Genomic DNA, 114,879 nt, shown 5'->3' with positions numbered 1-114,879 from the left:
GCCCCGCGTTTTTGCCAGTCCGCCGCCCACTGGAGATAGCCTGGCGGATCAAGGTCTTCGCGCAGCGGATCGAGCCCATCGTTGGCCGTCGCTTCCTTCGGTTGCGGCGGGAAGGCGTTGGCGTAGGCACCGATGTGGATCTTCACACCCAGGCGCGCGAAGGTGTCCCGCGCGGCATCGATGGCCGCGCCGATCACTTCTGGCTGGCTGCAGTTGAACAACAGCACCTCGACGCCCAGCTCAGCCGCCACCGCAGCGGCGTCCGCCACCGGTTCGCCGGAACGCAGGCGTGGCACTTCATCAGTGTCTTCGTCTTTGAGGGTGAACGACAGCCAGAACGGCTTGCCGTCCTTCGGCAACCCGGCGTGAATCGCCCGCGCTTCGACCGTGGAGCTTTGGGTCTCGGCCAGCCACAAGTCGACATGGGGCGCCAGGCCGTTCACCAGGGGCGCGAGCAATTCACTGGCGCGGGAAGCGTCGAACAGATCCGGCCGATAGGAGCCGAACAAGGGCGGCAGCGACCCGGCCACTTGCACCGCTTTACCCGAAGCGCGCACTGCCCGCTGCGCCAACTCGCCCGCGAGCGCGGCCAGGGCCTGGCCTTCTTCGGCGAAACGCGCCTCGCCAATATGAAACGGCACCACCGCATAGCTGTTGCTGGTGATCACGTTGGCGCCGCTGGCAATGTAGGCCGCGTGCACGGCTTCTACCGCCTGGGGCGCTTCGCTCAAGGCCAGCGCCGACCACTCGGGCTGTCGGAACGGCGCGCCCCGGCGTTGCAGTTCGCGGCCCATGCCGCCATCGAGAATGACTGTCGTTGCTGAGCCCATATGCGATTCACTCATAAGCTTATGAAAAATACTCACTACCGGAGTTGTTCTTATAACTATTTAATACGCACCATTCGGTGAACTACAACTTATTTTTCTATCAGGGCCCTCACATGAAATTACAACCACTGCTGGCCCTGGGCCTGACTCTGCTGGCTGCCTCTTCGCAAGCGTTCGCCGGCGCCACGCTGGATCGCGTCGAACAGAAAAAAGAACTGGTCGGCGTGCTGATGGAAAGCTATCCGCCCTTCTCGTTCCTTAACGATCAGAACCAGCTCGACGGTTTTGACGTGGACGTCGCCAAGGCGGTGGCGCAGAAACTGGGAGTAAAGCTGCGCCTGGAAACCCCTTCCTGGGACGTGATCGCGGCCGGTCACTGGAGCGGGCGCTATGACATCTGCATCTGCTCCATGACGCCGAGCAAGGCACGCGCCGAAGTGTTCGATTTCCCGGTGCAGTACTACGCTTCGCCAGCGGTGATCGTGGTCAACGCCAAGGACGACCGTATCCACGGCGCCAAAGACCTGAGCGGCAAGAAGGTCGGCCTGACCAGCGCTTCCAGCTACGAGAGCTACCTGAACAAGAACCTGGTGATCGAAGGCGCCGAGGATACTCAACTGAGCTATCCGTTCGAGGACGTGCAGATTGCCCCGTACGACACCGACAACGTGGCTTTCCAGGATCTGGGCCTGGGCGCCGGGGTGCGACTGGACGCGGTGCTGACCAACCTGGTGACCGCACAGCCGCGCCTGACCGAAGACAAGCGCTTCAAGCTGGCCGGCGAGGTGCTCTACTCCGAGCCGAACTCGGTGGCCATCGAAAAGGGCGACGCCCAGTGGGACAACAAGGTGCGTGAAGTCTTTGCCCAGTTGAAACAGGACGGCACCTTGAGCAAACTCTCGCAAAAATGGATCGGCGCCGACATTACCCAATGACTTCTTTTCCACCCCCTCAGCCACCGCCACCGGTGGCTGAGTCACGCTTGCAGAAAATCTTCGGTTTTCGCACCCGGCTGTACCTGACCTGGGCGGCCATGCTGGTGCTGTTCGCGAGTTTCTTCCTGAGCTTCGACCTGAAGTTCTCCATCATCCTCGACAAACTGCCGAACCTGCTGGGCATTCACCTGGCGCCCAATGGCTTTTTGCAAGGCGCGGTGCTGACGTTGTTCCTGTGCCTGTGCTCGATCGTCGCTTCGTCATTGCTGGGCTTCATCACCGCCCTGGCGCGGCTGTCCAGCAGTGCGGTGGCGTTCGGTATCGCCAGTTTCTATGCGTCGTTCTTTCGCGGCACGCCGCTGCTGATCCAAATCCTGCTGATCTACCTGGGCCTGCCCCAACTGGGCGTGGTCCCGGGCGCCGTCGCCGCCGGGATCATCGCCTTGTCGCTGAACTACGGCGCCTACCTGAGCGAAATCTTCCGCGCAGGTATCCTCGGCGTTCCCAACGGCCAACGCGAAGCCTCCCTCGCCCTGGGCCTGAGCGAAACCGTGATCTTCTGGCGCGTCACCCTGCCCCAGGCGATGCGCACCATCATCCCGCCGACCACCAACCAGTTCATCTCCATGCTCAAGGATTCTTCGCTGATCTCGGTGATGGGGGTTTGGGAGGTGATGTTTCTGGCGCAGTCTTATGGTCGCTCCAGTTATCGCTATATCGAGATGCTGACTACGGCGGCAATTATTTACTGGTTGATGTCCATTGCGTTGGAGCTGATTCAGGCGCGGATGGAGCGGCATTATGGGAAGGCTTATCTGAATAATCGTTGAGCTGTTCCGAGGTGCCTTTGAGGACAGTATGTATATCCATTGCTGCGGTAACGGATATACACACCGACCTCAACCCCCCACCCAGCTCAACGGCTAAACAGGAAAATCCGCCTGAGGTGCAGCCGAATCGCTAGCAGGTGAAGCTTGGAGATCACACCCACCGATGCTCCACCCCAACACTTCCAGCGCACCGCAACCGTCCTGCAACAACAGATGAGCGGCGTTGGCGAAGTGCTCCAGGTCACATAACCCTCAGCGTTTTTCAGGCACAGACAGGAGACGCTGTTGAGCAAGTCTCGAGCGGCTCTGATGCGATGCGCAGCAGTTTCCAAAAGATCGGAAGCGCCAGCTTCTGTGTCGATAAACAGTGTGGCGCCGGCGCTGGTATTTGCTTGAAGGGGATGGTACTTGATCATCGGGTTGCTCTCTTGAGTTGGGAGCTACCACCGTTCGCGGCTAAACGAATGTTGGTGGCAGCTGTACGCGGGTTAGCCGACCGGACAAGAGAATCCGGCACACCCGAAGATGTCCCCCGCACAGCCGCCATAGATGTAAAAATACAGGCAGCAAAAAGCGCCGCCATTTCGGGGCGCTCGTGCACTCTTGTTCGACCGGCTAAGATCGATCACCGATTGGTCGATGACGAGAGAACTATAGGCGAGGCCCTGACGATACAACGCTGAGTTTCTGTATCTCGGAACCATCCTACGCGAAACACAGAATGGGTTTACAAAGCTCAATTTTGACCGGCCGGAAGCCTACCATCGCGAGCCCAATATGTATCGAGCAGTTGATCAGTTGCGCTTTCCGATTGAGCGTTGCAGGACAACGTCAAGTCTTCATCTCAACGTGTTAAGCAAGGCATCCGGCGGCAGTGATTGACCGGTCGATAGAAAGGTCCTTGCGAGTCGTAGGGCAAAGCTTCGACCCATGAAAGCCAACGAACCGACACCCTGATCTCCACACAAGCAGCCTACAAAACTCATCCGCCGAATCGTGCCCACGGCGAGGAGATGGCTGGCATCGCCGCCCAGGGTGAAATTTTTAAAGTGCGACCTCCTTCATGAGAGGTCACATTCGATGCCTACCCAACATCCATTCCTGCCCCAACATCTCGCGCTGGCAATAGCCTTGGCACTTGGCTGTGCCGAGGTTTCGATGGCTCAGTCAATTGTCGAGAAAACCCGCCCCTTCGAAACAACCGCCGAGATGCAGGCTCGTCTCAAGGTGTTTGCGGCTGCGCCGGATACAAATATCCAGAGAGTCATCAAAGTCCAAGAAGCCTCCCTGTCGAAGGACGACAGTAACGATCTGGTGCTTGTAAGCAGGCAAGGCGAACTCATCGGGCTCACCGACGGTGGTGGCGGCACCAACGTCTTGCAACTGGATATCGACAAGGGAGGCGAGTTAGGTGAGATACGCAATTTCCAGGATCTGTATTTGAAGCGAGGCGAATGGTCAAACGACAGGGCTTTCGACAGCAGCAGCCTGATTGATTCGAACGCCAAATTGATCAATACTGGTGACATCCGCGGTGCGATGCACGTTCTTGGTGAACTCGTTAACCGGGGAACGGTGGCCGGGCCTGTCTTCGTGGGGAAAAAGGCCAGGTTCAGCGGTAGCGGGACGGTCGACGCGCTGGATGTGGCCGGCCTGATGGAAGTCAATCCTGTAACGGGAGCCCCTTCGGTTATCAACGATTTCAAATTATCCAAGAGCGCGACGTTGGTTTATGGAATCGACGCAGAGAAAGGCAGCGCCACGATCAACGTTGGCGGCACCGCTACCTTGGGCAATGCGACGCTTAAGATCACCGCCGTATCCGGCGAATCCACTGAAGCAAACAAGCACGTCGTGATCAAGGCGGACAAGATCAATGGGACGTTCGGGAAAGTCATCAATGAACTCGCCTTTTTGAAAGCGACACCTGACTACACTGTAGAGAAACAGGTAGGGCTGATCTTAGAACGCAACGGAGTTCCACCAGAAAAAATAGCCACCTCCGAAAACGGGCGGAACGCCGTTAACGGAATGACAGCGCTGCAACCGGCCAAACCACCGCGGCCTGATGCCAGTACCGTTTCAACAAATACACAAACGACTGCCGGCGAATTACAAACAGAGCACGCAGCACCCAAGCTCACCGGACCATCAAAACTTGCTGCCAGCACCCAACCCAAGCCCGCTGGTCAGGTGCAGGCTATCAAGCCGGCCCACACACCCAACACCGCCATCAACGCCCTGCTCGGCACCAACCTGACCACCGCCGCCGATGCCATCGACCAACTGGGCGGCTACGACACCGCCGACCTGGGCAACGCCACCCTGAGCAGCGTCGCGCCGATCAGCACTGGAATGCTCTCGGCCATGGACTCGACAGAACCCGGGGGTACACGGGTCGACGGCCAAGTCTGGGTCCAGGCCATCGGTAACAGCGGCAGCATCGGTAGGCAATTGGGAAGTAATGCCCTGAAGCATTCAACCAAGGGTTTGATGCTAGGCACCGACTGGGCTGTCAGCCCCGCTTGGCGCTTGGGGATACTCGGCAGCAAAACGCAAACCCGGTTGGACAGCCGTCAATTCGACGGCCAGCTCGACAGCTGGCTGGTAGGTGCCTATGCCTTGCGCCAGGACGGGCCGCTGGCCCTGCGCCTGGGCGCCGTTTATGGCCGTCATGACGGCAGCACCAAGCGCCACGTGGCGTACAACGGTTTCAGCGATCGCCTCAAGGGTCGTTACGATGCCAACACGCAACAGGTCTTTGGGCAAATCGGCTACAACCTGGACGCCGGTCATTTCGCTATCGAGCCCTATGTCCAACTGGGCTATCAACGCTATCAGCGTGATCGGTACACCGAGAAAGGAGGAAATGCCGCGTTGCAGTTCGATGTTCGCACTCAGGATCATTACCACAGTGACCTGGGCCTGCGCCTCGCCCGCCCCTTCCCGCTTGACCAAGGCATGCGCCTGACACCCCGCTTGAATCTGGGCTGGAAACACCTATACGGCGAGGTCAGGGGCCGCTCCCATCAACGCCTGGTCAGCGCCGGCACGACCTACACCGTCGAAGGTATCGAGTTGGACCGTGACAGCCTGCTCCTGGAAGCCGGGCTGGACCTGGCCGTTTCACCACGGCACACGCTAGGGCTGAACTATCGCGGTGAAACGGGGCAGGACAACCGCAACGGAGCACTGATGGGCCAGTGGCGAATGATGTTCTGACGGGCAAAAAAAAAGGGGGGCACATGCCCCCCCGAGGTTAAAACGTTGTATCGAGGCTGTTTATTCAGCCTTCGATCTCGATCAGTATCTCGCCCGGGTTGACCCGGTCGCCCTTGGCTACATGAATCGCGGTGACCTTGCCGGCGATGGCCGCCTGCACTTCGGTTTCCATTTTCATGGCTTCGGTGATCAACACTGCTTGACCGGCCTTCACTACGTCGCCTTCCTTGACCAGCACATCAACGATGTTGCCCGGCATGGTGGTGCTGACATGGCCTGGTGCAGTGGCTTGCTTGCGCTTGCTGCTGCCACCGCCGACAAATTCATTGAGCGGTTCGAACACGACCTCTTCTGGCATGCCATCGATGGACAGGTAGAAGTGACGCTTGCCTTCGGCCTTGACGCCCACACCGGTGATATCGACGCGGTAGGTTTCGCCGTGGACGTCGATGACGAACTCGGTCGGCACGCCTTCGCCGCCCGCCGAGCTCACGCTGCCCGCCTCAGGGATTGGCAACAGCACTTCCGGGGTCAGGGTGCCGGCTTCGCGTTCTTCGAGGAATTTGCGACCGATGTCCGGGAACATGGCGTAGGTCAGTACGTCCTCTTCGGACTTGGCCAGCGCACCGATTTCACCGCGCAGCTTGGTCATTTCCGGCTTGAGCAAATCGGCCGGACGCACGTCGATCACCTCTTCGCTGCCGATGGCCTGGCGACGCAGCTTCTCGTTCACCGAACCTGGCGCCTTGCCGTAACCGCCCTGCAGATAGAGCTTCACTTCGTTGGTGATGGTCTTGTAGCGCTCACCGGCCAACACGTTGAAGAACGCCTGGGTACCGACGATCTGCGAAGTCGGGGTCACCAGCGGCGGGAAGCCGAGGTCTTCGCGCACGCGCGGGATCTCCGCCAACACTTCGTTCATGCGGTTCAGTGCGCCCTGCTCTTTCAACTGGTTGGCGAGGTTGGAGATCATCCCGCCCGGCACCTGGTTGACTTGGACGCGGGTGTCCACCGCGGTGAACTCGCTTTCGAACTGGTGGTATTTCTTGCGCACGGCGTAGAAGTACAGGCCGATTTCCTGGAGCAGTTCCAGGCTCAGGCCGGTGTCGAACTCACTGCCCTTGAGGGCCGCGACCATCGACTCGGTGCCCGGATGGCTGGTGCCCCAGGCGAAGCTGGAGATCGCGGTGTCGATGTGATCGGCACCGTTTTCGATGGCCTTGAGTTGGCACATCGCGGCCAGGCCGGCAGTGTCGTGGGAGTGGATGAACACCGGCAACGATTGCTCGGCTTTCAGCGCTTTCACCAGCTCGCCAGTGGCGTATGGGGTCAGCAGGCCAGCCATGTCCTTGATCGCCACCGAGTCGCAACCCATGGCTTCCATTTGCTTGGCCTGGGCCACGAACGCGTCGATGGTGTGCACCGGGCTGGTGGTGTAGGCGATGGTGCCCTGGGCGTGCTTGCCGGCGGCCTTCACCGCTTCGATGGCGACTTTCAGGTTACGCACGTCGTTCATCGCATCGAAAATACGGAACACGTCGATGCCGTTGACGGCGGCCTTGGCCACGAACGCCTTGACCACGTCATCGCTGTAATGGCGGTAGCCCAGCAGGTTCTGGCCGCGCAGGAGCATTTGCAGACGGGTGTTGGGCAGCGCCGCGCGCAGTTGGCGCAGGCGTTCCCACGGGTCTTCTTTCAGGAAGCGCACGCAGGCGTCGAATGTCGCGCCGCCCCACACTTCCAGCGACCAATAGCCGACTTTGTCGAGCTTGTCGCAGATCGGCAGCATGTCTTCGGTGCGCATGCGAGTGGCGAGCAGCGATTGGTGGGCGTCGCGCAGGATTGTGTCGGTAACAAAGATCTTCTTGGACATGGTCATACTTCCTTACAGGCCTGCGTGGGCGGCAATGGCGGCGGCGATGGCCAGGGCCAGCTCTTCGGGTTTGCGCTTGATCGAGTAGTTGGTCAGTTCAGGGTGGCTTTCAACGAAGCTGGTATTGAACTGGCCGCTGCGGAATTCCGGATTGCGCAGAATCTCCTGGTAATACGCGGCGGTGGTCTTGACCCCCTGCAGGCGCATGTCATCCAGGGCCCGCAGGCCACGGTCCATTGCTTCTTCCCAGGTCAACGCCCAGACCACCAGTTTCAGGCACATCGAATCGTAGAACGGCGGAATGGTGTAGCCGGTGTAGATCGCCGTGTCGGTGCGCACACCCGGGCCGCCAGGGGCGTAATAGCGAGTGATCTTGCCGAAGCTGGGCAGGAAGTTGTTTTTCGGGTCCTCGGCGTTGATGCGGAACTGCAACGCAAAACCACGGTGCTGGATGTCTTCCTGCTTGACCGACAGCGGCAGCCCGGAGGCGATGCGGATCTGTTCGCGAACGATGTCGATACCGGTGATTTCTTCGGTGATGGTGTGTTCCACCTGCACCCGGGTGTTCATCTCCATGAAGTACACCTCGCCTTCGGCGAGCAGGAACTCCACGGTGCCGGCATTCTCGTAGCCCACGGCCTTGGCGGCACGCACCGACAGGTCGCCGATGTAGGCGCGCTGCTCGGGGGTCAGCTGCGGGCTCGGGGCAATTTCGATCAGCTTCTGGTTGCGGCGCTGGATCGAGCAGTCACGTTCGAACAGGTGCACCACGTTGCCGAAACTGTCGCCCAGGATCTGCGCTTCGATGTGCTTGGGATTGACGATGCATTTTTCCAGGAACACTTCCGCCGAACCGAATGCCTTGGTGGCTTCGGAAATGACCCGCGGGAAGGCCTGTTCGAGTTCTTCGCGGCTGTTGCAGCGACGGATACCACGACCGCCGCCACCGGACGTGGCCTTGAGCATCACCGGGTAACCGATCCGATCACCTTCGGTCAGCGCTTCTTCAATGCCCGATACGTTGCCTTCGGTGCCCGGCGTGACCGGCACACCGGCCTTGATCATGCTGCGGCGCGCTTCGGTCTTGTCGCCCATGCGGCGAATGACTTCTGCCGAAGGGCCAATGAATTTGATTCCGCGTTCAGCGCAGATGTCTGCCAGTTCGGCGTTTTCCGAGAGAAAACCGTAGCCGGGGTGCAAGGCATCACAGCCGGTTTCCACCGCCAGGTTCACCAGTTTGCGCGGGTTCAGATAGCCGGCCAGCGGATCGGCGCCAATGCTGTGGGCCTCGTCCGCACGTTTGACATGCAACGCATGGCGATCCGCGTCGGAGTAGACCGCGACCGAGCGAATGCCCATTTCGGCGCAAGCGCGCACGATGCGGACGGCAATCTCACCACGGTTGGCGATCAGGATCTTTGTTATCAATTGGAGGTTCCCTTGAGCCGGTGATACCACGGCCTGGGATCCAGGCCGACGCGTGACCAGATGTAACAATTGGTCGCAGCCCCACACTAGTCCTGGCTGTTGATTAACAAAAATGAATATTTATTGGGTCGTGCATAAGCAAAGACTTATAGTTGAGCTATTCGTCTCGGCCCAGGGTGCTTAGAAAATGCGTAAGTCATTGATGCGTATGACATTGCGTCAATTGCAGATTTTCAACGAGGTGTGCGACCTGAGGTCCTACAGCCGTGCAGCTGATGAAATGTCTCTCACACAACCGGCCGTTAGCCTACAGATTCGTTCCCTGGAAGAGCTGATTGGCCAACCGTTATTTGAGTATGTCGGCAAAAAACTCTACATGACCGAAGCCGCCGAAGCCCTGCAACGTGCCAGCCGGGACATCTTCGGACGCCTGGAAAACCTCGATATGCAGCTCTCGGACATGCAGGGTTCGCTGCAAGGCCAATTGAAGCTGGCGGTGGAGTCCAGCGCCAAGTACTTCGTCCCGCACCTGTTCGCCGCGTTCAAGCGCCAGCATCCGGAGGTCAACCTGAACCTCACGGTGGTCAATCGCGGCCAGGTCATCCGCCGGCTCTCGGACAACCGTGACGACTTGGTGATCATGTCCATGGTTCCCCAGGACATGGGCCTGGAATTCCTGCCATTTCTCAACAATCCCATCGTCGCCGTGGCGCCGCCCGATCATCCGTTGTGCCATATGGGCCCGCTGCGCTTGCAGGACCTGGAGCCCTATACGCTGCTGTTGCGCGAACCGGGGTCCGGCACGCGACTGGCCTGCGAGGAGTACTTCAAGGAGAAACGGGTGCATTTCACCCAGACACTGGAGGTGGCGTCGGCGGAGGCCCAGCGCGAGTGCGTGGTGGCCGGGCTGGGCGTGGCACTGTTGACGCGCCACGCCGTGAGCCGGGAATTGTCGTCCGGCGCACTCATCGAGCTGCCGGTGGAGGAGTTACCGCTGTACCGCAGCTGGTGCCTGGTGCAGGCCCGGGCCAAACGCCTGTCACCGGTGGCTCATGCCTTCCTGGCATTCGTTCGCGGTGAGCGCGCTCAGATCATTGGCCTGGTTGAGCGTTTCGACGGGAAGCCGCCGGCGCTGCCTGCCAGTAACTGAACTCTGCCGCGTCAGGAAATTCGCTGATTTCGGCCAGGAGCTGGCGCTGTTCATAGCGGTCTTCGATGGCACGACGAAACGCCATACGGCGCTGGTCTTCCTGCTGACGACGGGTTTTGACGGCGCTGCGTTCTTCGTAGGACTGGGTCATGTCGAGACTCCCAAGACGTATACGGGAGCTTTACGATGACGGCGCGGGATGACGGTTTGGCGGCGCGTGCATTACAGAACGATGAATTCGGGCAAATGATCCCTGTGGCGAGGGAGCAAGCTCCTTCGCCACAAAAGCCTCTGACTTCCAAGACCAGCGCTCAGTCGTCCAGCGCCTTCACCGACTTGGGCGACAACCGCAAGCTGCGAAGGCTGCGCTTCACGCTCTTGAGGTGGTTGACCAGGCTTGGGCCACGGGCCATGGCGACACCCATCGCCAATACGTCGATCACCACCAGGTGGGCGATGCGCGAGGTCAGCGGCGTGTAGATCTCGGTGTCTTCATGCACGTCGATGGCCAGGTTCACCGTGGACAGTTCCGCCAATGGCGTCTGGCTCGGGCACAAGGTAATCAGCGAGGCACCGCTTTCGCGCACCAGGTTCGCGGTGATCAGCAAGTCCTTGGAACGCCCCGACTGGGAAATGCAGATCGCCACATCGGTAGGTTTCAAGGTCACGGCTGACATGGCCTGCATGTGCGGGTCGGAATAGGCCGCTGCCGTCAGCAGCAATCGGAAGAACTTGTGCTGGGCATCGGCTGCCACCGCGCCCGAGGCGCCGAAGCCATAAAACTCGACACGCTGGGCCTGGGACATGGCCGTGACGGCTTTTTGCAACGCCACCGGGTCGAGCTTCTCGCGAACCTCCATCAGCGTATGCAGGGTCGTGTCGAAGATTTTCAGGCTGTAGTCAGCAACGGAATCGTCTTCATGGATCGCAAACTGACCGAAGCTCGCGCCGGCGGCCAGGCTTTGCGCCAGTTTGAGTTTCAGGTCCTGGAAACCCGAGCAACCGATGGCCCGGCAGAAACGCACGATGGTCGGTTCGCTGATGCCGACGCTGTGGGCAAGATCGGCCATGGAGCTATGCATCACGGCCGCAGGATCAAGCAGTACGTGATCGGCGACTTTCAGCTCCGACTTGCGTAGCAAGTGGCGTGACTGGGCGATGTGTTGCAACAGGTTCAAGGGGCTGGACTCTTGTTATGGGCAGGTGCCGGGATGTAGCAAGCTTGTAGTTATACTACAAGAATTGGCTCTTTGCCCGTCCAAAACGTAACTGGATTGCCTCGCCGCCCCTTTGTTTTGGCCGAGGATCCGCCGATGTAGCAGCTTGTGCCGTAACGCAAACGCTCAACGCTGCCGATCCGCTGATTTCCAGGCCCGTCCTGAGCTTCCAACCCGGGGGAAATCGTCTATTGGTCAGCCAATAACTTGCTCCCATGACTTCCCGTCAGACGATTTCGTTGCCTGACGGGAAGTCATCGTCGTGGTTCAGGCTCATTCAGCCAGGTGTTGCGCCCGCAACAACCCAGCCAACCCTTCAGCCTCCACCGGCCGGCTGATCAGATACCCTTGAACCTCATCGCAACGCTCGTTCCTGAGGAATTCGAGCTGCTCCTGCCGCTCAACGCCTTCGGCCACGACCTTGAGCGACAACCCATGGGCCATTGCAATGATTGCCCGGGTAATTGCCGCATCCACGCTGCCCTCACCCAGCCCGCGAATGAACGCCTGGTCGATCTTCACGTAATCCACCGGGATGCGCTTGAGGTAACTCAAGGATGAGTAACCGGTGCCGAAATCGTCGATCGCCAACTTGACCCCAAGGTCACGCAATTGCTGGAACGTGGCGATGATGTGTTCGACGCTGTCGAGCAACTGGCTCTCGGTCAGCTCCAGTTCCAGGTATTGAGGGTCCAGACCGGTTTCTTCCAGTACCTGCCGCACCAGGCTGACCAGCTTGCCCTGGCGCAACTGATGCACCGACAAATTGACGGATACCCTGATCGGCGCCAGCCCCTGGCGCTGCCATTCGCATGCCTGCCAACAAGCCTGGCGCAATACGAACTCGCCAATTGGCCCGATCAACCCGGTCTCTTCGGCCAGGCCGATGAAATCCCCCGGTGGAACACGGCCCATGGCCGGATGATCCCAACGCACTAACGCCTCGGCGGCGTTCAGGCGACCGGTCGCCAGGCACAGTTTTGGCTGATAAAAAACCTTCAGTTGTTGCTCTTCCAAGGCCTTGCGCAGCTGATTCTCCAGTTGCAAGCGCTCCAGCGTGCTGGCCTGGAGGCTGTCGGTGTAGAACTGGAAATTGTTGCCCCCCAAATGCTTGGCATGTTGCATGGCCATGTTCGCCTGGCTGACCAGCATGGCAACTTCCCGCGTGTTGTCGGGCAACAGGCTGATGCCGATCGAGGCACTGAGCACCAGTTCATGGCCTTCTATGGCCAGTGGCACACGCAGCTTGGCGGCCAACCGAGTCGCCACCCGCGCCAGGCTCGAAAGGTTGCCATAGGCATCGAACAACACCGCAAACTCATCGCCCGATAGCCGCGCGATGGTATCCGCCTCGGGCAGCGCATTGATCAGACGTCGTGCCATTTTCTGCAACAACTGGTCGGCGATGTCATGACCAAGGCTGTCGTTGAGCAATTTGAAACGGTCCAGGTTGATATGCAGCAACGCCAGGCTGCGCCTTCCGCCCTGGCGCACACGCTGATGCGCTTCGTGCAGGCGCTCGCGAAACAGCGAGCGATTAGCCAGCCCGGTCAATTCGTCGTAATGGGTCAGGTAGCGCATCCGCTCTTCGGATTCGCGTCGCGCCGAAAGATCGGCGAAGAAGCCCACGATATGGCTGACATTTCCCCGAGCATTGCGCACGACGTTCAGTTGCAGCCATTGCGGATACAACTCGCCGTTGGCCCGTGCCTCTACCAACTCACCCTGCCAGGTGCCGTGCTGCTTGAGCGCCTGGCGAATGATGGGGTAGTGCCGGCGCGCATCGCGACTGCACGGTAGGTCCACCACATTGCGCCCGAGCATCTCATCGATATTGAAACCGGTGACCCGCGTGAACGCCTGATTGGCAGCGAGTAGCACGTAGTGGGGGTCGAAAATCACGATACCTTCGCTGGCGGCTTCGAACACCGTGGCCGCCAGTTGCCGTTGCTGCTCGAGTTCCTTGCTGGCGCTGATGTCTCGCCGGGTGCCGACCATACGCAGCACCCGTCCGCTCACGCTGCGCTCCACGGCCCGGCCGCGGTCTTCGATCCAGACCCAGTGGCCATCGCCGTGGCGCACACGGTATTCGATCTGGTAATCCTCGCTGCGGCCCTTGAGGTGTTCGACCAAGGCCCGCTTGAGCGCCGGCAGGTCCTGCGGATGCAGGCGCGGGGTGAGATGAGTGAGCATCGCCGTGATGTATTCGGGTTCCAGGCCGAAGAGTTCCTTGAGCTGAGTGTGATGGACTTCGTCAGTCTGTAGATTCCAGTCCCACAACCCCAGCTCGCTGGCTTTGAGCGCCAGGGCCAGACGCGCCTCACTCTTGCTCAACGCCTGGCTGGCGACCTCCAGTTCAAGACTGCGCTGCGCTACCCGCGCTTCCAGGCCAACCTGGGCCGCCCGTAGTTTTTCCTCCGCAGAACGGCGTTGTTCGACCTCCCGGGCCAGCGCGTCGTTGAGCTGGGCGCCGCGGGTTTGTGCTTGCTGCAGATGCTCGATCAGTGCCTGGTTCTGGAAGCGTCGCAACAGGCCGCTTTGGATCAAGCGGTTGACTTGCCAGGCGACCACGCTCAGCGAGACCAGCACGATCAGCCCAAGCCAGCCCCACCCGCGTTGCTGCTCGTCGCCGCCCCAGAAGAGGTAGCCGATGGCCGGTAACAGGCACGGCAAGGTAAAGGACAGGAATGCGGGAAGGCTCACCGCGTAGGCCACGCTGGCCGACAGGGCCGCCGCGCCAATCAGGCCGAATACCCAGGCCTGTTGCTGGAAACTGTCAGCCGGGACCAGCGCGATACCGGCCCCAGCCAGCGTCAGGCCGGTCATCGCCGAGCCGAGCAAAAACATACGCAACCAGATCGGGTGTGCCTGGCGGCTCGGCATCGCCGAATCGAAGGCCGCCACCTGGATCACCCGCAAGGCCACCAGCGACAACAACCAGACGAGCCAGACGCTGACCAGGAAATAGCGCCGCGGCTCCCATAACAGCGCGGCGCAGACCAGACCATTGAGCAACATGAACAACGTAGGCAGCAGCGAGCCTTGATACAGCAGACGTGTGCGCTCGACCGCCATCTCCATGGCGTACTGCTTGCAGATAACCCGCGGCTCCACACAGGGGCCCGCCGGATCGGAATTGAGGGTCATTGGCACTGTTTTTGTTCTTATTCAGTGGAGCGTGGAGAACCCGAAACAAACACCGAGCATACACAAGCCACGGGGCATCCCACACTGCCCCAGCTCATAAAAACACGGAAAAAAGTCGCTGTTTCATTGGGTGGCGACCCTTTCGAGCGAGTCCCGCCAACGCCTGTAGCCTGTGACCCGCCGGTCATCATCAAGCGGTCTTTTATCGGCTGATGCAAAGCTCGGTTTGCCCGGGGTGACGCCGCACCCTAGAATGCCCCGATGCGCGATGATCTCTCCCTTCTGCTGAACTCCCTCAACGATGCCCAACGTCAGGCCGTAGCAGCCTCCGTGGGTCGTCAGTTGGTCCTGGCCGGTGCCGGCTCCGGTAAAACCCGAGTGCTGGTGCACCGTATCGCCTGGTTGATCCAGGTCGAGAACGCCTCGCCCCATTCGATCCTGTCGGTGACGTTCACCAACAAGGCCGCGGCCGAGATGCGCCATCGCATCGAACAACTGATGGGCATCAACCCTGCCGGCATGTGGGTCGGCACCTTCCACGGCCTGGCGCACCGCTTGTTGCGGGCGCATTGGCAGGAGGCCGGGTTGAGCCAGACCTTCCAGATCCTGGACAGCGACGACCAGCAACGCCTGGTCAAGCGGGTGATCCGCGAGCTGGGCCTGGACGAGCAGCGCTGGCCCGCCCGCCAGGCCCAATGGTTCATCAACAGCCAGAAAGACGAAGGCCTGCGCCCGCAGCACATCCAGGCCAGCGGCGACCTGTTCCTGGCGACCATGCGCAGCATCTACGAAGCCTACGAGGCGGCGTGCCAACGTGCCTGGGTCATCGACTTCTCCGAGTTGCTGCTACGGGCGCTGGACCTGTGGCGCGACCACCCAGGCCTGCTGGCCCATTACCAGAAGCGCTTCCGGCATGTACTGGTGGACGAATTCCAGGACACCAACGCCGTGCAATATGCCTGGTTGCGCCTGCTCGCCAAGGGCGGCGACAGCCTGATGGTGGTGGGTGACGACGACCAGTCGATCTACGGCTGGCGCGGCGCCAAGATCGAGAATATTCACCAGTATTCGGCGGATTTTCCCGACGCCGAAGTCATCCGCCTGGAACAGAACTACCGCTCCACCGCCGGCATCCTCAAGGCCGCCAACGCCCTGATCGCCAACAATACCGGGCGCCTGGGCAAGGAACTGTGGACCGACGGTGGCGAAGGCGAAGCGATCAATCTCTACGCCGCCTTCAACGAACACGATGAAGCCCGCTACGTGGTGGAAACCATCGAAAGCGCGCTGAAAACCGGCCTGGCCCGCAGCGACATCGCCATCCTGTACCGTTCCAACGCCCAGTCGCGGGTGCTGGAAGAGGCCTTGCTGCGCGAGCGAATCCCCTACCGCATCTATGGCGGCCAGCGCTTCTTCGAGCGTGCTGAAATCAAGAACGCCATGGCCTACCTGCGCCTGATCGAAGGACGCGGCAACGACGCGGCCCTGGAACGGGTGATCAACGTGCCAACGCGGGGCATCGGTGAGAAAACCGTCGAAGCGATTCGCGATCACGCGCGCCACAGCCATGTGTCCATGTGGGAAGCCATGCACCAACTGGTCGCCAACAAAGGCATGACCGGTCGCGCCGCTGGCGCCCTGAAGGCCTTCATGGACCTGATCGAAGACCTGGCCGCCAAGTGCGGGGAAATGCCTCTGCACTTGATGACCCAGACCGTCATCGAGCAATCCGGCCTGATCGCCTACCACGAAGCGGAAAAAGGCGAGAAAGGCCAGGCCCGGGTGGAAAACCTTGAGGAACTGGTCAGCGCCGCGCGCAACTTCGAAAGCACCGAAGAAGACGAAGACCTGACGCCGCTGTCGGCCTTCCTCGGTCACGCTTCCCTGGAGGCCGGTGACACCCAGGCCGACGAACACGAAGACAGCATCCAGCTGATGACCCTGCACAGCGCCAAGGGCCTGGAATTCCCCTACGTGTTCCTCGTGGGCATGGAAGAAGGCCTGTTCCCCCACAAGATGAGCCTGGAAGAACCGGGACGCCTGGAAGAGGAACGGCGCCTGGCCTACGTTGGTATCACCCGTGCCATGCAGAATCTGGTGCTGACCTACGCCGAAACCCGACGTTTGTATGGCAGCGAGACCTACAACAAGGTGTCGCGCTTCGTACGCGAAGTACCGAAGGGCCTGATCCAGGAAGTGCGGCTGTCCAACAGTGTCAGCCGTCCGTTCGGTGGCGGCCAGCAGCAAAGCACCAGCAGCCTGTTCGGCGGCAGCGACATCCCGGAAACCGGCTTCAGCCTCGGCCAGACCGTACGGCATTCGGTATTCGGCGACGGCGTGATCCTCAACTTCGAGGGCGCTGGCGCCCAGGCGCGGGTGCAGGTGAACTTCAGCGAAGGCAGCAAGTGGCTGATGCTGGGGTATGCCAAGCTGGAAGCGATCTAAAAATTTCGTAAGAAGCACCTTGCTGTGGGAGCAAGGCTTGCCCGCGAGGCGGTGGCACATTTGACACAGGTGCGTCAGACAGATCGCTATCGCGGGCAAGCCTTGCTCCCACAGGTATCTCTCCCTATCCCACATTAGTTTCCGACCGAACTTATTTACTTTTCCTACAGCCCAAAGCGAACAAGCCTTCTTGCACAGCCCAAGCTGAACCTAAGCTGTCACGCAAAAGCCCGAAACACTCTGTCGCTAGCCAGCAACAGTTCAGCTGTGCAACATGGCGCGCGTGCTATCCACAAATGGGAATGCCTTTATATGAAACGTTTTCTTAGCATCGCCATGGCGCTGTGCATTGGTCTGACGATGGCCATCGACGCCAATGCCGCCAAGCGCTTTGGCGGTGGTAAAAGCTCGGGGGCTGCCCCGACTCACCAAACCAGCCAGATGGCACCGTCCTCTGCCGCCGGCTCTACCGCTGCCACCGCAGGCGCTGCCGGTGCCGCGGGCGCTGCCACCAAGGCCAGCGGTGCTTCGCGCTGGCTCGGACCCCTGGCCGGCATCGCCGCTGGTGGCCTGCTCGCCTCCATGTTCATGGGCGACGGCTTCCAGGGCATGCAGATCTTCGACATCCTGATCATGGCGGTCATCGCCTTCCTGGTCTTCCGCTTCATTGCCGCCCGTCGTCGCAAGCAGCAGGAGCAATTCGCTCCAGCCGGCCATGCGCCGATGCAGCGTGAAGTGTTCAACCAGCAGCCCGCCAGCGGTTCGATCTTCGGTGGTTCGGCGACGCCTGTGGCCGCCCGTCCGGTCATCAATGCGCCGGCCTGGTTCAACGAACAACGCTTCATCGAAGCCGCGCGCAGCCACTTCATGTCCCTGCAGCAGCATTGGGACGCGAACGAAATGGACAAGATCGCCGAATTCGTGACCCCGCAACTGCTGGAGTTCCTCAAGCGCGAGCGGGCCGAACTGGGTGATGGCTTCCAGTCCACCTACATCGATAACCTGCACGTGCAGCTGGACGGCGTCGACGATCGCGCCGACAAGACCATCGCCACCCTGACCTTCAGCGGTGTGTCGAAGGATTCTCGCTTCGACAAGGGCGAAGCGTTCAGCGAAAGCTGGAACATGGAACGTGCCCAAGGCGATGACCAGCCTTGGCTGGTGGCCGGTATTCGCCAGAACGGTTGAACCTTTGCCCGTTTTGCATGTTGAAATAAAAGAACCCCGGCTCAGGCCGGGGTTTTCTATTTCGCGGTTGCATCTATAGCGAGCTACTGTATAAACCGCTCCATATAAAACCGCGCCATCGAGAAAGAGGATCCCCGGACGTGGAAGAAATCATCGAACAATTGCGTGAAGCCAACGAGCCCGTACCGGTCCCGCTGGAGTTGCCCGACGAAGACTTGCTGGTAGAGATCGAAGAGCAGCTGTTCATCGATATCCCATTCGTCTTCAGGGAGTTTTTGCTGACCGTCAGCGATGTCGTCTATGGCAGCCTGGAACCGGTGACCGTCACCGATCCACAATCCCACACCTACCTGCCGGATGTGGCCGCCAATGCCTGGGATGCCGGTGTCGACCGCAGCCTGATCCCGATCTGCCAGGACGGCGACGATTATTATTGCGTCGAAGAAGACGGCACTGTGGTGCTGTGGCAGGCCGAAGAAGAACTGATCGCCGAAGAAACCTGGGAATCAGTCTGGCACTGGGCGCGGGACGTCTGGCTGGAAAGCTGAGCCCCACGGCCGGTCAATGCCCGGACGACTCCTTGTGATTGTCCAGGGTTTCAAGCAAGGCCACCTGCATGCGCGTATGCAGGCGGATGAACCAGCGCCAGAGCAATGCCGCCACGGCAGTCGCCACCACGGCGATCAGTACGAGCAACTTGTTGGTCGGCAGAATGCTGGCCGACAAGGCTGCCAATAGCAGGAAAATCACCAGCAACGAGAGAATCGGGATCACTTCGGCGATCACCCGACGCACGCGCTGGGTGTGGCGGCCAGCCATCTCCGGCTTCACGCCCATCTCCGCCAGCAGCATCGACAGCGCCTTGAGCTTGCGATAGGCAGCGATCAGGAACGGTAGCGACAGCAGCAACGCCCCGCCCCAGATCAATGCCTTCTGCCAGCTCGGGTCGCTGATCCACGCTTGCAGGTACGCCGACATCCGCTCGGCGAAAAAACCACCCGAAACAAAAATCGCGATGACCAGCGCCAGGTTGACCCCGACCTGCAGCAAAATCCGCCTGATCATCGAGGCCACCACCGCCCCCTCTCCGTGGGGCTGGATGCTGCGCAGCCATTCGCCATACATCCCCAACACCCGCGTCAACCGTTGCGGCATGACCGTCGCCAACTTGACGGACAGCGGGTCGGCGGCCCGGATCAGGTACGGCGTCAGCAGAGTAGTCAACACCGAGACGGCGACCGCAACCGGATAGAGGAAATCGCTGGTGACCTGCAGGGTCATCCCCAACGACGCGATGATGAAGGAAAACTCGCCGATCTGCGAAAGGCCCATCCCAACGCGCAGCGAGGTGCGTCCGTCGTTGCCGGCGATAAAGGCACCGAGGCCGCAGGACAACATCTTGCCGAGCACCACTGCGCCCGTGATCACCGTAATCGGCCAGGCGTATTGCAGCAAGATCGCCGGGTCGAGCATCAGCCCGATGGCGACAAAGAAGATCGCGCTGAACAGATCGCGCACCGGCTCCACCAGCCGTTCGATTTTCAGCAGTTGCCGGGACTCAGCCATGATCGCCCCGATCAGGAATGCCCCGAGTACCATGCTGTATTCCAGCTTCACCACCAGCAGGCAGAAGCCGAAACACAAACCCAACACGGTAATCAGCAGCATTTCGTTGCTGTCGAACTTCGCCACGTAGGCCAGCACCCTCGGCACCAGCAGAATGCCGACGACCAACGCGACGATCATGAACAACGACAACTTGCCCACCGTGGAGAACACTTCGCCGGAGCTCACGGTGCCGCTGACGGCAATGCTCGACAGCAAGGCGATGATGCCAATGCCCAGAATGTCCTCGACGATCAACACCCCGAAAATCAGCTGCGCGAAGCGCTCGTTCTTCATCTTCAGGTCGTTGAGGGCCTTGACGATGATGGTGGTGGAGGAAATGGCCAGGATCGCGCCGAGGAACAGCGAGTCCATGGTGCTCCACTTGAACCAGCGGCCGATTTCATAACCGATCCAGATCATCAGCACGATTTCGAGGAACGCCGCGATGAAGGCCGTGGCCCCGACCTTGAACAGTTTGCGCAGGCTGAACTCCAGGCCCAGGCAAAACATCAGGAAGATCACCCCAAGCTCGGCCAGGGTCTTGATCGTGTCTTCGTCGTGGATAAAACCGAACGGTGGCGTATGCGGGCCAATGATGAAGCCGGCCACGATGTAGCCCAATACCACCGGTTGCTTGAAACGATGAAAGAGCACGGTCACCAGCCCCGCTGCCATCATGATGATTGCCAAGTCTTGAATGAAACTGATGGCATGCATGTCGGAGCTCCCTGTTCAAATGACTCATCGCAGAGCTGGAGAAATCCATTTCCTCTGTAGGAATTGCCCTCACAACGGGCTTTTGAAGGGTAACACCGCGACTTCCGACAAAAAGACGGTGCAATATATGGAAACAGATCCATCGGCGCGTGACGGCAACCACAGGCGCAGCGTCCCGATATCGGTGGTTTTTAAAACCTGGTGACCTGTTTGCAGGCCACCCACCAGCACCCGCAGAGGTGCACTCCCGAATTGCTGCCTTGAACCGTGAGTACGTTATGGAACCCGGAAACGCCCAGCTGTCGATGACGGTGTTGATGACCCCCGATATGGCCAACTTCTCTGGCAATGTCCATGGCGGCACCTTGCTCAAATACCTCGACGAAGTCGCCTACGCCTGCGCCAGCCGCTACGCCGGGCGCTACGTGGTGACCCTGTCGGTTGACCAGGTCATCTTTCGCGAGCCGATTCATGTCGGCGAACTGGTGACCTTCCTGGCATCGGTGAACTACACCGGCAACACGTCGATGGAAGTGGGCATCAAAGTCGTGACTGAAAATATTCGCGAACGCTCGGTGCGCCACACCAACAGTTGCTTCTTCACCATGGTTGCGGTGGATGACCTGCGTAAACCCGCAGCCGTGCCGCCCTTGCAGCCGCAAAACAGCGAAGAAAAACGCCGCTACGAACAAGCCCAGCAACGTCGGCAGATTCGCCAGGAGCTGGAAAAGCGTTATCAGGACATCAAGGCAGACGGGCCTTGACCGACATGTGGGAGCGAGCTTGCTCGCTCCCACATGGGGCTTGCATTGATCAGAGGCTGATCGGCACAGCCTCGAACCGCACCCGTGGATGGGCGATCCGGTCTTGGGCGCGGACCAGTTCCAGTTCATAGCTGGTGCAAGCCTGGGTTTCCAGTAGTACTTCATGCACCGCCGCGGCGGTGAATTCGAGCGCCGCCACCAGGCTGTCCCCCAACAGTATCCGTGCCAGGAACAACCCCGAGGTCAGGTCACCCACGCCCACCGGTTGGCGCGGGAAAGCCAGCAGTGGACGGCGCAGGTGCCAACTGCCATCGGCGGTCACCAACAGCATTTCGAAGCTGTCATCCGGCTTGCCAGGGTAGGCCAGGTGCTTGACCAGCACCGCCTTCGGTCCACGAGCCAGCAACGCCCGGGCCATGGCCAGGCAGTCGAGCAAAGACTGCGCCTTGCGTCCCGAAAAACTGTCCAGTTCCAGTTGGTTCGGGCACATGAGGTCCGCCACGGCGGCGGCTTCTTCCAGGAGAAACTCACTCACCTCGGGCGCCACGATGCAGCCTTTCTCTGGATGTCCCATGACCGGATCACACAGGTACAGCGCCTTCGGATTGGCGGCCTTGATCCGCGCCACGCCCGTCAGAATCGCCCGCCCCTGGGCCGCGCTACCCAGGTAACCGGACAGCACCGCATCGCAGTTACCCAGCTCACCGATGGCCGCAATGCCTTCTACCAATATCGGTATCTGCTCTGGGGCCAGCACTTCACCGGCCCATTGGCCGTACTGGGTGTGATTGGAAAACTGCACGGTGTTGAGCGGCCAAACGTTCACGCCAATCCGCTGCATCGGAAACACTGCGGCGCTATTGCCGGCGTGTCCAAATACCACGTGGGACTGAATGGCAAGCAGATGAGGCGTACGTTTCATGCGGGAAGTTTCCGTAAAACGATTGAAATTCAAGCCGCGCAGTATGCGACTAAACGCAGCCTATACGACAGACCGGCGAGACAGTTAAGCTGGCAGCAACTTGTTGGAGCACTTCGTTCATGCTGACCCTTGGAAACATTTTCGTGCTGATACTGCTGGCTACCGGCGGCGCCTGGCTGTGGCACAACCATGGCTTGCGCGAACGGGCGTTGGCGAGGGTCATGCAGCATTGCGCCAACCTCAAGATCGAGCTGCTGGACGGCAACGTGGCGCTGAAAAAAATCGGTTTCGTGAAGGACGCCAGCGGACGACGACGCCTGGCACGCGTCTACACCTTCGAATTCACCGTCACCGGTGAAAGCCGCCATTCAGGCACCATCACCCAGTTTGGCGCACACAGCGCACACATCGAACTGGCGCCCTACCCGATGCCCTTCGAAGAAACACCGCCCCCCCCCATTGAACCGGTCCACACCAGGCCCAGGGCTGAAGTCATCGAGTTGAGCCAGTGGCGCCAGGAACACAACAAGTGGAAGCCTTGAAACAGGGCTGACTCAGCGACACCGACAATTCGCCAGCCCGGTTTGCAGACCATCAACGTCTTGCGCCTGATCGAAAATCAGCTCGATCCGAGAATCCTGGCGCCACTCACTGGCTTGCCAGCCCAGCGCCGCCCCCTCCAGCGCATTGGCTGAAACCCAGCCGTCGACGCTGTGGATAACCATCTTCGCCCGTCTCCAGTCTTGGCCTTGTAGCCATCGCTCCAGTGCCGCTGCGTCGAATTGCTGGCTGGGGTGCCAGCGCCAACCAATACTCCAGCCACCTTCCTGCTGCTGATACAGGCAGATCGGCAGCGTCGGGTCGGACCAGATGGCCGGTATCTGGCCCAAGCTCCTCGGTAGATTCAAGTTATCCACAACCCCACTGCCCCGAGCCGCAAGGCCTGGTAATCGATCGATCGGCAGCGCAGCCTGCTGCGTCCAGTACAACGCACGCCCTGAGAGTTGCGCCTCCAGCCGTTGGCGATCGGCTTGTGTGAGGGTCTCGGACTTGTTCAGCACCAGCAGTCCGGCATCCGACAGGGTTTGTTGCTGCGCGTCGGGCAAAGGCTTGCCGTCCACCATCGCCCGGGCATCCAACACCAGCACACAGGGTTGCACCGCCAGCACGCCGAGCCATGGCGCTTCGCTCAGCTGGCGCATCAACTGCGCCGGATGCCCCAGGCCCGAGGGCTCGATGAATAGCCGATCCGGCCTGGCCTTGCGCAGCAAACGCCCAAGACCGATCTGAAACGGCGCGCCGTTGACGCAGCACAAGCAGCCACCGGCCACTTCGCCCAGTGCGATACCATCGCCAGCCTGGGTCAGCAACGCGGCATCCAGGCCGATCTGACCGAACTCATTGATCAGCACCGCCCAGCGTTCATTGGCCGGTCGCTGCGCCAGCAGATGCCTGATCAGGCTGGTCTTGCCGGCGCCCAAGGGACCGGCGATGACATGGGTGGGAATGTGCTGCAACATAATCGACGGCTTTCGATGGAGGTGAATATGCGAATGATCGGCTGGTTGTTACTGGCACTGACTTCGAACCAGGCATTGGCCCAGGCTTGTGTGGTCCACAGCCAGGCGGAACGGCTGGATGTGAAAGTCTGCCAGCAGAACCGCAACATCCCGCAGAAGCTGTTTGCCGACGGTTTCTGCCAGCCAAACCTTGCCGGTCAGAAAGTAGAGGTGCAATACGTCGATCAATGCCCTGGCGGCGCGTTCGGCATCTGCAGCAATGCCCAAGTCGCCAATATGCCTTACCGCCAGGATATTCACTATTACGGCGTGGCGACCGATACCGCTTATCTGCAGCCATTTTGCGAAGGAAAAAGCCAGGGTACCTGGGTCAAGCCTTAAGCCAACCAATCCAGCGTGAGAATCAGTCGACGCTCTCCCGGCGCGGGTTCCGGCGAGCGATGGATCAGGCCAAGGCCTTCGTTGCCGTGCCATTTTTCGCCTTTAAGCAAACCCACATCACCGCAACGAAACTGCTGGATCACGCACGGATCACTGGGCTCAGCCTCAGGCTCGGCAAGTCGTCGACGGTCCATGACACCTTCCTCGAGCCACTGGCTGCCGACGCCTGCATAGGTGGTCAGCAACCGCACCGGCACGTGGTCGACGTGAAAGCGCGGGCACATCGCCTTGTCCAGCGTGCGCAGGCGCAGACCGACACGTTGGGCACCCAATAGGCAGGCAAATGCACTGACGAGCCAGGAGACATCGGCGATAAAGCCTTCATAGCCTTGCAGGTCGCTGAAACCTGCAGCCAGGCCTTGCAACGCCGGCTGCGTGTCATCCTCCGGCAACTCAAGCACACGTGATTCGGCCAGCGACTGGTCCATCGCCAGCACCATGGTCGCAAAATCGCTGATGTGTGCAGGAAGCCGGCGCTGCCAGACCGCCAGGTTAGTGCCGTCGTCCAGGATCTGCATGAATACTCCTGGCGTATCACCTTTGACCTGTCGTGCCTGCGCTGCCCTTTTCAGATTGGGCGCCAGCATCACGCCGCGACCTCTTCATGCCATGGACCGAACGGATCCGGCAACAGGCGCCAACTTTCAACACCGAGGGCCATTTCCGCGTCGGTGAGCAAGCAAGCGTCCAGTTCGGCGGTGAGCTGGCTGAAGTCGATGTCTTGACCAATGAAGACCAGCTCCTGGCGGCAATCGCCTGTGGCAGCAAGCCAGTTCTTCATGATCGCCGCTGTACTTTCCTCATCTTGCGGCCATTGGTTTTTCGGCACGAACCGCCACCAGCGCCCGGCGAAGCCATGCCGCATCAAGCCTCCGGCCTGGGACCAACTGCCCGCTTCCTCAGGTTTGCTGGCCAGCCAGAAGAAACCCTTGGAGCGCAGGAGTTTGCCATTAGGCCAGGGACGGTCGATGAAATTGAAGAAGCGCTCGGGATGAAACGGCCGGCGTGCTCGGTAGGCGGTCGAGGCGATGCCATATTCCTCGGTTTCTGGCACGTGCTCGCCACGCAGTTCCTGTAGCCAGCCAGGGGCCTGGGCGGCGCGTTCGAAGTCGAAAAGGCCCGTGTCGAGGATTCTGCCCAGCGGCACCTGCCCCATGACCATGGGGAGGATCTGCGCCTGGGCGTTGAGACGTTGCACAATTGCGATCAATTCTTCCCGATCATGCTGGCTGATCAGGTCAATTTTGCTGATCAGAATCACGTCGGCAAACTCGATCTGTTCGATCAGCAGGTCAGTGATCGAGCGTTCATCGTCCTCACCCAGGGTTTCACCCCGTGACGCAAGACTTTCAGCGGCCTGGTAATCCAGCAGGAAATTCACCCCATCGACCACCGTCACCATGGTGTCGAGCCGCGCAACATCGGCAAGGCTTCGACCTTCTTCGTCACGAAAAGTGAACGTTTCTGCCACTGGCAACGGTTCGGAGATGCCTGTGGATTCGATCAGCAGATAATCGAAACGCCCTTCCCTGGCGAGTTGCCCGACTTCTTCGAGCAAGTCCTCGCGCAACGTGCAGCAGATGCAGCCGTTGCTCATTTCCACTAGCTTTTCTTCGGAACGACTCAAGGTGACATCTCGCTGGACTTCGCTGCCATCAATGTTGATCTCGCTCATATCGTTGACGATCACCGCAACCCGCAGATTGTCGCGATTACGCAAAACGTGGTTGAGCAGCGTACTTTTACCGGCACCGAGGAATCCGGAAAGCACGGTTACGGGAAGACGATTGGGCATCAGGTATATCCTCATCGGGCGGCCGCTTCGACTACGGCTCGTTTCCAGGTTTGGCTGGGGTCAGGGTCACGGTGTTTTATGTTATAGCATAACAACACAATTCAACCAGCCCCCGCCATCCCTCATTGGCCTGAGATCACTCCATGCGCACTCATCTGAAATTCGTATTGGCGAGCCCGTTGTTGCTGTGGGGGTTAAGCGCTTCGGCCCAAACCCCTCTCCTGGCGAATTGCACCCGTAGTGCAAATCTGCTGGCGTGCGTGGACATTCAGGGCAATGCCTACAGCGTCGCAACGGCGGGAAACACCATTTATTTACGAGGTTTTGAAGCGGCCAGTCGTCGTTATTGGGCGCAAACCAATAGCCGTTACGGTCAGCTCACCTTCTTTACTGGTTTGGCATCGGATGGAGAAAGTTGGGTCGGATACAGCCGGCGTGTGGGCTGGACGACCCTCAATCGTTTCTCGAGTTCTGGTGGTAGTGCGGGTGCATTTGTATGCGGACGCATGAACGGTTGCCAGGATTCATCGCGCTGATGTTTCACGTGGAACGTAAACGTTTAGGGAGATGAAACTCCTTTCATGGAAAAGGTTTCTCTAAATTAGTTGTTATACTATAACATCTAATTTTGAACCTTCGATGGACCTTGACCATGAACGCGTTAACCCTGCCCGACATCGCAGCGCAGGCTTCACGTCAAACCCTGCCCCTTGATTGGGTGGGTATGTGCGGCATCGCAACACCGGTGTTGATTGACGGCCAACGTCTCAGTGCAATGGCCGACGCAGGTGTCAGCCTTGATGACGGTGAGGCGCGCGGCATTCACATGTCACGATTATATCTGGCGCTAGAGCTGCTCGAAGAGACGACGCTTTCGCCGGCGTTATTGCGTCGAATCCTTCAGCAATTTCTCGATAGCCATGAAGGTTTGTCCCACGCGGCATCGCTCAGTGTGTATACCGATCTGCTGCTCAAGCGTCCGGCACTCATCAGCCCGCTTGAGGGTTGGAAACGCTACCCGGTGAGCATCGAAGCCCACTTGAAAAACGCAATGTTCCACGTGGAACTGAAAATCCAGATTCCCTATTCCTCCACCTGCCCTTGTTCGGCCGCACTTGCCCGGCAATTGATCCAACAGCAATTCGTCGATGACTTCGCTAACAAGAAACTTGAGCACGCCGAGATCCTGGCCTGGCTAGGTTCATCGAATGGCATTGTCGCCACCCCTCATAGCCAACGCAGTACGGCGAGCCTGACCCTACACCTGAATGCCGATGCCGACGATTTACCGCTGCAGTCTTTCATCAACGAAGCCGAAGCAGCCCTCGGCACCGCTGTGCAAACCGCCGTCAAGCGCGCCGATGAACAGGCCTTCGCCCTGGCCAACGGCCAAAACCTGATGTTCTGCGAAGACGCAGCGCGGCGATTAAGCACAGCCCTGAGGCGGTCACCGGACATCGTTGCGCTGAATGTGCGCGTCGTTCACGCCGAAAGCCTGCACGCCCATGACGCCGTGGCGCAAAGCAGCTGGACCCGGGAGGCATCATGATCAACTGTCAAGCACTGCGCTGGGGTGCCCCCGGACAACCCCTCACGCCGCCGCTCGCGATGCAGCGAGAGGCCGGCAGTCTCACCGCCATTATCGGTGCCAACGGCTCGGGCAAAAGCAGCCTGTTGAAAGTGCTCGCGGGGCTGCAAAAACCGCTCTCCGGCAAAGTCACCCTGGATGTTCCACGGTGTGGTGGGGTTTCGTTCATGCCGCAGCAGCAACATCTGGATCGGCAATTCCCCATCAGTTTGCAAGAGTTGGTGGCCGCCGGTTCCTGGGGTAATCGACACACGCCAGCGATGCGAAGGCAGTTGCTCCAGACCGTACTGGCCGACTGGGCGCTGACCGGCCTCGAACATCGTCCGCTAATGGCGCTGTCTGGGGGCGAGCTGCAACGCGCCCTGCTCGCTCGCCTGAGCCTGGCCGAAGCGCCACTGCTGTTGCTCGACGAACCCCACGCCGCCCTCGACGAACAGGGCCAGGCGCTGCTGTGGAAACATCTCTATCACTGGCACGCCCAGGGCCGAACCGTCGTGGTGGTATGCCATGATCTGGCAGCGGTCCGCCAACATATCCCCCATACGCTGCTGATCAGCAACACCGGCTGCGTGCTGGGCCGCAGCGTCGACTTGATCGCTCAACAACCCCACACGTGGGTGGCCTGATGCTTGCGGCCACTCATCTCTGGCAACCGTTTCAAGAGTTTGTCTTCATGCGCAGGGCCTTGCTCGGCGGCCTGGTGCTGGCGTGCAGCACGGCGCCGTTGGGCGTGTTCCTGATTCTTCGGCGCATGAGCCTGATTGGTGACGCCGTAGCGCACGGCATTCTGCCTGGCGCCGCCCTGGGTTTCTGGTTCGCCGGGCTGAGCCTGCCAGCATTGACCATTGGCGGCCTGGGCGCGGGCCTGAGCATGGCCGGACTCGCCGCCTGGATTACCCGGCGCACCGGCCTACGGGAAGATGCCAGCCTCGCGGCGATTTATCCCATCTCTCTGGCGGCCGGCGTGTTGATCCTCGGCATGGCCGGTAAACGCCTGGACTTGCTTCACTTGCTGTTCGGCTCGGCGCTGGCGGTAGACGGCCCGACACTTACCGGCATGCTCTGGGTATCCGGTGCCAGCCTGTTGGTGATGGCGTTGATTTACCGACCGTTGCTGCTCGATACGCTGGACCCACTGTTCCTGCAAACCGTCAGTCGTCTCGGCCCGTTGGCCCATGGTGTGTTCCTGACCCTGGTGGTGTTGAACCTGGTGATTGGCTTCCAGGCCATCGGTGCGCTGATGGTGGTCGGCCTGATGATGTTGCCAGCCGCCGCGTCGCGATTCTGGAGCCGTCGCCTGCCACTGCTGATGCTGATCGCGGCGCTGCTTGGTTGCCTCTCGGTGTGGCTTGGCCTGTTGTTGTCCTTCTATTACTCACTGCCCAGTGGGCCGTCCATCGTACTGGTGGCGGGCGTGTTGTACCTACTGTCGGTGGTATTCGGTCCGGTGCACGGTTTGCTGCGCCGCCCGCCTTTGCTCACATCCCAATGAGGTGTTTCCCGATGCGCGTTCTGCTCGTGCTATTCAGTCTGATGCTGTCCATGTCCCTGTCCGCCGCCGAAAAGCTCCAGGTGGTGACGAGCTTCAGCATCCTCGCCGACATGACCCGACAGGTCGGCGGTGAGCATATCCACATCACCAACATGGTCGGCCCGGACACCGATGCACACACCTACGAACCCACGCCAGACGACGCCAAGGCACTGCTCAAGGCAAAACTGATCATCAAGAATGGACTGGGCTTCGAGCCATGGTTGGATCGCCTGGTGACCAGCACTGAAACCACTGCTCCGGTGATCAGCGCCAGCCGCGGCGTCATCCCGCGCTCACTGGATGAGGATGGCGAGACCATCCCCGACCCGCACACATGGCACAACCTGGCGAATGCCGAGCTGTATGTCAGCAACATCACCAAGGCATTGGAAGCTGCCGACCCGTCCAACAAGGCCGATTACGAACGCAACAGCCAGGCGTACCTGAAGAAAATCTACGCCCTGCTCGCCGAAGCCAAGGCCAAGCTCGGTGCATTGCCACCAGGCAATCGCAAGATCGTGACCTCCCACGATGCATTCGGTTACCTGGGCCAAGCCTATGGCATCGAGTTCATGGCGCCCCAGGGTTTATCCACAGAGCGTGAACCGTCGGCAGCAGAAGTCGCGGCACTGATTACCCAGATCCGTCAGGCGAAGGTCAAAGCGGTGTTCATGGAAAACATCAAGGACGCACGCCTGCTCAAGCAGATCGCCGACGAGAGCGGCGCGCACATCGGCGGCACGCTGTATTCCGATGCACTCGCGGCCAGCGGACCGGCCAGCACCTTTACTGGTCTGTTCGAATACAACCTCAATACGTTGTATGAGGCGCTGAGTCGGCCTTGAGAGCATTTGTCGGAGCAAGGCTTGCCTGCGATGAACGGTGACGCCCCTGGCGATGTACCGAGTTGTTTGCGTCGCGAGCAAGCTTTGCTCCCACAGATTCTCCAAACGATTACTTCATACCCGCTTCAAGCCCTCGGCTTGACCGTCCCGCAATCCTGCCCCAGCCACACCGCGCGAGTGTCGAGACTGCCGTTCTGCTGGATGCCGGTGGCATTGAACGTGCCGTTGACCTTGGTGGTGAACTCACGATCGCTCTGGAACGTCGCAACGCCATTACCCTGGGCTTTCGGGCAACTGAAGCGAAACTTCCACTGATTGCCGGTGCGCTCGGTGATCTGCTGCTTGCAACCCGATTGCGGGTCTTGCAGCGGAATGTCATTGGTTTGCACCTGCGCCGGGGTCAGGCAGACACGGATGCCTTTACCGCCCATGGTGATGCCCTGCTTTTCCAGCATCGCCCGTTGTTCCGGAGTCATCTGGTTCTGCACCTGGCCCAGGATCAGTTGCAGGTCTGGCAGGTTCTGGTTATCGACCTTCATGTTGCTGGTGGTCAGCTCCCACAAACCCGGCTGGAGCATCTGCGCCTGAGCCGCCATCGGAACCGACAACCCCATTGCCAAGGCCACACCCAGCAGACGAACATTCATTGCATAAACTCCAGAGGACAAGTGGCCGTTAGACGCCGCCCACAGGCTTCGGTTCAGGCCCGGGACGAGTGAATTAAATAGCGACATTCGCCATGGATCATGGTCTGTTAAGCATTGAAACTTCCGGAGCAAGAATGCCCCATGGATTATTTCGGCCCGCATGTTTTCGGTTACCTGATCGCGCTGCTCCACACCCTGGGTTCCATCGCCGCCGTCCACGCCGTATTGACGGTGCGCACGGCCCAAGGCTCGATTGCCTGGGCCCTGTCGCTGCTGTTTATTCCCTACCTGACGTTGATTCCTTACCTGGTTTTCGGACGTAGCACCTTTGATGGCTACATCAAGGCGCGCCGACAAGCCAACGAAGAGATGCGCAAGGCGATCTCCGAGCTGAACTGGCGGCCGTGGGTCGAAGAGGCTTTGACCGCTCGCGCGTCCCAGGCCTACGACTCGCTGCGGGCCATGCCCAAGCTGGGGCGCACACCGTGCCTGGCGAACAATCAGGTGCGCTTGCTCGTCAATGGGCAGGCCACGTTCGAGGCAATCTTCCAGGCTATCGATAACGCGCGGCAGGCCGTGCTGATTCAATTTTTCATCATCCACGATGACTCCCTCGGCCTACGCCTACAGACACTGCTCCTGAAAAAAGCCGCTGAAGGTGTGGCGGTGTATCTGCTTTACGACCGCATTGGCAGCCACTCCCTGCCCCACCGCTACGTCCAGGCGCTGCGCGACGGTGGTGTCCACGTGAAAGCCTTCGCCACCCGCAGCGGCTGGCTCAATCGGTTCCAGGTCAACTTTCGCAACCACCGCAAGATCGTGGCGGTGGATGGCGTTCTAGGCTTCGTTGGCGGACACAACGTGGGCGATGAATACATGGGCGAAAAGCCGCCCCTGGCGCCATGGCGCGACACTCATGTCGAAGTCTGCGGCCCGGTGGTGGGGAGTATGCAAGAGTCGTTTGCCGAGGACTGGTTCTGGGCGGCCCGTTCGCTGCCACCGCTGATCCTGCCAGACACCTATCCGGACGACGGTGTGCTCTGCCAGTTGCTGACCAGCGGCCCGGCCGATGCCTACGAAACCTGTTCGCTGTTTTTTGTCGAGGCTATTCATGCGGCCAGCGAGCGAGTCTGGATCACAACGCCTTACTTCATCCCTGACGAAGCGGTGTTCGCGGCCTTGCGCCTGGCGGTGCTGCGCGGGGTGGATGTGCGCATCCTGCTGCCCTCGCGGCCGGACCACAAGATCGTCTACGCCGCGTCCAGCCTGTATGCGTTTGAAGCGGTGCGGGCCGGTGTGCGGTTGTTCCGCTATACACCGGGTTTCCTGCATCAGAAAGTGGTGCTGATCGACCGGGAAATCAGCGCCATTGGCAGCGCGAACCTGGACAACCGTTCGTTCCGCCTGAATTTCGAAGTCATGCTGCTCACGGTGGATATTCCGTTCGCCACCGAGGTCGAGCAGATGCTTGAGCAGGACTTCGCCCAAGCCGTGGAAATCGACAAACAGGAAAGTCGGGAGACCCACCGCCTGCAGAAGATCGGCATGCGGGTCGCCCGGCTTATTTCCCCGATTCTCTAAGGGGTGTAGATGTCGTCGCGGGTCCAGGGCAACTCATGGCTACCGTCAGCGTGGGCCTTCACCGCCAGGATCTGGTGCAGATTGATCCAGCCCTTGGCGAACGCGTAGGCACAGCCGGCCAGGTACAGACGCCAGATCCGCAACGCCTGTTCCGGCACTTCCTTCGCGGCGGCCTCGAGATTGTCCTCCAGGCGTTCACTCCAGTGATCGAGCGTGCGCGCGTAATGCAGGCGCAGGCTTTCCACATCGACGATTTCGAGTCCCGCTTCGCTGATCTCGGCAGAGATCATCGACAGGTGCGGCAGCTCGCCGTTGGGGAATACATACTTCTCGATGAATTCACCGGCACCACGACCGACCGGACGACCGTCGGTGTGCTTGGCAGTGATGCCATGGTTCATCACCAGGCCGCCCTCACGCACCGCGCCGAACAGCGTCTTGCAGTACTGCTCGAGGTTGGCGTGGCCAACATGCTCGAACATACCGACGCTGACCACTTTGTCGAAGCGACCGTCCTGGGGCAGGTCGCGGTAGTCCAGCAATTGCAACTCGACCAGATCCTCCAGGCCCTCTGCCTTGACCCGTTCCCGAGCCAGGGTCAGCTGTGCCTTGCTCAAGGTAATACCGAAGACCTTGGCACCAAACTCGCGTGCGGCGTAACGCGCCAGGCCGCCCCACCCACATCCGACATCCAGCAGGTAGTCACCCGACTGTAATCGCAGCTTGCGACACAAGTGGCGGAATTTGGCTTGCTGGGCCTGTTCGAGGCTTTCACTGCCCGTCTCGAAATAGGCGCAGGAATAGGCCATGTCACTGTCGAGCCACAGCTGATAGAACGCGTTGGAAAGATCGTAGTGATAGGAGATCGCCTTGGCGTCGGTTTCCTTGTCGTGGAGTGATCTAACCGGCGGGTTGTCGGCGTCATCCTCGACCAAGGCCTGGCTCCATTCATCGCAGACACGAATGACTTCGTGAATCGAACCTTCGAGTTCCAGTTTGCCTTCGACGAATGCCGCTCCTAGCGCATCCAGGCTGGGATGGGTGAATTGCGCGACCATTTGTGGGTCCTTGACCACGATCGTGACACTGGGGTCGTCACCCAGTGAAAACTCATGGCCATCCCAGAGCCGCAACCGAAGCGGTAGGTGCAGATTCTGTAAGGCCGGTGGAAGTTGCGCGAGCATGAAAAATCCCCCCTTGTTTCAGACGTCTGAAAATGAGGGTAGACCATCATAGAAAAATAGCAGGCTATCGAATTTATAGCCTTTTTCTATCACCGTCCCAAATTCACTCCTTGTGCCGGGTACTGCCAGTATGGGTGCGCCCTCTCCAACAGAGACTGCAAGGGTGACGCACAGTTCGCCAAGGGTTATCCAACGGCTCCCTTCGCTTGGATTTTCAGGAGTGGCTCCTGGAACCGCAGCAGTCGCCCTGCATTACCTAACACTAGCAGGGTACTGAGATTGTGCAGCAGCGCAGCAATCATCGCCCCCGCCGCGCCGAGCCAACCGAAGGCGGCAAAGGCGACGATAGCCAGCGTCCAGCCCAGGCCAATGATCACGTTGACCTGCAACGTGCGTCGGCACTGGCGGCTCAATCGCACGCAAGTGCCGAGACGGCGCAGGTCGCTGCCGATCAGCACGATGTCTGCCGATGCCAGGGCGATATCGGCGCCGCCGGCGCCCATTGCAACGCCGACCACCCCGGCCTTGAGCGCCAGGGAATCGTTGATGCCATCGCCCACCACCATGGGGCGGAATCCATGGTCGATTTCGGCCATGACTCGCTTGAGTTTGTCTTCCGGTAGGGCCTGGGCTTGCAGGTCGCCGATGCCGACATCCCGGGCCAGGGTCGTGGCCACGCTCTGGCGGTCGCCGGTCAACAGCAACTGCCGCCCCAGGCCCAGCTCGCGCAGCTCGGCCATGGCCATCCGTGCCTCCGGCTTGACGCTGTCGGCCAACAACAGCCAGGCGAGGAACTGCCCGTCCAGGGCCAGGCCGGCAATCGGGCCGTCGTGCTCCGGGACCGCAGACGTTTGAATGCCCATCTGCGCAAACAACTCTGGCCGCCCAAGCGCCGCTTCACCCCAGGCGGTCATCGCGACCACCCCCAGGCCCTGGCGCTCATGGATGTCCGTCAGCGCCAGGCAGTCTTCCTGTTCCACCAGCCCCGCCAACGCACGACTGACCGGATGACTGCTGGCCGAACCGAGGCTGGCAGCCAAAGGCAGCAGCAACGATGAGGGAGCATCCTGGGCATGTTCAATGGATTGCAGGCGCAGGACGCCGTAGGTCAGGGTGCCGGTCTTGTCGACAACCAACGACGTCAGGTCCGCCAGTTCTTCCAGGAAGGCCGAGCTGCGAATCAGGATCCCGTGGCGCGCCGCCACCGCGATCCCGGCAATGGCAGTGGCCGGCGCCGACAGCACCAACGCACAAGGACAGGCGGCGACCAATACCGCCAGCATCGCCTGGGCATCGTTGGTCACGAACCAGGTCACCGCCGCCAGCAACAACACCAGTACCAGGTAACTGCCGGCGTAGCGTTCCAGCAAGCGAGTGATGGGCGGCTTGGAGCGTTCGGCGTTTTGCATCAGGGCAATGACCTTGCCCAAGGTGGATTCTTCGCCGGTCCGGGTCACTTCCAGGCGCAGCAGACCATCCAGGTTGATCGCGCCACCAAAGACCTCAGTGCCGACCACAGCCTCCAACGGCACCGACTCACCCGTGATGGGCGCGGTGTCGAGGCTGGCTTGGCCGGACAACACACGACCATCGGCCGGCACCCGATCGCCCGCGCGCACCTCCACGACATCGCCAGGCTGGAGCGTCGCGTTGTCGACATCGATGATCGATCCGTCGGCCTGCACCTTGCGACCTTGGCTGCGGGTCAGTTGGCCGAGGGCATGGATCGCCTCCTGGGAGCCAATGACGCTGCGCTCTTCCAGCACATGCCCGAAGATCATGATGATCGGCAACAACGCCGCCGTCAGCAGATCGCCAGTGGCCCAGGCACCGAGCATCGCCAGGGCGATAAGTTGGTCGGTAATCCCGTGCAAGCTTGGGTAACGCAAGCTGTACCAGGCCGAACGCATCACCGGCACTGCCACCAACAGCGAGGCGAACCCCAACAGCAGTTGGCTGACACCGCTCTGCTCCGGCGACCAACCACGCCATGCCAGGCCCAATGCGAGCAAGCCGAGGGCGAGCATCGCCAAGGTCAGTTGCCGGGCGGCGATGCGTTGTTCCGTTGAAGACAACATCGGTACAGCGCTGGTTTGGGCGGTCATTGTCCGGCTCCCTGGATGATCAGGTGGGCATCGTCTTTCGGGTCGACCGTGGTCACTGAACCGGCGTGGCGAAGGATGGCAGGCATGCGTTCGCGATACAGGCGCAGCAGCATTTGCGGATAGCTGCCTTGGGTCTTCGCCAGGCCCAGCACCGTGGCCGTGTCGGCCGAAGCCTTGGCGAGCCGTTCGCTGGCCTGGGCATGGGCGACCTGCACGGCACGGTCGGCGTCTTGGCGGGCGGCCTGGGTGAGCTTTTCGGCTTCGGTGCGCGCGTTGGCCACGGCTTTATCGGCCTGCTGACTGGCCGTCAGCACCGCGTTGAAGGCACTCACCGCCGGCCCCGGCAGACTCGATTGCACATCGACCCGCACCACTTCGATACCCAACCCCTCCCCTGTCGCCGCCAGGTCAGCCAGGCGTCGGTTAAGCCCCTGCACCAGATCGCCACGCAAGCGTTCGCGGCGCTCGGCCGCCTGGTTGTCGCTACCCATCAGTTCGGGGCGAGCCACCAGAATGGTGTCCAGATCCCGGGCTGCAGTCAGGGCCACGGCACTGCGGGTCGCCAACCGGTCCAGTGCCGGCAGGACATGTTCACCTTGCAAGACGAAGGAATAAGGGTCGGTGACTTTGTAGAACACCCGCACATCCAGTTGCACCACGCCGGCATCACCGGTCAATAAATAACCAGAACCGGCCAGCGCATCGCTGACTGGCGTGGCGAAACTGGCGACACGATCGGCTTGCAGGGCCTCATCCGAACGCAGCAGATTTTCCACCCGCCGCTCAAGCACCCGATCCGCAGCGGGCAGCAAGACCACTTGTTCCACAGGACGAGGCCACGCCAACAAGAGGCCGGCATTCTGGATGCGATCCAAGGCACCAAAGTGCAGCACCACCGCACGATTCTGCGGATCGATCTGCCGCACGTTAGAAAAGACCCAGGCCAACGCCGCCAGCACCGTGACCGCGTAAAGCGCAAGAAATGCCAGTCGTCCGGCCTGGATCCACGGGCTGGATAACTCGTTTGTTCCACGTGGAACCAAACTCATGGTTGTGTTCCACCTTTGCCTTCCACGGAACCAGGACCGTCCACCAGGACACGGAATGGCGCCGCATCGGTGCGCAAAATCAGCTTCGTGCCTGGACTGACAATGGTGCCCAAGGTGTCCAACGAACGGAGCAGGTTGTAGAGCTGCGGGGAGCCGGCGTATGCCCGACCATAGATCTCAGCCGCTTCTACCCGCGACTGCGCTTCGATATCTGCGGCCTTCACCGTGGCATCGGCTTGCATGACTCGCGCATCACGTTCCGCGGCGGAGCGAATCTGCGCCGCCTCGCGCTTGCCGACGGCGGTGCGTTCGGTGGCGATGGTTTCACGCTCGGCGCGCATGCGATCCACCGTCGCCGTCAGTGTCACCGAGGGCAAGGTCAGGCGTTCGACACCGACTTGCAACACGCGCACGCCGTAAGTGGTGAGCAACTGTTGATCGATCTGCTGACGCAGCTGAGCTTCGAAATCGGCGATGCGCACCTGGCTGGCATCGGTATTGACCAGGTTCGCCAGGTCAAAACTGGCGGCGGTGGTTTCCAGCGCCGAGCCGACGAAGGTGCGGATCTGCCGTGCGGCTTCGTCCGGTTGGTTCTGCACCGCGCGCATGAAACGCTGCACGTTTTCCGGATCACCTTGCACCTGCCACGCCACATAGGCCTGGACGATGATCCGCAGCCCATCACGGGTGCCGACATCCTGCAAACCGCTGGAGGTGGTGCGTAACCGCAGGTCCACCGGAATCGCCGCCTCGAACGGCGCCGGCCAGCGCCAACTCAAGCCAGGTTGCAGCAGTACCCGCGCCGGATTACCGAAACGAGTGATGACCGTGGCCTCCCCCGAGCGCACTTGCACCAGGCTTGCGGCCGCAACGGCAAACGCCACCAGCAACGCCGCCCAACCCATCCGCCGCCACGGGAACGGACCGGCCTGTTGCGGATCGCCATGATGGTGGTGATGATGGCCATGGTGATGACCGGCATGGCCGTGATCGTGACCAGCGTGGTCGTGGTGATCGTGTGAAGAGGACTGGCTCAATGGGCAGCTCCTGGCGGGACAGGGTTACGCGGCGACGCGGGGTCTGCCGGCAGCGTGAAGGTACGCAAGTCGATGGTCGGCGCGTTGCCGCTGCCGCCCAGGCGATGGTCGAGAATCAGCAACCGGGCATTGGCCAGGCCCTGGCTGAGTTGGCTCAGGTAATGCTCCAGTACAAAAGCGTGCCCCGCCGTGGCGTAGGCTTTGCGGTCGGCATTGAAGCGCAGGTCGGCGGCCTGGGCAGTCGCGTTGATTTCCCGGGCGGTGGCCGTGGCTTGGTCATGGGCGACGCTGGCTTGCAATTGTGCCTGGTTGGTCTGTTCCGCCGCCGCGCCGCGCTCTCGGGCGATCAATGCCTGCGCGCCGATCTGCGCCGCCTGTACGCCGTGGTAGGCATTGGCCGCACCGGCCGGCGGATGAATCGCCTCCACCACCGTCGCCAGGATTTCCACACCGCTATCGAGCGATTGCAAATCAGCCTGGACGGCGCGACCGATTTCGTCGGCGAGGCTGACACGGTCCGCACCCAGCAAACCGTCCAGCGTGCGCGATGCAAATTCATGCACCAGGATGCGGCTGGCGGTGCTGCGGATCAGCGTCGGCACATCGGCGCTGTTGTAGGTCGCCGCCAATGCCGCGGCGTCCGTCAGGCCGATGCGATAGACAAAGCGCACGTCCATGTTGACGATCTGGAAGCTCTGCTGGTCGGCACGACGACTGGCAATGACCTGGGACTTGTCGTTCACATGGCTGGCGTCCCACAACCGATTGGCGATTGCCGGCGCCGGTCCCTCCGCCGGTTCAGCCTCGACCACTGCCCGACTCTCCGCGACGCTGGTCGCCAATTCATGCACAACGCCATTCTCGACGTTGAGCACCCTGCCCCACGGCCAAGGCAACGCGACATGCAAGCCCGGACCGAACACCTCTACCGGTTTGCCAAAACGCTCATAGATGCCACGTCCCTGCAGCGGCACTTCGTGCACGCCCGTCAACAACCAGCCCACCAGCGACACCAGCGCCAACACCGGTAAAAAAGCCCGGCGCATGTAGCTGAAGGCCCAGATCTGGCGCAAGTCGATGCCAAAACGGTTGTGCAATTCATGTTGCAAGGCCAGCAACGGTTGCGGCGGCCAGCGCAGCAGATCGGCGATGACACTACGGCCCAGCAGCGTCGGTTCCAAAGCGTCCCGGCGCGGGATGAATAACGACAGCACGGCGCGCAGCAACAACTCCGCCGCTACCACGCCCGGCAATAGTCCCATCAGCACGGCCAGGCGCAGCGGCCAGATGGACGTTTCTGCGGCGAATAACAAACACAAAGCGCCGAGCACCAGCACGATGATCGTTACCCGCGTCAGTTGCACCAGCGGCGGCGCTTCCGGCCATTCCGCGGGAGATTGCTGGACCAATTGCCGCTCGAACACCAATAGCCCGAACGCCAACAACAACGACAACACCGCTCCCACACTGGCCGAGACACCGAGGGCGGCAGCCGGCAGTTGCAAGTTCCAGGCTTGCTCCAGGCCCAGCAATACCAGCACTGACCACCCGGCCAGCCACAACGCAGGCGCACCGATCTGTTTCAGCAGGCCGACCGCGCGAGCGCCAATTCGCTCCAGCAGCCGTTCATACCAACCCAGGTTATCAACAGGCTCGTTTTCCGCAGGCAGGTTATCCACAGCTGGCAGCAGCGCCCTGCTACGCCATTGCGTGACCCACCAGGCCGATTGCAAACCCGCCACCAGCACCAAAAGTCCCGCGCCTTGGCTGACCAGCAAAACCGGCCATAGCGATTGTGGCGAAAACACCCCGATAAAAAACGCCAGCACCAGACCCAAGCCCGCCACGCTTCCCAGGGCGAAGGCGATCTGCTTCAGACGGCGCCCCTGAAACGACGCGCGCTGAAAACGTGGCCATTCGGCCACCTGTGCCCCCTCGACATCAAGATCGACTTGCATACCACTCCAACACTCGTGGCGATCAAAATCAGGGCCCGTGGACAGACGCCACCGACGCTCCGTTATATGCCGTTACCTTATAACGATTCCTGTGAAATTTCCGTTTTGAATTCTTCATGACAAGGCCTGCGCCAGCCTCTTGACTTAAGCCTTGACCGAAATCTCTGGAAACGCTCATATTACGATCATAATTTTTCATCAGGCCAAGCGGGAGAACAATGATGAGCAACTACGATGTGATCATTCTGGGCGGCGGACCCGGCGGATATAACGCAGCGATTCGGGCCGGACAGTTGGGCTTGAAAGCCGCCTGTGTCGAAGGCCGAGCCACCCTGGGCGGCACCTGCCTGAATGTCGGCTGCATGCCCTCCAAGGCCTTGCTGCATGCCTCGGAACTGTACGAAGCCGCCACGGGAACGGAATTCGCCAACCTGGGCATTGAAGTCAGCCCCACCCTCAACCTTGCGCAGATGATGAAGCAGAAGGACGAAAGCGTGGCCGGCCTGACCAAGGGCATCGAGTTTCTGTTTCGCAAGAACAAGGTCGACTGGATCAAAGGTTGGGGCCACATCGACGGGCCCGGCAAGGTGACCGTTACCGACGACGATGGCACCAAGACCGAACTCAGCGCCAAGGACATCGTCATCGCCACCGGCTCGGAACCCACGCCCCTGCCAGGCGTGACCATCGATAACCAGCGTATCCTCGACTCCACCGGCGCCTTGTCCCTGAGTGAGGTGCCCCGGCATCTGGTGGTGATCGGCGCCGGCGTCATCGGCCTCGAACTGGGTTCGGTCTGGCGGCGCCTGGGTGCCCAGGTGACCGTGGTCGAATACCTCGATCGCATCTGCCCGGGGGTGGACGGCGAAGCCGGCAAGACCTTGCAACGGGCCCTGAGTAAACAGGGCATCCAGTTCAAGTTGAGTTCGAAGGTCACCGGAGCCATTCCCTCGGCCAGCGGCGTGCAATTGCAGATCGAACCGGCGGTGGGCGGCGAAGCACAGACCCTGGACGCCGATTACGTGCTGGTCGCCATCGGTCGTCGGCCTTACACGCAAGGACTGGGGCTGGAGAACGTCGGACTGAGCCCTGATAAGCGCGGCATGCTCGCCAACCAGCATCACCGGACCGAAGCGCCCGGCGTCTGGGTCATCGGTGATGTGACGTCCGGACCGATGCTGGCCCACAAGGCCGAGGACGAAGCCATGGTGTGCATCGAACAGATCGCCGGCAAGGCCGCCGAGGTCAACTATGCGCTGATTCCCAGCGTCATCTACACCCGTCCGGAACTGGCCAGCGTCGGCAAGACCGAGGAACAGCTCAAGGCCGAAGGCCGTGCCTACAAGGTCGGCAAGTTCCCCTTCACCGCCAACAGCCGGGCCAAGATCAACCACGAGACCGAAGGGTTCGCCAAGGTCCTAGCCGATGAACGCACCGATGAGATCCTTGGCGTGCACCTGGTGGGCCCGAGCGTCAGTGAGATGATCGGTGAATACTGCGTGGCCATGGAGTTCAGCGCCTCAGCCGAGGACATCGCCCTGACCTGCCACCCACACCCTACCCGATCGGAGGCGTTGCGCCAGGCGGCCATGAATGTGGAGGGGATGGCGACGCAGATGTAGGGGCACGCCCCATTGGTGATACCCCCCTGTGGGAGCGAGCTTGCTCGCGATGGGGCAATCACATACGCCTTTGTAGCGTCTGCTATGCCGTCATCACGAGCAAGCTCGCTCCCACAATGGGTTATTCGGCTTAGGAGGCCGACATCCGCGCCTTGCGCCGGCGGCGGCTGATCAGCCCCAACGCCACCGCCACTACCAGCACCACACCGCCCATTTGCAGCCAACCCTTGTAAGGTCGCAACATCGAACGAATCGGGTCCAAGGCCTGGGTCACGTAGCGTTTGTCAGCCTTGTTGAACTCTGGATAGGGGCACTGATAACCAAAGTTCCATGCCCAATCCACATATGGACCTTCCTTCACATACCGCTGGTACAACGCGCTTTGCTCTTCAAGGCTGGAGTTGTATCCCACCGCGTTACACAACACCGCCGCAAACGCCTGGCTGGTATGCGGCAAATGATCCGCCGCCTGGCTCGCCAGCGCCGTGGCGACAAACCGATAGTGATAACGCATGTCCGGCTGCGCCGCGCTGGCCTGCTGGCGTTGCACTTCGCCTTCGGCCACCAGCGGCCCGACCTTCAGCTCAACCGGTTCCAGGCTGTAGCTACCGCCCAGGCTGGCGTAATCCGGCGCCATCTCATAGCCGAGCAACTCCATGCCCCATTTGCGCGCCATCCAGGACGCATTGAAATACGCCTCGGCCCGTCGGGTTGGCCACCATTTGGACTCCGCGTCCTGGCGCAATTGCCCATAGGCGCGGGCCTTGTTCTGCAAGTCTGCGTTATCGAAATAAGCCGGTGCCTCATCAAAGCGCCCTTCCCTCAGCAAGCGACGACCCAGCAGATTGCGCAGGCTCGCAGCCACGGGCAGCGGCACATAGTTGTCCCGATCCTCCTGGCTCAACGCCGGTGGCGCCGGGACTTGGGCGTCAACGTACTGCTTGAGCTCATCCACCGTCAGCACACGCTCGGCGACTGCGGCAGCGTCGTACCAATAGTTGCTCTGGCCGCGATAGAGCTGATCGAAGGCTTGCAGGTAATCGCCGCGCTGCAAGGCCAGGATCGCGCTTTCACCTTCGACCCGGCACTTGGGCTGCACCGACTCGAAGTTCCAATCCGGTGTCCGCCGGCCGCCCCATGACTCATCGTTCGGGAAAGCCTGGGCGGCCTTGGCATAAGCCGCCGCTGCGGCCACTTTGTCGCCGTCGCGCAAGGCCAGCTTGGCACGCACCCACCAGGCCAGGCCGGTGTCGGAAGCCTTCTGCACAAAAGCCTGGGCGCTGGCGTAATCGCCGTGCTGGTAACTCACCGCCGCCAAACGATCGGCATCGTCCAGGTTGTCCCGGGCGTTGGCTCGCAACAGTTCGAACAGCCTTTTATCGCCAGAGGGTTCTTCACCGTCCCACCAGCCGACGCGGCTGAGCAGGTAGGCAGTGACCAATCGCTGCACCGCCTTGGACTTGAGCAATTCGCTCAAGCGCTCATCCGGTTGGGCGCTCAAATCACCGGCCAATTGCAGCAACGAGCTGTAGCCCACCGGGGAGCCTTGCAGGTTCTGGATCGCATACAGGCCGATGGCACTGTCCCAATCGTCAGCGGTGTAGGCCACCCGGGCTTCTTCGCCAAGGCTGGCGATGCCCAGTTCCAGCGGATCGCTGAAGCCGGAAATGCTCAACTCGCGGGCCTGGCGAAACGCCGCTCGCGCCTGGTCCTGCAAAACCACAGGGTCGCCGCTGCCGGCCTCGGTGCTCACGGCGAACAAGGCCCGGCCGAGGGAATACGCGGCCCAGGTGCTGCGCAATTGACGTTGGTCGGCCGGTAACGCCAGCAATTGCTGGAACGCTTCCACAGCGCGCTGATGCTCACCGACGTTGAAAGCCGCCGCGCCAATCGCATACAGGCGCAGTTCATCAGGCAGGTTGGCCGCTTCGGCTGCCACTTGGTCGACATCGGTCAGGGTCCGCAGGCGCTCGACCACCGCTTGCTGCGGCGGGGTCAGGCCGATCTGCTCGGCCTGGTTGCGTTGTTCAACATAGGAGGGCGGGTCGTCATAGCTGTAGTCCGGGTTGCGTGTCGCCTCGGTGGCCGGCTTGAGCCCGGCAATCGCCTGACCGAGGCGGCTGATCTCGAAGCGAAAGCTGCCTTCGGGCAATTCAGCCAGCGACTGGGCGCGGTTATCCAGCAGGCGCATCGGGAAATCCGGCCCGCAGGCCAGCGCCGGGCCCAGCGGCAGACAAAGGCTCAGACACAGTAGGTGACGAGGCCACTTACGGGTAAACATTGAAACCTCCTTGGTCAATTTTCGTACAGCGCGCCCAGCCGATTGCCCGTTGGCTGCCAGCAGCCAAGCGGCCTTCCTGAATGCGGGTGAAGGTAAGCAGTCCGGGGGTTTGTTGCAACGTATAACCGGCCAAGGCATCGACGCCGTCACACGCGCCAACAGCCAGCGTCAGGCGCTGGGGCCAGGGGCTGTCGAGATTGCCCTGGTTAACCAGGCGGATATCGTACAAACCACCCTGCTCCTCCCACTGCAACGCCAGCCGACTGTCCAGGTTGTCCCCCCGGGCGACGGCACCGAGCGTGGTCAGGCTCCACGCCCGTCGGTCGCCGGCCAGCGGCAGGCGAAACCAGATCAGCCCAGCGAGATGTTTCGGCGGATCGGCACGCAAATCTGCCGCAAGCCCGGCTACTTGTTGCGGATCGGCCAGCAACTCCCGCCGCTCGCCAGCGCGATCGATCGGCACTTCGCTTTCCACCACAGGAACGCCACTCTCCTGGGTCAGCAGCGCCACGCCGTATGCCGGCAGGGCCAGATAAAACGGCCGTGTGGTGACTTCGCTCCAGCGTTGCGCCCAGTGCCTGGCCTGTTTCGGATCGAACAATCCCTGCCTTGGGTCACTCACCGCGTGGACCTGCAGCACGCTGCTGTCCACCGTTTCCAACAATCCAGGCAACGCTGGGCTGTCGAGCCAGGCCGGTAGCGCGGTAATACTCAGCCGCACGTTGACCGGCAGGACTTGCCGCAGTTGGCCGAGGAATTTTCCATAGGCCGGCAACCGTGCGTTGCCGGCATCGTGGTCGATTTCTACCCCCACAGGGGTCAGACCTTGGGCTTGCCAATCGCCCAGCACCTGCTGGATCTGGGCGATCACCTCATCCTGGTCCAGGGCCTTGAGCTGGCCGTCCAGGCGAATCACGGCGATCAGCGGGCGGCCGTCAGCCTTGAGCAAGGCCGGATCGATCCGCGCACGGCTCCAGCCCGCCCCTGGAAAAGCCTGCAACGCCAGCACCCGCAGGCTGGAGAAATCGCCACGGCTCTGGCGCAGCGCCGGCTCGTGGGCCTTGGTCCATTGGCGCTGCCAGACATACAGCTGTTGATCGAGAGCCGGAGCCGGGGGTTGTTCGCAGCCCTCCAAAAGCAACACGGCGAGGGCCAAAGAGAGCCGGAAAAAAACAGTCATGAAGCCTTAACCACCCATCAAAGGCCAGCAGATTACCGCCACTCGGGTCGAAGCGAAAATGATGCAGAGGAGATTTGATCCTGCTGTGGGAGCAAAGCTTGCTCGCGAAGCAGGCACCTCGATTCCCGGAGGACCGCGTCGCATTTATCGCGGGCAAGCCTTGCTCCCACAGAGGGCATCACTCAGGCTTGCGCGCAATAATCACCTGACTCTTGGCCACCACCGCATCCAGCGCCTGCTTGATCTGCGAGCCGCGCGGCGAATTCAGCACGGCTTGCCAGGTGTCGGCCCAATGATTGAGCAATGGGTGGTCGGCGTTGCTGAAATCGACCTTGGCCTCCCAGAACAACAGCATCCACATCGACCAGTAGAAACCATATTGGCTGTGGCTCAACACCGTAAGCCCCGCCTCGCTGACCATCGCCTTGAACTGCTCTTCGCTGATGATGCGAATGTGGTTGGGCTTGCGGAAGTACTCCGGCGCGGCGATGTCCTTTTGCAGGTCTTCGGAGCTGGGGTGCGGCACGCTCAACAGGTACAACGCACCGGGCTGGCCGACCCGTACCAGTTCGGCAAGGAACTGCGCCGGGTCGTCGACATGCTCGATGACTTCGGTGGACACCACCCGCGTGGCCGTGGCGTCGGCAATGGGCAGCGGGTTGCAGTCGGTCACGTGGCACTCGACTCCTCGCGCGGGGGTCTCGCTCAAGCGCTGGCGAGTGGCCTCGACCTTGGCCGCGTCGATGTCGGCAATGATGATCTTCGCCCCGCGCATCGCACAGAAATGCACGTTGCCGCCATCGCCACACCCCACGTCCAGCAGCGTGTCTTCAGGGGTCACCGGGAAACCGGTGAACAGTTCGCCGGTTTGCTGGTTGAACCAGCCGCTGAGCATCGCATCGTGCAGCCCGAGCATATACGGGTCGACCTTGTCGGCGACCGGCTCAGCGGGCGCGGGCGTGCCCGTGGTGAGTTTCTTCAAAAGGCTCAGCATGACGGGGCTCCAGAGACAGGAAGGACGGTTCGGGCGGCGGCCAGGCGTTCAACCAGTTGGGCGCCACGATTGCGCATGGGCATTTCGACCCAGCGGTAGTTGAGTTCGCTCAACAGTCCGATCAGCGACAAGGCACAGGCCAGGGCCAGCCAGGGATGGCTTGCCGGATCCGGCGAGCCCAAGGGTGCGAAACGAAACCACAACTCGCGCAACAGGAAAAACACCGGGATGTGGATCAGGTAGATCCCATAGGAACGACTGCCCACCCAGGTCAGCGCCGTTTTAAAACGGCTGCGAGGCAACAGGTAATCCCGATCATAGGAGGCCATCCAGACCAGCACGGCACTGAGCACTGCAATGACCCCGAGGCGGTAGAACGACAAATTGAAGTGCTCGGTCGCGATCCAGGCCATCACGCTGCCCAGGCCCAGCACCAACAGCATCCCCAAGGGCGGGCGGCGCAACCAAGTGGGCTCGAAGCGCCAGTAGCTGGGCCGCAGGCTCCAGATCGACAACAACACACCCAGCGCCAAGGCATCGGTGCGGATCACCGACAGCCACAGCGCCCGCCAAGTGAAAAACTGCACCAGCACCACCAACAACAGCACCCACACCAGGTAGCGGCGCGAGACGAACACCAGCAACGGCAGGATCAAATAGAATTGCTCTTCCAAGGAAAGCGTCCAGTACACAAAGCTTGCGCCGTATTCATAGTGCATGAACGCATCGGCAAAACGCAGGTTGGCGAACTGCAGGAAACCGGCCAGGGTCGCCTGCAGGTTGGCCTGCACACTGCCGAACGCACCGGAGCGGTTCAGGAAGAACACCGCGAACAGCACCAGCAGCAGCCAGAGCCAGGCCGACGGTAACAGGCGAAACGCCCGGCGAATCCAGAAGTCCCGGGTGACGATCCAGAATTGCCGAGTGCTGTCGCAGCGACGCAATTGCGGGATCAGGCTGCGTCCGATGACGAACCCGGATATCGCGAAGAACAGATCCACGCCCCACCACAGTTGGAAGCTGTCGGCCAGGACTGCCAGGCCCGGCCATCCGCCAGGAAACGGCATGCCTTGCACGTGATGGAACAGCACGCCCATCACCGCAACGGCGCGCAGCAACTCGATGTCCATGATCCGCTTGCTGCTCATCAAGTGCTCCCGGAGAAAGGATCGGGTTTACGCGCGATGATGACCTGGCTCTTGGGCATGAACCGGTCCAGCACCTGCTTGATCGCCAAACCGTCAGGTTGCATCAGCAAGTCCTGCCAGAGGCTCGCCCAGCGCTCCATCAACGCTGGATACGGCGCCTGGATACGGTCACGCACCGCACCTTCGAGGTCCCGGCCAGCCGCCTGTTCGCTGGCCCAGAAGAAAATCATGCCCATGACCCAGAAAAATCCGTTGGCCTGGCGATGCTCGATTACCAGCCCGGCCTCCTCCACCAGCGCGGCAAATCGTTCGGCACTGAAAATCTGCACATGGTTGGGCGCTTGAAAGTAGCCCGGCGGCGCGATGCCTTGTTGCAAATGCTCGCCCACCGATGCCGGCACGCTGAGCAAATACTGCGCCCCTGGCCGACCCATGCGCACCAGCTCAGCCATGAACGGCTCCGGCTCATGGATATGCTCAAGCACTTCCATGCAGACGATCTTGTTCGCACAGCCATCGGCCAGGGGCAACGGCAAGCTGTTGCTGACCAGGCCCAGGAAGGGCGCGGCGGCCTGGGCTTCGACCTGGCGAGCCAGATCGCGCACCTTCTCCTGTTCGCTGTCGGTGAAGATCACCGACGCGCCTTGGCGCATTGCAAACAGGGTCGCCACGCCTTCGCCGCAGCCGACATCCAGCAAGGTGTCGTCGGCAGTGATGGCAAAGCCTTTGAGCAATTCGCCGGTTTCACTGCGAAACCAGCCGTCAAGCATCGCGTCGTAGAGGCCGGCATCCCGGGGCGAAACGGCCACTGCCGGCGGTGGCGAAGGTTCCACCGCAGGCCTGAGCCCGGACAGCCATCGGCGGATCATGGTTGCTGCGCGTTCCGGCGCCGCTCAGGTATGGCTTCGAAGAAACCCCGCAAACGCTGCTCGGCGTTGGCCTGGCTGCAGAACTTCTCCAGGCTGCGCACGGCGTGGGCCGACATCCGGCGATAACGCTCGGGATCGTTTTTGGCCACGTCATAACTGGCGCGGTAGGCCGAACACAGCGAGTCCCAATCGGTGACATAACGCAGGGTCCGGTACGCGGCCCGGGGGTCGTGGGGCCAGGCGGTCAACTCCTCGGTCGACTCCACCACAAACGCGTTGTCGTGGTCGATGTAGTCGGCCATCGCCGTGTTCAGCGGCGCAATCGCCGGGCGGCCGCAGGACATGAACTCCATCAACGGCAGGCACTGCCCTTCGCCATAGGAACTGTTGACCACATATCGGGTGGCTTCCACCAGCCGCTCGTAATCCGCGTCCGCCAGGTAGCCATGTATCAGCACGATGCGGCAGCGGTACGCCTGGTTCTTGTAGACGTGATGGAGCATGTCGGTGAGCGCGGCGGTGACGTCGTGATGCGTCAGCTTGAGCACTAGAGTCGCGTCGGAAACGTCGCGGAACGTCGCGCAAAATGCGCTGATCATGTCCTTCCAGTTCTTGCGGCCGTCATAAGGATTGAACACGGAGGTATAGATCACACCGTCCAGGAGCAACTCGCAATCCTGGGCCGGGCCGTCCAGCACCAACGGCGTACCAGCCTGATGCTCCGGCGGGCCATAAGGCCGCAGGTCGGTGGTGCGGCTGTCAATCAACAGGCCACGCAATTGCAGGCGCATGTGATCCACCGTCGGCCGCTGGGCCAGCACCGCGCCCCGCGCGGCAAAGCGGTCCCACACCGGTGCCGCAATAGCGGCGATGGGAAAGTCCGCCCCCATCACTTCACGGACGGTTTTAACGGTGAAGCTTGAGTGGGTAATCGCCATGCCGGTTGCGCCCAGGACTACCCGCCAGTCATGCCGCGGCTCGCCCTGCCAGCTTTCGGTGGGAATGGTGCTGAATTCCCAAGCGAACACCGCAATTGTCGGGCAAGCGTAGTGGGCAGCGGTGCGATGAGGGGGGAGAACGACAGGAATACGCAATCCTCGCCACGAGCCAGGCAATCGGCGTACAACTGATCGATCTCATCATCAGGCCGAGTCACTTCGACGACCCGCCCCAACCGCTCCAGCACCGGGCGAAACTCCTTGAGCACGAAGTAATAGCTGTACTCGGGCTTGCCGAGGTTCTCCAGAATGTTGCTCTGGTTGGTTTCCGAATAAATGATGATCAACATGAGGCAGTACCTGCCTGGAGCACCAGCGGCAGCCCTTCGTCACAGCCGGGCTCAGCCAGGAAATCCGCCAGGCGCTGCTGCACCGGGGTGAACGCGCAATAGCGGCGCATCCTTTCGTTCGCGGCAACGGCCATGGCCTGGTAGGCCTGCGGCCGGTGCTTTGCCATGGCGTAGCTCTGCAGGTAGGCGAGTTTCAATGAGCCCCAATCGGGCCGATGGCGCAGGGTGCGATACAAGATGCGCGAGTCCTCCGGCCAGATGGTCGGTTCGCGGCTGGACTTGACGATGAAGGCCACCTCGGCGTCGATGTAGTCGCGCATCGCCGTGTGGTCCGGTGCGATGACTGGGCGGGCACAGGACATGAACTCCATCAACGGCAGGCACAGGCCTTCACAGCGGGACGCATTGACGTAGAAACTCGCCGCGCCATACAGCCGGGCGAATTGTTCGTCCTCCAGGTAACCGTGCATCACCACCACCCGGCAACTGAACGGCGACAGCTGGGACAGCAGCGTCAGCAGCTCGACGTAGTAGGTCGACAGGTCATTCTGGGTCATTTTCAGCACCAGCGTGGCGTCCTCGACATCGCGCAAGGCCCAACAGAATGCAGTGATCAAGTGATGCCAGTTCTTGCGACCGTCATCGGGGTTGAACACGCTGACATACACCACCCCACTGACGTCGGTCTCCACCACCTGGCTGGTGTCCGGCAGGACGGCTTGGGGATGCTCCGGTGGTGCTGGCTCTGGAACGGGTTCGACGACCACTGGCATCGGCGGCGGCGCCGGCCCCCTCAGGACCCTGCTGGCCGCAACCCGTATCGGCGCTGGCACCAGGTCGCGGGCCGCTTCGCGATACCAGCACAACACATTGTGCTTGAACAGCCACACAGGGCCCTGCTCGGCCTTGCCGGTGAATGCGCGGATGACTTCACGCAGATAATGGCGGGAGAGAAATGCGCGCCGTCGCCAGGTCAGGGGCGGCGACAGCTCAATGATCGACTCCGGCGCTGCTTCGATGATCGGCGCGATCAAGCCGTCAGCCGAAAGCCCGAGGGGCCGACTGTCGATGATGCACCCCCTGATCTGCAAGGTCGTTCCCGGATTGACCGGCAGGCTTGGGTGTTGCTCACGAACCGCCGCGAAACGCTCCCACAGCGGGGTGGGCAAGACCAACACCGGGAAATCCTCGCCCAAGGTCCGACGGATCGCCTCGGCCGTGTGGCTGGACAGTGTAATCACCCGACCATGACGGGCCAGTGTGCGGCTCCAGTCATGCCGAGGGTCGTCGTCCCAGTACTCGGCCGGGATCGAGTCGAATTCCCAGGCCACCACGCAGACCATCGGACAGAGCAAGTCGAGCGGCGTCTTGTGAGGGGGTGAAAACGAAAGGAACAAGCAGTCCTGCCCGGTCTGCTGCAATGTTTGATAAAGCGGATCGACCTCGGCGACCGACGATACCACATGCACCGACCCCAGACTTTCCAGCACGGGGCGATAGGCCTTGAGCACGAAGTAATAGCTGTACTCAGGGCGACCGAGGCTCTGGCTGATGGAGTGATCGTTTACGTCCGAGTAAAGAATGAAATTCATGGCATCCCATCATGGCGCCGCCATCCCGGCAGCCCCACTTCATGACGGTCGAGTCACGCATCGAGCCGGCCCCGGGCCGTTACTCGTCGTTCGTCTTGCTACCCGTCTCGTTCTTGTTTTTTTGTGGTCCCGCCCCTGCGGTTCGACCCGAAAATCGAAACCAGGGGCATCGTGACGAGGGGCATTCTAAACACATCCGCCAAGGGTTCGTGAACCGCTCGGCGAGAATAAACCAGCTATAAATATGAGAACTGACCAGTCACGGCTTGCGCTGTTGAAATTGCCGCAAAATTGGCACAGATTGACAACCAAACAACTACAACAAACGCTTCTCTAAGCTGAGATTTGAGTGATTTTTCCCCGATCTTACGGAAATTTCCTACTCAGTTCGCAATAGACGAAGCGACCGTCAAGGAGGCTGGTGCTTGAAAAAACGTCTGTTCGTTACGGGCCTCGGCGGGTTCGTTGGACGTCACATCAAATCTCGACTGAACGGTCATGATTCGGCGTGGGAGGTGATGCCTGTCGCTGCCCGCTACGACCTGACAGACGCCAAGACCTTGGAAGGCCTCTGGCCCGAGATTCCCGACGCCTTGATCCACCTGGCGGGTCAGACCTTTGTCCCTGAAGCCTTCCGCGATCCGGCGCGCACCCTGCACATCAACCTGCTGGGCACCTTGAACCTGCTCCAGGCCCTCAAGCGTTTCCAAGATCACTATGGCAGGGCCGTCTGATGCTGCTGGCCTTGCAACGCACACTATGGAGCTACCGCGGCTTCGTCCTTGGCAGCGTCAAGCGCGAGTTCCAGGCGCGGTATCGCAACTCGCTGATCGGCGCGTTGTGGACGGTGCTCAACCCGCTGTCGATGATTCTCGTCTACACGGTGATTTTTTCCCACATCATGCGTGCCCGCCTGCCCGGGGTGGAAGATGGCATGGCCTACAGCGTCTATCTCTGCGCCGGGCTGCTGCCCTGGGGGCTGTTCGCGGAAATCACCACCCGCAGCCAGGGCATGTTCCTGGAAAACGCCAACCTGCTGAAAAAAATCAGCTTCCCCCGGATCTGCCTGCCGGTGATCGTGCTGTTCAACGCCGGGATCAACTTCGCGATCATCCTCGGCCTGTTTCTCGGTTTCCTGTTGATCACCGGGCGCTGGCCAGGCATGACCTTGTTGGCATTGGTGCCGCTGCTGGCCCTGCAAGTGATGTTCGCCGCCGGGCTGGGCATGCTGCTGGGGATCCTCAATGTGTTTTTCCGCGATGTCGGGCAGTTGTTCGGCATCTGCCTGCAATTCTGGTTCTGGTTCACGCCGATCGTTTACCCGATGACGATCCTGCCGCCATCGATCCAGCAACTGCTCGCCTTCAACCCCATGACCGCCCTGATGCAGAGCTACCAGAACCTGTTTCTCTACAACCAGTGGCCGGTCTGGAGCTCGCTAGTGCCGTTGCTGGTGCTCGGCCTGGTGTTATGCGCCTTGGGCTTGCGCATGTTTCGTCGGCGTGGCGGTGAAATGGTGGATGAACTCTGATGGGACATTTGCGCGTCAGTGGCCTGGGCAAGGCCTACAAGCAGTATCCGAACCGCTGGAGCCGGCTGTTCGAATGGTTGATCCCCTTTTCCCGCCAGCGCCATCAATTGCACTGGATCCTGCAGGGGGTGGATTTCGAGATCCAGCCCGGGGAAGCCGTTGGCATTGTCGGGGTCAACGGTGCCGGCAAAAGCACATTGCTCAAGATGATCACCGGTACCACCCAACCCACCTGCGGCCACATCCAATTGCAAGGCCGTGTCGCCGCGTTGCTGGAATTGGGCATGGGCTTTCATCCGGACTTCACCGGTCGCCAGAACGCGTTCATGGCCGGTCAGTTGCTGGGTATGCAAGTGGAGGAAATCGAAGCCTTGATGCCCGAGATCGAGGGGTTCGCCGAAATCGGCGAGGCCATCGACCAACCGGTACGCACCTACTCCAGCGGCATGCAGATGCGCCTGGCCTTCAGCGTCGCCACCGCCCGGCGTCCGGACATCCTGATCGTCGACGAGGCGCTGTCGGTGGGCGACGCCTACTTCCAGCACAAGAGCTTCGAGCGCATCCGCAGCTTCCGCAAGGCCGGCACCACGCTGCTGATCGTGTCCCACGATCGCTCGGCGATCCAGTCGATCTGCGACACCGCCATCCTGCTCGAACACGGATGCATGGCCATGCGCGGCAAGCCAGAAGAAGTGATGGACTACTACAATGCGATGCTGGCCCAGCGCGAGGGCCAGGTGGTCCGCCAGGAAATGCTCGCCAACGGCCAGGTGCGCACGATTTCCGGCACCGGCGAAGCCGGCATCATCGATGTACAACTGCTCAACAGTCAGGGGCAGCCGGTGGAGGTGGCCGAGATCGGCCAGCCGATGGTGTTGCAAGTGCGAGTTGAAATCCGCCAGGACATCGAGCGGCTGGTGCTGGGCTTTTTGATCAAGGACCGCCTTGGCCAGCCCATGTACGGCATCAATACCCATCGCCAGGACAAAGCCGTGACCGACCTCAAGGCCGGCGAACAGATCACCTTCCGCTTCAGTTTCGATATGCGCCTGGGTAAGGGCAATTACTCCGTCGCGCTCAGCCTGTCGCGGCTGGATTCGCACCTGGACCGTAATTTCGAGTGGCGCGACTACGGGTTGGTGTTTCACGTGATCAATAATCGCCAGGAAGATTTCGTCGGCTGTTCCTGGCTCCAGGCCCGAACCAGTATCCAGCGTTCGAGCCAGATTGCTGTCGAGGCGTTGCCACAAAAGGAGTTGCCATGAGCCGTCTGCTGGTGGATTGCACCTATGTATACGACCACCCAAATGACAACTCCGGCATTCAGCGAGTGGTGCGCAACGTCATTCGCGAATTGCCGGCCAAGGACCAGGAACGCGAATGCATTCCCGTGGTGATGCTGCAGGGCAAGCTGTATAAAGTGATAAGCCTGGCTCCCCTGCCCACGAACGGGCCGGATTTGGCCGCTCTGCGAGTACGGCTGGTACAGTTCGCCAACCTGTTCTGGATCAGACATCAGGCCCTCGAACAGCAGCGCCCCTTTAGCCAATCGATCTGGGCTCGCCGCGCCTTGTACATCGCTTGCCGACTGTTCGTCCTGGCATGTCTGAGCCTCCCCATTCGAATCCTCGATCGCCTCCTCCAACGCAAGCCAGTCCCGGCGCGCAGCGTACCGCTGGCACATCGAGCCGGCGATCAACTGGTGTTGCTGGACTCTTCCTGGCACTCAGGTTTCTTTCCCCTGGCCGAACAGCTCAAGCGCGATGGCGTCGGGATCATCTCGGTGATCTACGACCTGATTCCCCTGACCCATCCACAATTCTGCGACGCTGCACTGGTCAAGGTGTTCAACCATTGGTTCGACTGGATTGCCCGCACCGCCGACGGCTACATCGCCATCTCTACCACCATCCGCGATCAGGTTCGCCAGGAGATGGTCCGCCGCATTGGCGAGCAGCAGGTACAAGAACGCTGGTTCGACTATTTCCACCTGGGCAGCGAGCTGGACCAGATTGATCCCACCCACGCCGTCGACCCGAATCTGCTGCGGCTGTTCAAGCGCCCCGAGCCGGTGTTCCTGATGGTCAGCACCATCGAGCCGCGGAAAAACCACGCTTACCTGCTCGACGCGTTCGAGCGCGCCTGGGCCGCCGGCTCCCAAGCGCGGCTGTGCATCGTCGGGAGAATCGGCTGGAAGTGCGAGGCCTTGATCGAACGTATCCGGCGTCATCCGCAACTCCAAAGCCGCCTGTTCATGTTCAACAACCTCTCGGACCAAAGCCTGGAACACGCCTATCGACACGCCACGGCGCTGGTGTTCCCGTCCTACGTGGAAGGTTTCGGCCTGCCGCTGGTGGAAGCCATGCAGCGTGGCTTACCTGCAATGGGTAGCGATATTGCCGTGTTTCGGGAAATCGGCGGTGATTTCATGGCCTATTTCGATCTCGACGATCCCCAAAGCCTGGCGAACCTGGTCATCGACATGGAGCGCACCGGAATATTCCCGGCCAGTCGCAACCTGGATCAATGGCAATGGCTGAGCTGGCGCCAGGCCAGTGCGCAATTGGTGGAGCGGATCGAATACCACATCAATGAAATGGCCCTCGACAGGGAAGCAACATGCGGATAGCCCTCAACGCGCGCATCCTCCAGGCCCCTCGCGCTGGCATCGGCCATTACGTAGCGGAGCTGGCCACCGCCCTGGTCCGGGAGCCGGATGTGCAGTTGTCGCTGTTCCACGGCTGGGGTTGGAGCTCGCAGTTGCCGCAAACGGCCGCGCGTGGCTATTCAAAGCTAAGCCCCTGGCTTCGGCGTGTTCCAGGAGCCTATCAGGCGCGGCGCTGGCTGGAGCAGAAACGCTTCGATCAAGGCCGTTCAAAGACCGTCGACCTGTATCACGAACCCAGCCTTTGGCCGCTGGCCTTCGAGGGGCCGACGGTGATCACCCTCCATGACCTCACGCACCTGCGCTACCCCGAAACGCAACCACCGGCACGCCTGAAGGAAATCGAGCGACGGCTCGGCCGTGCGGTGGAGCTGGCGCAACTGATTCTGACCGACTCGCAGTTCATCGCCGATGAAGCGCAACAGTATTTCGGCCTCCCCGCCGAGCGCCTGCGGGTCGCTCCGCTGGGTGTGGCGGCGCGTTTCCATCCGCGCGAACCCGCAGCCATTGACGCCGTACTCAAGGTCCATGGCCTGGAGCACGGCCGTTACTTTCTATGTGTCGGCACCCTGGAGCCACGCAAGAACCTGTCCCTGGCCCTGCGCGCCCATGCGGGGCTTCCTGAATCCGTGCGTCAGACCTTTCCTTTGTTCATCGTAGGAATGAGCGGATGGCAACAGGCACAGCTCAATGATGAATTGAAAGGCGCCCTGGCTGGCGGTCATGTTTGTCTGGCGGGCTACCTGCCTGACGAACAGGTCGCCCAATTGCTGGCGGGGGCACGGGCACTGATTTTCCCGTCTTATTACGAAGGCTTTGGCCTGCCGGTGCTTGAAGCCATGGCCAGTGGCACACCGGTGATTACCACCCGTTGCTCGGCGATGCCCGAGGTGGCGGGGCCGGCCGGCAATTATTGCGAGCCGGACGATCCGCAAGGCATGCGCGAAGCCATGGGTCGGTTGTTGGAAGATCATCAGCACTGGCAAGTGTGTCGCGAGGCGGGGCTGCAACAAGCGGCGCTTTTTTCCTGGGAACACTGTGCGAAGGTCACCGTCCAAGCGTATCGCCAGGTTTTGGGAGGTTGAATACGAGTCCTGCACTTTTACAAAACCTATTTGCCTGACTCCATAGCCCCGAAGCTTTTCGCGAGGCTGTGGGAAAACCCGGCACAAGCCCAGGCAATGGGCGCCAGGGCCGAAGCTCGTTACCGACAGTTGTTCACGTCTGAAGAGATGGGCCGCAAGTGGGGGCGGCCATACGAGGAACTGCTAGAGGAAAAGGCGCTTCCCTATGCATAAATTGCTGTGGTGAGGAACCTGTCCCTTCCGTGTGGGAGCAAAGCTTGCTCGCGAAACAGGCGCCTCGATCTCTGAAAGACCGCAGTGCCTTCATCGCGGGCAAGCCTTGCCCCACCGTGAAGATAAATCCCCTCGCCACCGGGGCCGTTTCAGGCGTGCTTTTGCAACCCGACAACCGTACGCGGCATGCCCACGAACCCGGGCAAGGCTTCGATCCGCGCCAGCCAGGCCCGCACATTGGCATAGTCCTCCAGCGACACATTGCCTTCCGGTGCGTGGGCGATGTAGCTGTAGCCGGCGATGTCCGCGACAGTCGCAGCGTCACCCGCCAGATAAGCACGGTTGCTCAATTCTTGATCAATGACTTTCAGCACGTTGTGGGAACGGGCAATCACGTCCTCAGCGTTGTAGGCCGCGCCAAACACCGTGATCAGTCGCGCCGTGGCCGGCCCTGCATGGATCGGCCCAGCCGCCGCCGACAACCAGCGCTGCACCCGGGCGGCGCCAACAGGATCGGTCGGCAGCCAGCGGCCCTTGCCATATTTGTGCGCCAGGTACACCAGGATCGCGTTGGAGTCCGCCAGCACCACGCCGTCATCGTCAATGACCGGTACCTGGCCAAACGCATTGAGCGCCAGGAAATCCGCCTGTTTGTGCGCGCCCTTGGCCAAGTCGACGAAGACCTCTTCGACAGGCAGCCCGAGCAACGAAAGCATCAGTTGAACGCGATGGGAATGGCCGGAAAGCGGGAAGTGATAGTGCTTGATAGGGTTCATGGTCGACTCCGCTGCAAGTGACGCCATCAGCACAACGGCGTCGATGGGGTCATCTTCCGCTCCAGGCAAAACCAAGAGAATCACCCAGAAATGCAATCCATTGTTTCAGCCAGCGAAACAATGCTTCAACCGCTCAAGGCCGGATGTTCGCGCAGTGCACCGACGACGAAATCGACAAAACTGCGGACCCGCGTCGGCGCATTGCGCCCGCCCTGGTACACCACATGGATCGGCAGAGGCGGCAATTCAAAATCGGCCAGGACGATTTCCAGTTCCCCGGCCGCCACGTTGCCTGCCACTTGGTAAGACAGGACCCGCGTCATCCCCAACCCCTGGCAGGCCGCCGTGATCGCCGCCTGGTTGGCCGTCACCACCAGCCGAGGCACGGGCCGGACGGCCAACGGTTGGCCTGAATCGATGAAGGTCCAGCTTTTGACCTGGCCAATGGCCGATGACGCCACCACGGGCATTCGCTCCAAGTCCTCCGGATGCCGGGGCCGCCCGTGGCGCGCGAAGAAATCCGGGGCACCGCACACCACCCGCCGCACTTCACCGACACGCACGGCGTGCAAGTTGCTGTCCGGCAGCTCGCCAATGCGCAGGGCAACGTCGATGCCCTCCTCCACCAGGCTGACCGTGCGATCCAACAACAAGGCGTTGATGCTGACCTCGGGGAACCGGTGCAAGTAATCCACCAGCAGCGGCGTGACGAACAACTGACCGAACAACACCGGCGCGGTAATGGTCAACTGCCCACGGGGCTGGACGTGGCTGCCGGCCGCCGAATCCTCGGCTTCCTGCAAATCGCTCAGGATCCGGCGACAGTCCTCGAGAAAGCGCTGGCCGGCTTCGCTCAAGTACACGTTGCGGGTGGTGCGCACCAGCAATGGCGTGCCGATGCGTTGCTCCAACGCCGCCACCGCCCGCGTGACGCTGGCCGCCGACAACCCCAGGCGCCGCGCTGCCGCCGAAAACCCCGACGCCTGGGCCACGGCGAGGAAAACCTGCATTTCCTGGAACCTGTCCATCCATCCCCCGATGAGAAATCCTGATACAAGTTTTCTGCGCGTCTCAAAGCAGCGCTACGCGGCCATTGTAGAGGCCTGGGCCAGTGAACCACAGCGTAGCGCAGCCAGACACCGGGACATTGCCTCGGCCAGGGGCGATTGCCCTTGGTACCATCCCTCCTCATGACAATTTCATGACCGAAGGAACAACCCTCCGTGGGAGCAAGCTCGCTCCCACAGGGGTCGTGTCCGTTCAGTAGATTGGTTTCAACCGAAAGGTCTGCTTTTGTGAACGTTCTTTATCGCGCTTCAACCCATCCGCGCGCCGCCCTCATCGCCCTGATTGGCTGCGCACTACTCGTCCCCATGGGCCTGCGTCTCGCCCTGGGCTGGTCCGACCCGCTGGGTTATCTCTCGGACCTGGGTATCGGCGGGTTGCTGATCGTGCTGCTCCATCGCCGTCCCGGGTGGTTGGCGTTCCCGGTATTGCTGGCCTGGAGTGCGTTGACGCTGGCCAGCATCGAGCTGGTCAGCGCGGTCGGGCGGATGCCCAATCCTTCGGACATTCTTTATCTGACCGACCCACAGTTCGTTGAAAACTCCACCAGCGGCGGCTTCGCCCATCCCTGGCTGGCCGCGATCCAGTTGTCCGCGCTGGCGTTCTGGCTGATGACTCAATGGACCAGCCCACGCCAGACCCCTCCCTTGCCTCGCCACGCCTGGACCATGCCCGTGTTGCTCCTGCTGAGCCACGGCGCGCTGCAAGCCTGGCGCCCCAGCGAGGCGGACCAATGGAACGTGTTCAACCTGCCTCACCAACTCGTCACCGCAAGTATCGCCGCCGGGCAGGACCAGGCCCGGCAATGGCTCGACGGCGATGCGGTGGACCCGGCCCCGCCGATGGAGGGGCTGACCCGCCTGGACCTCGATGGCAACAGATTGCTGGCCGAACCGGGGCGTGCGCGCAACGTCCTGGTCATCGCCCTGGAGGGCATTCCCGGGGCCTACGTGGGCGCCAACCGCCAGGCCTTGAAAAGCAGCTATCAGGAGAACCTGATGCCGCACCTCAGTGCCTGGGCCGAGCGCGGCATGAACACACCCGATTACGTCCTGCACAGCCACCAGACCATTCGCGGCCTCTACGCGATGCTGTGTGGCGACTACGACAAGCTCGACAACGGCACGCCCAAAGGCGTCGAAATGCTCAACCAGACCCAGCGCAACCAGGCCTGCCTGCCGGCCCAGTTGCGCCAGAACGGCTTTTCCACGCATTTCCTGCAGGGCGCGGGCCTGCGGTTCATGGCCAAGGACCGGATCATGCCGCACATCGGCTTCGACACGACCTTGGGCATGGAGTGGTTCACCCAACCGGCCTATCTGCAATTCCCTTGGGGCATGGACGACAAGACCTTCTTCGAGGGCGCGCTGGACTACGTCGGGCAACTGCAACAAGCGGACAAACCCTGGATGCTGACCCTGCTGACCGTGGGCACGCACCAACCCTACTCGGCACCGGATGACTACCTGCAACGCTACGACACCGCCAAGCAGGCGGCAGTAGGTTACCTGGACGACGCCCTGGAAAACTTCCTGGCGGGCCTGGAACGCCAGGGCATCCTGGACAACACCTTGGTGATCATCACCTCGGACGAATCCCATGGCATCGACGACGTGCGGCTGGCCTCGTCCTGGGGGTTCAACCTGACGCTGGCGCCGGAGCCGTTGCCCAGGATCAAGTCCGGCACCTACGGCCACGTCGACCTGACCGCCTCGATCCTCGACTACTTCGGCTTTGCGGTGCCCACGTCGTTGTCCGGCCGCTCGATGTTCCGGGACTACCCGACGGGCCGGGAAATCATGTCGTTCACCAACGGTAAGCTGCGCTATCACGATGGCAAGGGCACCTTTACCGAGTGCGACTTCCTCCAGCATTGCCGTGACTACGCCAGCGACGGCTTCATCGCCGACCGCGCTACCTACGGCGGGCAATACAGCGGCCAGCGCGCCAGGCTAATCGGCGTCCGGGCCACGGCCCTGGACCAGACCCTGTTGCGCACGCCCTTGAACCAGCATTATCAATTCGGCAGTGCGGATAAGATCCCGCTGCCGGCCCAGGTCACCAACGACTGGACCGACAACCTGATCGGTGCCCAATACCTGGAAATGCCCAAGGGTTCACAGGCCCGCGTCAGCCTGACCATCCGCGCCGTGGAGGCAGACCATGCCGCCTACATTTCCCTCAAGGCCAAGGAGTTCGAGCAGGATGTGTCGATGGACCTGCCGACAGACGTGGCGGTGACACCTGACCAGCCGCTGGTGATGAACCTCCGTTTCGACAATCCGCAGCAGCGCAAGGCGTTTTCCTTCCATCTGCTCGGTCATGGCGTCGGCGCCATCGAGATCAGCGACTTCAGCGTCGTGACCGAACTGCCGGACCAGACCGACCAGCCGCAATACCTGGACGATATGCAGGAAGACAGCGAGGCCCAATCCAGCTGAACGAAAAACGCGCCCCCCTTGAACACGGCGGCGCGTTTCTATTGTTCGGGGCCGGACTTGATCAATGCTTGATCAATTGCATGATTTCGAACGCGTTCAATGCCGCCCCCCGCAGTAACTGGTCACCGCTGATGAACAGGTCCAGCCCATGCTCGCCATAGATCAGGTTGTAGCGAATCCGCCCGACTTCCACCGCATGCTTGTAGGTGGAAGTCATGGGCATCGGATAGGCGCCATACTCCGGCTCATCCACCACTTCAACCCCCGGCGCCGCGCGCAACAACTCATGCACCTGCGCCAATGACTGGACAGGCTCTTTGAACCGTAGGCTCAGGCTCTCGGCATGGGAGCGCAGGGTCGGCACCCGCACCGCCGTGGTGCTGATAGCCAACGCCGGCTCATCCAGGACCTTGCGCAGCTCCCAGACCACTTTCATTTCTTCACGGGTGTAACCATTGGCTTCGAACGAATCGACCTGGGGAATCACGTTGAAGGCCAGGTTATGGGCGAAGTGCTCGCTGTCATCGCGGTCGCCATAATCGCTGAAGGACTTGGCCTTCTCCCGCAGCTCCAGCATCGCTGGCTGCCCTGCACCACTGGCGGCCTGGTAAGTGGAAATGATCGCGCTCTCCAACCCGAAGGCCTGATGCAGCGGCCCCAGCACCATCAGCGCAATAGCCGAGGAACAATTGGGGTTGGCGATCAGTTTTTCGCCCTTGTAGCGCTGACCGTTGATGGGCGGCACCAGGAGCGGAATCGCCGGGTCGTAACGGAAGGCCGAGGAGTTATCAATGACGTAGGCGTTCTCAGCCAGACGCTCGCCATACTCCAAGGCGAAAGCCCCAGACACACACAGGAAGACGATGTCGCACTCGGCACAACCCTCGACCGAAAAGGCTTCGACCAGGTGCTCGCCCTTCCCCACCTTCAAGCGCTTGCCCGCCGAACGGCCAGAGGCCATGCACACCACTTCATAATCGGTATTTTCAAGCAATTGCAGCATGGTCATGCCCACTGCACCGGTGCAGCCCACCACGGCGACTTTCTTCATTTCGCGTCCCTTATCCACCTTTGCAAAGGCTCAACCGTCTTGGTTTTCCCGATTACCTGCGATCGATTGTAGGGACACGGGCACGTCCGCTACAGTGCAGCGCAAGACAATAAACGGTGGATTTACGCCAAATGCATGCGCATCCCGGAACCGTGGCAATCCTCGTTTATGAAGGCCTTTGCGTGTTCGAGTTTGGTATCGCCCTGGAGATCTTCGGCCTGCCTCGCCCTGAGCTGGATGTACCGTGGTATGGCCATCAAATCGTCGCCGTCGACGCTGGACCGATGCATGCGCTGGGAGGCCTTCGGATAGCCGTCGACGCGGGCCTCGAAGCACTGGTTACCGCGCGAACCATCATCATCCCCGGCTGGCGCAGTCACCACGAACCGCCTCCTGAAGCGTTATTACAAGCACTGCGCCGCGCCCATGCCCGCGGTGCACGCCTGCTGTCGATCTGCTCGGGGGTGTTTGCCCTGGCTGCCACCGGGCTGCTCGACGGCAAGACCGCGACCACCCATTGGCAATTCTGCGCAGAACTGGCTGAGCGCTTCCCGCTGATCACGGTTGACCCGAATGTGCTGTATGTCGATTCCGGGCAATTGATCACCTCAGCCGGCAGCGCCGCCGGCATCGACGCCTGCCTGCACCTGATTGCCCGGGACTTCGGCACGCACATCGCCAACTCGGTGGCCCGTCGCCTGGTCATGGCGCCGCAACGGACCGGTGGCCAGGCCCAGTTCATCATCGCCCCCGTGAGCAAGTCACCACGCAACGAACTGACCCGCGTCCTGCAGTGGATGCGTGAAAACCTCGACCAGCCCCTAAGCGTCGGCGACATGGCCGCCCGCGTCGCCATGAGCGAGCGCACCTTCCTGCGCCGCTTCGTCGAAACCACCGGCCTGCCGCCCAAGACCTGGCTGCAACAGGAACGCTTGAACCGGGCACGGGCGCTGCTGGAAAGCACCGACCAGAGCACGGCCGGCATCGCCCAGGCCTGCGGCTATCGGTCGGTGGAGAGTTTCCGGGCCGCGTTCAGGAACGCTATCGGTTTGCCGCCCTCCGCCTATCGCGAAAGATTCGGCAGCGGTGAGGGTCGCCCAGAGGAGGCCTGGGGCTAATCCAGCAACCGATGCAGCTTGGCGTACTGCAACAGCATGATGGTCTTGCCGTCGCAAATCTCCCCGGTCTCGATCATGCCCAAGGCCTGGTCGAGGGGCAGTTCCAGCACTTCGATCTCTTCACCCTCGGCTTCCAGGCCGCCGCCTGCGTGCTGCTTGTCTTCATCGAAGTACTCACCGACGAAAAAATGCACCCGCTCAGTCACCGAACCCGGGCTCATGAAGGCGTCGAACACCTTGCGCACGTCCTGGATGATATAGCCGGTTTCTTCCTGGGTTTCCTTGCGGATGCAGGTGTGCGGGTCGTCGTTATCCAGCAGGCCAGCGCAGGTTTCTATCAACAGGTCGTCGTGCCCGTTGACGAAGGCCGGGAAGCGGAATTGCCGGGTCAACACCACGGTCTGCTTGGCCTTGCTGTACAGCAGGATCGTGGCGCCGTTGCCCCGGTCGTAGGTCTCGCGCGTCAGCTCGCGCCATTGGCCGTTGCGGCCGAGGTAGTCGTAGGTGGTCTTGCGCAGCACGTACCAATTATCCGAGAGGAGTTCGACGTGCTTGATTCGTACGCGATCCTTGATGCCGATTGCCTGTGTCATTTGCCCACTCCGTTCGGGACCCGAGGTCCCCTTTGAAAACTCCATTCGCACCTCTTTCATGCCCACAAGAAAACTCACGATGGCCCATCGTTTTTTCTAGTTCGACAAAATCCGCCCGCTCATTAAATCTTCGACCAGCCCTGAGCCTGCGGGGATTCGATCAATAAAAAAGAAACCAGACGAGAATTCCTCATGGGCATCAATCTGAAATTCGGCCACAAGATTCTTCTGGGTGCCTGCGTCATCGTGATGGCGGTATTCCTGTCTTTCTCGTTGTTCAACGACCATCGCCAGCAAGCCAGCACCCGCGAAGCAATGCACCGCAACCTACAGGCCACCGGCCAGTTGCTGGGCGCGAACCTCGACAGTTGGCTGGCAGGTCGGATCCTGTTGATCGAAGGTGCCGCCGAAACCATCGCCGCCAATCCCACCCCACAGAACATCGGCGCAATTCTCTCCCAGGACATCATTACAAAGACCTTCATCGCCAGCTACGTCGGCCTTGAAGACAGTCGTTTCTTTATCCATCCCGAACGGGTAATGCCCGACGGGTATGATGTTCGCCAGCGCGCCTGGTACAAAGACGCGGCTCGCAGCCTTGAACCGGTGCTGACCGAACCCTACATCGGTGCCGGCATTGATTATCTGATCATGACCCAAGCAGCGCCGATCAAGGTCAATGGCAAGGCCGTGGGTGTGCTGGGTGCGAGCCTGAGCCTGGAGCAACTCGCGAAAATCATCAATGCCGTGGACCTCAACGGCATAGGCTACGCCTTCCTGGTCAGCGACGACGGCAAGATCCTGGTGCACCCGGACAACACACGAGTGACCAAGACACTCGCCCAAGCGTTCCCCGAAGGCCCGCCGAGCATCAACAGCGCCCTGAATGAAGTGCAGGAAAATGGCCGAACGCGAATCGTCACTTTTACCCCGATCAACGGCCTTCCCTCACTGCACTGGTCCATCGGACTTTCAGTGGACAAAGACAAGGCCTACGCCGCACTCCACGAGTTTCGCACTTCGGCGCTGGTCGCCACATTGATCGCCATGCTGGTCACGGTCGGTTTGCTCGGCCTGTTGATCAACGCCCTGATGCGACCATTACGCAGCATGGGCTCGGCAATGCAATCCATAGCCGATGGCGAAGGCGACCTGACCCAGCGCCTGCACAGCCTGTCCCGGGACGAGTTCGGCATGATGGCCGGGGGCTTCAACCGCTTCGTCGAACGTATCCAGCAGTCGATCCGAGAAGTCCTGGCGTCCAGTGTCCAGCTCACCCAATTGGCGGCACAGGTCAGCCAGGCGTCAAACGCGTCACTGGAAAGCTCTGACACTCAAGCGGCGCTGACCCATAACGTCGCCGCGGCTATCAACGAGCTTGGGGCCGCAGCGCAGGAAATCGCCCGCAGCGCCGCTCATGCCTCAAGCCGCGCCTCTGATACCAGGGATCAGACCCAGGAAGGCCAGTCGGTGGTGCAGCGCAGTATCAGCGCCATGTCGCAACTCTCGTCGCAGGTGGTCAATACCCGCCAGGACATCGAAAGCCTGAATGAGAAAACGCTGAAGATCGGACGTATTCTCGACGTCATCAAAGGCATCTCCGACCAGACCAACTTGCTGGCCCTTAACGCTGCCATCGAGGCCGCCCGTGCCGGAGATGCCGGGCGCGGTTTTGCAGTGGTCTCGGACGAAGTGCGTACGCTCGCCCATCGCACCCAGCAGTCCGCCCAGGAAATCCACAGCATGATCGAGGAACTGCAAGCAGGTGCCGGTAGCGCCGTGAGCGCCATGCTCGAAAGCCAGCGTCACAGCGACGACAACGTCACTACCGCCAGGCTAGCGGGCGAGCGACTCAATCGCGTGCTGCTGGGCATCGGCGAGATCGATGAGATCAACCTGTCGGTAGCCACCGCCACCGAAGAACAAACCTCAGTGGTGGACAATCTGGATCGCGACATCAGCCACATCAATGACCTGAACCAGCAAATGGTCGGCAATTTGCAATCCACCTTGCAGGCCTGCACAGAACTGGAAAACCAGTCACGCCGCCTGCAACAAATGGTCAACACCTTCAAGATCTGAGGGTCATTCAGACCGGGTAGGCGGGACGCGGGGCAATGCTCGTTTGTGGGCCGTCTTGAGGTAGGCGCGTTCAATGATCTGTCGCGCCTGCGGCGACACCTCTTCGCCCATCAGATACCCATCGATTTCCTCGTAGCTGCAGCCATACGCCACCTCATCCAGCTTACCGGGTGCCAGGTCTTCCAAATCAGCGGTCGGCGCCTTGCGCACCAGGTATGCGGGGGCGCCCATCGCATCGGCCAACAATCTCACCTGAGTCTTCGTCAACCCGGACAGCGGTGCCAGGTCGCACGCGCCGTCGCCAAACTTGGTGAAAAAACCCATCACCGCCTCCGCCCCATGATCGGTGCCCACCACCAACCCATTGCTCAGATTGGCAATGGCGTATTGCGCCAGCATCCGGGCCCGGGCCTTGGCGTTGCCTTTGGCAAAGTCGATGAGCTCGGCGCCAGGCTGCAAGCCATCGATGGCGATACTGCCCATCAGCCCGTCAACACCAGCGGCGATGTTGCTGGTGGTGATCAAGTCCGGCCGGATGAAGTCCAGGGACGCCTGGGCGTCTTGCTCATCGGCCTGAGCCTTGTAGGGCAACCGGACGGCGATAAAGCGCGCCTCGTAGTCTTCACCCCGCAGTTGCTCCACGGCCAACTGACACAGGCGGCCGGCGGAGAGAGAGTCGACACCGCCACTGATCCCCAGGACCAGGGACTTGCAGCCCGACTCGCGCAAGATCTGCTTGATGAATTCGATGCGGCGGGCAACCTCGGTTGCTTCGCCACCCCGTGTGAGTTGACGGTCGATGCCCAGTTCCCGGGCAATGCGTTCTTGCACAAGCGTAGTCATATCAGGCTCCCAGCTGTGGATTGATCAGGGCAACGTTGAACACTTGGGCGGCGTACCGCAGAAACGAGGCATCCTCGCAGACGTTCTTGATCGGGTCGTCGGAGAACTTCACGACCGGCTCGCCGTGGACCCGCACCAGCTTCATGACGATGCTCAGCGGTTCGACACCGTCGACATCGCAGGCCAGGCTGGTACCCATGCCAAAACCGAATTTGGCCTTGCCGCGAACATGACGCAGGATCGGCAGGCACTTTTCGAAATTGAGGCCATCGGAGAACATCAGGTCCTTGGTGCGCGGGTCGATGCCCAGTTCCTGATAACGCCCCAGCACCTTGTCAGCCCAGACGATCGGGTCACCGGAATCCTGGCGCAGGCCGTCATAGAGCTTGGCAAAGTACAGGTCGAAATCCTTGAGGAAAAAGTCGGTGCTGATGCAGTCCGTCAGGGCGATACCGAGCCGACCACGATACTCGCGCACCCAGTTTTCCAACGCCGCGTTCTGGCTCTCGCGCAAGCGCCCGAGTTGTTGATGCACCATCAGCCATTGGTGAGCCATGGTGCCGATCAGGGGCAGATCGAACTCGTAAGCCAAGTGAGCGTTACTGGTGCCGACAAAGACGCCAGGAAAATCGCTGCGCATGATATTCACCACTTCACGCTGGGCCCTGAACGACAGCCGCCGCCGGGTGGAGAAGTCTGAAACGCGAAACTCGGCGAGTTCTTCACGGCTGGCGTTTTTCTCCAGCCATTCGAACTTCTGGTACAGCTTGCGGGTGACGTCGGCCAACTCGACTTCGGGGTATTTCTCGCGGTTGCGCAGTTCGCTGACCATCGCCAATACCGGCTGTTCGAACATGATGCAGTGCAGCATCGGACCGCGGACGCGGATGTGCAGTTGGCCGTCGACTTCCGAAACGTGTATGTAGCGCAAATTGAAGCGAAACAGGCCGAGGAACTGCTCGAAGTCCGGTGTCAGGTACTCACGGAAACGCTTGTTGAACAGAAACCGCTGCTCCCCCTCGCGCAGCTGCAGCCCGGCGAGCCTCTCAAGCTCGACACGAATATCCGGGATCAGGTGACCGAGGCGCTCCTTGGAGCGTACGATGAACTGGTATTCCACCTCGACATTCGGGTGCTGGTGCAAGACCGCCTGCATCATGGTGAAGGTGTAGTAGTCGGTATCCAGAAGACTCTGGATGGTGCCGCTGCTTGAATCGAATGCGCTGTCCATGGCTCTTCCTTATGCGTTTGCCAGGCGGATGGTTTCTTCGCGCGTCGCGGCAACCGAGACGCCCGCTTGCCGCATGTCTTGAATGGCTTGAATAGCCCCCTGCTCACTGATGGCCCGACAGGCCGGGAGGTGAATGATCACCTTGAAGCCGGCGGCGGCCAGTTGCAAAACGGTGGTCTTGACGCAGAAATCCAGCGCCAGCCCGCCAACTATCACCTGCTCCACACCCAGGCCGTTCAGGTACTCGATCACCCCGGTGGACAGCTTGCCGTGCAGGTCGTGATAGCAGGCGCCGTAGGGGTGCAAATCCGGCTCGACCCCCTTCCAGACGAAATAGTCGTAGTCGTAGGGAGTCGGCAGTTGATCCAGCAGGGCGAAACCTTCTGTGCCGGGAACGCAGTGGCTGACCCAGGTGATATCGGCATGCTTGAGCCCGGTCGGCACGAACATCTGTGCGTGATCGGCGACCACCCACGGAGCCAGGGGCGAATGGGCGTCCTTGCTGCCGACGCGGAGGCTGGCCAGGGACGCGATGAAATTCAGCTCACCGCCAATCTGGTCACCGCCCGGCACCGGAAGCTCATCGGGGCATAGCGGCGTGAAGCTCTTTTGCGCATCGACATCGAAGGAAGCTGTTTTCCGGGTCAGGCTGTTCATGCTGGGTTTCTCCTCTTCATGGCCATGAGAGTACACAAGGTGTACTTTCATAACAAGCCACTCGCAGAAAATATTTTTGATGAGTCTTCTTTAATTAATGGCTATGGTTCAGCACAAAGCAGGTTTTCACTAGAAAGATTTTGCTGATAGAGTACATGTCATGTACCAAAAGAGGATGTGCCATGTTCGAGATTGCCCTTTATGGCGGCGCCTTCAATCCCCCACACGCCGGTCACGCCCAGGTGATGATCGAGGCCTCACACCAGGCCAGACGCGTGCTGGTGGTCCCTAGCTTGCGGCATCCCTACGGCAAGCAAATGGTCGACTATGAGGTTCGCCTGAACTGGCTGGAATCGATCGTCGAGAACGTTCAGCCACTGTGCTGCGCCGAAGTGCGTGCAAGCCGGGTGGAACAGGTCGTGGCCCGTGGCGTTGAAGGCGCAATCTACAGCTACACCCTGCTCGCCCACCTCGCCGACAGCCTGGCCCTGGACGGCAAGCGGATTGCGTTGGTGGTGGGCCGGGATGTTGCGGATCGGCTGCCGACCTTCTACCGCGGCCAGGAATTGCTGGAGCGTTTTTCCATTCTTTGCGTGGAGGAAAGGATCCACGTGCGCAGCACGGTGGTTCGCGACCGACTGGCTTTGGGCAAACCGCTTCCCAGCGACTGGATGGCACCGGGCATGAACCCGTTAAACTATGGTCTTTACGCTCCCCACGGAAATCGACATGCCCACTAGCACAGCCTCCGCGCGCGGTTATCTGCACACCATCGACCTCTGTGTGCTGCGCTTCTGCCGGGAAACCCACGCACTGGAAATCCTCCTGAACCGACGGGAAGCCGAGCCGTTTATCGGCCATTGGGCGCTGCCCGGGATCGTGGTCAATGGTGACGTCGAAGATCTCACGCTGAACGACGCCGTGGAGCGCCTGCGTAACTCAAACAAGGTCGGCATGCCGCTGGCCTGGATCGAACAGGTCGGCACCGTCGGCGACGCGTTCCGCGATCCGCGCTGCTGGTCGTCCTCGACGTTCTACCTGGCGATTGTCAGCGAGGCGGTCCAGCTCGCCGAACACCAGGGGTTTTTTCCGCTCAAGGATGTGGCCGACGCCTCGATCAAACTTCCTTTCGACCACAACAGCCTGGTGGCTGCCGTCCAGGAGCGGTTGTTGTCCAAAGCCCTCTATAGCAGTCTGCCGCTGATGTTCCTGGGCCCGGAATTCAGCGCGCCGGAAGCGGTGGGCATTTTCTCCGTGGTGCTCGATCGCCCGGTACTCAAGACCAGCATGCGCCAGCGTTTGCTGAAGATGACCGAGGCGGGTTATTTGCAGGAAACCGGTCGCAAAAAAAGCGGCGACGGCGGCCGCCCGCAACGTACGGTGGAAAATCTCAAGCCGACCAGCGTTTATCTTTTTGATCGTTGTTTTCTGGAGTAGCAGTTAGCGGGCAAGCGCGAATGCTGGCGCTATGCGCTCCTGCTCATTGCTTGAGATTCCCAGATAGCGCGCGACTCTGGACCATTTCCTGACGACGCCCTGGAACCTCCCGATGGTTTGTCTGGCATCGTCAGCGGACACGCGGAAGTAACCGGCCACGCTCATTGCCAAATCAAGGTCCATGGCATTATCTGCCTCTGAAACGTTGAGCCTCAAGCCAGTATCTCCAGGGACAGGGTTCATGTCATACGCAGGCGAAAGACGCCAACCGCGTCCTGGCTCCAATAGGAAGCCATGGTTTCGTAGATGATCGTCAGTATTCGAAACCAGCATGTTGAAGACAATTCTTCGCCAAAGCTCGCGAAGATCTAAGTCGGGAGCGGCACCCTCCCTCACCAATACCTCTGCAATCTCCAGATAACTCGCCCCCGTCTCATGCCCATCACCATCTTGGTGCTCCGTCAGGGTCATCGCTGAAGCAAAGTGAAGTCGTCCACCCGTTGCTGTTCTGTCAAAGCGTTTAACCATGAAACAGTGGTAATCACTCGCGTATCGTTGCGCTCTCCCTTCGGCAACATTTAGTCCACAGCCTTGGGCCAATGTGTTGACGACCATCTCCCAGCCGCCCACGTCGTGGGCGTCTCTATTACTGGGGAATTTTCCTATCCAGAGAGCGTGATCGTCATCGACTACGCTTGCCTTGGGCCTCGCTCCGCCCAGAGAGCCACCTGGAGCAATGAGCATTCGAATCCAGTCCTGCCCCTGAGCCCCCCGATCCTCTCCAGCTTCAAATCGACGCGAAGCCTCTTCAAGCTCCCGCATGCGAGCCATAGGTGGGGCGGCCTGTTCCACATGGTCGTCAAGGAACGCTCCCTCTTCCTCCACTTTGAAACGCAACCCCCCTACCCGGTAAGCGTCGTGAACACCGATGAGGTAGTCCGAGTCAAATAGCCGTGCGTCCTGCGGTACGACTCCTGCTCTTTTATCCCGCTCCAAGCGACGATCCATCAGCAGTCGCCCCCATCGATCAGGTGAGGAGTCCGATACGCACCCAAAGCAATTTCTCGCTGGATATTGCCGTCCTTCGTAAGGCTGAATCCGAGGGTCGATCGCAATCTGAGTGTGAATGGTTTGAAGAACGGCCCGCGCGTATTCAAACTCCATACGCTCTGATCCTGCCAATCTGCGGGAATGAAGGGTCCCAAGCAGTACCGGTGCTGTTTCATTCCAGTCTGCGTAGACGAAAATCCTTTCAGGCATCGTCGTCCCCTAGAAGCTTCTTAGCCAGTTCAGAGCTTGTCTGGCTCCGACTGTCAGCGGCTGGTGACGTAGAAATATTCTCTTTCGCTGAAATGCTGACCAGGTTGTTCCAATGAAACTCACTAGGCAGCCGTACTTTTGGCTTGATGTGCTCGACTGCAGACCGCCCTTTCAGCTCAGCATCTTGCAGATCACGGCCTAGCTCATCCGTGCGTGCGAGCAATTCGAGATCCTTCTCCAACCCCAAGGCTACTAACACTGAAACGTAGGCTCCGATGGTCACAGCGGGGCTGCCACTTTCCAGCGCCCTCAACGTGGGGGCGCTCATGCCTGCCCGCGCCGCCATTTGCGCCGCAGTTATCTTACGGCGCTTACGAGCCAGCTCGATCCGTTCGCCAAACTGGCGCAGGAGCCGCTCGGCTGACGGCATGAGGGGTGCGGTTTTTTTAGGCATGGCCGTATTTTTTCAATTTCTGCAGGAATTTGAAAAAATACTAGCACATAGATTCCAGGCACTCGCTTCTAAGCGAGAAAACATGAAAGTATTTTTTCATATTTCAGATAAAAATCGAAAAATACCTTCCAGTTCCACCTCTGGCTGCTCAATTAGCGCAGATGTTAAATCTGGTTCCTATTCTGCTGTGGTAAAGAGGGATATACGATCAGGTCTAGCCATGCGTCGGGGAAGAATGACCGGGTTTAAGCAGCGCTAAACCCGAACAGACTTATGACTTAGGATCACCAAGGAGAGCCAGGCTCCTGGTGGGCGACTCACTCCACCGTCACAGATTTCGCCAGGTTACGCGGCTGGTCCACATCGGTGCCCTTGAGCACTGCTACGTAGTACGACAACAACTGCAATGGGATGGTGTAGAGAATCGGCGAGAGGATGTCGTGGATGTGTGGCATGTGTACCACGTGGGTGCCTTCGCCATTGGTCATGCCAGCCTTTTCGTCAGCAAAGACAATCAACTGGCCGCCACGGGCGCGCACTTCCTGCAGGTTGGACTTGAGCTTTTCCAGCAGCTCGTTGTTCGGCGCGACGGTGACCACCGGCATGTCGTTATCCACAAGCGCCAGCGGGCCGTGCTTGAGCTCGCCGGCCGGGTAGGCCTCGGCGTGGATGTAGGAGATTTCCTTGAGCTTCAAGGCCCCTTCCATCGCCACCGGGAATTGCGCGCCACGGCCCAGGAACAGAGTGTGGTTCTTCTCGGCGAACAGCTCGGCGATTTTTTCCACCGTGCTGTCCATTGCCAAGGCTTCTCCCAGGCGGGCCGGCAGGCGGCGCAGCTCTTCAACCAATGTTGCCTCAACCCCTTTGCCCAGGGTACCGCGCACCTGGCCCAGGGACAGGGTCAGCAACAGCAGGCCCACCAGCTGCGTGGTGAACGCCTTGGTCGACGCCACACCGATTTCGCGGCCGGCCTGGGTCAGCAGGGTCAGGTCGGATTCACGCACCAGCGAGCTGATGCCCACGTTGCAGATCGCCAGGCTAGCGAGGTAGCCCAGTTCCTTGGCATTGCGCAGGGCGGCCAGGGTGTCGGCAGTCTCACCGGATTGGGAAATGGTGACGAACAGCGTGTCAGGCTGCACCACCACTTTGCGATAGCGGAACTCGCTGGCGACTTCGACCTGGCACGGAATACCGGCCAGTTCTTCCAGCCAGTAACGGGCGACCATGCCGGCGTGATAACTGGTGCCGCAGGCCACGATCTGCACGTTGCGAACCTTGGCGAACAACTCGGCCGCCTGTGGACCGAACGCTTGGACCAGCACCTGGTTCTGACTCATGCGGCCTTCCAGGGTGCGTTGCACTACGGCCGGTTGTTCGTGGATTTCCTTGAGCATGAAGTGGCGGAACTCGCCCTTGTCGGCGGCGTCGGCACCGTCGCGGTACTGGACGGTTTCACGTACCACGTCTTTGCCGTCGAGGTCCCAGATCTGCACGCTGTCGCGGCGAATTTCGGCGATATCGCCTTCTTCCAGGTACATGAAGCGGTCGGTAACCTGACGCAGTGCCAACTGATCGGACGCCAGGAAGTTTTCCCCCAGGCCCAGGCCGATGACCAATGGGCTGCCGCTGCGGGCCGCCACCAGACGATCCGGTTGTTTCGCACTGATGACCGCCAGCCCATAGGCCCCGTGCAGTTCCTTGACGGTGGCCTTGAGGGCGACGGTCAGGTCCACCAGGTCTTTGAGCTTGTGATTGAGCAGATGGGCGATGACTTCAGTGTCGGTGTCCGAGGTGAACACATAGCCGAGCGCCTTGAGCTGTTCGCGCAAGGCTTCATAGTTCTCGATGATGCCGTTGTGCACTACCGCCAGATCGCCGGAGAAATGGGGATGGGCGTTGCGCTCGCACGGTGCGCCATGAGTGGCCCAACGGGTGTGGGCAATGCCCAGGCGACCAATCAGCGGTTCAGCGTCCAGGGCGCGTTCCAATTCGCTGACCTTGCCCGGACGACGCATCCGCTCAAGCTTTTCGTCGTTGGTCAATATCGCCACACCGGCGCTGTCGTAGCCGCGGTATTCCAGGCGCTTGAGGCCTTCGAGCAAGATTGCAGTGATGTTGCGTTCAGCAACGGCGCCGACAATTCCACACATGCTATTTCTCCTGGCTGACAGGCGCGCAGATCACGGTGATGCCGCGGGCCTGAATCTGATCGCGGGCCTCTACGGGCAGGCGATCATCGGTAATGAGGGTATGGACGCTGCTCCACGGCAACTCCAGGTTGGGGATCTTGCGGCCGATCTTGTCGGCCTCCACCATCACGATCACTTCCCGGGCAACCTCAGCCATCACACGGCTCAAGCCCAGCAGTTCGTTGAAGGTGGTGGTACCTCGAACCAGATCGATGCCGTCGGCGCCGATGAACAGCTGGTCGAAGTCATAGGAACGCAGGACCTGCTCGGCCACCTGGCCCTGGAACGACTCGGAGTGAGGATCCCAGGTGCCGCCGGTCATCAACAGCACCGGCTCGTGCTCCAGTTCGCTCAAGGCATTGGCGACGTGCAGGGAATTGGTCATCACCACCAGGCCCGGCTGTTGGCCGAGTTGCGGAATCATGGCCGCCGTGGTGCTGCCGCTGTCGATGATGATGCGCGCATGTTCGCGGATCCGCTTCACCGCGGCCCGGGCAATGGCCAGCTTGTACTTGGAGACAGTTTGCCCGTTATCGGCCACCAACTCCTGCGGCATCGGGACCGCGCCACCATAGCGACGCAGCAGCAGGCCGTTGGTTTCCAGGGCGGCGAGATCCTTGCGAATCGTAACTTCCGAGGTTTCGAAGCGCTTGGCCAACTCATCCACACTGACCTCACCCTGCTCTTGGAGCAAGGCTAGAATGTTGTGACGGCGCTGTGGTGTGTTGCGTTTCGACATGGCGGTATAAGTTTCGATTCGAAAGATAACGTAAGCAATCAAAACCTATTGAAGGGATGTCGTCAAGGCAGGAAAAGAAAAATTCAGAAACTCCCTAAATTACTGTGGGAGCGAGCTTGCTCGCGAAGGGGCCAGTTCAGGCAATGCTGCTTTACCTGATACACCGCTATCGCGAGCAAGCTCGCTCCCACAGGGGATTGTGGATAACTTAACTTTTCTTGATTTTCTCCGGGCGCTTCCAGCCATCAATATTCTTCTGCCGCGCTCGTCCCACCGCCAACTGTGCGTTATCCACATTCTGGGTAATGGTCGAACCGGCTGCCGTGGTCGCACCGTTGGAGATATCCACAGGCGCCACCAAGGAGTTGTTCGAGCCGATGAACACATCTTCACCCAACACGGTTTTCCACTTGTTGGCACCATCGTAGTTGCAGGTGATGGTCCCGGCGCCAATGTTGGTCCGGGCGCCGACTTCAGCGTCACCGAGGTAGGTCAGGTGCCCAGCCTTGGCGCCTTCGCCCAAGTGAGCATTCTTCAGTTCAACGAAGTTACCCACATGGGCACGGGCTTCCAGCACCGAACCTGGGCGCAGGCGGGCAAACGGGCCGGCGTCGCTGCCCTCCCCCATGACCGCACCGTCGAGATGGCTGTTGGCCTTGATCACCACGCCTTTGCGCAGGGTGCTGTCCTTGATCACGCAGTTCGGGCCGATGACCACGTCGTCTTCGATGACAACCTTGCCTTCGAGGATGACGTTGATGTCGATGACCACATCGCGGCCCACGCTGACTTCACCACGCACGTCGAAACGGGCCGGATCGCACAGGGTCACGCCTTGGGCCATCAAGCGGCGGGCGGCGCGCAATTGATAGTGGCGCTCCAGTTCTGCCAGTTGCCGGCGATCATTGGCGCCCTGCACTTCCATGGCGTCCAGCGGCTGCTCGGTGGCGACCACCAGCCCGTCGCTGACCGCCATGGCAATCACGTCGGTCAGGTAGTACTCGCCCTGGGCGTTGTTGTTCGACAAGCGGCTCATCCAGTCACCCAGGCGCTCGGCCGGTATGGCCAGAATCCCGGTGTTGCCTTCAGTGATCGCGCGCTGGGCTTCGTTGGCGTCCTTCTGCTCGACGATGGCGGTCACTTGGCCGTCGATGTTACGCATGATGCGGCCATAACCGGTGGGGTCGTCCAGCTCGACGGTCAACAGGCCCAACTGCTGTGGCGCGACCTGCTTGAGCAGGCGCTGCAAGGTGTCGACTTCGATCAGCGGCACATCGCCGTAAAGAATCAGCACCGTATCCGCCGTGATGAACGGCACGGCCTGGGCCACCGCATGGCCGGTGCCCAGTTGTTTGTCCTGCAGAACGAAATTCAGGTCATCGGCGGCCAGGCGTTCGCGCACCGCATCGGCACCGTGGCCGATCACCACGTGAATGCGCTGTGGATCAAGTTGCCGAGCGCTGTGGATAACATGGCTGAGCATGGAATTGCCGGCTACCGGGTGCAAGACCTTGGGCAGCGCCGAACGCATGCGGGTGCCTTGACCGGCCGCGAGGATAACGATTTCGAGAGACATGACTGGCTACCAATCCTGGGTGGTCAGCGGCTGCGACCAGATGATGAGTATCGGGAAAGAAAAAAGGGTAGCCGAGGCTACCCTTTTTAATCAATCACACAGAAAGCAGACGGCTTAGCCGCCGAACTTCTTGCGGATCTGCTGGACGGTGCGCAGCTGGGCTGCGGCCTCGGCCAGACGTGCAGCAGCAGAACCGTAATCGAACTCCGCGCCTCGCTCGTGCAGGGCCTTCTCGGCAGCCTTGACGGCTTCCTGAGCGGAGGCTTCATCCAGGTCGGCAGCACGTTGCACAGTGTCGGCAAGGACCTTGACCATGTTCGGCTGAACCTCGAGGAAACCACCGGAGATGTAATACACCTCGGCTTCCCCGCCCTGCTTGATCAAGCGGATCGGACCCGGTTTCAGATTAGTGATCAGCGGTGCGTGACCCAGAGCGATACCAAGATCACCCAGCTCACCATGCGCAATCACCATCTCGACCAGACCGGAGAAGATTTCCCCTTCCGCACTGACGATATCGCAATGGACTGTCATAGCCATCTGATTGCCTCAACCTAAATTAGCGCCCGTTGCCGGGCGCCGGGATTACAGTTTCTTGGCTTTCTCGATCGCTTCTTCGATGCCGCCGACCATGTAGAACGCTTGTTCTGGCAGGTGGTCGTAGTCACCGTTGAGGATGCCTTTGAAGCCAGCAATGGTGTCTTTCAGGGAAACGTATTTACCCGAGGCACCGGTGAAGACTTCAGCCACGAAGAACGGCTGCGACAAGAAGCGCTGGATCTTACGAGCGCGGGATACCAACTGCTTGTCGGCTTCCGACAGCTCGTCCATACCCAGGATCGCAATGATGTCCTTCAGCTCTTTGTAGCGCTGCAGCACGTACTGAACGCCGCGAGCGGTGTCGTAGTGCTCCTGGCCGATCACGTTCGGGTCCAGCTGGCGCGAAGTCGAGTCCAGTGGGTCAACCGCTGGGTAGATACCCAGGGAAGCGATGTCACGGGACAGAACGACGGTGGCGTCCAAGTGGGCGAAGGTGGTCGCTGGCGACGGGTCGGTCAAGTCATCCGCAGGTACGTATACCGCTTGGATCGAAGTGATCGAACCTTCCTTGGTCGAAGTGATACGTTCTTGCAGAACGCCCATCTCTTCAGCCAGGGTCGGCTGGTAACCTACTGCCGAAGGCATACGGCCCAGCAGTGCGGATACTTCGGTACCGGCCAGGGTGTAACGGTAGATGTTGTCGACGAACAGCAGAACGTCGTTACCTTCGTCACGGAACTTCTCGGCCATGGTCAGGCCGGTCAGGGCTACGCGCAGACGGTTTCCCGGCGGCTCGTTCATCTGGCCGTAGACCAGTGCCACTTTGTCCAGAACGTTGGAATCCTTCATCTCGTGGTAGAAGTCGTTACCCTCACGAGTACGCTCACCCACACCGGCGAACACGGAATAACCGCTGTGCTCGATGGCGATGTTACGGATCAGTTCCATCATGTTTACGGTCTTGCCTACACCGGCACCACCGAACAGACCGACTTTACCGCCCTTGGCGAACGGGCAAACCAGGTCGATAACCTTGATGCCGGTTTCCAGCAGGTCGTTGCCGCCCGCCTGTTCAGCGAAGGATGGCGCAGGACGGTGAATGCCCCAGCGCTCTTCGGTGTCGATCGGACCCGCTTCGTCGATCGGGTTACCCAGTACGTCCATGATCCGGCCCAGGGTCGCTTTACCGACCGGTACGGAGATGGCAGCGCCAGAGTCGATAACGTCCAGACCGCGCTTCAAGCCTTCGGTAGAACCCATCGCAATGGTACGAACGATGCCGTCGCCCAGCTGCTGCTGAACTTCCAGGGTAGTTTCCGCGCCTTGTACTTTCAGCGCGTTGTAGATGCTCGGTACGCTGTCGCGTGGAAATTCCACGTCGATAACGGCGCCGATGATTTGAACGATACGTCCGCTACTCATAGCTGGATCCTCTGAATATTTGAACCGTTAAACCGCGGCAGCGCCGCCGACGATTTCCGAGATCTCTTGGGTGATCGCAGCCTGACGCGCCTTGTTGTAGATCAGCTGCAAATCGCTGATCAAATCACCGGCGTTGTCGGTAGCGTTCTTCATCGCGATCATCCGCGCTGCTTGTTCAGCTGCGTTGTTCTCGACCACCGCCTGGTAGACCTGCGACTCCACGTAGCGGACCATCAAGCCGTCAAGCAGCTCCTTGGCATCCGGTTCGTAGAGATAGTCCCAGTGGTGCTTGAGTTCCTGTTCCGGGGTCGCCACCAGTGGGATCAATTGCTCCACGGTTGGCTGTTGCGTCATGGTGTTGATGAACTTGTTGGATACCACGGACAGGCGGTCAATCCGGCCTTCCAGGTAAGCATCCAGCATCACCTTGACGCTGCCGATCAGATCATTGATCGACGGCTCTTCACCCAGGTGGCTGATAGCAGCGACGACGTTGCCGCCGAAGTTGCGGAAGAAAGCCGCACCCTTGCTACCAATCACGCACAGATCGATCTCGACGCCTTGTTCGCGGTTTACAGCCATGTCCTTGACCAGGGCCTTGAACAGGTTGGTGTTCAAGCCACCACACAGACCACGGTCACTGCTCACCACGACGTAACCGACGCGCTTGATAGCACGGTCGATCATGAACGGGTGGCGATATTCCGGGTTGGCGTTGGCCAGATGACCAATAACCTGGCGGATGCGCTCCGCATAAGGGCGGCTAGCAGCCATGCGCATTTGTGCCTTGCGCATTTTGCTGACCGCCACTTTTTCCATGGCGCTGGTAATTTTTTGCGTGCTTTTGATGCTCGCAATCTTACTGCGAATCTCTTTTGCGCCTGCCATGTAACACCTATCAGGTTAGCAAGCGGGAGCCTTGCGACCCCCGCTGCGGCTTACCAGGTTTGGGTGGCCTTGAACTTCTCGATACCGGCTTTCATGCCAGCGTCGATTTCGTCATTGAAGTCACCCTTCACGTTGATCTTGGCCAACAAGTCGGCGTGATCGCGGTTGAAGTAAGCAATCAGCGCTTGTTCAAAGCTGCCGACCTTGGCGATTTCAACGTCAGTCAGGAACCCACGCTCAGCGGCATACAGCGACAGCGCCATGTCAGCGATCGACATTGGTGCGTATTGCTTCTGCTTCATCAGCTCGGTAACGCGCTGACCATGCTCAAGTTGCTTACGGGTCGCTTCGTCCAGGTCAGAAGCGAACTGGGCGAATGCCGCCAGTTCACGGTACTGGGCCAGGGCGGTACGGATACCACCGGACAGCTTCTTGATGATCTTGGTCTGAGCGGCACCACCCACACGGGATACCGAAACACCGGCGTTCACAGCAGGACGGATCCCGGAGTTGAACATGGCCGATTCCAGGAAGATCTGACCGTCGGTGATGGAAATCACGTTGGTCGGAACGAACGCGGAAACGTCGCCAGCCTGGGTTTCGATGATCGGCAGAGCGGTCAGGGAGCCGGTCTTGCCGGTCACTGCGCCGTTGGTGAACTTCTCTACGTACTCTTCCGAAACGCGGGATGCGCGCTCCAGCAGACGGGAGTGGAGATAGAACACGTCGCCTGGGTAGGCTTCACGGCCTGGTGGACGGCGCAGCAGCAGGGAGATCTGGCGGTAAGCCACTGCCTGCTTGGACAGATCGTCATAAACGATCAGCGCGTCTTCACCGCGGTCGCGGAAGTATTCGCCCATGGTGCAACCGGAGTACGGTGCCAGGAACTGCAGCGCAGGAGATTCCGATGCGCTGGCTGCCACGATGATCGTGTTGGCCAGGGCGCCGTTTTCTTCCAGCTTGCGAACCACGTTGGCGATGGTCGATTGCTTCTGACCGATGGCTACGTAGACGCAGAAAATGCCGCTGTTCTTCTGGTTGATGATCGCGTCGATCGCCAGAGCGGTCTTACCGATCTGACGGTCACCGATGATCAGCTCACGCTGGCCACGGCCGACAGGGATCATGGCATCGACAGCCTTGTAGCCAGTTTGTACAGGCTGGTCTACCGACTTACGCCAGATCACGCCAGGAGCAACTTTCTCGACCGCGTCGGTCTCGGTGTTGTTCAGCGGACCTTTGCCGTCAACAGGGTTACCCAGTGCGTCGACAACGCGACCCAGCAGTTCCTTTCCAACTGGAACTTCGAGGATGCGGCCGGTGCACTTGGCGCTCATGCCTTCGGCCAGCGACTGGTAGGAACCCAGTACAACGGCACCTACGGAGTCTTGCTCCAGGTTGAGGGCCATACCGTAGACGCCGCCCGGAAACTCGATCATCTCGCCGTACATGACGTCGGCCAGACCGTGAATCCGCACGATACCGTCAGATACGCTGACGACAGTGCCTTCGTTACGGGCTTGGGAGGTCACATCGAGCTTGTCGATGCGGCCCTTGATAATTTCACTTATTTCGGAAGGATTGAGTTGCTGCATTGCTCTGCTGCCCCTTCAAACTCAAGATTTCAATGCTTCGGCAAGTTTCGCGATTTTGCCGCGAATCGAGCCATCGATAACCAGGTCGCCGGCGCGGATTACAACGCCCCCTATCAGGGACTTGTCTTCCTCGACTTGCAGGCGCACTTCCCGGTTGAGTCGTGCACTGAGAACCTTGGCGAGTTTGTCTTGCTGTTCTTGGTTCAATGCGAAAGCACTGGTCACTTCCACGTCTACCGACTTCTCTTGCTCGGCCTTGTACAGGTCAAAAAGAGTGGCGATCTCCGGCAGAAGCAGGAGACGGTCGTTTTCGGCAACGACGTGAATGAAATTCTGTGCCTTGGCATCGAACTTGTCGCCGCACACGTCAATGAACGTGGCGGCCTTTTCTGCGCTCGTCAGTCGCGGGGCCTTGAGCACGCGCTGCATGGTGTCGTCTTGCGACACCGCTGCAGCCAGGCCGAGCATGGCTGACCAATTGGCCAGTTGCTGGTGGGCCTGAGCGTGCTCGAAGGCCGCCTTAGCGTAAGGTCGGGCCAACGTGGTCAGTTCTGCCATGATCGCCCTCGCTTAGATTTCAGCAGCCAGTTGGTTAACCAGCTCTGCGTGCGCGTTTTGATCGATTGTGGCACCCAGGATCTTCGAAGCACCGCCAACGGCCAGGGCACCCACTTGGGCACGCAGCGCGTCTTTGACACTGTTGAGTTCCTGTTCGATCTCGGCTTGAGCCTGAGCCTTCACACGGTCAGCTTCGACGCGAGCCTGTTCACGGGCTTCGTCGACAATCTGGGTACCGCGTTTCTTGGCTTGCTCGATGATTTCAGCTGCCTGAGCTTTCGCTTCGCGCAGTTGCTGACCCACTTTCTCATGGGCCAACTCCAGGTCGCGAGCTGCACGGCTGGCAGCGTCCAGACCATCAGCGATCTTCTTTTGACGTTCGTGCAATGCCGCAATGACCGGAGGCCATACGAACTTCATGCAGAACAGTACAAAAATCAGGAACGCAACGGACTGGCCAATCAGGGTCGCATTAATGTTCACGCCAACACCTCGCAGTTACGTTGTCCATCACACCAATCTACTCGAGACATCCGAGTAATTAGCCAGCGATTTGACCAACGAACGGGTTCGCAAAGGTGAAGAACAGAGCGATACCAACACCGATCATGGTCACGGCGTCGAGCAGACCGGCCACGATGAACATTTTGACTTGCAGCATTGGAACCATTTCTGGCTGACGCGCTGCGCCTTCCAGGAACTTGCCGCCCAACAGGCCGAAACCAATTGCGGTACCCAGTGCGCCCAGGCCGATCAACAGTGCAACAGCGATAGCGGTTAGACCAACTACAGTTTCCATCTTTCCTCCCGACTTTTACGTCGTATGGTTTAGGTTTTTTAGATTAAAGCGGTAAAACAAATCGTTTCTCAGCCCGGTTCGGGCTCCTTCCCGTTTGACCGGGAAGGACATCAGACTAGTCGAGACTGGCCTTAATGGTTTTCTTCGTGCGCCATCGACAGGTAGACGATGGTCAGCATCATGAAGATGAACGCCTGCAGGGTGATGATCAGGATGTGGAACACAGCCCACGCCCATTGCAGGACTACACCCAGGCCGCTGAGCCACAGCAGGCCGCTGCCGAACATCACAGCGATCAGGATGAACACCAGTTCGCCGGCATACATGTTGCCGAACAGACGCAGTGCCAGAGAAATCGGTTTGGCGATCAGGGTCACGAACTCCAGCAGGAAGTTCACCGGGATCAGCAGGGCTTGAACCAGGATGTTCTTGCTGCCGAACGGGTGCAGGGTCAGTTCGCCGATGAAGCCGCCGATGCCCTTGACCTTGATGCTATAGAAAATGATCAGTGCGAAGACCGAGAAGGCCATGCCCAGGGTCGCGTTCGGGTCGGTGGTCGACACGGCGCGGAATGGGATGTGGTGGTCGCCGGAGATCAGGATGGCCAGCTGAGGAATCCAGTCGACCGGTACCAGGTCGACGGCGTTCATCAGGAACACCCAGACGAAAATGGTCAGTGCCAGCGGTGCGATCACCGGGCTACGGCCATGGAAGCTGTCTTTCACGCTGCCATCGACGAATTCGACCAGTACTTCAACGAAGTTCTGCAGTGCACCAGGCTGACCGGAAGTCGCCTTCTTTGCCGCCATGCGGAAAAGAAGAACGAAGATCAGACCCAATGCGACCGACCAGCCGAGGGTATCGACGTGGAAAGCCCAGAAACCCATTTCCTTGGCTTCTGCTGCGGTGTGGGCAAAGCCCCAGCCGCCGTTGGGTAGCTGACCGAAGGTCAGGTTCTGCAAGTGGTGCTGGATATAGCCCGAAGCGGTTGTCTCTGCCATGGTTGCCTCAAACGCCCTAAGGTCTCGAAAGTCTTGTTCTCATTAGCAGGGGAGCGAACCAGCTAACCAGTTGGGTCAGCACGAAGACGCTGAATACAGCCAGCGGCGCCAGTGGCTTCACACCTGCGAACGTCAATGCAAACAGCACTGCCGTCAAAATCAGTTTCCCCGCCTCACCGGCATAAAAAGACCGGACGATAGCCTGGGCTGCTCGGGCGCCGGAAAACCGAAAGGCCCTGTGAGCAAAGTAAATATTGGGAAGCAAGGCTATCAGGCCTCCGCAAAGCCCTGAGTATCCGGCGACGACTCCTTTCCATTGCCAGAGCGCCAATGCGGCGATCAGTACAACGGTGAACTGGGCCATCAAGACCGGGAAAACTGCCAGACGATGGAACGGCAAGCGGTTTGGCGTGCGGGTTTCCATCGCTTTTGCTCTCCAATAGTCGGCCGCCATAATTCAATAACTTGGCATAATTTGTGCCGACAAAATGCGCGCAGAGTATAGGGGCGGTTCTGCCCCTATTCAACTGTCAGGTAGTGATTTCCGACTGCGCGCTACAAGAGCAATTGTTTCAGCGAATGTGTGCAAGGACACCTTGCAGCTCATCGAGGGAGTTGTAACCAATCACCAATTGTCCCTTGCCCTTCTTTCCGTGGCGGATCTGCACCGCAGAGCCCAGGCGCTCGGCCAGGCGTTGTTCCAGGCGAGCGATATCAGGATCGGTTTTGGGTGCCTCGACAGGGGCCGGTTTGCCGCTCAGCCACTGGCGAACCAGTGCCTCGGTTTGGCGCACAGTCAGACCGCGTGCGACAACATGTCGCGCCCCTTCAACCTGTTGATTTTCCGGCAAACCGAGCAATGCCCGGGCATGACCCATTTCCAGGTCGCCATGGGACAGCATGGTCTTGATGACTTCCGGCAACGCAATCAGGCGCAGCAGGTTGGCCACGGTCACGCGGGACTTGCCCACCGCCTCGGCAACTTGTTGCTGGGTCAGCTGGAATTCCTGCTGCAAGCGCTGCAGGGCCACGGCTTCCTCGATCGGATTGAGGTCTTCACGCTGGATGTTCTCGATCAGCGCCATGGCGATGGCCGTTTCATCCGGCACATCGCGGACCATCGCCGGGATGGTTTCCTGGCCGGCCTGCTGGCTGGCGCGCCAGCGACGTTCGCCGGCAATGATCTCGAAGCGCCCATTGGCGATCGGCCGGACCACGATCGGCTGCATCACGCCCTGGCTCTTGATCGACTGGGCCAATTCTTCCAGCGCCTGCGGATCCATGTCCCGGCGCGGCTGATATTTGCCGCGCTGGATCAGGTCCAGCGGCAAATGCTGCAACTCACGCTGATCGACCTGGACGGCCTGCTCTTCCAGCGAGCTGACAGTGGGACCGCTGAGCAGTGCATCCAGTCCACGTCCGAGACCTCGTTTCTTGACGGCCATGGGGTTTCCTTAAGTTGGCTGGGCTGCAGCGGTGCGTGGATTGCGGCGCTGACGGCGAACCATCTCGCCCGCCAGGGCCAGGTAAGCCAGCGCGCCACGGGATTGTTTGTCGTAGGCCAGGGCCGGCATGCCGTAGCTCGGCGCTTCGGCCAGACGGATGTTACGCGGGATGACCGTGTCGTAGAGCTGCTCGCCGAAGTGTTCCTTGAGCTGGGCCGAAACATCGTTCATCAGGCTCAGGCGCGGGTCGTACATGGTCCGCAGCAGGCCTTCGACCTTCAGGTCCGGGTTCAGCAGTTCGGCGATACGCTTGATGTTATCCACAAGGTCGCTCAACCCTTCCAATGCGAAGTATTCGCACTGCATGGGGATAATTACCCCATCGGCCGCCACCAGGGCGTTGAGGGTCAGCATCGACAGCGACGGCGGGCAGTCGATCAGGATGTAATCGTAGTTTTCCCGGATCGGTGCCAAGGCGCTGCGCAGACGGCTTTCCTTCATCTGCATTTCCAGCAGCACCACTTCGGCCGCCGTCAGGTCACGGTTGGCCGGCAGCAGTTGATAACCGCCGTGTTCGGAAAAATGCATGGCCTGGCCCAGATCGCATTCGCCGATCAGGACGTCGTAGATGGAGTTTTCCAGGCCATGCTTATCCACACCGCTACCCATGGTGGCGTTGCCCTGTGGATCGAGATCGATCAACAGCACCCGGCGCTTGGTCGCGACCAGGGATGCTGCGAGGTTGATACAGGTGGTGGTCTTGCCCACACCACCCTTCTGGTTCGCTATCGCGAATACCTTAGCCATTCTTGCTTGTGTTCCCAATCATGCCGTGCGGCGCAGTATCAGCAGATGGCGTTGGCCTTGGCAACCGGGTACGGCCAAGGCGTGTTCGCTATCGAGGTGGAAGTCTGCCGGCAATGCTACCAGCTCATCGGCCGGATGAACGCCCTTCATTGCCAGCCAGCGCGTATCGGCGTCGCCCAGGTGGCGAGTCCAGTTGCTGAAGTTCTCCATGCTGCTGAACGCCCGGGAGATGATCCCGTTGAACGGCTCGGCAGGTTGGAACGCTTCGACGCGGCTGTGGATAACTTGCAGGTTATCCAGTTTGAGTTCGAGTTTGACCTGGGTCAGGAAGCGGGTTTTCTTGCCGTTGCTGTCCAGGCAGGTCACTTGCGAGTCGGGAAACAGGATCGCCAGCGGGATTCCTGGCATGCCACCGCCACTGCCGACATCCAGCCAGCGACCATTTTCGACGAAGGACATGACACTGAGGCTGTCGAGCAAATGGCGCGAGACCATTTCGTCCGGATCGCGCACGGCGGTCAGGTTGTAGGCCTTGTTCCATTTGATCAACAACGCCAGATAACCCAGCAATTGCGCGTGCTGGGCTTCGGTCAGGCTGACGCCGAGCTGACGGGCACCTGTGGATAACTCTTCAGCGTGTTGCGAGGTGACCATCGAACTCAAGCGCTTTGCTCCAACTGGCGGCCGGCGCCGCGTTTTTTCAAATGAATCATCAACAGGGAAATCGCCGCCGGCGTGACGCCGGGAATGCGCGAGGCCTGGCCCAGGGTCTCTGGACGGGTCGCACCGAGCTTGCTCTGGATTTCCTTCGACAACCCGGAAATGCCGGTGTAATCGATATCCACAGGCAGCTTGGTGTCTTCACTGGCGCGCAGACGGGCGATTTCGTCCTGCTGGCGGTCGATGTAACCGGCGTATTTGGTCTTGATCTCGACCTGTTCGGCCACCTGTGGATCTTCCGCGCCCTGGCCGGTCACTTCCACCAGCCCGGCATAGTCGATTTCCGGGCGGCTCAAGAGGTTGAGCAGGTTGTATTCGTGGGTCAGCGGCGTGCCGAATTTCGCCGCAATGGCATCGCCCTGCTCGGTACCGGGACGAACCCAGGTGCTTTTCAGGCGCTGCTCTTCCAGCTCGATACTCTCGCGTTTCTTGCAGAACGCGGCCCAACGCGCGTCGTCCACCAACCCCAGTTCGCGACCTTTCTCGGTCAAGCGCAGGTCGGCGTTGTCTTCACGCAGGATCAGGCGATATTCGGCCCGGGAGGTGAACATCCGATACGGTTCCTGGGTTCCCAGGGTAATCAGGTCGTCCACCAGCACACCGATGTACGCCTCATCGCGGCGCGGGCACCAGGCTTCTTTGCCCTTGGCGAGCAGTGCGGCGTTGGCTCCGGCGAGCAAACCCTGGGCACCAGCTTCTTCGTAGCCGGTGGTGCCGTTGATCTGCCCGGCGAAGAACAGACCGCCGATAGCTTTGGTTTCCAGGCTGTACTTCAAATCGCGCGGATCGAAGTAGTCGTACTCGATCGCATAACCCGGACGCACGATGTGCGCGTTCTCCATGCCACGGATCGATTGCACGATCTGCAATTGCACGTCGAAGGGCAGACTTGTGGATATCCCGTTCGGATACAACTCATGGGTGGTCAAACCTTCCGGTTCGATGAACACCTGATGGCTTTCCTTGTCGGCAAAGCGATGGATCTTGTCTTCAATCGACGGGCAATAGCGCGGGCCGACACCTTCGATTTCACCGGCAGCGGAATACATCGGCGAACGATCGAGGTTCGCCGCGATGATTTCGTGGGTGCGGGCGTTGGTGTGGGTGATCCAGCAACTGACTTGCCGTGGATGCTGTTCCTTGTTGCCCATGAACGACATCACCGGGATCGGCGTATCGCCAGGCTGCTCGGTCATCACCGAGAAATCCACGGACTTGCCGTCGATGCGAGGTGGCGTACCGGTTTTCAGGCGCCCGACACGCAATGGCAACTCACGCAGACGGTGAGCCAGAGCAATCGACGGCGGATCACCGGCGCGACCGCCGGAAAAATTCTGCAAACCGATGTGGATAAGTCCGCCGAGGAAGGTCCCGGTGGTCAACACCACGGAATCGGCGAAGAACCGCAGGCCCATTTGCGTGACGACACCACGTACCTGGTCCTGCTCGACGATCAGGTCATCGGCCGCTTGTTGAAATATCCACAGGTTCGGCTGGTTTTCCAGGATTTCACGGACAGCGGCCTTGTACAGGACTCGGTCGGCCTGGGCGCGTGTAGCGCGCACGGCTGGGCCTTTGCGGCTGTTCAATACGCGAAACTGGATACCACCCTTATCGGTGGCCATGGCCATCGCGCCGCCTAGGGCATCGATTTCCTTGACCAGGTGGCTTTTGCCGATCCCACCAATGGCAGGGTTGCAACTCATGGCACCGAGGGTTTCCACGTTATGCGTCAGCAACAGGGTTTTTGCCCCCATGCGTGCTGATGCAAGTGCTGCCTCGGTACCGGCATGACCGCCGCCGATGACGATCACTTCAAAACGGGAAGGGAAATCCACCACGCACCTCGTGCCTGCTTAATTCAGGTAATTCGGAAATAGGTCTTGAGCCTGGCCAGAGCGTTTTTCGAGCCAGGTCGGCAAGTATAGGGACTTCCCCTTTCCTAAAGAACCCTTTGCACAAAATTTAACCAGCTGTGGAAAACTCGCGGTTAAAGAAATTAAAAAGAAAGAAATTTATAAAATCTTTGTTTTTATGTTTATTCTTACTGAGCCACCTATCTGTGGATAACGTTGCACAGGCCTTTATTTTCAATATGTACAGAGATTCAAAACCCTGTGGTCAGGTGGCAATGAGGGGCTTGGATAACCGGTGTAAGCCTGTGGATGAATGGGCCTGTTATCCACAGAGGCGGTTATCTTCAGTTTTGAAGGGGGTTTATCAACCGACCTCAATGGCAGTTATTCACAGGGCTTAATCCACAGAAAACCGCAGCGATGGATCGCCGCAGCGTCCACAGGCAAGCCGCCATCAAGGGCAATCGTGTCAAAAACAGAGGAGAGGCACCGGGTTTGCGTTGGACTCGAGAGGCTTCGAGGGCAAACCCGGTTTGAAAGGCGGGGTTATTTACCGATGCAGAAGCTGGAAAAGATCCGCCCCAGCAAGTCATCGGAGCTGAAGGCCCCGGTAATTTCCCCAAGGGAATGTTGGGCCTGGCGAAGGTCTTCGGCCAACAATTCACCCGCCCCCGCCAAGGTCAGCTGCGCGCGACCGTGTTCCAGGGCGGCACTGGCATGGCGCAAGGCTTCAAGATGCCGCCTGCGGGCGCTGAAGCTGCTTTCCGAGGTCTGCTCGTAACCCATGCAGGCCTTGAGGTGTTCACGCAGCAATTCCAGGCCTTCGCCAGCCGCCTTCGCGCTCAGGCTGATGGTCACATGGCCGTCGTTGCTGACCTCAAGGACAATCGCTTCCCCGGTCAGGTCGGCCTTGTTGCGGATCAAGGTGACTTTTGCCGGATCCGGGCGGACTTCGAGGAATTCAGGCCACAGGGCAAATGGATCGTCCGCTTCCGGTGCGGTGGCATCCACCACCAGCAGGACCCGATCGGCTTCACCGATGGCCTTGAGCGCCCGTTCAACGCCAATCTTTTCCACCTGGTCCTCGGTGTCGCGCAAACCTGCGGTATCCACTACGTGCAGCGGCATGCCGTCGATGTGGATATGTTCACGCAGAATGTCCCGGGTGGTGCCGGCGATCTCGGTGACAATCGCCGCTTCACGACCGGCCAGGGCATTCAACAGGCTGGACTTGCCGGCATTCGGACGCCCAGCGATCACCACGGTCATCCCATCGCGCAACAAGGCACCCTGCCCGGCTTCGCGCAGTACTGTGGATAACTCATCGCGCACTTTATCCAGCATGCTCAGCACGTGGCCATCGGCTAGGAAGTCGATTTCTTCTTCCGGGAAATCAATCGCGGCCTCGACGTAGATCCGCAGGCCGATCAACTGTTCGGTGAGGTTATGCACACGCAGGGAAAACGCGCCCTGCAAGGAACGCAATGCGTTGCGTGCCGCCTGCGCAGAACTGGCTTCGATCAAATCGGCGATCGCCTCGGCCTGGGCCAGGTCGAGCTTGTCGTTGAGGAATGCCCGTTCACTGAATTCACCCGGCCGCGCCAGGCGACAGCCCAGTTCCAGGCAACGCTTGAGCAGCATGTCCAGCACGACGGGGCCGCCATGCCCTTGCAGTTCCAGTACGTCTTCGCCGGTGAACGAATTCGGCCCAGGGAAATACAAGGCCAGCCCCTCGTCAAGGACCTGCTGGTCATCACTGAAAAACGGACCGTAATGAGCAAACCGCGGCTTGAGTTCACGACCGCTGATTGCCTTGGCCGCAACACTGGCCAAGGGCCCCGAAATACGGACGATGCCGACACCGCCGCGACCTTGGGCAGTGGCAACGGCGGCGATGGTTTCACGCGGTGCGCTCATAAAGCGATATCCAGACAAAAGTGGCAGATAGCAAAACGCCCCACTAGGGGGCGTTTTGTGTGGTTATCCACAGAGCAAGTTACGCCTCGGCTTTTTTCGTAGCCGCTTCGATCTTACGCGTGATGTACCACTGCTGAGTGATGGACAACACGTTGTTCACAACCCAGTACAGCACAAGACCAGCCGGGAACCACAGGAAGAAGAAGGTGAAGATGATTGGCATCATTTTCATGACCTTCGCCTGCATCGGATCCGGAGGCGTTGGGTTCAGCTGCTGCTGGATGAACATGGTCGCGCCCATGATGATCGGCAGGATGAAGAACGGATCCTTGATCGACAGGTCGGTAATCCACAGCATGAACGGTGCCTGACGCATCTCCACGCTTTCCAGCAACACCCAGTACAGCGACAGGAACACGGGCATCTGTACAAGAATCGGCAAGCATCCACCCAGCGGGTTGATCTTCTCTTTCTTGTACAACTCCATCATGGACTGGGACATTTTCTGCCGGTCATCGCCATGTTGCTCTTTCAGCGCGGCCAGTTTCGGGGCCACAGCGCGCATGCGAGCCATGGATTTGTAGCTGGCGGCCGACAATGGGAAGAACAGACCCTTGATCAGCATGGTCAGGAAAATGATCGACCAGCCCCAGTTACCGACGATGCTGTGGATATGTTGCAGCAGCCAGAAGATCGGCTGGGCAATGAACCACAGGAAACCGTAGTCCACAGTCAGTTCCAGACCTGGGGACAACTCTTTCAGCACGGCCTGGCTTTTAGGACCGGCATACAGAATGGCGCTGGTTTCGGCTTTCGCACCTGGCGCGGCAGTCAATGTCGGGCCGGTGTAACCGATGATGAAGTTGCCTTTGCTGTCTTTCCGCGTCTGGACGACGTTGCTGTCGCCTTTCTGCGGGATCCAGGCTGTTACAAAGTAGTGCTGCAGCCAGGCAACCCAGCCACCTTGGACGGTTTCCTTGAGCGGGCCCTTGTCCATGTCCTTCATCGACACTTTCTTGTACGGCTCCGAACTTGTCCACAGGGCGGCGCCCAGGTAAGTCGCGGTGCCGGTGGCAGTGCTCGAAGAAGGATCGGAGCTGGCGTCACGCTTCAATTGCGCGAACATCGCACCAGACCAGGGCTGTGCGCTCTGGTTGTCGATCAGGTAAGAGACGGTTACGTCATACAGGCCACGTTTCAAGGTGAAACGCTTGATGTAATTGACGCCATCCTTGCTGAACTTCAGGTCCACGACCAATTGGTCCTGACCGTCAGCCAGTTGATAAGTCTTCTTCTCGGCGGAGTAGATCGGGCGACCGGCCGGGTTCGAATCCGGGCCGTTGGTACCGATCAGGCCACTTTGGGCCAGATAGGTACGCTCGTTACCGTTGTCGAACAACTGGAACGGGATTTCCGGATGATCCTGGCGACGCGGGTACAGCGGCAGCTTCAGCTGGGCGACGTCACCACCTTGTGGATCGATTGCCAGCTCGAGCACGTCCGTCTTGATCTGGATGAGATCTTTGCTTACGGCCACGGGGGCTTCGGCGGGAGCGCTGGTATCGCTTGCCGCGCGCGGGATGTCGTCATTGCTGGCAGCGTTGTTGCCAACTGGGGCATCCGGCAGGCTCGGTGCGGTATTGCTGGCTGCAACATTCTGAGTCGGCAGGGCAGCCTGGCCATAGTCCTGGTTCCATTTAAGGACCATGACGTAGGACACGATTGCCAGGGCGACGATCAGGATCGTGCGTTTGATATCCATGATTACTCGGCCATCGAAGAAGAACGGGAGGTAGGGATAGGCGGAACCGGGTCATAACCGCCGGGATTCCACGGATGACAGCGACCTAAACGACGAAAGGTCAGCCAGCCACCGCGCAGTAGGCCATGATTTTCTATGGCTTCGTACGCGTAGCAGGAACAACTGGGGTAGAAACGACAGTGACTGGCCATCAAAGGACTAATGGCATAGCGGTAAAACTGGATCGGAACGAGTGCCAGTTTACGCATCAGGACTGTCTACCCCTACAGTTTCGGTGTTGACTGCTGGTACTGGCTTGTTGCGGGCCAGACGCTTCCAGAGCTTGCCGAAATGCTGAATCAATTCGGGGTTTTCTACGTCACCCAAACCTTTGCGCGCGACGATAACAATGTCCCATCCAACCAGTGAATCCTGGTTAAGGCGAAACGATTCGCGCATCAGACGTTTGAGGCGATTGCGCTGAACAGAGAGCTTGACGCTCTTTTTCCCGATAACCAGCCCTAGTCGGGGGTGATCGAGATCGTTACTGCGCGCAAGGAGCAGGAGATTTTTCCCCGGAACCTTGCCGGTAGGGGAGTCAAAGACTGCCTTGAAATGCCGGGGTGTAAGCAGACGCTTTTCCCGACTGAAGTCCTGACTCACCTCCAGTGCCGGATTATCAAACTGCCAGACGCGCACGACCTTTGGCGCGACGACGCGACAGGACGGCACGACCGTTCTTGGTAGCCATGCGAGCACGGAAACCGTGGGTACGAGCGCGTTTGATAGTGCTTGGTTGGAAAGTACGTTTCATGTCGTGTTACCTGGTTCGTCCACAACGGGCCGGAATGGCCCCCGTTTTAAGAGACCGGGGATTCTAGAGAAAGCAAGCCTCTAGGTCAATTTCCAACCAGCGTTTCCTTTAAATAGATATCCAGGCGCTTGGGCGGATTCATCACACGACGCTAGATATAGAAATAAAGAAGGGAATTATTTAAAGCTTTTCTGTAAAGCTTATAAAAGCAAGGCAGTCACCTGTCTGTGGATAACCATGCTCAGGCCTTGTAATCCGCCATGTACAGAGAATGACAACTACAGGGGAAAGCAGTGGCCAGCCTGTGCTGCGCTGTCGGATAAGCTGTGTGTGGAATGCGTGGTTATCCACAGGGCGGTTATCCACCGACTTTCGCCCCCACTTGTGCAACGACCTCAGGCCCTGTTATCCACAGAGCTTATCCACTGACCGCCCGTCGTCTTTCTTGCAGTTAACACATTGATAAATCATGGGCGATCAGCAAGCTGCATGTGGATAAGTGGGCGTCTGCTCGCTACAATGGCCGCTTGTTTTTGCCTCACCGGCTTTCAACTTAGGGGATATCCGTGTCAGTGGAACTTTGGCAGCAGTGCGTGGAGCTTTTGCGCGATGAGCTGCCTGCCCAACAATTCAACACTTGGATCCGTCCACTACAGGTCGAAGCCGAAGGCGACGAGTTGCGTGTCTATGCACCGAACCGTTTCGTTCTCGACTGGGTCAACGAAAAGTACCTGGGCCGGGTCATGGAACTGCTCGACGAGCATGGCAATGGCATGGCGCCTGCGTTGTCCTTATTAATAGGCAGCAAGCGCAGCTCGGCACCGCGCGCCGCACCCAACGCGCCGCTGGCCGCCGCAGCGTCACAGGCCCAGCAGGCTGCAACGGCACCGGTTAACAACCATGCTGCCCCGGCACCCGCGCCCGCCCCGAGCAAACGCAACGCACAAAAGGTCGCCGAGGTCAGCGAAGAACCCTCCCGGGACAGCTTCGACCCGATGGCCGGTGCCAGCTCCCAGCAGGCGCCAGTGCGGGCCGAACAGCGCACCGTCCAGGTCGAAGGTGCGCTCAAGCACACCAGCTACCTGAACCGGACCTTTACCTTCGAGAATTTCGTCGAAGGTAAATCCAACCAACTGGCTCGCGCCGCGGCCTGGCAGGTCGCGGACAACCCCAAGCATGGCTACAACCCGCTGTTTCTTTATGGCGGCGTAGGCTTGGGTAAGACCCACTTGATGCACGCGGTGGGCAACCATCTATTAAAGAAGAACCCGAATGCCAAGGTTGTGTACCTGCATTCCGAGCGTTTCGTGGCCGACATGGTCAAGGCGCTGCAGCTGAACGCGATCAACGAGTTCAAGCGTTTCTACCGTTCGGTGGACGCCTTGTTGATCGACGATATTCAGTTCTTCGCCCGCAAGGAACGTTCCCAGGAAGAGTTTTTCCACACCTTCAACGCGTTGCTTGAAGGCGGGCAGCAGGTCATTCTCACCAGTGACCGCTACCCGAAAGAAATCGAAGGCCTTGAAGAACGCCTCAAGTCGCGTTTCGGCTGGGGCTTGACGGTGGCCGTCGAGCCGCCCGAGCTGGAAACCCGGGTCGCGATCCTGATGAAGAAAGCCGACCAGGCCAAGGTCGAGCTGCCTCACGACGCCGCGTTCTTCATCGCTCAGCGTATTCGCTCCAACGTGCGTGAGCTCGAAGGTGCCCTCAAGCGGGTGATCGCTCACTCGCACTTCATGGGTCGCGACATTACCATCGAGTTGATTCGCGAATCCTTGAAGGATCTGTTGGCACTTCAGGACAAATTGGTTTCTGTGGATAACATTCAGCGAACCGTTGCGGAATACTACAAAATCAAGATTTCCGACCTGCTGTCCAAACGCCGTTCGCGTTCGGTAGCACGTCCGCGTCAGGTGGCGATGGCCCTGTCCAAGGAACTGACCAACCACAGCCTGCCGGAAATCGGCGATGTGTTTGGCGGACGCGACCACACCACCGTGCTGCACGCCTGCCGCAAGATCAACGAACTTAAGGAATCCGACGCGGACATCCGCGAGGACTACAAGAACCTGCTGCGTACACTGACCACTTGATGACCACCAGCGCAGCTTATTAAGGCAAGGGACTAGACCATGCATTTCACCATTCAACGCGAAGCCCTGTTGAAACCCCTGCAACTGGTCGCAGGCGTCGTCGAACGCCGCCAGACCTTGCCGGTACTTTCCAACGTGCTGCTGGTTGTCGAAGGCCAGCAACTGTCGCTGACCGGTACCGACCTGGAAGTCGAGCTGGTCGGTCGTGTGCAACTTGAAGAACCGGCCGATCCGGGTTCCATCACCGTGCCGGCGCGCAAGCTGATGGACATCTGCAAGAGCCTGCCCAACGACGCGCTGATCGACATCAAGGTCGATGAGCAGAAGCTCGTGGTCAAGGCCGGTCGCAGCCGTTTCACCTTGTCCACGCTGCCAGCCAACGATTTCCCGACTGTGGAAGAAGGCCCGGGTTCGCTGACTTGCAGCCTGGACCAGAGCAAATTGCGTCGCCTGATCGAACGCACCAGTTTCGCCATGGCCCAGCAGGACGTGCGTTATTACCTCAACGGCATGCTCCTGGAAGTGTCGGCTGGCGTCATCCGCGCCGTCGCCACCGACGGCCACCGCCTGGCCATGTGCTCGATGCAGGCCGATATTGGTCAGCCGGATCGCCACCAGGTGATCGTGCCGCGCAAAGGTATCCTAGAGTTGGCCCGCCTGCTGACCGAGCCGGACGGCAACGTCAGCATCGTGCTGGGCCAGCACCACATCCGCGCCACCACCGGCGAGTTCACCTTCACGTCGAAGCTGGTAGACGGCAAATTCCCTGACTACGAGCGCGTGCTGCCAAAAGGTGGCGACAAGCTGGTCCTGGGCGATCGCCAGGCGCTGCGCGAAGCTTTCAGCCGTACCGCGATTCTCTCCAACGAGAAGTACCGTGGCATCCGCCTGCAACTGGCCAATGGTCAACTGAAGATCCAGGCGAACAACCCGGAGCAGGAAGAAGCGGAAGAAGAAGTAGGCGTTGAGTACAACGGCGGCTCCCTGGAAATCGGCTTCAACGTCAGCTACCTGCTCGACGTGCTTGGCGTGATGACCACCGAGCAAGTGCGTCTGATCCTGTCCGACTCCAACAGCAGTGCGCTGGTGCAAGAGTCCGATAACGACGATTCGGCTTACGTTGTCATGCCGATGCGTCTGTAATCATGCCCAGCAGAAGCTAGATGTCCTTAAGTCGCGTCTCGGTCACCGCGGTGCGCAATCTGCACCCGGTGACCTTCTCCCCCTCCCCCCGCATCAATATCCTTTACGGCGCCAACGGCAGCGGCAAAACCAGCGTCCTGGAAGCCGTGCACCTGCTCGGGCTTGCCCGTTCGTTTCGCAGCACCCGCCTATTACCGGTCATCCAGTACGATCAACTGGCATGCACCGTGTTCGGGCAGGTGGAACTGGCAGAAGGCGGCCATAGTGCCCTGGGGATATCGCGGGACCGGCAAGGCGAGTTCCAGATCCGCATCGATGGGCAGAACGCTCGCAGCGCGGCACAGCTGGCCGAGATCCTGCCATTGCAGTTGATCAACCCGGACAGCTTCCGTCTATTGGAGGGCGCACCGAAGATTCGTCGGCAATTTCTCGATTGGGGCGTGTTCCACGTGGAACCGCGGTTCATGACCACTTGGCAACGCCTGCAGAAGGCGCTGCGCCAGCGAAACTCTTGGCTGCGACATGGTACACTTGACGCCGTTTCGCAAGCGGTTTGGGACAGGGAACTGTGCCAGGCCAGCGCTGAAATCGATGAATACCGCCGCGCTTACATCAAAGCCTTGAAACCGGTCTTTGAGCAGACCTTGAGCGAGCTGGTTGAGCTTGAGGGCCTGACGCTCAGCTATTACCGAGGCTGGGACAAGGACCGGGAACTGAGCACCGTGTTGGCTGGCTCGCTGCAGCGGGACCAGCAGATGGGCCATACCCAGGCCGGACCACAACGTGCTGACTTGCGTCTCAGATTGGGCGCACATAACGCCGCGGACATCTTGTCCCGGGGGCAGCAGAAGTTGGTGGTGTGTGCCCTGCGCATAGCCCAGGGGCATCTGGTCAGCCAGGCCCGCCGCGGTCAGTGTATTTATCTGGTGGATGACTTGCCGTCCGAGCTGGACGAAGCCCACCGCCGCGCGCTATGCCGCTTGCTGGAAGACTTACGCTGCCAGGTGTTCATCACCTGTGTAGACCACGAATTATTGAGGGAAGGCTGGCAGACGGAAACGCCAGTCGCTCTGTTCCACGTGGAACAGGGCCGTATCACCCAGACCCACGACCATCGGGAGTGAAGGCATTGAGCGAAGAAAATACGTACGACTCAACGAGCATTAAAGTGCTGAAAGGCCTGGATGCCGTACGCAAACGTCCCGGTATGTACATTGGTGACACCGACGATGGTAGCGGCCTGCACCACATGGTGTTCGAGGTGGTCGACAACTCCATCGACGAAGCCCTCGCCGGCCATTGCGACGACATCAGCATCATCATCCACCCGGATGAGTCCATCACCGTTCGCGACAACGGCCGTGGCATCCCGGTAGACGTGCATAAAGAGGAAGGCGTTTCCGCCGCCGAGGTCATCATGACCGTCCTCCACGCAGGCGGTAAGTTCGACGACAACTCCTACAAGGTATCCGGCGGTCTGCACGGCGTAGGTGTATCGGTAGTGAACGCGCTGTCCGAACAACTGGTCCTGACCGTTCGCCGCAGCGGCAAGATCTGGGAGCAGACCTATATCCACGGCGTGCCCCAGGCCCCGATGGCGATCGTTGGCGACAGCGAAAGCACAGGCACCCAGATCCACTTCAAGGCTTCGAGCGAAACCTTCAAGAACATCCACTTCAGCTGGGACATCCTGGCCAAGCGGATTCGTGAACTGTCCTTCCTCAACTCCGGTGTCGGCATCGTCCTCAAGGACGAGCGCAGCGGCAAGGAAGAGCTGTTCAAGTACGAAGGCGGCCTGCGTGCGTTCGTTGAGTACCTGAACACCAACAAGACCCCGGTCAACCAGGTGTTCCATTTCAACGTCCAGCGTGAAGACGGCATCGGCGTGGAAATCGCCCTGCAGTGGAACGACAGCTTCAACGAGAACCTGTTGTGCTTCACCAACAACATCCCGCAGCGCGACGGCGGCACCCACCTGGTGGGCTTCCGTTCGGCACTGACCCGTAACCTGAACAACTACATCGAACAGGAAGGCCTGGCGAAGAAGCACAAAGTCGCCACCACCGGTGACGATGCCCGTGAAGGCCTGACCGCGATCATCTCGGTGAAGGTGCCGGATCCAAAGTTCAGTTCCCAGACCAAGGACAAGCTGGTGTCTTCCGAAGTGAAGACCGCAGTTGAACAGGAGATGGGCAAGTACTTCTCCGACTTCCTGCTGGAAAACCCGAACGAAGCCAAGCTGGTGGTCGGCAAGATGATCGACGCCGCCCGTGCCCGTGAAGCGGCGCGCAAGGCCCGTGAGATGACCCGCCGCAAAGGCGCGCTGGACATCGCCGGCTTGCCGGGCAAACTGGCCGACTGCCAGGAAAAGGACCCTGCCCTGTCCGAGCTGTACCTGGTGGAAGGTGACTCTGCTGGCGGTTCCGCCAAGCAGGGTCGCAACCGCCGCACCCAGGCCATCCTGCCGCTCAAGGGCAAGATCCTGAACGTCGAGAAGGCACGCTTCGACAAGATGATTTCTTCCCAGGAAGTCGGCACCTTGATCACGGCGTTGGGCTGCGGCATTGGCCGCGAAGAGTACAACATCGACAAGCTGCGCTATCACAACATCATCATCATGACCGATGCTGACGTCGACGGTTCGCACATCCGTACCCTGCTGCTGACATTCTTCTTCCGTCAGCTGCCGGAGTTGATCGAGCGCGGCTACATTTACATCGCCCAGCCGCCGCTGTACAAGGTCAAGAAAGGCAAGCAAGAGCAATACATCAAAGACGACGACGCCATGGAAGAGTACATGACGCAGTCGGCCCTGGAGGACGCGAGCCTGCACCTGAACGAAGATGCCCCAGGCATTTCCGGTGAAGCCCTTGAGCGCCTGGTGAATGACTTCCGCCTGGTGATGAAGACCCTCAAGCGTCTGTCGCGCCTGTACCCACAGGAACTGACCGAGCACTTCATCTACCTGCCAGCCGTGAGCCTGGAGCAACTGTCCGATCACGCAGCGATGCAGGATTGGCTGGCCCAGTACGAAGTACGCCTGCGCACTGTCGAGAAATCCGGCCTGGTCTACAAAGCCAGCCTGCGTGAAGACCGTGAACGTAACGTCTGGCTGCCGGAGGTCGAACTGATCTCCCACGGCCTGTCGAACTACGTCACCTTCAACCGCGACTTCTTCGGCAGCAACGACTACAAGACCGTCGTATCCCTCGGCGCGCAACTGAGCACGCTGCTGGACGAAGGTGCGTACATCCAACGTGGTGAACGCAAGAAGGCCGTGACCGAGTTCAAGGAAGCCCTTGAGTGGCTGATGGCCGAAAGCACCAAGCGCCACACCATCCAGCGATACAAAGGTCTTGGCGAGATGAACCCGGATCAGCTGTGGGAAACCACCATGGATCCAGGCTCGCGCCGGATGCTGAAAGTCACCATCGAAGACGCCATTGGCGCGGACCAGATCTTCAACACCCTGATGGGTGATGCGGTCGAGCCTCGTCGTGACTTCATCGAGAGCAATGCGTTGGCGGTATCCAACCTGGATTTCTGATCCCTTCAGCAGCACCGCTCCAAAAAAAAGCCAACGCTTATGCGTTGGCTTTTTTTTACGTTTGAAAAACGTGCACCCTTTTCAGGCCTGTGGATAAAAAACGGGGTAACTCGGTAACACCTTGGCACAAAGCCTTCATGCTCAATAGGTTAGGAATTGGGTGAGAGCCCCGGATAACGGGGCCTCAGATTTTCTGGCGCAGAACTTGCGTGTTAAATAAATTACACATCGTTTCTTTAAATTGACAGGGGAACGGTGGGGTACGAGGTGACACGAATAAATCCAACACCAAGGGTAGTCTCAATGAGCGGTACGCAAACTTCCAATCATCTGGAGCAAGGGCTCAAACCCCGGCATGTGACGATGCTATCCATCGCCGGCGTCATCGGCGCTGGCCTTTTCGTTGGCTCCGGCCACGCTATTGCAGCGGCCGGTCCAGCCGTGCTGCTGGCTTACGCTGCCGCGGGTGCCTTGGTGGTGCTGGTGATGCGGATGCTGGGCGAAATGGCGGTGGCGTCGCCGGACACCGGTTCCTTCTCGACCTATGCTGACCGTGCGATTGGTCATTGGGCCGGTTTCACCATCGGCTGGCTCTACTGGTGGTTCTGGGTCCTGGTGATTCCGCTGGAAGCCAACGCCGCCGCGACGATCCTGCATGCCTGGTTTCCGAACGTGGCAATCTGGGCCTTCACCTTGGTCATCACCCTGATGCTGACGGTCACCAATCTGTTCAGCGTGAAGAATTACGGAGAATTCGAATTCTGGTTCGCCCTGGTCAAGGTGGTGGCAATCATCGGCTTCATTGGCCTGGGTGTGATGGCGATCTTCGGCTTGCTGCCCACCAGCCAGGTCAGCGGTGTTTCGCACCTGTTCGACACCCAGGGCTTCCTGCCCAACGGTATGGGCGCGGTGTTGGGGGCAATTCTGACCACCATGTTTTCGTTCATGGGCACCGAGATCGTGACCATCGCGGCGGCCGAATCGAAGAACCCGGGCCAGCAGATTTCCAAGGCGACCAACTCGGTCATCTGGCGGATTGGCTTGTTTTACCTCGTCTCCATCTTCATCGTCGTCGCCCTGGTGCCATGGAACGATCCGATCCTGGCCAGCGTCGGTTCCTACCAGACGGTGCTGGAGCGCATGGGCATCCCCAATGCCAAGCTGATCGTCGATATCGTCGTCCTGGTGGCGGTCACGAGCTGCCTGAACTCGGCGCTGTATACGGCTTCGCGGATGATGTTCTCGTTGGGCAAGCGTGGTGATGCGCCGGCCGTTTCCCAGCGCACCAACAAGAGCGGTACGCCTTACTGGGCGGTGATGCTGTCGACCGGGGCGGCCTTCCTCGCCGTGTTCGCCAACTATGTGGCTCCGGCCGCCGTGTTCGAATTCCTGCTGGCCAGCTCCGGCGCCATTGCGTTGCTGGTGTATCTGGTCATCGCGATTTCGCAACTGCGCATGCGCAAACAACGCATGGCGCGTGGTGAAAAAGTCGCCTTCAGCATGTGGCTGTTCCCCGGCCTGACCTACGCGGTGATCGTCTTCATCGTGGGAGCCTTGACCATCATGCTGTTCCAGGAAGCCCACCGCGTGGAAATCCTCGCGACCGGTCTGCTCAGCGTACTGGTCGTCGCGTCCGGGTTGCTGGTGCAGCGCCGTCGGATCGCCAAGGCAGGAAAAGGGCTACAGATGGCCAGGTGAGCTGATCACCCTGGGTTCATCCGCTCCAACGAAAAAGGCCAACGTTCATGCGTTGGCCTTTTTTTGCTAACTCGCGACAGACGCTTCGCTTCCCGCAGCCACACTCTCCAACCGATACCCATACCCATAAATAGTCAGCAATTGCCAACCCCGATCTGCCGTCAGGCCGAGCTTGTTGCGCAGGCGATAGATATGGGTGTCGAGCGGGCGGGACGAGGTCATTTCCTCGTGGGTCCAGAAGCGTTCGTAGAAATACTCCCGAGACAGCGGCCGGCCCAGGTTGGCGAACAGGCACCGGGCTAGGCGGTATTCCCGCTCGGTCAGGCTGATGGGAATGCCGGCGCGGGTGATGGTCAGCTCGGCGTCGTCGAACGCCAGGTCGTTGAACACCAGCACGTCGCTGGCGGGCGCGCGCTGCAGGTTGTGACGGCGCAGCACAGCGGTGACCCGGGCCTTGAGCTCGTTGGGCCGGAAGGGTTTGCTCACATAGTCGTCGGCGCCGGCGTTGAGGGCCTGGACGATGTCGTGCTCGCCGTCGCGGCTGGTCAGCATGATGGCGGCCGGTGGCGAATCCATGTGCTCGCGGGTCCAGCGCAGCAATGAAAGCCCGCTGATGTCGGGCAATTGCCAGTCGAGGATCAACAGGTCGAAGGTTTCCCGGCGCAGTTGCCGCAACAAGTCCTCGCCTCGCTCAAAGCTGTGCAGGGCCCAGGCTTGCTCGCCCCTGCCGGGGATTTGTTGCAGTGTCTGTTCTACCCGGCGCAGCTCGGCCGGTTCATCGTCCAGTATGGCGACACGCATGGAATGCGATTCCTTGATCTCGAGAGTAACGGACATCTTCAGGTGGCAATGGCTGATTCGTTGTCATTGACCTGTCGCTGGCTGCGACAATACCGGCTCGCGGCACAGAGGGAAAGGCAGCAGCGCGCCACCCATCGAGTCCCGTTATAGTCGTGGGCTTGGCAGGCCTGTGAAAAAATCTCCAGTTCTTGAGTTTGGCCAGGAGGCCTATGAATAACCAACGTCGGCGTGAAAGTCGTGAGCCAACCCAGGTCCAGCGGTTGTTTCGTCAGTTGGTGCGGGAGTGGTTGTGGATAAGTCTGTTGCTGTTGCCGCTGACGGCCTTGCTGTCATTGAGCAGCCAATCGACGGGTAACCATCCAGGCGCTGTGTTGTTGTCAGTGTGTTTGGTGGCCTGTGTATTGGGCTTGTTGCTGTTGCGCCCGCGCCTGGCCCTGTGGACAACAGTGGGCGGCATGAGCCTGGCCCTGTTGATCAGTGCCGTGCTGGGCGCGCGAGGCTGGTGGTGGTCGCCCATGGCAAGTGTGCTGGGCATCATGTTCGGCTACCTGATCTGGAATTGGCGGCGCCTGAGCGTGGTGTTGGCCTATTTCGGCTGGGAGCTGGCACGCCTGGACGCGGAGCCCAAAGTTTTCCCGGAACGTCGCCGCGCCTCCTACACCGGCAGCGACCGCTTGCAGGGTCAGATCATGGCCCTGGAACAAGCCATGAGTCGAACCCGCGACACCCGGCGTTTCATTGCCGATGGCCTGGAATACCTGCCGGTGGCGACCATGATCAGTGATCCTCAAGGCAAGCTGTTGCTTGGCAATCGCAAGGCGCGCGAGCTGTTCGGTCATGGCCTGGCGGGCGGCGACGTGCTGGAGCATCTCGGGCAATTGGGTTATCCAGGGTTGGAGCATGGGGCCCATCACCGGTTATCCACATTGCCCTTGGTGGAGTTTCGCGACATTCGCGAGCGCAGCTTGCGCCTGGAACGAGCGGCGTTGTTGCCGGTTGATGGCGACGCGCCGATTGGCTGGTTGTTGAGCCTCACGGACCTGAGCGCCGAACGTGAGGCTGAAGAACAGCGCAGCGTCATGCTGCGTTTTCTCTCCCACGACTTGCGCGCCCCGCACTCGGCGATCCTTGCATTGCTCGATGTGCAACGGCATCAGGTCGGTGGGGACAATCCGCTGTTCGACCAGATCGAGCGCCAGGTACGTCGCGCCCTGGACCTGACCGAGGGCTTCGTGCAATTGGCCAAGGCCGAATCCGAGGCGTATCAATTCCAGCCGACGCTGTTCGCCATGCTGGTGCTGGATGTACTCGACCAGGCGCTGCCCATCGCCCAGGCAAAACGCATCCAGTTGATTCATGAAATAGCGGATGAAGAGGCGATGGTGAGGGCGGATCAACCGTTGCTGACCCGTGCTTTGTTCAATCTGCTGGAAAATGCCATCAAGTACAGCGCGCCCGACGCCTGCATTTCGCTGCAGGTTCATTGCACCCCGGGCTGGTTGATCTGCAATGTCGCCGACCAGGGCAAAGGCATCAGCGCCGAAGAACTACCCGACCTGTTCAGTCAGTACCGACGGTTTTCCTCGGCTCACGGGGTCGATGGAATTGGCTTGGGGCTGTCGATGGTCAAGGCCGTGGTTGACCATCACGAGGGGAAAATCGAGTGCCGTAGCGTGGTGGGTAAAGGCACGACGTTTAGCCTGCGCTTTCCGTTATTGGCAGATTGAAAAGATAACGGCCTTCGGCTGTAGGAGCTGCCGAAGGCCGCGATCTTTTGGTGCTATAAAAAACTTATGCACCTAACCGCGGGTTTTATGTTTTTAGGAAATATGTATTAAAAACATAGACTTACAGCATAAAAGCAACGGATTTCGAAGAAACGGTACACAGGTTATCCACAGATCTCAAACAGCGAGCTGGTCGGAGGTGGCCGGTGTTGTCGGGGTCGGAGGCAGCGAGCCCATTTCCCGTTGTGTCTGTTCATTCCAGGCTTGTACGCGGTCATTGAGCTCGGCGATGGCACGGGGCCCAGTGCCTTCGGCATACATCGGCGCGCCGATCACCACGGTGATGACGCCCGGTTTCCTGATCCAGCCAGCCTTGGGCCAGAATTTGCCGGCATTGTGTGCAATCGGCAGCACGGGAAGATCGGCGTTCACGGCCAATGCCGAACCGCTGCGGGAGAATTTGCCGACAGTTCCATAAGGAACACGGGTGCCCTCGGGGAAGATCAGCACCCAAACGTTATCCTTGAGCAGTTCGTCGCCCTTCTTCGCGACCTGCTTGAGGGCCGCCTTGGGGTTGTCGCGATCGATGGCGATCGGGCGCAGCATCGCCATGGCCCAGCCGAAGAACGGCACGAACAACAGTTCACGCTTGAGCACTTGGCTCAACGGTTCGAAATAGGCCGAGAGAAAGAACGTCTCCCAGGTGCTCTGGTGGTTGGATTGGATCACGCAGGGCCGGTCAGGCACGTTCTCGGCACCTTTGACTTCATAGCTGATGCCCAGGAACACCTTGCTCAACCACAGCGCGCAGCGGCACCAGTACACATTGATGAAACGGTAGCGCGCCTTGAACGGCAAGAAAGGCGCGATGAAAAAACTCAGGGAGCACCACAGCAAGGAACTGGTGCCCAACAGCAGGTAAAAGAGAAAGGCTCTGATGGCCTGCAATATCGACATAGCGGCATTTACCGTTGCGGGCAATGCCCGCCTGTTCAAGCGCTTCCCGAACAATCCTTGATCAGGTTGTCTTGGGAGCTCTAATTGTGGATAAGTTCAGCGGCAATCGCCGCCAAGTCGTCAAAAATCAAGGTGCCTACCGGTAGGGTCTTGCCCAGAGTCTTTTCGCCTTTCCCGGTCTTTACCAAAACTGGCTGACAATCGACGGCCTTGGCCGCCTCCAGGTCACCGAGGCTGTCGCCGACGAACCACACACCCGCCAGCGCCACGCCATAATGCGCGGCAATGGTTTTCAACATGCCCGGCTTGGGCTTGCGGCAATCGCAACCTTCGTCCGGCCCGTGGGGGCAATAGACGATCAGCCCGACTTCCCCGCCCTGCTCCGCCACCAATGCACGCAGGTGCTCGTGCATGGCTTCGAGCACGGCGAGGTCATAATAACCGCGGGCAATGCCCGACTGGTTGGTGGCAACCGCCACCGTCCAGCCGGCCTTGCTCAACTGCGCGATGGCTTCGATCGAACCGGGTAGCGGCAACCACTCCTCCACCGATTTGATGTAAGCGTCGGAGTCGTGATTGATCACCCCGTCCCGATCGAGAATCAGCAGTTTCAACAGCAGCTCCTCAACCCAGCACGGAAATATCGGCAATATTGAGGAACAGGCTGCGCAGGCGTGCCAGCAATGCATAACGATTCTTGCGAACGTCTTCGTTGTCCGCATTCACCATCACGGCTTCAAAGAACGCATCGACCGGCTCGCGCAGTGCCGCCAGGCGCGCCAGTGCCTCGGCATAATCGCGTTTTTCCATGAGCGGTTGCACCGACGCATACGCCTGTTGAATCGCCGAGTTGAGCGAAAACTCGGCGGCATTATCAAAGTAGCGTGCTTCAACGGCTTTGACGGAAGGCTCGGCCTTGCTCAGCAGGTTCGACACCCGCTTGTTCACCGACGCCAGCGCTGCCGCTTCCGGCAATTTGCGGAACGCCTGCACCGCTTGTACGCGCTGGTCGAAGTCCAGGGCCGAACCCGGTTTCAGGGCTCGCACCGACAGGTAGGTCGCGACTTCGACACCTTCGTCTTCATAACGCGCACGCAGGCGGTCGAAGATAAATTCCAGCACGGCATCGGCCAGGCCGGCAGACTTGACCTTGCTGCCGAACGCGTTGACGGCGAACGCCACTGCGTCGTTCAGGTCCAGGTCCAACTGCTTGTCGATCAGGATCCGCAACACGCCCAGCGCCGCACGACGCAAGGCATAAGGGTCTTTGCTGCCGGTGGGCAGCATGCCGATACCGAAGATGCCGACCAGGGTGTCGAGCTTGTCGGCGATCGCCACGGCCGCACCGGTCAGGGTGGTCGGCAGCTCAGCGCCAGCACCGCGCGGCATGTACTGCTCGTTCAGTGCCAGGGCCACGTCTTGCGGCTCGCCATCGTTGAGGGCGTAGTAGTAACCGGCGACGCCTTGCATCTCCGGGAACTCACCGACCATCTCGGTGGACAGGTCGCACTTGGACAGGATGCCGGCACGGGCCGCGCGCTGGGCGTCGCCGCCGATGCGTGGAGCGATGAACGCAGCCAGTTTCGACACGCGCTCGGCCTTGTCGTAGACGCTGCCGAGTTTTTCCTGGAACACCACGTTGCGCAGGCGCTCGTTGAAGCTTTCCAGGGGCTGCTTCTTGTCTTGCTTGAAGAAGAACTCGGCATCGGTCAGGCGCGGGCGAACGACTTTTTCGTTACCGGCGATGATCTGCTGCGGGTCCTTGCTTTCGATGTTGGCGACCGTGATGAAGCGCGGCAGCAACTTGCCTTCGGCGTCCAGCAGGCAGAAGTACTTCTGGTTGTCCTGCATGGTGGTGATCAAGGCTTCCTGCGGCACTTCAAGGAAACGTTCCTCGAATGAGCACACCAGCGGCACCGGCCATTCCACCAGCGCGGTCACTTCGTCCAGCAGGTTGGCCGGCACGATGGCGGTGCCTTCCTGCAGGGTGGCCAGCTCTTCGGTGCGCTTGCTGATCAACTCGCGACGCTCGTTGGCGTCGGCCAGCACGTAGGCGGCACGCAGGTCGGCCAGGTAGTTGGCCGGCGAGGTGATGCGCACGCTCTGTGGATGATGGAAGCGGTGACCGCGGGAATCGCGACCGGCCTTCTGGGCCAGGATCGTGCAGTCGATGACCTGGTCACCGAGCAACATCACCAGCCATTGGGTCGGGCGCACGAACTCTTCCTTGCGCGCGGCCCAGCGCATGCGCTTGGGGATCGGCAAGTCATTGAGGGAATCTTCGACGATGGTCGGCAACAGGCTGGCGGTCGGCTTGCCCTTGATGCTTTGGCTATAGCGCAGCTTCGGGCCGCTCTGGTCGATTTCGCTCAGGTCCACGCCGCACTTCTTGGCGAAGCCCAGGGCAGCTTGGGTCGGGTTGCCGTCGGCATCGAACGCGGCCTGGCGTGGCGGGCCGTCGAGGTTGATGCTGCGGTCCGGCTGCTGGGTCGCCAGTGCGGTGATCAGCACGGCCAGGCGGCGCGGCGCGGCGTACACCTGTTTGGCTTCGTAGCCCAGGCCGGCGGCTTGCAGGCCTTTGTCGATACCGGCCAGGAACGCATCGGCCAGGGTGTTCAGGGCTTTGGGTGGCAGTTCTTCGGTGCCCAGTTCAACCAGAAAATCTTGAGCACTCATTGTGCAGCCTCCAGCTTAGCCAACACTTCATCACGCAGGTCCGGGGTCGCCATCGGGAAGCCCAGCTTGGCACGTGCCAGCAGGTAGGCTTGCGCAACGGAACGCGCCAGGGTGCGTACACGCAGGATGTATTGCTGGCGCGCGGTCACGGAAATCGCCCGGCGTGCATCCAGCAGGTTGAAGGTATGGGACGCCTTCAACACCATTTCATAGCTCGGCAACGGCAGCGGCTGGTCCAGCTCGATCAGGCGCTTGGCTTCGCTTTCATAGAAATCGAACAGTTCGAACAGCTTCTCGACGTTGGCGTGTTCGAAGTTGTAGGTCGACTGTTCCACTTCGTTCTGGTGGAACACGTCGCCGTAGGTCACTTTGCCGAACGGGCCGTCGGCCCACACCAGGTCGTAGACCGAATCCACGCCCTGCAGGTACATGGCCAAGCGTTCCAGACCGTAGGTGATTTCGCCGGTGACCGGGTAGCACTCGATGCCACCCGCCTGCTGGAAGTAGGTGAACTGGGTCACTTCCATGCCGTTGAGCCAGACTTCCCAGCCCAGGCCCCAGGCGCCCAGGGTTGGCGATTCCCAGTTGTCTTCGACGAAACGAATGTCATGCACCAGCGGGTCGAGGCCCACGTGCTTGAGCGAGCCCAGATACAGTTCCTGGAAGTTTTCCGGGTTCGGCTTCAGCACGACCTGGAACTGATAGTAGTGCTGCAGACGGTTCGGGTTTTCGCCGTAGCGGCCGTCAGTCGGGCGGCGGCTGGGCTGCACATAAGCGGCGTTCCAGGTTTCCGGGCCGATGGCACGCAGAAACGTGGCAGTGTGGAAAGTGCCGGCGCCTACTTCCATATCGTAGGGCTGAAGTACCACGCAACCTTGCTCGGCCCAGTATTGCTGGAGGGCGAGGATCAAGTCTTGGAAGGTACGCACGGCTGGCGTAGGCTGGCTCACGAAATTCACCTGTTTCTTGGGCTGCGATTTAAAGAGCGGGAGTATACCCGATTCGTTCGTGCGCACGCCCCCTGGAGCCTTATGCCACGCTGCTTTTGGTGTTCAGACGATCCGTTGTACATGGCTTATCACGATCAGGAGTGGGGCACGCCGCTGCGCGATGCGCAGGGTTTGTTCGAGTTGCTTTTGCTCGAAGGGTTCCAGGCCGGGTTGTCCTGGATCACCGTTTTGCGCAAACGCGAGCGTTACCGGGAGGTGCTGTACGGCTTCGATGTACAGCGGGTAGCGCAGATGAGCGACGCCGAAATCGATGAACTGATGCTCGACCCCGGCATCATCCGCAACCGCCTCAAGCTCAAGGCCGCCCGCCGCAACGCCCAGGCCTGGCTGGCGTTGGAAGACCCGGTGACGTTCCTCTGGTCGTTCGTGGGCGACAAACCCATCATCAACCATTTCAAGGACCGCACCGAAGTGCCGGCCATCACGCCCGAGGCGCTGGCGATGAGCAAAGGCCTGAAGAAAGCTGGATTTACTTTCGTCGGACCGACCATTTGTTATGCGCTGATGCAGGCCTCGGGCATGGTCATGGACCACACCCAGGATTGCGACCGCTACGCCGAGTTGGTAAACGGCGGTTAGAATAGCCGGCTCGCAACACGGCCCATACATTAGGAGTGACCTGTGGATAAGTTGAAAGGCGCCTTGCTGGTCGGCGCTCTGCGGTTGTTTGCGCTGCTGCCCTGGCGGGCGGTGCAAGCGGTGGGCTCGGCCATTGGCTGGTTCATGTGGAAGCTGCCCAACCGCTCCCGCGAGGTGGTGCGGATCAACCTCGCCAAATGTTTTCCCGAGATGGACCCGGCCGAGCGCGAACGCCTCGTTGGCCAGAGCCTCAAGGACATCGGCAAATCCCTGACCGAAAGCGCCTGCGCCTGGATCTGGCCGGCCCAGCGCTCCATCGACCTGGTGCGTGAAGTCGAAGGCCTGGAGGTGCTGAAAGAAGCGCTGGCCTCCGGCAAGGGCGTGGTCGGCATCACCAGCCATTTGGGCAACTGGGAAGTGCTCAACCACTTCTATTGCAGCCAGTGCAAACCGATTATTTTCTACCGTCCGCCCAAGCTCAAGGCGGTGGATGAATTGCTGCGCAAACAGCGCGTGCAACTGGGCAACAAAGTCGCAGCATCCACCAAGGAAGGCATCCTCAGCGTCATCAAGGAAGTGCGCAAGGGCGGCCAGGTGGGCATCCCTGCCGACCCGGAACCGGCCGAATCCGCCGGTATCTTCGTGCCCTTCTTCGCCACCCAGGCCCTGACCAGCAAGTTCGTACCGAACATGCTCGCCGGCGGCAAAGCGGTCGGCGTCTTCCTCCACGCCCTGCGCCTGCCGGACGGCTCCGGCTACAAAGTCATCCTCGAAGCCGCGCCGGAGGCCATGTACAGCACCGACACCGAAACGGCCTGCGCCGCCATGAGCCAAGTGGTGGAGCGCTATGTACGGGCCTACCCGAGCCAGTACATGTGGAGCATGAAACGCTTCAAGAAACGTCCGCCGGGCGAGGCGCGGTGGTACTGAAGGCCTGTTGCTTCATATGAGCTAGGTTGTGGTGAATGCAGGACCTGTAAACACCCAAGAACCCATGTGGGAGCCGAGCTTGCTCGCGATAGCGCCCTGACAGCCGCCGCATAACTAACTGACCCCAACCCCTGTGGCGAGGGAGCTTGCTCCCGCTGGGCTGAAGCAGCCCCACGCCTTACCCCCTCCTAAAGCTCAGTCCCCGGCTGTCGATAACCCGATGTATCCGCCAATCATGGACCGATGAAATGGGACTCTCCCTGAACGCTGCCTCTATCTTTCCCGCCAACACCAACCTCACCCGCTCCGACCAGAAGCTGGTAACCAATCCTCCAGCGGACGCCGTAAAGCAGCTGGCAAACGCCAGCCCTGCAGCGATCTACCACCCCAGTGAAGAAACCCAGACCATGGTGCAGTCGCCAGTGGTCATCGAAACCTGGATCGGTCGCTCCCAATCGCCAGACTTCCCTCGATTTGCCGCGATCACCGAGAGCGCGAAAAACACCCTGAAAACCTCCTTCGAGACGTTCCAGTCAACGCTGTCGGCAACCCATCCGGACCTGGCCGGCAAGAAATACGGCTTCACCGTCGAGGCCGATGGCCGCCTGAAGGTGCTCAACACGGCCGGCCAACTCAGCAGCGCAGACACCCAGCGGCTGACGGATCTGCTCAATGAATCCACTGACCTGAAAGCCGCCGCTGTTGCGTTCCGCGATGCCTCTATCGACATGGTCGACGCCGACTCGCCCTGGTCCGGTAGCTACCTGGGCCTGTACAACCTGACCAAGGAAAACTTCGCCAACACCATCGACTTGGCGCCGATGCTTAAACGCAGAGCCTCGGTGTCTCCCCAGGAGTTTTCGGACGGGTTGTTTTTCAACCAACTGGCGTACAAAGGCGAACGGGCGACGCGAGAGACGGAAGCCGCGATGCTTGCACGGCGTGCTGCACAGCGATTCAGCGCGCAGGCTTGAAAGCGGGGTCGCGAATCCTAGAAGCGGAACGCGGAGCGTCCCTGGAAACATTCCCATGCAGCAGCGTGGGAACGATCACGCAACCCTGTGGGAGCGAGCCTGCTCGCGAAGAGGCCGGCACCTTCACATAGATGTTGGCTGATGCCCTAAGCTTGCTTGTCCCCAACCAGCCAAGGAAGCATCCATGGGCATTCGCGGAAAAGACCGTCAGATCGATAACATCGAGCTCAATGTCAACGACATCGCCCGAAGCAAAGCCTTCTATGGAAGCGTATTCGGCTGGCATTTCGTCGACTACGGCCCGACCTACACCGAGTTCAGCGATGGTCGCCTGACCGGTGGCTTTACGACCGGTGAACCCGTGCGCCCGGGTGGCCCATTGATCATCCTGTACGCGGATGACCTCGAAGGCACCCAACTCAGGCTCGAAGCCGCGGGAGCGCCCATCAGCCGTGATGTGTTCGCTTTCCCGGGTGGCCGACGTTTCCACTTTATCGATCCGGATGGCTATGAGCTGGCGGTGTGGTCGGCTTCTTGATGACTGATTGATCACAAAGAGGCGCAAAGCCTCAATCGTGTCCATGATTAAGGGCCTGCGATATCGGCGACATTGGGATGGCAAAGCCGTATCGCACTTCCTCTGGTTCATTAATCAAGGAGTCCCCCTCATGAACATCGACTTCACCGGCCGTCACGTGTTGGTCACTGGGTCCACCAGCGGTATTGGGTTTGCGACAGCCAAAGGCTTTCTGGAAGCCGGCGCCCAAGTGGTTATCAACGGTCGCAGCGCAAGCAGCGTGGAGGATGCGTTGCAGCGCTTGGGCGCCCTCGCTTCAAGGGCCGATGGCTTTGTTGGCGATCTGAGCAACGCGCCGGGCTGCCAGGCACTGATCGCCAAATACCCACGCTTCGATATCGTCATCAACAACCTGGGCATTTTCAAACTGGAAGACTTTTTCGAGACGCCGGACAGCGAATGGCAGCGCTTCTTCGAGACCAACGTAATGTCGGGCGTGCGTGTTTCCAGGGCCTACGCACCGGGCATGGTCGAGCGCGGTTGGGGGCGGATTGTGTTTGTCTCATCGGAATCGGGCGTGAACATTCCCCCTGACATGATCCATTACGGCTTCACCAAAACCGCGCAACTGTCCATCGCTCGCGGCCTGGCCAAGCGCCTTGCCGGCACGGGCGTGACGGTGAACTCGGTGTTGCCTGGGCCGACGCTTTCCGAAGGGGTTGCCCAGATGCTCCAGGCGGACGTCGAGCGCAGCGGGGAAAGCCTGGAAAAGGTCGCGGCGGATTTCGTCAACCAGCACCGCAGCACCTCGATCATCCAGCGCGCGGCGCGCGTCGAGGAAGTCGCCAACATGATCATCTACGCCAGCTCGGAACAGGCCTCGGCCACCACTGGCGCAGCGCTGCGGGTTGATGGTGGGGTGGTGGATAGCATCATTTAGCGGAGTGCATTGCTAAAAGTGGGAGCCAGCTTCCGGGCAAACCGCGCCGGCCGATTCACAACGGCTGCGCCGCCGAGCGCAAGCAAGCTCCCTCGCCACGATGCCGGGCAGCACGGGGTACGATCGTTCCCACGCGGAGCGTGGGCGCGATCAAACGCGAGATCAGGGAAAAGTAAAAAAACCGCCGAATTGGCGGTTTTTTGATTTTGCTCTGGGCAAAGCCACCCCTACTAAGCAACAGCCACTCGATTACGCCCCAACGCCTTCGCTCGATACAGAGCCTTATCCGCATCATTCATCAAGCTATGAAGATCCTTATTACAGGCCTCCGTCGATGCGACGCCAAGGCTGGCGGTTATGCAGTGAACAGGCTCGATCATCAAACCCGCAATCGTATCGATGAGCTGTTCTGCAATCCGGGTGGCGACCTCAATAGACGTGTCCGGAAGCAGAATGGCGAACTCTTCCCCACCGAGCCGGCCGTGGATATCCGTCGCCCGAAACGACGAACTGATCACCACCCCCATCTCACGCAAAACCTGATCTCCGACCTGATGGCCGTAGGTGTCGTTGATGTGCTTGAAGTGATCCATGTCCAACATGACTGCGCACAACCCCAACCGGTTGGCCTTACATTCGTCATAAAGCTGCTGGGCATGCTCGAAAAATGCCCGTCGACTCTTCAGACCGGTCAGTTCATCGGTTTGCGCGGCGCGGGTTGAAATGCTGTTCGCCTGTTCCATTTCACGGGTGAGTCGAAAGGCGATCTCCAGTGCCTGGGACATTTTGTGCGTGGCGCGGGCCGCAAATGCCGTGAATACCAAAATCGAAAGGGCCATGCCGACTTGGATCGGGGACGGTTGAAACAGCAGCCAGATCGTGCATGGCAACAACACCACGCCGATGGAAACCAGTGTCATATCGCGATAGGCCGAGTAGCAGGACACCGCACTGACGGACATGCCGACCGTAAAAAGCATGACCAACGCCTGCGACAACAGATCGTCCGCCGGCATGAGCACAAACGCCCCACCGCCCCAGATGCTGGCGGACAGCACCAGCGTGACCCAGTATTTGCGTTCCCAATGTCGAGGCGTGCGCTGACTTTCGTCGCTGCGGAAATAGGCAACGAACATCGCGATACGCACCAGCGTCGATGCGGTCAGGATGGCCAGCCACCAAAAAATAGCGCTGTGCTCAAAACGATCCCAACACAGCCAGCTCAGCATGATGGCAGCCAGGTAACTACCCAAAACCGCAGAAACGGATTGGCGAAACAGTTGCTGCAATCGGTCAGTTCGCACCTGCTCGGCTATTACAAAATCCTGGCCATTGCGCAATCTTGGGCCATACATTTGAACCACCTGGTTATGACGCAACAAAAAAACGATTGTGGCACCCTGCCACCAATGCAAACAACTGAATTACTGTGAAGATGAGATTTAGCGAAACATCTCGCTGTCCCGCCCGCTGGGATCTTCGCCTCGCTGGCGTAACTCCCCGAGCCTGAAGAGTGTGTGGCCTGCGCCAGGCATGAAAAAAGGGGCAAGGGCGAGTTGAGTCGTTGTTGGCGAATCGGGTGTTGAATAGCGTTGAGCCGCGATAGCGGGTGAACCCGCCAAAGAAAAACCCGACGTTTTACGTCGGGTTTTTCAGCGAGGGCAAGTTGTTTACGGCTTACTCGACTTGCGACAGCTTGGCGTCGTCGCAACCGGCGGCACGGCACTCGCGCTCGACAGCTTTGAGGATGACGATACGCGCCTCGGTCTTCTCGTTGGCACAGTCCAGGTAGAGCAGGCCATCGTTGGAACAGGCGCTGTCACGATTTTTGATCCACTGGATTTGAGCGGCTTTCACTTTTTTCTTTTGATCCGGGTTCAGCGCACTCATCGTCTTCTTGTATTGATCATTGATGTCCTGATCCGACTGAACCATTTTCAGCGATGCGCAATAGGTTCTGTCATAGGCGTTTCTAGGGTTATCGCAACTCATCGCAGATGCCGATGCTGATGCCATTGCCAGCAATGTCCCAACCAACAAAGACTTGATCACTTACTTCTCTCCCTGAATGCCCTCTATTGATTAGAGGTCGCGGCGGGGAATTTATCATGCGGGTTGTAGAACAATGAAGCAGATCCTAGGGTTCGTTCGGCCTGAACAAGGGGCAAATGCGAGTGTCATCCAGTCAGGCGTTTGCCTGCACTTGATGGTGGCTGTGCGCAAGGCGCCTTCGAGTGCGCCGGGTTTGCTTTATTTCACCTACCGATCGGTCCTTTCCGATAGAGGTGATAACCAGGCCGAGAAGCAGGAAGCATCGCTATTGTTGACCGACCTGCACCTGAGGACCTCTCAAGGTATCGCAGCCTGGTGAACATGTATCGCAAGCTGCTCCAAATCGCTGAGATCGGTTGAAGGTCTCCCGGCGACCTTGGCCGCCTCGTCCCAGCGGCGCAAACGCAGGCTGTCGGCAAACAGCGGGTCGGCCTCGAAAGCTTCGGCCTCAGGGGTCGTCATCGGTCCGCCCTGCCAGTGCAGCGTTTGCCGGCTGGCCTCACTCAACCCTGCCAGATAAGCCGGTTCGCGCCAGCTCAGGTAACGCTTGGCGTCAACATGCCGCGCCACCAGCCCCGCCAGGCGCTGGGAGAAGCCCAACCCCAACAGCCAGTTTGCGCCCACCCGCTCGTGGCCTCGACGGCCCAGGCCGGCCATTGAGTTTTCCGTCGTCAGCGGCGCACAGAAGTGCCCGACATCGTGGCAGAAAGCGGCCAGCACCAGCTCTTCGTCTGCCCCTTCGTCACGTGCCAGCTCGGCGGCCTGGACCATATGTTCGAGTTGACTGACCGCCTCGCCGATGTAGTCCGCCTGCGCCTGCTGGCGGCACAGGGCAAACAGCTCGGCCACCGCCTGCTCCGCGCTCATGCGACGCACGCCTGCGGCCATTCTTCTTCGCCGAGCAGCGCCGCCAGGCTGCGCTCGCCGAGGCCTAGGCCGACGCTCATGCCCAGGCCGGTGTGCATCAGTACGGCGCTGACACCTGCTCCGGCTTGCACCACGCTGAACGGGCCGGGCCCGCGCGAGCCGTATACGCCCTGCCAGCGTTCCAGCACCTGCAGCTTGCCGCCCAGGGTGTGCTCGGCCAGCGCCAGCATGAGGTCGTCCACGGCCTCGGCATTGAACGGCGAGGCGTCGCTGCCGTAGTCGTGGGAGTCGCCGATGATCAACTCGCCATGGGGCGTCGGGCTGACCAGCAGGTGGATGCCGTGGGTTTCCAGTTCCGGCTGCTCGCGGCGGATCTGCGCGCGAATGGCCTCGGCTTCCGGCAGATCGGCGAAAGCGCCGTAATGCACGCAGCTGAGTCCGGTGAGCACCGCGTGCTGCAGGTCCAGCGGCTGTTGCAGGCGGGCGCGCAGCATCTGCAAGCGACACACCGAAGGCTGGAGTGCGTCCAGCGGCTCGGCCAGCAAGGTCTGATAATCGTGTCCGGAGCAGACCACGATGTGCCTGGCGATGAAACTTCCGGCGCTGGTCAGGGCGCTACCTGGTTCGACGTCACGCACCAGGGTGGAGAAGTGGAACTGCACGCCCAACCCGCGCAGGTAATCGACGATCTGCGGCAGCGCCTCACGGGAATACAGCTGCTGGTC

100 protein-coding genes and 3 pseudogenes (2 of these 103 only partly in view) are annotated in these 114,879 nt (G+C 60.1%); 39 read left to right on the top strand and 64 right to left on the bottom strand.

Features of this window, described 5'->3' with window-relative positions:
* Positions 1 to 830 carry the 5' portion of a homocysteine S-methyltransferase family protein gene (locus AB4O22_RS27170; RefSeq protein ID WP_003206973.1) on the bottom strand. Its footprint begins 70 nt before the window's first position, so the window shows 830 of its 900 coding nt (coding positions 1–830); its start codon is at positions 828 to 830; the stop codon falls past the left edge of the window.
* A 113-nt stretch (positions 831 to 943) separates the two neighbouring features.
* On the opposite strand from AB4O22_RS27170, the gene AB4O22_RS27165 reads away from it, so the two are divergent.
* Together AB4O22_RS27165 and AB4O22_RS27160 are read left to right on the top strand one after the other, a co-directional pair.
* Positions 944 to 1,765 carry an ABC transporter substrate-binding protein gene (locus AB4O22_RS27165; protein WP_003206974.1) on the top strand — a complete coding sequence of 274 codons (822 nt, stop codon included), beginning with the start codon at positions 944 to 946 and terminating at the stop codon, positions 1,763 to 1,765.
* Positions 1,762 to 2,595 carry an amino acid ABC transporter permease gene (locus tag AB4O22_RS27160; RefSeq protein ID WP_223472496.1) on the top strand — a complete coding sequence of 278 codons (834 nt, stop codon included), beginning with the start codon at positions 1,762 to 1,764 and terminating at the stop codon, positions 2,593 to 2,595. Before AB4O22_RS27165 ends, AB4O22_RS27160 begins: the two co-directional genes overlap by 4 nt.
* 86 nt (positions 2,596 to 2,681) lie before the next feature.
* Here AB4O22_RS27160 and AB4O22_RS27155 read toward each other — a convergent pair whose 3' ends face one another.
* A complete protein-coding gene (locus tag AB4O22_RS27155) occupies positions 2,682 to 3,011 on the bottom strand; it encodes a hypothetical protein (RefSeq protein WP_317846347.1) in 330 nt (109 codons plus the stop codon).
* 664 nt (positions 3,012 to 3,675) lie between these two features.
* Between AB4O22_RS27155 and AB4O22_RS27150 the strand changes: the two genes are divergently transcribed.
* Positions 3,676 to 5,817: an autotransporter outer membrane beta-barrel domain-containing protein gene (locus AB4O22_RS27150; protein ID WP_460097553.1), complete on the top strand. Its 2,142-nt coding sequence runs from the start codon at positions 3,676 to 3,678 to the stop codon at positions 5,815 to 5,817.
* 64 nt (positions 5,818 to 5,881) lie between these two features.
* On the opposite strand, the gene oadA is transcribed toward AB4O22_RS27150, so the two are convergent.
* Positions 5,882 to 7,690, bottom strand: coding sequence for a sodium-extruding oxaloacetate decarboxylase subunit alpha (oadA, locus tag AB4O22_RS27145; RefSeq protein ID WP_003206980.1), 1,809 nt, complete (start codon positions 7,688 to 7,690; stop codon positions 5,882 to 5,884).
* Between the two features lie 12 nt (positions 7,691 to 7,702).
* Entirely contained in the window at positions 7,703 to 9,118 is a 1,416-nt protein-coding gene (locus tag AB4O22_RS27140; protein WP_003206982.1) for an acetyl-CoA carboxylase biotin carboxylase subunit, read from the bottom strand.
* 187 nt (positions 9,119 to 9,305) lie between these two features.
* Between AB4O22_RS27140 and AB4O22_RS27135 the strand changes: the two genes are divergently transcribed.
* A complete protein-coding gene (locus tag AB4O22_RS27135; RefSeq protein ID WP_013694598.1) occupies positions 9,306 to 10,268 on the top strand; it encodes a LysR family transcriptional regulator in 963 nt (320 codons plus the stop codon).
* On the opposite strand, the gene AB4O22_RS27130 is transcribed toward AB4O22_RS27135, so the two are convergent.
* From AB4O22_RS27130 to AB4O22_RS27120, 3 genes are all read right to left on the bottom strand, one after another.
* Positions 10,210 to 10,419 carry a PA3496 family putative envelope integrity protein gene (locus AB4O22_RS27130; RefSeq protein WP_013694599.1) on the bottom strand — a complete coding sequence of 70 codons (210 nt, stop codon included), beginning with the start codon at positions 10,417 to 10,419 and terminating at the stop codon, positions 10,210 to 10,212. The two genes, AB4O22_RS27135 and AB4O22_RS27130, sit on opposite strands and share 59 nt — an antisense overlap.
* A 160-nt stretch (positions 10,420 to 10,579) precedes the next feature.
* Complete coding sequence (gene hexR / locus AB4O22_RS27125) at positions 10,580 to 11,446, bottom strand: transcriptional regulator HexR (RefSeq protein WP_003187110.1); 867 nt, start codon at positions 11,444 to 11,446, stop codon at positions 10,580 to 10,582.
* 312 nt (positions 11,447 to 11,758) lie between these two features.
* A complete protein-coding gene (locus AB4O22_RS27120) occupies positions 11,759 to 14,632 on the bottom strand; it encodes an EAL domain-containing protein (RefSeq protein WP_223472493.1) in 2,874 nt (957 codons plus the stop codon).
* 261 nt (positions 14,633 to 14,893) lie between these two features.
* Between AB4O22_RS27120 and uvrD the strand changes: the two genes are divergently transcribed.
* The 3 genes from uvrD (at position 14,894) to AB4O22_RS27105 (ending at position 18,813) form a co-directional block, all read left to right on the top strand.
* The gene (gene uvrD / locus AB4O22_RS27115; RefSeq protein WP_460105853.1) at positions 14,894 to 17,077 is read left to right on the top strand and encodes a DNA helicase II; all 2,184 of its coding nucleotides are present in this window, start codon (positions 14,894 to 14,896) and stop codon (positions 17,075 to 17,077) included.
* Between the two features lie 312 nt (positions 17,078 to 17,389).
* The gene (locus AB4O22_RS27110; protein WP_223472491.1) at positions 17,390 to 18,265 is read left to right on the top strand and encodes a Tim44 domain-containing protein; all 876 of its coding nucleotides are present in this window, start codon (positions 17,390 to 17,392) and stop codon (positions 18,263 to 18,265) included.
* Positions 18,266 to 18,405: 140 nt separating this feature from the next.
* Positions 18,406 to 18,813 (top strand): SMI1/KNR4 family protein, encoded by a 408-nt coding sequence (locus AB4O22_RS27105; protein ID WP_003187120.1) that lies wholly within the window; start codon positions 18,406 to 18,408, stop codon positions 18,811 to 18,813.
* Positions 18,814 to 18,826: 13 nt separating this feature from the next.
* Here the strand turns inward: AB4O22_RS27105 and AB4O22_RS27100 are convergent, their stop codons facing one another.
* The gene (locus AB4O22_RS27100) at positions 18,827 to 20,590 is read right to left on the bottom strand and encodes a cation:proton antiporter (RefSeq protein WP_223472490.1); all 1,764 of its coding nucleotides are present in this window, start codon (positions 20,588 to 20,590) and stop codon (positions 18,827 to 18,829) included.
* 278 nt (positions 20,591 to 20,868) lie between these two features.
* Between AB4O22_RS27100 and AB4O22_RS27095 the strand changes: the two genes are divergently transcribed.
* Positions 20,869 to 21,354, top strand: a complete 486-nt coding sequence (locus tag AB4O22_RS27095) for an acyl-CoA thioesterase (protein WP_003206993.1) — start codon at positions 20,869 to 20,871, stop codon at positions 21,352 to 21,354.
* A 49-nt stretch (positions 21,355 to 21,403) separates the two neighbouring features.
* Here the strand turns inward: AB4O22_RS27095 and pdxY are convergent, their stop codons facing one another.
* Complete coding sequence (gene pdxY / locus AB4O22_RS27090; protein WP_027912849.1) at positions 21,404 to 22,276, bottom strand: pyridoxal kinase PdxY; 873 nt, start codon at positions 22,274 to 22,276, stop codon at positions 21,404 to 21,406.
* A gap of 119 nt (positions 22,277 to 22,395) precedes the next feature.
* On the opposite strand from pdxY, the gene AB4O22_RS27085 reads away from it, so the two are divergent.
* Positions 22,396 to 22,818 (top strand): DUF3301 domain-containing protein, encoded by a 423-nt coding sequence (locus AB4O22_RS27085; RefSeq protein ID WP_223472489.1) that lies wholly within the window; start codon positions 22,396 to 22,398, stop codon positions 22,816 to 22,818.
* Positions 22,819 to 22,830: 12 nt separating this feature from the next.
* On the opposite strand, the gene AB4O22_RS27080 is transcribed toward AB4O22_RS27085, so the two are convergent.
* Positions 22,831 to 23,796: a CobW family GTP-binding protein gene (locus tag AB4O22_RS27080; protein WP_223472488.1), complete on the bottom strand. Its 966-nt coding sequence runs from the start codon at positions 23,794 to 23,796 to the stop codon at positions 22,831 to 22,833.
* A 27-nt stretch (positions 23,797 to 23,823) separates the two neighbouring features.
* Here AB4O22_RS27080 and AB4O22_RS27075 point away from each other — a divergent pair, with 27 nt between their 5' ends.
* A complete protein-coding gene (locus AB4O22_RS27075; RefSeq protein WP_223472487.1) occupies positions 23,824 to 24,177 on the top strand; it encodes an NADH:ubiquinone oxidoreductase in 354 nt (117 codons plus the stop codon).
* Here AB4O22_RS27075 and AB4O22_RS27070 read toward each other — a convergent pair.
* The gene (locus AB4O22_RS27070; RefSeq protein ID WP_027912850.1) at positions 24,174 to 24,824 is read right to left on the bottom strand and encodes a DUF1826 domain-containing protein; all 651 of its coding nucleotides are present in this window, start codon (positions 24,822 to 24,824) and stop codon (positions 24,174 to 24,176) included. The two genes, AB4O22_RS27075 and AB4O22_RS27070, sit on opposite strands and share 4 nt — an antisense overlap.
* A complete protein-coding gene (gene zigA / locus AB4O22_RS27065; protein WP_003207005.1) occupies positions 24,824 to 26,032 on the bottom strand; it encodes a zinc metallochaperone GTPase ZigA in 1,209 nt (402 codons plus the stop codon). Before zigA ends, AB4O22_RS27070 begins: the two co-directional genes overlap by 1 nt.
* Before the next feature lie 143 nt (positions 26,033 to 26,175).
* On the opposite strand from zigA, the gene AB4O22_RS27060 reads away from it, so the two are divergent.
* From AB4O22_RS27060 to AB4O22_RS27040, 5 genes are all read left to right on the top strand, one after another.
* On the top strand, positions 26,176 to 26,568 hold the full coding sequence (locus AB4O22_RS27060; protein WP_223472486.1) for a glutamine synthetase: 393 nt from the start codon (positions 26,176 to 26,178) through the stop codon (positions 26,566 to 26,568).
* Between the two features lie 116 nt (positions 26,569 to 26,684).
* On the top strand, positions 26,685 to 27,581 hold the full coding sequence (folE2, locus tag AB4O22_RS27055; RefSeq protein WP_223472499.1) for a GTP cyclohydrolase FolE2: 897 nt from the start codon (positions 26,685 to 26,687) through the stop codon (positions 27,579 to 27,581).
* Positions 27,578 to 28,246 carry a metal ABC transporter ATP-binding protein gene (locus AB4O22_RS27050; protein ID WP_223472485.1) on the top strand — a complete coding sequence of 223 codons (669 nt, stop codon included), beginning with the start codon at positions 27,578 to 27,580 and terminating at the stop codon, positions 28,244 to 28,246. The genes folE2 and AB4O22_RS27050 overlap by 4 nt, the downstream gene beginning before the upstream one ends.
* Positions 28,246 to 29,112: a metal ABC transporter permease gene (locus AB4O22_RS27045; protein ID WP_223472484.1), complete on the top strand. Its 867-nt coding sequence runs from the start codon at positions 28,246 to 28,248 to the stop codon at positions 29,110 to 29,112. Before AB4O22_RS27050 ends, AB4O22_RS27045 begins: the two co-directional genes overlap by 1 nt.
* Before the next feature lie 11 nt (positions 29,113 to 29,123).
* A complete protein-coding gene (locus AB4O22_RS27040; RefSeq protein ID WP_223472483.1) occupies positions 29,124 to 29,999 on the top strand; it encodes a metal ABC transporter substrate-binding protein in 876 nt (291 codons plus the stop codon).
* A 125-nt stretch (positions 30,000 to 30,124) separates the two neighbouring features.
* On the opposite strand, the gene AB4O22_RS27035 is transcribed toward AB4O22_RS27040, so the two are convergent.
* Positions 30,125 to 30,646: a DUF3617 domain-containing protein gene (locus AB4O22_RS27035; RefSeq protein ID WP_003207015.1), complete on the bottom strand. Its 522-nt coding sequence runs from the start codon at positions 30,644 to 30,646 to the stop codon at positions 30,125 to 30,127.
* A gap of 141 nt (positions 30,647 to 30,787) precedes the next feature.
* On the opposite strand from AB4O22_RS27035, the gene cls reads away from it, so the two are divergent.
* Complete coding sequence (gene cls, locus AB4O22_RS27030; RefSeq protein WP_460097548.1) at positions 30,788 to 32,227, top strand: cardiolipin synthase; 1,440 nt, start codon at positions 30,788 to 30,790, stop codon at positions 32,225 to 32,227.
* On the opposite strand, the gene cfaB is transcribed toward cls, so the two are convergent.
* The 5 genes from cfaB to AB4O22_RS27005 all read right to left on the bottom strand — a co-directional run bounded on the left by cfaB (position 32,224) and on the right by AB4O22_RS27005 (position 39,560).
* Entirely contained in the window at positions 32,224 to 33,411 is a 1,188-nt protein-coding gene (cfaB, locus tag AB4O22_RS27025) for a C17 cyclopropane fatty acid synthase CfaB (RefSeq protein ID WP_460097547.1), read from the bottom strand. The two genes, cls and cfaB, sit on opposite strands and share 4 nt — an antisense overlap.
* Before the next feature lie 185 nt (positions 33,412 to 33,596).
* Complete coding sequence (locus tag AB4O22_RS27020) at positions 33,597 to 35,516, bottom strand: heavy metal translocating P-type ATPase (protein WP_460097545.1); 1,920 nt, start codon at positions 35,514 to 35,516, stop codon at positions 33,597 to 33,599.
* Entirely contained in the window at positions 35,513 to 36,565 is a 1,053-nt protein-coding gene (gene hflK, locus AB4O22_RS27015; RefSeq protein WP_460097543.1) for a protease modulator HflK, read from the bottom strand. The genes AB4O22_RS27020 and hflK overlap by 4 nt, the downstream gene beginning before the upstream one ends.
* Positions 36,562 to 37,602: a protease modulator HflC gene (gene hflC, locus AB4O22_RS27010; RefSeq protein ID WP_460097541.1), complete on the bottom strand. Its 1,041-nt coding sequence runs from the start codon at positions 37,600 to 37,602 to the stop codon at positions 36,562 to 36,564. Before hflC ends, hflK begins: the two co-directional genes overlap by 4 nt.
* A complete protein-coding gene (locus AB4O22_RS27005) occupies positions 37,599 to 39,560 on the bottom strand; it encodes an SPFH domain-containing protein (RefSeq protein WP_460097540.1) in 1,962 nt (653 codons plus the stop codon). Before AB4O22_RS27005 ends, hflC begins: the two co-directional genes overlap by 4 nt.
* 218 nt (positions 39,561 to 39,778) lie before the next feature.
* Here AB4O22_RS27005 and lpdA point away from each other — a divergent pair, with 218 nt between their 5' ends.
* Complete coding sequence (gene lpdA, locus AB4O22_RS27000; RefSeq protein ID WP_460097538.1) at positions 39,779 to 41,182, top strand: dihydrolipoyl dehydrogenase; 1,404 nt, start codon at positions 39,779 to 39,781, stop codon at positions 41,180 to 41,182.
* 130 nt (positions 41,183 to 41,312) lie between these two features.
* On the opposite strand, the gene AB4O22_RS26995 is transcribed toward lpdA, so the two are convergent.
* From AB4O22_RS26995 to AB4O22_RS26965, 7 genes and pseudogenes are all read right to left on the bottom strand, one after another.
* Positions 41,313 to 43,463: a hypothetical protein gene (locus tag AB4O22_RS26995; RefSeq protein WP_460097537.1), complete on the bottom strand. Its 2,151-nt coding sequence runs from the start codon at positions 43,461 to 43,463 to the stop codon at positions 41,313 to 41,315.
* Positions 43,450 to 44,643, bottom strand: a complete 1,194-nt coding sequence (locus AB4O22_RS26990) for a DUF3142 domain-containing protein (protein WP_460097536.1) — start codon at positions 44,641 to 44,643, stop codon at positions 43,450 to 43,452. The genes AB4O22_RS26995 and AB4O22_RS26990 overlap by 14 nt, the downstream gene beginning before the upstream one ends.
* Positions 44,644 to 44,821: 178 nt before the next feature.
* A complete protein-coding gene (locus AB4O22_RS26985; RefSeq protein ID WP_223472477.1) occupies positions 44,822 to 45,637 on the bottom strand; it encodes a class I SAM-dependent methyltransferase in 816 nt (271 codons plus the stop codon).
* Positions 45,631 to 46,785: an acyltransferase family protein gene (locus AB4O22_RS26980; RefSeq protein WP_223472476.1), complete on the bottom strand. Its 1,155-nt coding sequence runs from the start codon at positions 46,783 to 46,785 to the stop codon at positions 45,631 to 45,633. Before AB4O22_RS26980 ends, AB4O22_RS26985 begins: the two co-directional genes overlap by 7 nt.
* Positions 46,785 to 47,654 (bottom strand): class I SAM-dependent methyltransferase, encoded by an 870-nt coding sequence (locus tag AB4O22_RS26975; RefSeq protein ID WP_223472475.1) that lies wholly within the window; start codon positions 47,652 to 47,654, stop codon positions 46,785 to 46,787. The genes AB4O22_RS26980 and AB4O22_RS26975 overlap by 1 nt, the downstream gene beginning before the upstream one ends.
* Positions 47,651 to 48,942 (bottom strand): annotated as a pseudogene (locus tag AB4O22_RS26970) (glycosyltransferase). Before AB4O22_RS26970 ends, AB4O22_RS26975 begins: the two are co-directional and overlap by 4 nt.
* The gene (locus AB4O22_RS26965) at positions 48,936 to 50,534 is read right to left on the bottom strand and encodes a glycosyltransferase (RefSeq protein WP_460097534.1); all 1,599 of its coding nucleotides are present in this window, start codon (positions 50,532 to 50,534) and stop codon (positions 48,936 to 48,938) included. The pseudogene AB4O22_RS26970 and the gene AB4O22_RS26965 overlap by 7 nt, the downstream one beginning before the upstream one ends.
* 425 nt (positions 50,535 to 50,959) lie before the next feature.
* Here AB4O22_RS26965 and AB4O22_RS26960 point away from each other — a divergent pair.
* The 6 genes and pseudogenes from AB4O22_RS26960 to AB4O22_RS26935 form a co-directional block, all read left to right on the top strand.
* Positions 50,960 to 51,235 (top strand): annotated as a pseudogene (locus AB4O22_RS26960) (NAD-dependent epimerase/dehydratase family protein); the annotation flags it as partial.
* Between the two features lie 32 nt (positions 51,236 to 51,267).
* A complete protein-coding gene (locus tag AB4O22_RS26955) occupies positions 51,268 to 52,065 on the top strand; it encodes an ABC transporter permease (RefSeq protein ID WP_223472472.1) in 798 nt (265 codons plus the stop codon).
* A complete protein-coding gene (locus AB4O22_RS26950; protein WP_223472471.1) occupies positions 52,065 to 53,330 on the top strand; it encodes an ABC transporter ATP-binding protein in 1,266 nt (421 codons plus the stop codon). The genes AB4O22_RS26955 and AB4O22_RS26950 overlap by 1 nt, the downstream gene beginning before the upstream one ends.
* Entirely contained in the window at positions 53,327 to 54,694 is a 1,368-nt protein-coding gene (locus tag AB4O22_RS26945) for a glycosyltransferase family 4 protein (RefSeq protein WP_223472470.1), read from the top strand. The genes AB4O22_RS26950 and AB4O22_RS26945 overlap by 4 nt, the downstream gene beginning before the upstream one ends.
* The gene (locus AB4O22_RS26940) at positions 54,685 to 55,815 is read left to right on the top strand and encodes a glycosyltransferase family 4 protein (protein ID WP_223472469.1); all 1,131 of its coding nucleotides are present in this window, start codon (positions 54,685 to 54,687) and stop codon (positions 55,813 to 55,815) included. Before AB4O22_RS26945 ends, AB4O22_RS26940 begins: the two co-directional genes overlap by 10 nt.
* Before the next feature lie 66 nt (positions 55,816 to 55,881).
* Positions 55,882 to 56,028, top strand: a pseudogene (locus AB4O22_RS26935) (glycosyl transferase family 1); the annotation flags it as partial.
* Between the two features lie 149 nt (positions 56,029 to 56,177).
* On the opposite strand, the gene AB4O22_RS26930 reads toward AB4O22_RS26935, so the two are convergent.
* Positions 56,178 to 56,804: a glutathione S-transferase family protein gene (locus AB4O22_RS26930; protein ID WP_415239626.1), complete on the bottom strand. Its 627-nt coding sequence runs from the start codon at positions 56,802 to 56,804 to the stop codon at positions 56,178 to 56,180.
* A 125-nt stretch (positions 56,805 to 56,929) separates the two neighbouring features.
* Positions 56,930 to 57,832, bottom strand: a complete 903-nt coding sequence (locus AB4O22_RS26925) for a LysR family transcriptional regulator (protein WP_003207055.1) — start codon at positions 57,830 to 57,832, stop codon at positions 56,930 to 56,932.
* A 267-nt stretch (positions 57,833 to 58,099) separates the two neighbouring features.
* Here AB4O22_RS26925 and AB4O22_RS26920 point away from each other — a divergent pair, with 267 nt between their 5' ends.
* A complete protein-coding gene (locus AB4O22_RS26920; protein WP_460105856.1) occupies positions 58,100 to 60,310 on the top strand; it encodes an LTA synthase family protein in 2,211 nt (736 codons plus the stop codon).
* Positions 60,311 to 60,371: 61 nt separating this feature from the next.
* On the opposite strand, the gene AB4O22_RS26915 is transcribed toward AB4O22_RS26920, so the two are convergent.
* A complete protein-coding gene (locus tag AB4O22_RS26915) occupies positions 60,372 to 61,361 on the bottom strand; it encodes an aspartate-semialdehyde dehydrogenase (RefSeq protein WP_003207057.1) in 990 nt (329 codons plus the stop codon).
* Between the two features lie 131 nt (positions 61,362 to 61,492).
* Between AB4O22_RS26915 and ftrA the strand changes: the two genes are divergently transcribed.
* Complete coding sequence (gene ftrA, locus AB4O22_RS26910) at positions 61,493 to 62,479, top strand: transcriptional regulator FtrA (RefSeq protein ID WP_003207058.1); 987 nt, start codon at positions 61,493 to 61,495, stop codon at positions 62,477 to 62,479.
* On the opposite strand, the gene nudK is transcribed toward ftrA, so the two are convergent.
* A complete protein-coding gene (nudK, locus tag AB4O22_RS26905) occupies positions 62,476 to 63,072 on the bottom strand; it encodes a GDP-mannose pyrophosphatase NudK (RefSeq protein ID WP_460097531.1) in 597 nt (198 codons plus the stop codon). The two genes, ftrA and nudK, sit on opposite strands and share 4 nt — an antisense overlap.
* Before the next feature lie 192 nt (positions 63,073 to 63,264).
* Between nudK and AB4O22_RS26900 the strand changes: the two genes are divergently transcribed.
* A complete protein-coding gene (locus AB4O22_RS26900; protein ID WP_460097529.1) occupies positions 63,265 to 65,154 on the top strand; it encodes a methyl-accepting chemotaxis protein in 1,890 nt (629 codons plus the stop codon).
* 3 nt (positions 65,155 to 65,157) lie between these two features.
* Here the strand turns inward: AB4O22_RS26900 and nadE are convergent, their stop codons facing one another.
* The 3 genes from nadE to AB4O22_RS26885 are packed head-to-tail and all read right to left on the bottom strand — an operon-like array spanning position 65,158 to position 67,885.
* Positions 65,158 to 65,997, bottom strand: coding sequence for an ammonia-dependent NAD(+) synthetase (gene nadE / locus AB4O22_RS26895; protein WP_460097527.1), 840 nt, complete (start codon positions 65,995 to 65,997; stop codon positions 65,158 to 65,160).
* 1 nt (position 65,998) lies between these two features.
* A complete protein-coding gene (gene pncB, locus AB4O22_RS26890) occupies positions 65,999 to 67,228 on the bottom strand; it encodes a nicotinate phosphoribosyltransferase (RefSeq protein ID WP_053161600.1) in 1,230 nt (409 codons plus the stop codon).
* Positions 67,229 to 67,237: 9 nt separating this feature from the next.
* Positions 67,238 to 67,885 (bottom strand): nicotinamidase, encoded by a 648-nt coding sequence (locus AB4O22_RS26885; RefSeq protein WP_460097525.1) that lies wholly within the window; start codon positions 67,883 to 67,885, stop codon positions 67,238 to 67,240.
* Positions 67,886 to 68,067: 182 nt separating this feature from the next.
* On the opposite strand from AB4O22_RS26885, the gene AB4O22_RS26880 reads away from it, so the two are divergent.
* Together AB4O22_RS26880 and AB4O22_RS26875 are read left to right on the top strand one after the other, a co-directional pair.
* Entirely contained in the window at positions 68,068 to 68,625 is a 558-nt protein-coding gene (locus AB4O22_RS26880; protein WP_460097523.1) for an adenylyltransferase/cytidyltransferase family protein, read from the top strand.
* Complete coding sequence (locus AB4O22_RS26875; protein ID WP_460097521.1) at positions 68,615 to 69,322, top strand: NUDIX hydrolase; 708 nt, start codon at positions 68,615 to 68,617, stop codon at positions 69,320 to 69,322. The genes AB4O22_RS26880 and AB4O22_RS26875 overlap by 11 nt, the downstream gene beginning before the upstream one ends.
* 3 nt (positions 69,323 to 69,325) lie before the next feature.
* Here AB4O22_RS26875 and AB4O22_RS26870 read toward each other — a convergent pair whose 3' ends face one another.
* The 23 genes from AB4O22_RS26870 to rpmH form a co-directional block, all read right to left on the bottom strand.
* Entirely contained in the window at positions 69,326 to 70,582 is a 1,257-nt protein-coding gene (locus tag AB4O22_RS26870; RefSeq protein ID WP_460097520.1) for a type II toxin-antitoxin system HipA family toxin, read from the bottom strand.
* Positions 70,575 to 71,036, bottom strand: a complete 462-nt coding sequence (locus AB4O22_RS26865) for a helix-turn-helix domain-containing protein (protein WP_460097518.1) — start codon at positions 71,034 to 71,036, stop codon at positions 70,575 to 70,577. The genes AB4O22_RS26870 and AB4O22_RS26865 overlap by 8 nt, the downstream gene beginning before the upstream one ends.
* A 317-nt stretch (positions 71,037 to 71,353) precedes the next feature.
* Positions 71,354 to 73,186: a glutamine--fructose-6-phosphate transaminase (isomerizing) gene (glmS, locus tag AB4O22_RS26860; protein ID WP_223472459.1), complete on the bottom strand. Its 1,833-nt coding sequence runs from the start codon at positions 73,184 to 73,186 to the stop codon at positions 71,354 to 71,356.
* A gap of 1 nt (position 73,187) precedes the next feature.
* Positions 73,188 to 73,964: a DeoR/GlpR family DNA-binding transcription regulator gene (locus tag AB4O22_RS26855; RefSeq protein WP_060739917.1), complete on the bottom strand. Its 777-nt coding sequence runs from the start codon at positions 73,962 to 73,964 to the stop codon at positions 73,188 to 73,190.
* A 208-nt stretch (positions 73,965 to 74,172) separates the two neighbouring features.
* Positions 74,173 to 75,540 carry a bifunctional UDP-N-acetylglucosamine diphosphorylase/glucosamine-1-phosphate N-acetyltransferase GlmU gene (glmU, locus tag AB4O22_RS26850; protein ID WP_223472458.1) on the bottom strand — a complete coding sequence of 456 codons (1,368 nt, stop codon included), beginning with the start codon at positions 75,538 to 75,540 and terminating at the stop codon, positions 74,173 to 74,175.
* 114 nt (positions 75,541 to 75,654) lie between these two features.
* The gene (locus AB4O22_RS26845; protein WP_003207087.1) at positions 75,655 to 76,080 is read right to left on the bottom strand and encodes a F0F1 ATP synthase subunit epsilon; all 426 of its coding nucleotides are present in this window, start codon (positions 76,078 to 76,080) and stop codon (positions 75,655 to 75,657) included.
* A gap of 45 nt (positions 76,081 to 76,125) precedes the next feature.
* On the bottom strand, positions 76,126 to 77,502 hold the full coding sequence (gene atpD, locus AB4O22_RS26840) for a F0F1 ATP synthase subunit beta (RefSeq protein ID WP_003207089.1): 1,377 nt from the start codon (positions 77,500 to 77,502) through the stop codon (positions 76,126 to 76,128).
* 27 nt (positions 77,503 to 77,529) lie between these two features.
* Positions 77,530 to 78,390 (bottom strand): F0F1 ATP synthase subunit gamma, encoded by an 861-nt coding sequence (gene atpG, locus AB4O22_RS26835; protein WP_003207090.1) that lies wholly within the window; start codon positions 78,388 to 78,390, stop codon positions 77,530 to 77,532.
* A gap of 50 nt (positions 78,391 to 78,440) precedes the next feature.
* Positions 78,441 to 79,985: a F0F1 ATP synthase subunit alpha gene (gene atpA, locus AB4O22_RS26830; protein ID WP_003207093.1), complete on the bottom strand. Its 1,545-nt coding sequence runs from the start codon at positions 79,983 to 79,985 to the stop codon at positions 78,441 to 78,443.
* A 21-nt stretch (positions 79,986 to 80,006) separates the two neighbouring features.
* The gene (locus AB4O22_RS26825; RefSeq protein WP_003207094.1) at positions 80,007 to 80,543 is read right to left on the bottom strand and encodes a F0F1 ATP synthase subunit delta; all 537 of its coding nucleotides are present in this window, start codon (positions 80,541 to 80,543) and stop codon (positions 80,007 to 80,009) included.
* A 12-nt stretch (positions 80,544 to 80,555) separates the two neighbouring features.
* Positions 80,556 to 81,026, bottom strand: coding sequence for a F0F1 ATP synthase subunit B (locus AB4O22_RS26820; protein WP_003187193.1), 471 nt, complete (start codon positions 81,024 to 81,026; stop codon positions 80,556 to 80,558).
* A 58-nt stretch (positions 81,027 to 81,084) separates the two neighbouring features.
* Positions 81,085 to 81,342: a F0F1 ATP synthase subunit C gene (gene atpE, locus AB4O22_RS26815; RefSeq protein WP_003097235.1), complete on the bottom strand. Its 258-nt coding sequence runs from the start codon at positions 81,340 to 81,342 to the stop codon at positions 81,085 to 81,087.
* 131 nt (positions 81,343 to 81,473) lie between these two features.
* Positions 81,474 to 82,343, bottom strand: coding sequence for a F0F1 ATP synthase subunit A (atpB, locus tag AB4O22_RS26810; RefSeq protein WP_003207096.1), 870 nt, complete (start codon positions 82,341 to 82,343; stop codon positions 81,474 to 81,476).
* Positions 82,344 to 82,359: 16 nt separating this feature from the next.
* Positions 82,360 to 82,767: a F0F1 ATP synthase subunit I gene (locus AB4O22_RS26805; RefSeq protein WP_013694636.1), complete on the bottom strand. Its 408-nt coding sequence runs from the start codon at positions 82,765 to 82,767 to the stop codon at positions 82,360 to 82,362.
* 148 nt (positions 82,768 to 82,915) lie between these two features.
* Positions 82,916 to 83,788, bottom strand: coding sequence for a ParB/RepB/Spo0J family partition protein (locus AB4O22_RS26800; protein ID WP_003207098.1), 873 nt, complete (start codon positions 83,786 to 83,788; stop codon positions 82,916 to 82,918).
* 9 nt (positions 83,789 to 83,797) lie between these two features.
* Entirely contained in the window at positions 83,798 to 84,595 is a 798-nt protein-coding gene (locus tag AB4O22_RS26795; protein WP_003207100.1) for a ParA family protein, read from the bottom strand.
* 18 nt (positions 84,596 to 84,613) lie between these two features.
* Entirely contained in the window at positions 84,614 to 85,249 is a 636-nt protein-coding gene (gene rsmG, locus AB4O22_RS26790; protein ID WP_013694637.1) for a 16S rRNA (guanine(527)-N(7))-methyltransferase RsmG, read from the bottom strand.
* Positions 85,250 to 85,254: 5 nt separating this feature from the next.
* Positions 85,255 to 87,153, bottom strand: coding sequence for a tRNA uridine-5-carboxymethylaminomethyl(34) synthesis enzyme MnmG (mnmG, locus tag AB4O22_RS26785; RefSeq protein WP_003207103.1), 1,899 nt, complete (start codon positions 87,151 to 87,153; stop codon positions 85,255 to 85,257).
* Between the two features lie 564 nt (positions 87,154 to 87,717).
* Positions 87,718 to 89,088 carry a tRNA uridine-5-carboxymethylaminomethyl(34) synthesis GTPase MnmE gene (gene mnmE / locus AB4O22_RS26780; protein ID WP_003207104.1) on the bottom strand — a complete coding sequence of 457 codons (1,371 nt, stop codon included), beginning with the start codon at positions 89,086 to 89,088 and terminating at the stop codon, positions 87,718 to 87,720.
* 79 nt (positions 89,089 to 89,167) lie between these two features.
* Positions 89,168 to 90,850, bottom strand: a complete 1,683-nt coding sequence (gene yidC, locus AB4O22_RS26775; RefSeq protein WP_003207105.1) for a membrane protein insertase YidC — start codon at positions 90,848 to 90,850, stop codon at positions 89,168 to 89,170.
* A 2-nt stretch (positions 90,851 to 90,852) separates the two neighbouring features.
* Entirely contained in the window at positions 90,853 to 91,098 is a 246-nt protein-coding gene (gene yidD / locus AB4O22_RS26770) for a membrane protein insertion efficiency factor YidD (RefSeq protein WP_010465488.1), read from the bottom strand.
* A complete protein-coding gene (rnpA, locus tag AB4O22_RS26765) occupies positions 91,091 to 91,492 on the bottom strand; it encodes a ribonuclease P protein component (protein ID WP_003207107.1) in 402 nt (133 codons plus the stop codon). Before rnpA ends, yidD begins: the two co-directional genes overlap by 8 nt.
* A gap of 16 nt (positions 91,493 to 91,508) precedes the next feature.
* Positions 91,509 to 91,643, bottom strand: a complete 135-nt coding sequence (gene rpmH, locus AB4O22_RS26760) for a 50S ribosomal protein L34 (protein WP_003213577.1) — start codon at positions 91,641 to 91,643, stop codon at positions 91,509 to 91,511.
* Between the two features lie 566 nt (positions 91,644 to 92,209).
* Here rpmH and dnaA point away from each other — a divergent pair.
* The 5 genes from dnaA to gabP all read left to right on the top strand — a co-directional run bounded on the left by dnaA (position 92,210) and on the right by gabP (position 100,124).
* Positions 92,210 to 93,736 carry a chromosomal replication initiator protein DnaA gene (gene dnaA / locus AB4O22_RS26755; RefSeq protein WP_003196144.1) on the top strand — a complete coding sequence of 509 codons (1,527 nt, stop codon included), beginning with the start codon at positions 92,210 to 92,212 and terminating at the stop codon, positions 93,734 to 93,736.
* 39 nt (positions 93,737 to 93,775) lie between these two features.
* Positions 93,776 to 94,879, top strand: coding sequence for a DNA polymerase III subunit beta (gene dnaN, locus AB4O22_RS26750; RefSeq protein WP_003196145.1), 1,104 nt, complete (start codon positions 93,776 to 93,778; stop codon positions 94,877 to 94,879).
* 20 nt (positions 94,880 to 94,899) lie between these two features.
* Positions 94,900 to 96,003 (top strand): DNA replication/repair protein RecF, encoded by a 1,104-nt coding sequence (gene recF / locus AB4O22_RS26745; protein WP_003196148.1) that lies wholly within the window; start codon positions 94,900 to 94,902, stop codon positions 96,001 to 96,003.
* 5 nt (positions 96,004 to 96,008) lie between these two features.
* A complete protein-coding gene (gene gyrB, locus AB4O22_RS26740) occupies positions 96,009 to 98,426 on the top strand; it encodes a DNA topoisomerase (ATP-hydrolyzing) subunit B (protein WP_027912872.1) in 2,418 nt (805 codons plus the stop codon).
* A 303-nt stretch (positions 98,427 to 98,729) separates the two neighbouring features.
* The gene (gene gabP / locus AB4O22_RS26735) at positions 98,730 to 100,124 is read left to right on the top strand and encodes a GABA permease (RefSeq protein WP_223472457.1); all 1,395 of its coding nucleotides are present in this window, start codon (positions 98,730 to 98,732) and stop codon (positions 100,122 to 100,124) included.
* 66 nt (positions 100,125 to 100,190) lie between these two features.
* On the opposite strand, the gene AB4O22_RS26730 is transcribed toward gabP, so the two are convergent.
* Positions 100,191 to 100,925 (bottom strand): response regulator transcription factor, encoded by a 735-nt coding sequence (locus AB4O22_RS26730; RefSeq protein WP_223472456.1) that lies wholly within the window; start codon positions 100,923 to 100,925, stop codon positions 100,191 to 100,193.
* Positions 100,926 to 101,134: 209 nt separating this feature from the next.
* Here AB4O22_RS26730 and AB4O22_RS26725 point away from each other — a divergent pair, with 209 nt between their 5' ends.
* Positions 101,135 to 102,652 carry a PAS domain-containing sensor histidine kinase gene (locus AB4O22_RS26725; protein WP_460097515.1) on the top strand — a complete coding sequence of 506 codons (1,518 nt, stop codon included), beginning with the start codon at positions 101,135 to 101,137 and terminating at the stop codon, positions 102,650 to 102,652.
* Positions 102,653 to 102,829: 177 nt separating this feature from the next.
* Here AB4O22_RS26725 and AB4O22_RS26720 read toward each other — a convergent pair whose 3' ends face one another.
* From AB4O22_RS26720 to glyQ, 4 genes are all read right to left on the bottom strand, one after another.
* The gene (locus tag AB4O22_RS26720) at positions 102,830 to 103,609 is read right to left on the bottom strand and encodes a lysophospholipid acyltransferase family protein (RefSeq protein WP_038855869.1); all 780 of its coding nucleotides are present in this window, start codon (positions 103,607 to 103,609) and stop codon (positions 102,830 to 102,832) included.
* A gap of 80 nt (positions 103,610 to 103,689) precedes the next feature.
* Positions 103,690 to 104,229, bottom strand: coding sequence for a D-glycero-beta-D-manno-heptose 1,7-bisphosphate 7-phosphatase (gmhB, locus tag AB4O22_RS26715; RefSeq protein ID WP_161796653.1), 540 nt, complete (start codon positions 104,227 to 104,229; stop codon positions 103,690 to 103,692).
* Positions 104,230 to 104,233: 4 nt separating this feature from the next.
* A complete protein-coding gene (glyS, locus tag AB4O22_RS26710; RefSeq protein WP_003196162.1) occupies positions 104,234 to 106,285 on the bottom strand; it encodes a glycine--tRNA ligase subunit beta in 2,052 nt (683 codons plus the stop codon).
* Positions 106,282 to 107,235, bottom strand: coding sequence for a glycine--tRNA ligase subunit alpha (glyQ, locus tag AB4O22_RS26705; RefSeq protein WP_003177094.1), 954 nt, complete (start codon positions 107,233 to 107,235; stop codon positions 106,282 to 106,284). The genes glyS and glyQ overlap by 4 nt, the downstream gene beginning before the upstream one ends.
* 81 nt (positions 107,236 to 107,316) lie before the next feature.
* On the opposite strand from glyQ, the gene AB4O22_RS26700 reads away from it, so the two are divergent.
* From AB4O22_RS26700 to AB4O22_RS26680, 5 genes are all read left to right on the top strand, one after another.
* Entirely contained in the window at positions 107,317 to 107,874 is a 558-nt protein-coding gene (locus AB4O22_RS26700; RefSeq protein ID WP_003196165.1) for a DNA-3-methyladenine glycosylase I, read from the top strand.
* 42 nt (positions 107,875 to 107,916) lie between these two features.
* The gene (locus AB4O22_RS26695; RefSeq protein WP_460097513.1) at positions 107,917 to 108,804 is read left to right on the top strand and encodes a lysophospholipid acyltransferase; all 888 of its coding nucleotides are present in this window, start codon (positions 107,917 to 107,919) and stop codon (positions 108,802 to 108,804) included.
* Between the two features lie 248 nt (positions 108,805 to 109,052).
* Positions 109,053 to 109,778, top strand: a complete 726-nt coding sequence (locus AB4O22_RS26690) for a hypothetical protein (protein WP_460097512.1) — start codon at positions 109,053 to 109,055, stop codon at positions 109,776 to 109,778.
* Positions 109,779 to 109,962: 184 nt separating this feature from the next.
* Positions 109,963 to 110,316 (top strand): VOC family protein, encoded by a 354-nt coding sequence (locus AB4O22_RS26685; protein ID WP_223472453.1) that lies wholly within the window; start codon positions 109,963 to 109,965, stop codon positions 110,314 to 110,316.
* A 130-nt stretch (positions 110,317 to 110,446) separates the two neighbouring features.
* The gene (locus AB4O22_RS26680) at positions 110,447 to 111,235 is read left to right on the top strand and encodes an SDR family NAD(P)-dependent oxidoreductase (RefSeq protein WP_460097511.1); all 789 of its coding nucleotides are present in this window, start codon (positions 110,447 to 110,449) and stop codon (positions 111,233 to 111,235) included.
* A gap of 230 nt (positions 111,236 to 111,465) precedes the next feature.
* Here AB4O22_RS26680 and AB4O22_RS26675 read toward each other — a convergent pair whose 3' ends face one another.
* From AB4O22_RS26675 to AB4O22_RS26660, 4 genes are all read right to left on the bottom strand, one after another.
* Entirely contained in the window at positions 111,466 to 112,590 is a 1,125-nt protein-coding gene (locus AB4O22_RS26675) for a GGDEF domain-containing protein (RefSeq protein WP_460097510.1), read from the bottom strand.
* A gap of 322 nt (positions 112,591 to 112,912) precedes the next feature.
* On the bottom strand, positions 112,913 to 113,287 hold the full coding sequence (locus AB4O22_RS26670) for a lysozyme inhibitor LprI family protein (RefSeq protein WP_003196186.1): 375 nt from the start codon (positions 113,285 to 113,287) through the stop codon (positions 112,913 to 112,915).
* Positions 113,288 to 113,584: 297 nt separating this feature from the next.
* On the bottom strand, positions 113,585 to 114,154 hold the full coding sequence (locus AB4O22_RS26665; protein WP_460097508.1) for an HD domain-containing protein: 570 nt from the start codon (positions 114,152 to 114,154) through the stop codon (positions 113,585 to 113,587).
* Positions 114,151 to 114,879 carry the 3' portion of a TIGR03364 family FAD-dependent oxidoreductase gene (locus AB4O22_RS26660; protein WP_460097506.1) on the bottom strand. Its footprint extends 429 nt past the window's final position, so 729 of the gene's 1,158 nt are visible here — the last part of the coding sequence; its start codon lies off the right edge, out of view; its stop codon occupies positions 114,151 to 114,153. The genes AB4O22_RS26665 and AB4O22_RS26660 overlap by 4 nt, the downstream gene beginning before the upstream one ends.

This window comes from Pseudomonas sp. S3_B11, from assembly GCF_054667715.1.
This window is presented reverse-complemented; position numbering and strand designations above follow the sequence as displayed.

What these genes read in the sequence shown, in the direction of transcription:
- AB4O22_RS26930 (WP_415239626.1), bottom strand. Translation starts at nt 56,804, where the DNA reads ATGAACCCTATCAAGCACTATCACTTCCCGCTTTCCGGCCATTCCCAT.
- yidD (WP_010465488.1), bottom strand. Translation starts at nt 91,098, where the DNA reads ATGCGTAAACTGGCACTCGTTCCGATCCAGTTTTACCGCTATGCCATT.
- AB4O22_RS27165 (WP_003206974.1), top strand. Translation starts at nt 944, where the DNA reads ATGAAATTACAACCACTGCTGGCCCTGGGCCTGACTCTGCTGGCTGCC.
- AB4O22_RS27130 (WP_013694599.1), bottom strand. Translation starts at nt 10,419, where the DNA reads ATGACCCAGTCCTACGAAGAACGCAGCGCCGTCAAAACCCGTCGTCAG.
- AB4O22_RS26680 (WP_460097511.1), top strand. Translation starts at nt 110,447, where the DNA reads ATGAACATCGACTTCACCGGCCGTCACGTGTTGGTCACTGGGTCCACC.
- hflK (WP_460097543.1), bottom strand. Translation starts at nt 36,565, where the DNA reads ATGAGTTTGGTTCCACGTGGAACAAACGAGTTATCCAGCCCGTGGATC.
- AB4O22_RS26985 (WP_223472477.1), bottom strand. Translation starts at nt 45,637, where the DNA reads ATGCTGAGCCTTTTGAAGAAACTCACCACGGGCACGCCCGCGCCCGCT.
- AB4O22_RS26855 (WP_060739917.1), bottom strand. Translation starts at nt 73,964, where the DNA reads ATGTCGAAACGCAACACACCACAGCGCCGTCACAACATTCTAGCCTTG.
- AB4O22_RS26845 (WP_003207087.1), bottom strand. Translation starts at nt 76,080, where the DNA reads ATGGCTATGACAGTCCATTGCGATATCGTCAGTGCGGAAGGGGAAATC.
- recF (WP_003196148.1), top strand. Translation starts at nt 94,900, where the DNA reads ATGTCCTTAAGTCGCGTCTCGGTCACCGCGGTGCGCAATCTGCACCCG.
- zigA (WP_003207005.1), bottom strand. Translation starts at nt 26,032, where the DNA reads ATGCCCAATCGTCTTCCCGTAACCGTGCTTTCCGGATTCCTCGGTGCC.
- AB4O22_RS27135 (WP_013694598.1), top strand. Translation starts at nt 9,306, where the DNA reads ATGCGTAAGTCATTGATGCGTATGACATTGCGTCAATTGCAGATTTTC.
- AB4O22_RS26880 (WP_460097523.1), top strand. Translation starts at nt 68,068, where the DNA reads ATGTTCGAGATTGCCCTTTATGGCGGCGCCTTCAATCCCCCACACGCC.
- AB4O22_RS26925 (WP_003207055.1), bottom strand. Translation starts at nt 57,832, where the DNA reads ATGGACAGGTTCCAGGAAATGCAGGTTTTCCTCGCCGTGGCCCAGGCG.
- dnaN (WP_003196145.1), top strand. Translation starts at nt 93,776, where the DNA reads ATGCATTTCACCATTCAACGCGAAGCCCTGTTGAAACCCCTGCAACTG.
- AB4O22_RS26975 (WP_223472475.1), bottom strand. Translation starts at nt 47,654, where the DNA reads ATGATCCGCCGATGGCTGTCCGGGCTCAGGCCTGCGGTGGAACCTTCG.
- mnmE (WP_003207104.1), bottom strand. Translation starts at nt 89,088, where the DNA reads ATGAGCGCACCGCGTGAAACCATCGCCGCCGTTGCCACTGCCCAAGGT.
- AB4O22_RS26685 (WP_223472453.1), top strand. Translation starts at nt 109,963, where the DNA reads ATGGGCATTCGCGGAAAAGACCGTCAGATCGATAACATCGAGCTCAAT.
- atpA (WP_003207093.1), bottom strand. Translation starts at nt 79,985, where the DNA reads ATGCAGCAACTCAATCCTTCCGAAATAAGTGAAATTATCAAGGGCCGC.
- pncB (WP_053161600.1), bottom strand. Translation starts at nt 67,228, where the DNA reads ATGGACAGCGCATTCGATTCAAGCAGCGGCACCATCCAGAGTCTTCTG.
- AB4O22_RS26675 (WP_460097510.1), bottom strand. Translation starts at nt 112,590, where the DNA reads ATGTATGGCCCAAGATTGCGCAATGGCCAGGATTTTGTAATAGCCGAG.
- oadA (WP_003206980.1), bottom strand. Translation starts at nt 7,690, where the DNA reads ATGTCCAAGAAGATCTTTGTTACCGACACAATCCTGCGCGACGCCCAC.
- gabP (WP_223472457.1), top strand. Translation starts at nt 98,730, where the DNA reads ATGAGCGGTACGCAAACTTCCAATCATCTGGAGCAAGGGCTCAAACCC.
- AB4O22_RS27020 (WP_460097545.1), bottom strand. Translation starts at nt 35,516, where the DNA reads ATGACCGCCCAAACCAGCGCTGTACCGATGTTGTCTTCAACGGAACAA.
- AB4O22_RS27050 (WP_223472485.1), top strand. Translation starts at nt 27,578, where the DNA reads ATGATCAACTGTCAAGCACTGCGCTGGGGTGCCCCCGGACAACCCCTC.
- AB4O22_RS27120 (WP_223472493.1), bottom strand. Translation starts at nt 14,632, where the DNA reads ATGACCCTCAATTCCGATCCGGCGGGCCCCTGTGTGGAGCCGCGGGTT.
- AB4O22_RS26965 (WP_460097534.1), bottom strand. Translation starts at nt 50,534, where the DNA reads ATGAATTTCATTCTTTACTCGGACGTAAACGATCACTCCATCAGCCAG.
- AB4O22_RS27045 (WP_223472484.1), top strand. Translation starts at nt 28,246, where the DNA reads ATGCTTGCGGCCACTCATCTCTGGCAACCGTTTCAAGAGTTTGTCTTC.
- glmU (WP_223472458.1), bottom strand. Translation starts at nt 75,540, where the DNA reads ATGTCTCTCGAAATCGTTATCCTCGCGGCCGGTCAAGGCACCCGCATG.
- AB4O22_RS26700 (WP_003196165.1), top strand. Translation starts at nt 107,317, where the DNA reads ATGCCACGCTGCTTTTGGTGTTCAGACGATCCGTTGTACATGGCTTAT.
- yidC (WP_003207105.1), bottom strand. Translation starts at nt 90,850, where the DNA reads ATGGATATCAAACGCACGATCCTGATCGTCGCCCTGGCAATCGTGTCC.
- atpG (WP_003207090.1), bottom strand. Translation starts at nt 78,390, where the DNA reads ATGGCAGGCGCAAAAGAGATTCGCAGTAAGATTGCGAGCATCAAAAGC.
- lpdA (WP_460097538.1), top strand. Translation starts at nt 39,779, where the DNA reads ATGATGAGCAACTACGATGTGATCATTCTGGGCGGCGGACCCGGCGGA.
- AB4O22_RS27110 (WP_223472491.1), top strand. Translation starts at nt 17,390, where the DNA reads ATGAAACGTTTTCTTAGCATCGCCATGGCGCTGTGCATTGGTCTGACG.
- cfaB (WP_460097547.1), bottom strand. Translation starts at nt 33,411, where the DNA reads ATGCTCGCGCAACTTCCACCGGCCTTACAGAATCTGCACCTACCGCTT.
- AB4O22_RS26995 (WP_460097537.1), bottom strand. Translation starts at nt 43,463, where the DNA reads ATGTTTACCCGTAAGTGGCCTCGTCACCTACTGTGTCTGAGCCTTTGT.
- AB4O22_RS27100 (WP_223472490.1), bottom strand. Translation starts at nt 20,590, where the DNA reads ATGCATGCCATCAGTTTCATTCAAGACTTGGCAATCATCATGATGGCA.
- AB4O22_RS26945 (WP_223472470.1), top strand. Translation starts at nt 53,327, where the DNA reads ATGAGCCGTCTGCTGGTGGATTGCACCTATGTATACGACCACCCAAAT.
- AB4O22_RS27160 (WP_223472496.1), top strand. Translation starts at nt 1,762, where the DNA reads ATGACTTCTTTTCCACCCCCTCAGCCACCGCCACCGGTGGCTGAGTCA.
- cls (WP_460097548.1), top strand. Translation starts at nt 30,788, where the DNA reads ATGGATTATTTCGGCCCGCATGTTTTCGGTTACCTGATCGCGCTGCTC.
- nadE (WP_460097527.1), bottom strand. Translation starts at nt 65,997, where the DNA reads ATGACTACGCTTGTGCAAGAACGCATTGCCCGGGAACTGGGCATCGAC.
- AB4O22_RS27080 (WP_223472488.1), bottom strand. Translation starts at nt 23,796, where the DNA reads ATGTTGCAGCACATTCCCACCCATGTCATCGCCGGTCCCTTGGGCGCC.
- pdxY (WP_027912849.1), bottom strand. Translation starts at nt 22,276, where the DNA reads ATGAAACGTACGCCTCATCTGCTTGCCATTCAGTCCCACGTGGTATTT.
- atpE (WP_003097235.1), bottom strand. Translation starts at nt 81,342, where the DNA reads ATGGAAACTGTAGTTGGTCTAACCGCTATCGCTGTTGCACTGTTGATC.
- AB4O22_RS26725 (WP_460097515.1), top strand. Translation starts at nt 101,135, where the DNA reads ATGAATAACCAACGTCGGCGTGAAAGTCGTGAGCCAACCCAGGTCCAG.
- rsmG (WP_013694637.1), bottom strand. Translation starts at nt 85,249, where the DNA reads ATGGTCACCTCGCAACACGCTGAAGAGTTATCCACAGGTGCCCGTCAG.
- AB4O22_RS26665 (WP_460097508.1), bottom strand. Translation starts at nt 114,154, where the DNA reads ATGAGCGCGGAGCAGGCGGTGGCCGAGCTGTTTGCCCTGTGCCGCCAG.
- AB4O22_RS26805 (WP_013694636.1), bottom strand. Translation starts at nt 82,767, where the DNA reads ATGGAAACCCGCACGCCAAACCGCTTGCCGTTCCATCGTCTGGCAGTT.
- AB4O22_RS27035 (WP_003207015.1), bottom strand. Translation starts at nt 30,646, where the DNA reads ATGAATGTTCGTCTGCTGGGTGTGGCCTTGGCAATGGGGTTGTCGGTT.
- AB4O22_RS26720 (WP_038855869.1), bottom strand. Translation starts at nt 103,609, where the DNA reads ATGTCGATATTGCAGGCCATCAGAGCCTTTCTCTTTTACCTGCTGTTG.
- AB4O22_RS27060 (WP_223472486.1), top strand. Translation starts at nt 26,176, where the DNA reads ATGCGCACTCATCTGAAATTCGTATTGGCGAGCCCGTTGTTGCTGTGG.
- AB4O22_RS26980 (WP_223472476.1), bottom strand. Translation starts at nt 46,785, where the DNA reads ATGAGCAGCAAGCGGATCATGGACATCGAGTTGCTGCGCGCCGTTGCG.
- AB4O22_RS26915 (WP_003207057.1), bottom strand. Translation starts at nt 61,361, where the DNA reads ATGAAGAAAGTCGCCGTGGTGGGCTGCACCGGTGCAGTGGGCATGACC.
- AB4O22_RS27085 (WP_223472489.1), top strand. Translation starts at nt 22,396, where the DNA reads ATGCTGACCCTTGGAAACATTTTCGTGCTGATACTGCTGGCTACCGGC.
- AB4O22_RS26955 (WP_223472472.1), top strand. Translation starts at nt 51,268, where the DNA reads ATGCTGCTGGCCTTGCAACGCACACTATGGAGCTACCGCGGCTTCGTC.
- ftrA (WP_003207058.1), top strand. Translation starts at nt 61,493, where the DNA reads ATGCATGCGCATCCCGGAACCGTGGCAATCCTCGTTTATGAAGGCCTT.
- AB4O22_RS26825 (WP_003207094.1), bottom strand. Translation starts at nt 80,543, where the DNA reads ATGGCAGAACTGACCACGTTGGCCCGACCTTACGCTAAGGCGGCCTTC.
- AB4O22_RS27150 (WP_460097553.1), top strand. Translation starts at nt 3,676, where the DNA reads ATGCCTACCCAACATCCATTCCTGCCCCAACATCTCGCGCTGGCAATA.
- AB4O22_RS27155 (WP_317846347.1), bottom strand. Translation starts at nt 3,011, where the DNA reads ATGATCAAGTACCATCCCCTTCAAGCAAATACCAGCGCCGGCGCCACA.
- AB4O22_RS26800 (WP_003207098.1), bottom strand. Translation starts at nt 83,788, where the DNA reads ATGGCCGTCAAGAAACGAGGTCTCGGACGTGGACTGGATGCACTGCTC.
- uvrD (WP_460105853.1), top strand. Translation starts at nt 14,894, where the DNA reads ATGCGCGATGATCTCTCCCTTCTGCTGAACTCCCTCAACGATGCCCAA.
- AB4O22_RS26940 (WP_223472469.1), top strand. Translation starts at nt 54,685, where the DNA reads ATGCGGATAGCCCTCAACGCGCGCATCCTCCAGGCCCCTCGCGCTGGC.
- AB4O22_RS26865 (WP_460097518.1), bottom strand. Translation starts at nt 71,036, where the DNA reads ATGCCTAAAAAAACCGCACCCCTCATGCCGTCAGCCGAGCGGCTCCTG.
- nudK (WP_460097531.1), bottom strand. Translation starts at nt 63,072, where the DNA reads ATGACACAGGCAATCGGCATCAAGGATCGCGTACGAATCAAGCACGTC.
- glmS (WP_223472459.1), bottom strand. Translation starts at nt 73,186, where the DNA reads ATGTGTGGAATTGTCGGCGCCGTTGCTGAACGCAACATCACTGCAATC.
- AB4O22_RS26690 (WP_460097512.1), top strand. Translation starts at nt 109,053, where the DNA reads ATGGGACTCTCCCTGAACGCTGCCTCTATCTTTCCCGCCAACACCAAC.
- AB4O22_RS27005 (WP_460097540.1), bottom strand. Translation starts at nt 39,560, where the DNA reads ATGCAAGTCGATCTTGATGTCGAGGGGGCACAGGTGGCCGAATGGCCA.
- AB4O22_RS26950 (WP_223472471.1), top strand. Translation starts at nt 52,065, where the DNA reads ATGGGACATTTGCGCGTCAGTGGCCTGGGCAAGGCCTACAAGCAGTAT.
- AB4O22_RS26875 (WP_460097521.1), top strand. Translation starts at nt 68,615, where the DNA reads ATGCCCACTAGCACAGCCTCCGCGCGCGGTTATCTGCACACCATCGAC.
- AB4O22_RS26885 (WP_460097525.1), bottom strand. Translation starts at nt 67,885, where the DNA reads ATGAACAGCCTGACCCGGAAAACAGCTTCCTTCGATGTCGATGCGCAA.
- AB4O22_RS26870 (WP_460097520.1), bottom strand. Translation starts at nt 70,582, where the DNA reads ATGCCTGAAAGGATTTTCGTCTACGCAGACTGGAATGAAACAGCACCG.
- AB4O22_RS27070 (WP_027912850.1), bottom strand. Translation starts at nt 24,824, where the DNA reads ATGCTGGCGCCCAATCTGAAAAGGGCAGCGCAGGCACGACAGGTCAAA.
- AB4O22_RS26730 (WP_223472456.1), bottom strand. Translation starts at nt 100,925, where the DNA reads ATGCGTGTCGCCATACTGGACGATGAACCGGCCGAGCTGCGCCGGGTA.
- atpD (WP_003207089.1), bottom strand. Translation starts at nt 77,502, where the DNA reads ATGAGTAGCGGACGTATCGTTCAAATCATCGGCGCCGTTATCGACGTG.
- rpmH (WP_003213577.1), bottom strand. Translation starts at nt 91,643, where the DNA reads ATGAAACGTACTTTCCAACCAAGCACTATCAAACGCGCTCGTACCCAC.
- atpB (WP_003207096.1), bottom strand. Translation starts at nt 82,343, where the DNA reads ATGGCAGAGACAACCGCTTCGGGCTATATCCAGCACCACTTGCAGAAC.
- AB4O22_RS27075 (WP_223472487.1), top strand. Translation starts at nt 23,824, where the DNA reads ATGCGAATGATCGGCTGGTTGTTACTGGCACTGACTTCGAACCAGGCA.
- AB4O22_RS27095 (WP_003206993.1), top strand. Translation starts at nt 20,869, where the DNA reads ATGGAACCCGGAAACGCCCAGCTGTCGATGACGGTGTTGATGACCCCC.
- AB4O22_RS26795 (WP_003207100.1), bottom strand. Translation starts at nt 84,595, where the DNA reads ATGGCTAAGGTATTCGCGATAGCGAACCAGAAGGGTGGTGTGGGCAAG.
- AB4O22_RS26900 (WP_460097529.1), top strand. Translation starts at nt 63,265, where the DNA reads ATGGGCATCAATCTGAAATTCGGCCACAAGATTCTTCTGGGTGCCTGC.
- glyS (WP_003196162.1), bottom strand. Translation starts at nt 106,285, where the DNA reads ATGAGTGCTCAAGATTTTCTGGTTGAACTGGGCACCGAAGAACTGCCA.
- AB4O22_RS27040 (WP_223472483.1), top strand. Translation starts at nt 29,124, where the DNA reads ATGCGCGTTCTGCTCGTGCTATTCAGTCTGATGCTGTCCATGTCCCTG.
- folE2 (WP_223472499.1), top strand. Translation starts at nt 26,685, where the DNA reads ATGAACGCGTTAACCCTGCCCGACATCGCAGCGCAGGCTTCACGTCAA.
- AB4O22_RS26990 (WP_460097536.1), bottom strand. Translation starts at nt 44,643, where the DNA reads ATGACTGTTTTTTTCCGGCTCTCTTTGGCCCTCGCCGTGTTGCTTTTG.